This is a genomic window from Brevibacterium sp. R8603A2 (assembly GCF_023072605.1).
Taxonomy (GTDB): domain Bacteria; phylum Actinomycetota; class Actinomycetes; order Actinomycetales; family Brevibacteriaceae; genus Brevibacterium; species Brevibacterium pityocampae.
This window is the reverse complement of the sequence record NZ_JALLGN010000013.1, coordinates 1-92,390: the sequence shown is the minus strand read 5'-3', so window position 1 is coordinate 92,390 and position 92,390 is coordinate 1. Positions and strand designations below refer to the sequence as shown.

Genomic DNA, 92,390 nt, shown 5'->3' with positions numbered 1-92,390 from the left:
CCCGACCGGGCGCACCCCTCTCGGTTCAGACCGCGACACCTACCTGCAGCCAGTCCTGCGTGATCGCGGCAACAAGACCGCCACGGAGCGCTGCAAAAACCCCGCCACCAAGCGAACGAAGCCACACTTTGGGCTATGCCCGAGTATCGACCGGCGACCAAGATGCAAGCTTGCAGCATGACGCGTTGAAGGCGGCCGGCTGCTATCGCATCTTCGCCGACACTGCGTCGGGATCTTTGGAATCGCGTCCCGAGTTGGACAAGCTCCTCGACCAGTTGCGGCCGGGCGACACCCTGGTGGTGTGGCGATTGGACCGGCTCGGTCGCTCGATTCGGCATCTCATCGACCAGCTCGCTGAGCTGCGCGACCGCGGGGTCGAGTTCCGGTCCTTGCAGGAGAACATCGACACCGGCTCATCCGGCGGCAGGCTGGTGTTCCACATCTTCGCCTCGCTGGCCGAGTTCGAACGTGACCTCATCCGAGAGCGCACCAACGCCGGCCTGAAAGCCGCTCGCGCCCGTGGCCGGACCGGGGGCCGGCCGCCGCTGCTGACGAAAGACAAACTTCGCACAGCCCGCAAGCTCTACGAGCAGCAGGACATGACGGTCGCTCAGATCGGAGAGGTCCTCGGCGTCAGCCGCACCACGGTCTACCGCGCTCTGCGTCGTGAACCCGGAGGCACTTCGCCTCGCCGCCGGCAGGCGTCACCCAAGACGGTGTAGTCATGGCTGGAGGCACTCAACCCGCGAACCCCGAGAGTGCGTCCACACGTGAGAACACAGCGGCCGCCCGCTGGCAGGTGCTGCGTCGCCACGTCGAGGACGGCACAACTCTGACCACGCTGGCCGCGACCGAAGGAATCGGACTCCGGACCCTGCAACGCTGGCATGCGGCATACCGCCGCCACGGCATCGCAGGACTCTCCCCGACCGCCCCACCCAAGCGCGAGCGAAAAATTCATCCGGAACTCCTGACGCTGATCGAGGGTCTCGCCCTGGTCAAGCCACGGCTGTCGACCGCAGCCATCACCCGGAAAGCCCGCGCAATCGCGGAAATGCACGGGTGGGAGACGGTCTCCTACAGCACAGTCCGATCCATCGTCACCGCGATGGACCCCGGCATGCTCACGCTGGCCCACCGCAGCAGCGCCGCCTACCGCGACACCTATGAAATCGTATGGCGGCACCGAGCAGAACGCCCCAACGCCACCTGGCAGGTCGATCACACCGAACTCGACATCCTCATCCAGGACGCCAACGGCAAACCTGCCCGGCCGTGGTTGACCGTCATCCTCGACGACTACTCCCGGGCAGTATGCGGCTACATGGTGTTCCTGGGCGCCCCATCCGCCTTGAACACTGCCCTGGCACTCCGCCACGGCATCTGGACGAAGAACGACCCGCACTGGCCGATGTGCGGCATCCCCGACCGGCTCTACGTCGACCACGGCACCGACTTCACCAGCGACCATCTCTCCCAGACCGCCAAGGATCTGCACTTCGAAATCATCTACTCCGCAGTGGCCAGGCCGCAGGGGCGCGGCAAAATCGAGCGGATCTTCGGCACCATCAACACCGAACTCCTGGCCACCCTTCCGGGCCATCTCGCCGAGGGCCACCGCCATCCCGTCCCCGTGCTGACACTGCCGGACCTCGACGACGCCATCGGGGCGTTCATCGCCGATGACTATCACCAGCGCGAGCACCCGGAAATCACAGCATCTCCGCACCAAGCGTGGCTCGGCGACGGATGGCTGCCCCGCCTGCCCGAAACTGTCGATCACCTCAACCTGCTGCTGCTGACCGTAGCCAAACCTCGCATCGTCCACCGCGACGGCGTCCACTTCCAAGGCCTGCGCTATATGTCTCCACTGCTGGCCGCCTACGTCAAAGAGCCGGTCATCATCCGTTACGATCCCCGCGACATCTCAGAAATCCGCGTCTTCCACAAAGACCAATACATCTGCAAAGCCGTCGACCCCGACCACGTCGCCGCCACCGTCAGCCTCAAAGACGTCCAGGCAGCACGCGCCGCCCGACGCCGCGAGCTGCGCGGCCAGATCAACGAACGCCTCGCCGCCGTCACCCGACACCAACCGGTGCCTCCACCCACGCCGCAACCGACTCCCGTCGAACGTCCGAGCAACAAGAAGCCGAAACTGCGGACCTACCTTGAGGATGACTGATGCCCCAGCAACGATTCGTCGCCACCAAAGAACACCGCAGGTTCGCCGAATTCGCCGATGCCGTGCGCCGGCAACACACCATCGGCATCTGCTACGGGCAGGCAGGAATCGGCAAAACCCTGTCGGCCAGGCGATATGCCAACTGGCACAAGGCCGAGAAACTCCTGGAACAATGGGGGCCCCGCGATGACTCGGACCACCAGGTCTACGCCGCCTTAGCCCAAAGGCGAACCGTGTTCTACACCCCGCAGGTCCTCGCCAGCCCTCGCCAGTTCATGCAAGACCTCACCCACATCACCTCTCGCGTGGCGATCTGCATCGACCAACACCTGAACAAGAACGGCACGCGACAAGGACCGGTTATGCACTGGGACAAGCACGTCGAACTCATCATGATTGACGAGTCCGAACGACTTCGCCCTGCCGCTCTGGAGTACCTACGCGACAGCTATGACCGCACCAACACCGCGCTCATCCTGATCGGAATGCCAGGAATCGAGAAGCAATTCAGCCGCTACGCACAGCTCTACAGCCGCGTCGGCTTCGCCCACGAGTACCGGCCCCTCGCCGAAGACGAACTCCGCTTCGTCCTCGAACGCCGCTGGCGCAAACTCGGCCAAACCCTCGACCCCGACGACTTCACCGACGCCCAAGCCCTCGCGGCGATCGCTCGCATCACCCGCGGCAACTTCCGCCTCGTCGACCGACTCTTCACCCAGATGGAACGCATCATGAAGATCAACGATCTCAACACCATCACCGACGACGTCGTCGAAGCCGCCCGCTCCACGCTCGTCATCGGCATCACCTGAAGCCGCCACCTCCAGCTGCAGAAAGCCGCCAACTCGAGCTAACAGTCACAATCATGGGAAACTTCCCGCCGGTGCCGGAGATCCCACAGGTTGTGGTCCAGCGGGTGCCGCAGCCCAAGATGTAGTGACATGTGCCGGAACGCCGGGGAACGCCTGTTCGAATAGCGAGACGCGGGCCGGTCCATCTAGCACTCGCGGGGTTGACTTATGGGTAATGACACGCGTGTAATTTCGGTAGGGGAAAACCGGGAACGGAGCGGCGGCAGCGCCGTCCGGACCCGAACGCAGAGCAGGGGGAAATCGTGTCAGAAGCGCGACATCACGCAGAGGAATGGCGGGCGCCGCACTATCCGTCGGTGACCGAGCGCACCGCGGAGGACTGGTTCGTCGACCCGACCCGCCCGGCGCCCGGCTTCGTCCCGGACCCGCTCTCGCTCGACCCCACGGATCTCTCGCCGATCCCGACCCGGTCCGAGGCCGAGGCCGCCGTGTCCCCGCTCTCGCTGCTGTTCGGCGGACTCGAGGACGGCGTGCTGTCCTGGCAGGACCAGGCCCTGTGCGCGCAGACGGACCCGGAGGCGTTCTTCCCGGAGAAGGGCGGCTCCACGCGTGAGGCGAAGAAGGTGTGCGCCTCCTGCGAGGTGCGCACGCAGTGCCTGGAGTACGCGCTCGAGAACGACGAGCGCTTCGGGATCTGGGGCGGACTGTCGGAAAGGGAGCGCCGCCGGCTGAAGAAGCAGGTGGTGTGAGCTTTGCGGTGACCGTCGTCGTCGACCTCGACGACGGGCCGATCGCACCCGACAGGCTCGCCGCGCTGCGCCGGGACCACGCCGATGTCACCGGCTTCCTCGCGATGTCCTCCGGCCCGGCGCGCGCCGGCGTCCACACCCACGCCGAGGCCGCCTCCGCGCCCGTCCTCGAGCGCTCGCAGTACGTCTGGTTCCTCACCCCCGGCGCGGAGCCGGATCCCGACGCGCTCCCGCTCCTCATCGAGGCGCTCAACACCGCCGAGACCCTCGGTGCCGTCGGACCCGTCGTCACGACGGCCGGTCCGACAGCCCCGCTGCTCGTGTCCGCCGGGGTCACCACGACCCCCGACGGCCTGCGCGTCAACCCGGTGACCCCGGGCGAGACCGACGCCGGTCAGTACGATCGCCGGCAGGACGTGCTCGCCGTCGACGTCCCGGGGATGCTCGTCCCCGCCGCGCTCGTGCGCGCCATCGGCGTGCCGTCCCCCGCGCTCGACCCGGCGTACCGCGGCATCGAGTACTGCCGCCGGATCCGGGCCGCTGGGTACCGCATCGAGCTCGCGCCCGGTGCGGTCGTCGCCGTGCCCGAGGCCGGGCCGTACCGCTCCTCGGCCCGCCCCCTGCCGAGCCCGCGCGCCCTGCGCGAGGAGCACCGGTACCGGCTCGCGCTCACCCCGCGGTCCCGGACCACCTGGACGATGGTCCGGCTCGGAGCCGCCGCGCTCCTCGCCGCCCTCGGCTGCCTGCTGGCCAACGACCCGCGCCGCGCGGCCTGGAACCTCCGCGCCCTCCTCGCGCTCCCGGCCGACGCCCGTGCCACCGCCCGGGTCCGGCGCACCCGCTCCGGCCGCGATCCCGCATCCGTCCTCTTCGCGAGCCGGCACGCCCTCGAGATCGCCCGGCGCGAGCTGCGCGACGACGGGGAGCCGGCCGCGGAGAACGAGCGCGACGCCGGTCCGCTCGACACCGCCGGCGAGGTCGCGCGCTATTCGACGATCGAGGTCGCCGGCCGCCGCAGCCTCCTCCTCCACCCGCTCACCGCGGTCCTCGTCGCCACCGGGATCGCCTCCGGCCTCATGCTCCACTCGCTCGCCGGGCCCGGTGCGCTCACCGGCGGCGCGCTCCCGCGCCTCGACGTCCCCGCCGGCGCCGTCCTCGACCGGATCCTCACCCCGGTCGACCGCCAGGGGCTCGGCTCCGCGCTGCCCGCCGACCCGCTGCTCACCGTCCTGCTCATCGCCGCGCTGCCGTTCCTCGGCGACCTCGACCTGCTCGTGCGCGTGCTGTGGTTCGCCGCGCTGCCGGGTGCGGCCCTCATCATGTACCTGTGCGCCGCGCGTCTCGCACCGCCGGCCGGCATCCGCGGGCTGCTCGCACTCGTCTGGGCCTGCTCCCCGGCGCTCCTCCTCGCCCTGCTCGAGGGCCGCCTCGGCACCGTCGTGGCCTGGCTGCTCGCGCCGGTCGCCTGCTGGGCGCTCGAACGGGCCGTGCGCCTGCGCCGCGCCACCGCGGCCGCCGGGGCCGGACTCGCGCTCGCCGTCGTGCTCGCCGGCGCCCCGTTCCTCGTCCTGCCGGTGACCGCGGCGCTCCTCGTGCTCCTCGTCGTGCTGCGCCGCCCCGGCCTCGTCTGGACCCTGCTGCCGACCCTCGGCCTGTTCGCCCCCTGGCTCGTCTCCGCCGTGCGCCACCTCGATGTGTTCCTCACCAACCCCGGCGCACCCTTCGACTTCGCCACCCCGGCGAGCTACGAGCTCGGTCTCGGCTATGCCGCCCGGCCCGGGTCCGCGCTCCTCGACCAGTGGCTGCCCGACGGCCTCACCCCGTGGATCCTGCTCGCCCTCATGCTCCCGCTCCTGCTCGCCGGGGCGCTCGCGCTCACCCGGGTGAAGAACTCACTGGGCCTGCTGCTCGCCTCCACCGCGCTCTACTGCGCCGGGCTCGCCGGCGGGATCGTGCAGTCCGCGCTCGAGGCCGGGCTCACCGCCGACCGGCTCATCGCCTCCTACCCGGGCGACTCGCTGCTCCTCATGGGGCTCGGCGCGGTCGGGCTCATCGCCTGCGCCCTGTGGCCGGCGGACTTCGACCGCGCCTCCCGGCTGCGCTCGGTGAGCCTGCGCATCCTCGTCCCGGGCGCCGCCCTGCTCGTGCTCGGCGTATTCACCGCCCAGTCACTGCTCGGCGGGCTCGCGCTCACCCGCACCCCGGACTCCCCGCTGCCGGCGTTCGCCACCGAGCGCGCCACCGGCCCGCTCGGCCAGCGCACCCTCGTCCTCGACACCCGCGACGGCCAGCTCTACGGCGAGCTCGCCGGGCCGGGCACCGGGACCGTGCTCACCACTGCGACCCTCCACCAGGCGCAGCGGATCGGCGGGGGGCCGTTCGACCGCCGCCCCGAGCCCCTCGATGCCGCCGACACCGCGCTCGCCACCGCGATCGGCGGCCTCACCGCCGGCGACGGCTCCGATGTGCGCCCGGCGCTGCAGGAGCTCGCCGTGGGCTTCGTCGTCGTCCGCGACACCGCCGAGGACTCGCTGAGCCGGGACGTGTCGGTGTCGACCGGGCTGACCCGGCTCGGCGACTCGGCGCAGGGCCGCCTGTGGCAGGTCGAGACCGACGGCGCGCCGATCTCCGCCGTCTCCCTCGTCCACCCCGACGGGAGCGTCGAACCCGTCGAGGTCCACGACGGGGCGTTCACGATCCCCGCCGGCGAGGACGGACGCACCCTCATCGTGTCCGAGCGCGCAGGACTCACCTCGGTGCGCCTGGGCGGCGCGCCGCTGCCCGCGGCCGAGGCCGGGTGGCGCACCGCCCACGCCGTCCCCGTCGCCGGCGGCAGCGGCACCCTCGAGGACCGCCGGGCCGGTCACACCGTGCTCGCCGTCACCGGCCTCGTCGTGCTCGGACTCGCCGTCATCACCGCGCTGCCCTTCGGCCGGTCGGACGCACCGCTGCGCACCGGGGGCAGCCGTGCCGTCCCGGTCCGCCGCACCGCACCGCCGAGGAGGGCCGGGACATGATCAGCGAGCGCAACCTGCGGTCCCTCGTGACCTTCGCCGGGATCGCGGTGCCCGGCGTGCTCATCGCCGCCACCGGCTTCCTCACCCCGCTCGCGGGAGGCTCCGTGCAGCGCGGCCCGGAGCAGATCCGGCTGCCCGCCTCGGACACCGTGTCCGTGTGCCCCGGGCCCTGGCAGACGGCGGAGGAGGCCGCCGGCACCGACGCGGAGTTCTCCACCGATCCCGCCCCGCCGGCGACGGTGCAGTCGGCGACCGTCCTCACCTCCGCCCCCGACGGCACCGCGCAGGCCGCCGGTCTGCGCTCGGAGTCCCTCGACGGGGCGGAGAACTTCACCGTCGGCACCTCCCGCGGCTTCGTCACCGGCGACGACCTCGTCGACGCGCCCACCCGCATCACCGGGCTCGCCGCGGAGGAGCACCCCGCCCTCGTGTCCGCCGCACAGACCGTCGCCGCCGACTCCGGGGACTTCGCCGGGCTCGCCGCGCTCAGCTGCACCCGGCCGGCCACCCGCGCGGTGCTCACCGCCGGCGGCACCGCCGCCGGCGCCGATTCCCGGCTCCTCATCGGCAACCCCTCGGCCTCGCCGATCACCGTGGACATCGCGCTGCGCGGTGCGCACGGCCGCGTCCCCGCCGCCGGGGAGGACGCGCTGAGCCTGGCGCCGGGCGAGCAGCGTGCCGTCCAGCTCGGCGCGCTCGCCCCGGACGAGGAGGTGCTCGGGATCGAGCTGCGCGCCGCCGGCGGACTCATGACCGCCGCCCTCCAGCAGATCGAGCGCGACGGTCTGACCGCGCTCGGCATCGAGTACGGGGTTCCGACCGCTCCGGCCGGCACCACCGCCGAGGTCCCCCTCGCCGCGGCCGGCTCCGCCGCGGTGCGGATCGTCAACCCCGGCGACACCGCGGCGAGCGCGCGCATCGAGTACCTCGGCGCCGACGGCCCGGTGGAGATCGAGGCGGGCTCCGCGGCGATCCCGGCCCACGGCACCGTGGAGGTCGCGCTCGGCGAGGTCCCGGCCGGGATCGTGCGGATCAGCGCCGACGCCCCCGTCCACGCCGGGACCCGCCTCACCGCCGGCGGCGACTTCGCCGAGGTGCCCGCGACGGCTCCGCTGCGCGCCGGCCAGCTCCTCCTGCTGCCGCGCGGGCCGGCGGCGGAGGTCGTGCTCGGCAGCGCCGACGGCGAGGTGGTGCTCACCGGGGTGCGCGAGGACGGGACGAGCACGGAGCCGCACGCCGTCGACCTGTCCCCGGACCGGGCGAGCACGGTGACGCCGAGCGCGCTGTTCGGGGAGACCGTCACCGGGCTGCGCTTCGACACCCCCGACGGGGTGCGCGTCCATGCCGCGGCGATGGCAGTGAGCGAGGCCGGGATCAGCGGGCTCGCTGTGCCTGAGCCGCCCACCGGGATCGGCTACCGCGACATCCGCCTCGGGCACTGAGCGTGCGCCGGGGTGCGCCGGGCGCGGGACGGCAGGCGCGGCGGGCGGGGGTCAGCCGCGCGCCTCGGGCCACAGCTCGGCGGCATCGCGGCCGCACAGCAGCCCGGCCTGCTCGCCGATGATCCGGCCGAGCAGGTCGACGAGCTCCTCGCGGTCCGCGCAGCGCGAGTCGATCGGCAGCCGGTGGACGACGATCGTCGCCGGCCGGCCCGGAGTGGCCGGGAACACGCGTCCGAGCTCGACGGCACCGGTGGGCGGGGGCACCCGGTCGACGGCGAGCACGACTCCGTCGAGCTCGCCGTCCGCGCGGGAGCGGATCCGGTCCATGATGCGCGCGGCGAGGCGGTCGAAGCGCGCGGCGCGCGAGCGCGCGCTCGGCACCGGGGCGGAGAAGATCTCCCCGCGCAGGCCGCGGCCGTGCCGGTCGCGGGCGTGGGAGCGGGACATGGGGCCGATTGTATTAGACTCTCGTGGTGTGCCCGGAGTGAGACTGTGTTCCAAGACGAACTGCGCGAACAGCGCCGCGTGGACCCTGACGTACGTCCACGCCGACGCCTGCGTGGTCATCGGTCCGCTCGCGATGCGCGCCGAGCCCGGCGCCCACGACCTCTGCTCCCGCCACGCCGAGCGCCTCATCGCCCCGCAGGGCTGGCAGCTCATCCGGCTCGGGGCCGGCGAGGAGCAGCCCGAACGCAGCCGCGACGACCTGCTCGCGATCGCCGACGCCGTGCGCGAGGCCGCTCGGCCCAAGCCCGCGCCGGCCGCCGGGCCCGCCCCCGTCGCGCGGAGCCACGGCCACCTGCGCGTGGTCGGGGACCCCGAGGAATGACGGACCGCTCCTCCCGGCTGTCCCGCGCGCTCAAGGCCTACGACCTGCGCGGCCGGGTCGGCGACGACCTCGACGACGACCTGCTGTTCGCGCTCGGCTGGGGCACGGTGCGCACGATGCGCGCCCGCCACGGCACCGCCGGGGTCGTCATCGGCGCGGACATGCGCCCGGACTCCCTGGGATTCGCCCGCGCGCTCGCCCGCGGGGTCGCCGCCGCCGGGGGTGCACCCACCCTGCTCGGCCTGTGCTCGACCGACCAGCTGTACTTCGCCTCCGGGCGCTCCGGCCTGCCCGGCCTCATGGTCACCGCGAGCCACAACCCGAGCGGCTGGAACGGCATCAAGGTGTGCGGCCCGCACGCGGCGGGGATCTCCCGCGCCGGCGGCCTCGACGCGATCGCCGACTCCGCCCTCGACGCCCCGCCGGACCCCGCCGCCGGCGACCCGGCGGCGGCCGCGGAACCCCGGCCGGACCCGGACGCGGCCCGGGAGCTCGCCGTCGGGTATGCGGAGACGATCCGCGCGCAGACCGGCATCACTGGCCTTCGCCGGCCGCTCACCGTGATCGCCGACTGCGGCAACGGGATGGCCGGCAAGCTCCTGCCCGAGGTGTTCGGCACCGCCGCGCTCGCCGCTCCCGTCCTCCTCGACGTGCGGGGGATGTACACCGAGCTCGACGGCACCTTCCCGAACCATCCGGCGAACCCGCTCGACCCCGCCAACCTCGTCGACGTGCAGCGCGCCGTCGTCGACTCCGGTGCCGACCTCGGGCTCGCCTTCGACGGCGACGCCGACCGCTGCTTCGTCATCGACGAGACCGGGCGGGCGACCTCGGCCTCGGCGATCGGGGCGCTCGTCGCCCGCCGGGAGATCGCCCGCGCTCGCGCGGCCGGGGAGGACGCCCCGGTGGTGCTCCACAACCTCATCACCTCGCGCGCGGTGCCGGAGACCGTCGCGGCGGCCGGGGGCCGGCCGGTGCGCACCCCGGTGGGCCACTCCGGGATCAAGCAGCTCATGGCCGAGCACCGGGCGGTGTTCGCCTGCGAGCACTCCGCGCACTTCTACTTCCGCGATTTCTCCGGCGCCGACAGCGGCATGCTCGCCGCCTGCCACGTCATCGCCGCGCTGGCCGACACCGGCGGGACGCTCAGCGCGCTGCTCGCCGACCTCGACCCCTACGCCGGCTCCGGGGAGATCAACTCCACCGTGGCGGACCCGGCCGCCGCGCTCGCCCGGTTCCGCGCCGCTGCCGGTGCCGGGGCGTTCGGCGCGGGCACGCTCGACGAGCTCGACGGGGTGACGCTCACCGGCGCGGACTTCTGGGCCAACGTGCGTCCGTCGAACACCGAGCCGCTCGTCCGGTTCAACTGCGAGACCCCGGACGCCGCGCGCACCGCTGCCCTCACCGCCGAGGTGCTCGCACTCGTCCGCGCCGACGATCGACCCTAGACTGGACGCACACCCGACGGACAGTAAGGACTCACGTGCTCGAACACCGCATTGCCGACATCACCCTCGCCGAGGCCGGCCGCCACCAGATCCGCCTGGCCGAACGCGAGATGCCCGGTCTCATGAGCCTGCGCGAGGAGTACGGGGACGCCCGGCCCCTGCGCGGCGCCCGGATCGCCGGCTCCCTCCACATGACCGTGCAGACCGCCGTGCTCATCGAGACGCTCATGGCGCTCGGCGCCGACGTCCGCTGGGCCTCGTGCAACATCTTCTCCACCCAGGACGAGGCTGCCGCCGCGGTCGTCGTCGGCTCCGGCACCGTCGAGGAGCCCGCCGGGGTGCCGGTGTTCGCCTGGAAGGGCGAGACGCTCGAGGAGTACTGGTGGTGCACCGACCAGATCTTCCGCTTCCCCGAGGGCGCGAACCTCATCCTCGACGACGGCGGCGACGCCACCATGCTCGTCATGGAGGGTGCGGAGGCCGAGGCGGCCGGCGGCGTGCCGGAGCCCGGTGAGAACGCCTCCGCGGAGGCCCGCGTGTTCGCCGCCCGCCTGCGCGAGTCGCTGGCCGAGGACGCCGGGCGCCTGACCCGGATCCGCGACGGGCTGCTCGGCGTGAGCGAGGAGACGACCACCGGCGTCAACCGGCTCTACCGCCTCGCCGAGGCCGGCCGCCTGCCGTTCCCGGCGATCAACGTCAACGACTCGGTGACGAAGTCGAAGTTCGACAACCGCTACGGCATCCGCCACTCCCTGCCCGACGGCCTCAACCGCGCCACCGATGCGCTCATCGGGGGCAAGGTCGCGCTCGTCATCGGCTACGGCGACGTCGGCAAGGGCAGCGCCGAGGCGCTGCGCGGCCAGGGGGCGCGCGTGCAGATCGTCGAGATCGACCCGATCTGCGCCCTCCAGGCGGCGATGGACGGCTACGAGGTCGTCGACGCGCAGGCCGCGATCGGGCAGGCCGACTTCGTCATCACCACCACCGGCAACACCCGGGTCGTCGACACCGATCTCCTCACCCGCCTCAAGCCCGGCGCGATCGTCGGCAACGTCGGCCACTTCGACGACGAGATCGATCTCGCCGGCCTCGAGAAGCGCAGCGGCGTGGAGATCGTCGAGATCAAGCCGCAGGTCCACGAGTGGACGATCCCGGTGCCCGCCGAGCTCGGGCTCGACCGGGAGGAGACCTCGTTCATCGTGCTCTCGCAGGGCCGACTGCTCAACCTCGGCAATGCGACGGGCCACCCCTCGTTCGTCATGAGCGCCTCGTTCACCAACCAGGTCATGGCCCAGCTCGAGCTCTTCACGAACCACGACGACTACCGGCCGGGCGTGCACCGGCTGTCGAAGGTGCTCGACGAGAAGGTCGCCCGCCTCCATCTCCCGGCGCTCGGCGCGCACCTCACCGAGCTCACCAAGGAGCAGGCGGAGTACATCGGCGTCGACGTGGCGGGCCCCTACAAGCCCGAGCACTACCGCTACTGATCCCGCCACCCCGCGCAGCACTGCGGCACAGCCAAACGGCAAAATCCTGCGGTTCCTGAGAACGGAACCGCAGGATTTCGCTGTCTCGGCCGGTGCGTGCCGCACCGCGGCGGAGGAGCCCGGTCCGGCGGCGCGGTCCCGCCGCGCCGCCGGATCCGATGTCACTCGTAGAGGTTGGGCTTGATCTCCTCGGAGTCGATGGTGTCCTTGTCGTACCAGTAGAAGCCGGTGTCGATGGTCTCCGGCAGGTCCTCGCCGGCGAGCGCCTTGACCGCGGCCTCGACGGTCTCGCGACCGATCCCCACCGGGTTCTGGGTCACGGCGCCGAACTCCGTGCCCTCGCGGATCGCGTCGAGCTGGGCCTTGCTCGAGTCGAAGCCGACGATGGTGACGGAGTCGACGACGTCCTTCTCCTTAACCGCGTTGACGACGCCGACCGCCGAGCCCTCGTTGGTCCCGTAGAGCCCGGCGAGGTCGGGGTTGGCCTCGATCATCGCGTTGGCGATGTCGGTCGACTTGAGCTGGTCGCCGCCGCCGTACTGGGTGTCGACGATCTCGATGTCGGGCTCGTTGGCCTCCATGTACCCGACGAACCCGTCGCGGCGGTCGCGGCCGGAGGACGAGGTCTGGTCGTGGGCGACGATCGCGATCTTGCCCGAGCCGTCGATCGCCTCGGCCATGTGCTTCGCGGCCTCCGCCGCAGCCGCCGTGTTGTCCGTCGCCGCGGTCGTCACCGGGATGTCGGAATCGACGCCGGAGTCGAAGGCGATAACGGGGATGTCGGACGACTGGGCGCGCTCGAGCAGCGGGGCCGCGGCCTGCGAGTCGAGGGCGGCGAGCGCGATCGCGTCCGGGTTCTTGTCGAGGGCGGTGGTGAGTATCTGGATCTGCTGGTCGACGTCGGTCTCCGTCTCCGGGCCCTCGAACGTCACGCGGACGTCGTGCTCGGCGGCGGCCTCCTCCGCGCCCTGCTTGACGGCCTGCCAGAACTGGTGCTGGAACCCCTTGGACACGATGGCGATGTAGGGCTGGTCGCCCTCCCCGCCGCCTGACCCGCCGGACTCGGTGGATTCGCAGCCGGACAGGGCCAGGGTGAGGATCGCCGCGCCGGCGGCGACCGTGCTCCACAGTGAGCGCTTCATGTGAACTCCTTCGTTCGTGGACGGTGGTGCTGATGGGTGGTCTGCGGTGGTGCTGGTGCTGCTGGTGCGAGGGTGCGGGTCCGGTGCGGCGTGCGCACCGGGGGCGGGAGGCCCGCGGGTGAGGCGTCCCAGCTCATGTCGACTCCTGCCGCTTGCGGCGCACCATGTCGACGAACACGGCGATGAGGATGACGACGCCGACGACGACCTTCTGCCACTCCTGCGGGATCGACATGATCTGCAGGCCGTTGGTGAGCAGGGACATGATGAGCGCGCCGATCACCGTGCCGATGATCGAGCCCTTGCCGCCCTGGAGCGAGGTCCCGCCGATGATCACCGCGGCGATCGCCTCGAGCTCGTAGCCCATGCCCTGGCCCGGCTGGGCCGAGGACAGGCGGGAGGCCATGATCACGCCGGCGAGTCCGGTGAAGCAGCCGGCCACCGTGTACACGATGACCTGCCAGCGGCGGACGTTGATGCCCGACAGGGCCGTCGCCTCGGCGTTGGAGCCGATCGAGAAGGTGTAGCGGCCGAACACCGTGCGGGAGAGCAGCACCCACGCGATGATCGCGGCGATGAACATGATGATCACCGCGTTCGGGATGACGAGGCCGGGGATCGATCGGCCCATGGCGACGTTGAAGAAGCCCGGCGTCTCGGTGAAGTAGATCGGCTTGGTGCCGGAGATCACGAGGGCGAGGCCCTGGGCCACCATCATCATCGCGAGGGTGGCGATGAACGGCGGGATGCCGAGGAAGGAGATCACCGAGCCGTTGACGAGCCCGATGAGCGCGCCGAACGTGATGCCGCCGAGCACCCCGACCCACAGCGGCAGCCCCTAGTAGGTGAGGAACACCCCGACCATGACCGAGCACAGGGTCATCCCGGTGCCGATCGACAGGTCGATGCCGCCGGTGATGATGACGAAGGTCGTGCCCAGCGCGAGGATGCCGATGACCGCGGTGGCGAGCAGGATGCCGGAGATGTTCGACACCGAAGCGAAATCGGGGTTGGCGACGGTGAAGAAGATGAAGAGCACGATGAGGCTGACGAAGGCGAGCATCTGCTGCAGCGAGCTGCGGAGCCGGGAGAGCAGTCCGGTGCGCTGCGGCGGGCCGCTCGCGGTCGGGCCCGCGGCCCGGGTCTCAGTGGTCGTGGTGCTCATGGCGAGGACCTCCTCGGTCACGGGTGTCGGTGGGCTGGGGTGCGGAGTGGACGGTGACCTGGGAGTGGGCCGTCGCGAGCTCCATGATCGATTCCTGGCTCGCCTCGGCGGCGTCGAGCGTGCCGGCGAACCGGCCCTCGCTCATCACCGCGACGCGATGGCACAGGCGCAGGACCTCCGGCAGCTCGGAGGAGATCACGATGATCGCCTTCCCCTGCTCGGCGAGCGACTGGAGGAGGGCGTAGATCTCCTCCTTCGCCCCGACGTCGATCCCGCGGGTGGGCTCGTCGAAGATCAGCACCCCGGAGTCGTGGAGCAGCCATTTGCCGATGACGACCTTCTGCTGGTTGCCGCCGGACAGGTTCTTCACCTGCTGGCCGATCGACGGGGTCTTGATCCGCAGCGTGTCGACCGCGGAGAGCGCGGCTGCGCGGATCGCCCCGGTGCGGACGAACCCGGCGGTGCTGAGCTTCGGCAGGCTGCTGAGCGCGATGTTGTCCGCCACGCTGCGGTCGAGGAGCAGGCCCAGGTGCTTGCGGTCCTCGGACAGGTAGCCGATGCCGGCCGCGGCGGCCGCCGCGGGCGAGGCGAGCCGCACCGGGGTGCCGTCGAGCCGGATCGTGCCCGCGGTGTGCGGGTCGGCGCCGATGACGGCGCGCGCCACCTCGGTCCGGCCGGCTCCCATGAGCCCGGCGAAGCCGAGGATCTCACCGCGCCGCACGGAGAAGGAGACGTCGCGCAGCAGCCGCTTCGTCGACAGTCCCTCGACCTCGAGGGCCGGGGGAGCGGCCGCATCGATGTGCGCGGGTGCCAGTTCCTCGGCCGCGGTGATCTCCCGCCCGACCATCATCGCGATCACCGTGCGCAGCTCGGTGTCCGGGGTGTCGACGGTGTCGATGTACTGGCCGTCGCGGAGCACGGTGATGCGGTCGGTGATCCGCTTGAGCTCCTCCATCCGGTTGGAGATGTAGATGACGCCGGTGGTCGGCGACACGAAGCCGCGGATGATGTCGTGGAGGGCCGCGACCTCGGCGTCGTTGAGGGCTGCGGTCGGCTCGTCCATGATGAGGATGTCCGACTGCACGCTCAGCGCCTTGGCGATCTCGACCATCTGCTGCCCGGCGACGGTGAGGTCGCCCACCCGGGTGCGCGGGTCGAGGTCGACGCCGACCCGCTCGAGGAGCGCGGCGGCGCGCCCGTTGAGCGTCGCGTCGGACACGAACATCCCGAGGCTGCGGGGTTCGCGGCCGAGGAAGATGTTCTGCGCGACGCTGAGGTCGGCGGCGAGGTTGAACTCCTGGTGGATGATCGACACGCCGAGCGTCTCCGCGGCCTTGGGGGTGAGGATCTCCACCTGGCGGCCGTTGATCGCGATCCGGCCGGCGTCCGGCGGGTGGATCCCGGAGAGGATCTGCATGAGCGTCGACTTGCCGGCGCCGTTCTCCCCGATGAGTCCGAGCACCTCCCCGCCGTGCAGGGTGAGCTGCACGTCGTCGAGCGCGCGGACCCCGGGGAAGGACTTCGAGATCCCCGGGTGCGGTCATGGCAGCCTCCAGTCGAGCGGCAGGCCGGAGTCCTGTCCGGAGTAGTCGTCGGGCACCGCGAGGAGCTCGTCCATCTGCGCCTGCCAGGCGACGTTCACCGGGTGGTCGGCGAGGGCGGCGCGCATCGCGGCGTAGTCGTCGACCTCGACGAGGTGGAAGAGGTGTGTGCCGTCGCGCCAGATCCGCCAGCCGCGGACCCCGGCGTCGCGCAGTGTGGTGTCGAGCTCGGCGGGGATCTGCGCGTGGATCGTTTGTAGTCGAGCTCGCGGCCGGGCCGGAGCTCGGTGCGGAGGGCGATGGTCTCAGGCATGGACCGCCTCGCTCCTGCCGGCCTCCGCCGCGGGGACGGCGCCCGTCGCCGCACTCCACTCGGCGCCGCCGGGGTAGGCGTAGCGGGCGAGCGATCCGGCGTGCATCTCCATGCCCGCGCCGGGCAGGCGGGGCGCCCGGTAGTGGCCGGCGCGGACGTCGATCGGCTCGATGAAGTGCGCGTGGAGGTGGTCGACGAACTCGATCGAGCGGCGCTCCCGGGTGCCGGAGACCGCGACGAAGTCGAACATCGACAGGTGCTGGACGGCCTCGCACAGGCCGACACCGCCGGCGTGCGGGCACACCCGCACACCGAACTTCGCGGCGAGCAGCAGGATCGCGATGTTCTCGTTGACCCCGCCCACCCGTGTCGCGTCGAGCTGCAGCACCTCCATCGACCCGGCCTGGAGCATCTGCTTGAACATCACCCGGTTGTGGACGTGCTCGCCGGTGGCGACGGGGATCGGGGCGATCCCCCGGGGCGATCGCGGCATGGGCCAGGATGTCTTCGGGGCTCGTCGGCTCCTCGACCCAGGCGATCGAGTCGTCGTCCATCGCAGTGACCCAGTCGATCGCCTCGGCGACGTCCCAGCGCTGGTTCGCGTCGATCGCGATCTCGACGGAGTCCCCGACGGCCCGCCGCGCGAGCGCGAAGCGCCGGCGGTCGTCGTCGAGGTCCGCCCCGACCTTGAGCTTGATCTGGGTGAAGCTGTCCGCGACGGCCTGCTCCGCGAGGGCGACGAGCTTCTCGTCGCTGTAGCCGAGCCAGCCCGGCGTCGTCGTGTACGCCGGGTAGCCGGTGGCTTCGAGCTCGGCGATGCGAGCAGCGCGCCCGGGCTCCGCGGCGCGGAGGATGTCGAGGGCCTCGTCGCGAATGAGCGCGCCGGTGAGGTAGCGGAAGTCGACGATGTCGACGATCTCCTCGGGCGTCACCTCCGCCAGCAGGCGCCACAGCTGCAGGCCGGCGCGCTTGGCGCGCAGGTCCCACAGAGCGTTGAGGACGGCGCCGGCGGCCATGTGCATGACGCCCTCCTCCGGGCCGAGCCAGCGCAGCTGCGAGTCGTGGACGGGAGTCGCCAGGCGCGGCCGAGGTCGGAGAGGAGCTCTTCGGCGTCGAGGCCGACGACGTGGTCGGTCAGCGTTGCGATCGCGGCGGTCATGACCTCGTTGCCGCGACCGATCGTGAAGCTGAAGCCGTGGCCTTGGAGGCCGTCGGCGGCATCGGTGCGCAGCTCGACGTGCGCCGCGGAGTAGTCGGGGTCGGGATTCATCGCATCGGAGCCGTCGAGCATCCGGGACTTAGGGGACCGGTCGTCGTAGACCCGGATGAGTGACACCGGGAGGCCCTCCTTCTTCGTCGAATGGTATGGGCTGGATCACATGTTCACAGGAAACCTACACATCAGATAGGATCGTTGTAAATCATGTAGGGTTGGGATTCCCAGCCGCGATGAGGCGGCGAACTGGTATTCATGGAGGACCCGGATTCCACCGGGTGATCTGCGACGGAGGCGACATGACAGGCCGCATCGACGTGCTCGAGGAGATTCGGACGCTCATCGTGAGCAACGCGATCGCACCCGGGGAGCGGGTGAACATCGACCAGCTCTCGCGCCGCCTCGGCGTGTCGCAGACGCCGGTGCGCGAGGCGCTCCAGCACCTCGAGGGCGACCGGCTCGTCGTCCGCGACAAGAACCGCGGATACACGACGACCGCGCTGCTCGACGAGCGGGGGCTGGCCAACATGTTCGAGGTGCGGCTGCTCATCGAGCCCTGGACCGCCTCGACCGTGGCGGTCGACCGGGTGGGGAACCCGGGCCGGCGGATGGCCGACGAGCTCGAGTCCTACCTCGCCGCGCAGGAGTCGGCGCAGAACCCGCGCGCCGAGCTCGTCGCCCACGACGTCCGGTTCCACGAGATCATGCTCGCCGCGGTCGACAACCCCTTCCTCCTCGACGCCTACCGCAGCCTCCACGCCCACCTCCACGTGTTCCGGCTCTACCCGCAGGACTTCGACGGCACCGCGACCGTCGGCGAGCACGTCGCGATCGCCACCGCGATCGCCGAATGCCGCCCGCGCGACGCCGCGCAGGCGATGCGCGAGCACCTCGGCAGCGCGCTCGAGCGGTTCCGCTCCGGCATGTCCGGCGGGTCCGGCACCGGCGGCGGGGCGGGGCTCGGATTCACGACCTCGGTCCTCGGCACCGCCGTCCCGGCGGCCGGCGGCTGAGGTCCTTCGCCGGAACCTGAGACCCTCGGTCGGGCTCCGCACGCCGACCGCCCCACGGCAGACCACCACGACCACCCACCTCACCACCACCCACAGTCAGGAGTACCCATGAAGCTCATGCGAGTCGGCCCGCTCGGGTCGGAGACACCGCTGCTCGGCATCGCCCGCCCCGACGGCGGTGACGACTGGTTCGAAGCCTCGTCCGTCACCGCGACCTACGACCGGCGCTTCTTCGCCGAGGACGGCCTCGCCCGGGTCGCCGCCGCGCACGCCGAGGGCGCGCTGCCCGCGGCCGAGGTCACCCCGGGCATGCGGATCGGCGCGCCCGTCGTCGATCCCCAGGCGCTGCTGTGCATCGGGATGAACTACGCCGCGCACGCCGCGGAGTCCGGCGCCGAGCCGCCCGCCCAGCCGGTGCTGTTCTTCAAGACCCCGAACACCATCGCCGGCCCGGACGACACCGCCCGGATCCCGCGCCGGTCGACGACGACGGACTGGGAGGTCGAGCTCGGGATCGTCATCGGGCAGCGGTGCTCCTACCTCGGCGACCGGAAGGAGGCGGCCGCCGCGATCGCCGGCTACGTGCTCGCCGACGACCTGTCCGAGCGGAACTTCCAGATGCACGAGTCCGGCGGACAGTGGTCGAAGGGCAAGTGCGCCCCCGGCTTCTCCCCGCTCGGCCCGTGGTTCGTCAGCGCGGACGCGCTCGACCCGTCCGACCTCACGATCCGCAGCTGGGTCAACGGCGAGATCCGGCAGGACTCGAACACGCGGGACATGATCTTCGGCGTCGACGAGATCGTCCACCACCTCTCGCAGTACCTCGTGCTCGAGCCCGGCGACGTCATCCTCACCGGCACCCCGGAGGGCGTGGCCCTGTCGGGACGCTTCGACTATCTCCGTGCCGGGGACGTCGTCGAGGTCGAGATCGCCGGGCTCGGCCGCCAGCGCCACGAGTTCGTCGACGCCTGAGCGCCGCCCGCCGAACCCGGGTGCACGGCGACCGCCGCCCACCGGACCGAAGAACCAGGAGAACACCATGCACGCATCCATGACAGGGCTCTCGGCGATCGTCACCGGCGGCGCCTCGGGCATCGGTGCCGCCGCCGCCCACGCGCTCGCCGAGCGCGGAGCCGCGGTCGCCGTCCTCGACCTCCGGCCCGAGGCGGCGGACCCCGCCTTCACCGGCATCGCCTGCGACGTCGGCGACGATGCCTCCGTGCGCCGTGCCGTCGCCGAGGCCGCCGAGCGGCTCGGCGGGATCGACGTCGTCGTCAACAACGCCGGGATCGGCGCGCAGGGGACCATCGAGGACAACTCGGACGAGGAGTGGCGCCGCGTCCTCGACATCAACGTCCTCGGCATCGTGCGGGTGACGCGGGCCGCGCTGGGGCACCTGCGGGCCTCGGACCGCGCCGCGGTCGTCAACACCTGCTCGATCGCGGCCACCGCCGGGCTCCCGCAGCGGGCGCTCTACAGCGCGAGCAAGGGTGCGGTGGCCTCGCTCACGCTTGCGATGGCCGCCGACCACCTGCGCGAGGGGATCCGCGTCAACTGCGTCAACCCCGGCACCGCGGACACCCCCTGGGTGGGCCGGCTCCTCGACTCCGCGCCGGACCCGGCGGCGGAACGGTCCGCGCTCGCCGCCCGGCAGCCGCACGGGCGGCTCGTCACCCCGGCCGAGGTCGGGGAGGCCATCGCCTACCTCGCCTCCCCGCTCGCCGGTTCGACCACGGGCGTCGCGCTCGCCGTCGACGGCGGGATGCAGGGACTGCGGCTGCGCCCGGAGTGAGCGCGGCGCCCGGAGCGGGATCGGACCCGCCCGGGCGCCACGGTGCCGCTGACCGAACCGGTGTGCCGGTCCGGTCAGAGGCGCTGGCCGAAGGGAAGCGCGCCCACCCGCGCGCGGAAGGCCTCGGTCGAGCGCGCCGAGCGCTGCATCCGCAGCGTGTACTCGTGGCGGGTGCGGCCGATGATCGCGGCGAGGAACTCCTCGGGGTGCGTGCCCGGGGGAGGAGCCGGCGCGATGAACGGGTTGACCTCCTCGGCGAGCTCGATCGCCCGGTCGAGCCGGGAGGCGGGCGTGCGCTGCTCGGCGGTGACGAGGAACTGCACCATCCGGTAGTGGAGCCCCGCCGGGATCGGTGAGACGTCCGCGCGCGAGATCCACGGCACCAGGTGCTGCGGGACGGCGATCCGTGCGAAGCGCGGCATCCCGGCCCGCTCGTTCACCGCCAGCGTGCCCGCCAGATAGTCCCCGATCCGCTTGCTCTGCGGGGACAGCAGGCCGACGAGCGCGGCCAGGCCGCCGCCGGTGGCGAACACCTCGAACTGCCACAGCAGGGCGCGGATGAAGGCGTGCCGGAAGGTGATCGCCCCGCCGTCCTCGCGCACGATCCGCAGCCCGCAGATGAGCCTGCCGAGCGAGCGGCCGCGGGTGAGCGCCTCGACCGTGCACGGGATGAGGACGAGGGTGAGCACGGTGAGGAGCAGGGTGAGCGTCCGGCCGAGGAGCGAATCGACGATCGTGCTCCAGTCGATCACCCAGGCGGCGCTGAACATGATCGCGGAGTAGGCGATGCCGTAGACGACGAAGTCGATCGCGCACGACACGGCGCGCGCCCCGAGCGAGGCCGCGCGCACGTCGAGGGCGACCGCCTCACCGGTGACGAGTGTGCTCACGGGAACTATCGTGGCACAGACGGTGCCGACTATGCTGTCCACCATGGATCCGGCTCTGCTCGCCGAGCTCCACGGACCGGCCTGGGCCCGGCTGTCGACGCTCGCCTCCCGCAACACGCTCGACGCGCGCGAGGCCGAGGAGTTCCTCGCCCTCTACCGCTCCGCCTCGAAGGACCTGTCGCGGATCCAGACCGTGGCACCGGACTCCGAGGTGTCGATCCGGCTGTCGAGCATCGTCCACCGCTCGCGCATGCAGCTCACCGGGGTGCCGCTGGGCCTGCGCGGCTCGCTCGTCCAGTTCTGGGTCGTGTCCCTGCCCGCCGCGCTCTACTCCCTGCGCTGGATGTTCCTCGGCGTGTTCGCCTTCTTCGTCGGGATCAGCGTCCTCACCACCGTGTGGGCCTACAACGACCCGGCGGTGCTCGAGGGCTTCGGCGATGCGGAGATGCGCCGGCGGCTCGCGGAGGAGGATTTCGTCGACTACTACTTCGAGCACCCGAGTGGCTTCTTCACCGTCGGGGTGTGGGCGAACAACGCGTGGATCGCGGTGCAGTGGGTGGCGCTCGGGATCCTCGGCTTCCCGATCGTGTTCGGCCTCATCCTCAACGCCTTCAACGTCGGGCTGTCCGGGGCGATCATGTTCGAGTTCGGCCACGGGGCGGAGTTCTTCCGCTACATCCTGCCCCACGGGATCCCGGAGATCACGTGCATCCTCATCGCCGCGGCGGCCGGCCTGCAGATCTTCCTCGCCTGGGTCGTGCCCGGTCCGCGGACACGACGCGCCGCGCTCGCCCGCGCCGCCCGCTCCCTCATCACCGTCGCGCTCGGACTCGTCGTGCTCCTCTTCCTGTCCGGCATCATCGAGGGCTTCGTCACCCCCTCGAGCCTGCCCGACGTCATCCGGATCGGGATCGGCGCGCTCTACACCGTGGGCATCGTCGTCTATGCGATCGTGCTCGGCCGGCCGGCGCTGCGCGCCGGCGACTCCGGTGACCTCTCGGCCGACCGCGCCGGCTACGAGGTCGTCGCCGTCGACTGAGGACGGCCGCGCCGATTCCGCGCGCCGCGCCGCGATCAGACCGCGCTGCGGTCGAGAGTGCGCTGCGGTCGAGAGTGCAGAGAACGGCGGATCTGCTCTCAGGAACCTTCGGAGATCGAGTGCTCAGAGGCGGCTGGTGGCCTTGAGGGAGATGTAGAGATCGGCGAGCGCAGGGGCGAGCTCCTCCGGGGGCTCGTGGACGGAGTGGATGCCCGCCTCCCGCAGCGAGCCGATGACCGAGCGCACCTCGAGGAGCTCCCGCTCGGCCGCCGCCGCCCGGTAGGCCAGGGCCGGGGTGTGCACGCGGGCGGCCATCGACTCGAGCTCGGGGTCCGCGACCGAGGCGATCGCCACGGAGTGCCGGGCGCGCAGCACGGGCAGGGCCGGCAGGATGTCCTCGGCGACCGTCGTCGGGTCGAGCGCGGTGACGAGGACGACGAGCGAGTGCTGGGATGCCGCCCGCATGACGGCCGAGGTGATCGCATCCCAGTCCGCGTCGAGGAGCTCGGGGTCGACGTCGGTGAGCTCGTTCGACAGCCGGCCCATCGGATCGCGCCCGGTGATCGGTCCGATCCGGGCGCGGACCCGGGCATCGGCGACGAGGAGGTCGACCCGGTCGCCACCGCCGGCGGCGAGCGCGGCGAGCAGCTGGCCGGCCTCGAGCGCGGCATCGAACACCGTGCCGGTGCCGCAGCGGCGCGCCGCGAGGCGCGAGGAGTCGAGGACGATGACGACCCGCCGGTCGCGCTCGGGCCGCCAGGTGCGGACCATGAGCTCGCGGGCGCGCGCGGTGGCCCGCCAGTCGATCGAGCGCACGTCGTCGCCGCGGACGTACTCGCGCAGCGAGTCGAACTCGGTGCCGAGACCGCGGATCATCACTGCGGTGCGCCCGTCGAGCTCGCGCAGCCGGGCGAGCTTCGAGGGCAGGTGGCGGCGGGACAGGAACGGCGGCATGACGCGGATGCGCGCGGGCACGTCGATGCTCGTCTGCCGCCCGAGGACGCCCAGCCAGGACAGCGAGCGCAGGGTGAGGCGGTCGGCCGGGAGCACCCCGCGGCGGGTCGGGGTGAGCGTGAGCACGCGCTCGAAGGACTCACCGGCGCGCAGCCGGGTGCGGAAGCGGACGTCCGCGGCGCCGGCGCTCGGGGTCCACGCGTCGCGGACCCGGAGGCGGAGCGTGCGCCGGCCCTCGTTGTGCAGCGTGAGGGTGGCGTGCGTGTCCTCGCCGAGGCGCACCCGGCGGCCGGGCGTGCGCTGCGCGGAGACCCGGCGCGGGCGCGGGGTGAGGAGCCAGTCGAGGAGTGCGATGAACGCGGCCGCGGCGAGCGCGAGCCCGGCGGTGTCCCAGCCGGGCACGAGCAGCACCGGGATCGCCGCGAGCGCGACGAGGAGGACGAAGCGCCAGGTGGGGACCATCAGCGCGGGGCTCGGGTGGTGTCGATGATCGAGGTGAGCACCTGGTCGATGCCGATCCCGTCCATCTGCGCCTCGGGCCGGAGCAGGACGCGGTGGCGGAAGGTCATCGGGACGAGCAGCTTGACGTCGTCGGGGGTGACGTAGCCGCGCCCGGACAGCCAGGCGCGCGCCTGCGCGGCGGCGAGGAGCCGGGTGGCGCCGCGCGGGGACACCCCGAGCGCGAGCGAGGGCGCGATCCGGGTCGCCTGCACGATGTCGACGAGGTACTCGAGCACCTCGGGGGCGACGTGGATCCCGCCGGCCCGCTCGGCGGCCTCGAGCAGGGTCGGGATGTCGGCGACCGGGCCCACCCCGGCTTCGGTGAGGTCGTGGGAGTCGAATCCGTGCGCGTGCCGGCGCAGGATCTCGAGCTCGGTGTCGCGACCGGGCAGCTCGAGGACGAGCTTGAACAGGAAGCGGTCGAGCTGCGCCTCGGGCAGCGGATAGGTGCCCTCGTACTCGATGGGGTTCTGGGTCGCGGCGACGAGGAACGGGCTCGGCAGGGTGCGGGTGGTGCCGTCGACGGACACCTGCCGCTCCTCCATCGCCTCGAGCAGGGCGGACTGGGTCTTGGGCGGGGTGCGGTTGATCTCGTCGGCGATGAGGAGATGGGTGAACACCGGCCCCTCCCGGAACTCGAAGTCCCCGGAGCGCGTGTCGTAGATCATCGAGCCGGTGACGTCGCCGGGCATGAGGTCGGGGGTGAACTGCACGCGGGTGGAGGCCATGTCGAGCGCCTGCGCGATCGTGCGCACGAGCAGCGTCTTGGCCACCCCGGGCACTCCCTCGAGGAGCACGTGCCCCCGGCACAGGAGCGCGAGCAGGATCCCGTCGACCGCGGGCTCCTGGCCGACCACGGCCTTGCCGACCTCGCTGCGGACCGCCTCGAGCCGGGCGCGCAGCGCGTGGTCGCGGTCGTCGAGCCGGTGCTGCTCGGCGAGCCGGGCTTCCAGGGTCGGTGGGGCGTACGCGGCGTGGCCCTGCTCCGCCGCGGGAGGCGCCCCCGGCCCCGGGGCGGGGTGGTGCCCCGGCCCGGACGCGGCGTGCGGCCCCGGCCCGGCGTGCGGTGCGCCCCCCGGATGCGTGTCGGGGTGCGGGCGGAACCGGTCGTCGGGCTGGTTCGGCGGCTGCGGGGGGATGTGGCTCATAGGGGTGAGACCTCGCTCTCCAGGGTTGCGATGGCGGTGGCGATGGCGGTGAGCTCGGCGTCGCTGCTCGGGGCGGGTCCGGCGAGGAGCCGGTTCACCTCGGCGGGGTCGCGAGCGGTGCGGGCGGCGACGGCGGCGCAGATCTCCGGGGTGCGGGAGTGCGGCGGCAGCGACAGGCGGGAGGCCAGGCGGAGCAGCGCGGCGGTGCGCAGGGTGTGCAGTGCGGAGTCGCGCGCTCCGGCGCGCTGGAGGATGCCGGCGCGGCCGAGGACGGTCTCCACCGGCGGCACGACGACCGGCAGGCGCTCGACGGCGAGCGGTCCGAAGCGGCGGCCGCGCCACAGCATCGCCGCGATCCCGAGCGGGATCAGCCACAGCAGGGCGACCCAGAACCAGGCGGGCACGAGGTCGAACGACGGGCCGAGCAGCTCGTCGTCCGGGCCGGCGCCGAAAGCCTCGTCGTTCGGATCGGCGTAGTAGTAGACGAGGGAGTCCCGCTCGCCGAGCGCGCCGAGGGCGAGGGCGGCGTTGCCCGAGTCGGCGAGGTGCGAGTTGTTCAGCCAGGCCCGGGAGCCGAGCACGGTCACGGTGGTGCCGTCGAGCTCCTCCCGGGTCACCGCGCCGTAGCCGGCCTGGTCCCACGGGTGGTGGTAGCACACGGTGACCTCGGTGCCCGGGGTGCCGAGCGCGGAATAGCGCTCGAGCGCGTCGGTCACGGTGCCGGCGCGCTGCGCGGTCTCCCACGTGCAGTCGGGGGCGAGCGGAGCGCTGCCGCCGGGCCCGGCGGCGGTCTGGTACGCCTGCTGGACGCCGGGGGACCAGTCGGTGACCTCCGTCCCGGGCTCGACGACGACGAGCGGGGCCCCGGCACCCACCGCCGTGGAGCGCAGACGCTGCCGGTGCTCGGCGGCGAGGGCGGAGTCGGGGTCGAACACGAGCAGCGTGGCGTCGGAGTCCGCGGCGCGCTGCGCGGCCTCGTCGTAGGACTCGGTGGTGCTCACCTCGATGCCCCGGGCGCGGAGCACCTCGATCACGGCCCGCCCGCCCGCGGGCGCGGACGACTCCCAGTGGAGCGGCCGGGTCTCCTCCGTGCCGGTCTGCGACAGGAACCCGACGATCGCGGCGAGGAGGACGACGAGGGCGGCGATCACCCACACGGTCGAGGAGCGGGCCCCGCTGCGCACCCGCTGCCAGGTCCCGGGTCCGCCGGCGCGAGCAGTGCCGCGCACCGCGACGTCGAGGCCGGCGCTCATGCGCGCACCCCGGCGGTCAGTCGGCGGTCGAGCTCACGGACCCGCTCGTAGTCGGCCTCCGCAGCGGCCTCCGTGCCGAAGGTGATGTCGTCGAAGGTGCGGCCGACCCGGTGGAGCGCGCCCGCCTCGGCGGGACGGGCCGCGGCGGCGGCCGTCGTGAGCTCCGAGGCGGTGCTCGCCGTCGTCACCTCGATGACCTCGGCCCGCCCCAGGCCCACGAGGAGGGCGCGGGTGGCGTCCTGCACCGCCGGGGTCCAGTCCCCGGCGGCGGCCGCGGCCCGTGCGCGTGCCCGCAGCTCCTCGGGGTCGACATCGGGCACGAGCACGGCGAGCGGCCGGTAGGGGTCGCTCAGGCTGCCGCCGGAGCCGCGCCGCACCCGCCACACGACGAGCACTGCGAGGGCGGCGACGACGAGCACGACGAGCACGATGAGCCAGACGGAGCGGATGTCGGCGACCGGTGCCGTGAGCTCGGAGAAGAAGTCGGAGATCGCGGCTCCCAGCCGCTGCAGGAGGGTGAGGTCGGCCTCCTGGTACTCCTGCTTCGACAGCTCCTCCTCGGCCCAGCGCTGTGCGGAGTCGCGGTCCGGGTTGAGCGGCGCGGCCCAGGCGCTCACGCCTCGGCCTCCGCCTGGCGCAGGAGCACGAGGTCGTAGCCCTCGGCGCGCATGAGCCGGTCGAAGAAGACGACGGACACGAGCCCGGCGAGGTAGGCGAAGAGGACCGCGGTGGCCGCGATCGTCAGCGCGCCGACGACGACGGCGACGACGGCGAGCGCGGAGAGGAGCATCACGGTGCCGCCGGTGCCGCTCGAGATCCCGATGATGACGGCGAGGATCGTCAGGACGTAGGCGATGACGACGAGCGGGGTGATGATGATCGAGACGAGCTGGTTCGAGAGGTACCAGCCGAGCAGGAGCTGGCCGAGGGTGCGCCAGAACCCGCTCCCGGTGAGTCGCCACGAGCGGACGAACGCCTGCCGGATCGTGCGGCGCTCGTGCGCGACCGTGCAGCCGACGAACGCCGTGCGCAGCGCGAAGTAGAGGGTGAAGGCGCACCAGCCGAGCAGCCCCAGGCCGGTGAGCACGAGCGAGGCGGTGCTCTGCCCGAGCCCGGCGACGACGAGCGCCGGGAGGAGGAGCACGGCGAGCGCGAGGAGATGGGCGAGGCCGAGCAGCCCGGTGACGAGCACGAGGCGCAGGCGCACCCCGCGCAGCGCCAGCCAGCCCGCGCGCAGGGTCATGCGGCGGGAGTCGAAGGCGGCCCGCGCCGCGACGGCGCCGACCCCGGTGAGCAGGTGGACGAGGGAGAGCGAGGAGATCGAGAGCGCGAAGGCCCCGAACTGGGCGACGATCGAGAAGCCGGCGGCGGCATCGGGGTCGGAGAACACCTCGGAGAGGAACCCGGTGCCCGCCCACGCGAGGCCGGAGATCACGACGCCGATGAGCAGCGTCCACAGGGTGAAGACGATCGCGGAGAGCCCGACGGTGAGCGCCGGGGCGAAGCGGATGAGCCGGAAGCCGCCGTCGAGCCCCTCGAAGAAGCGCAGCGGACGCCGGGACAGCACTCCGGGCCGCGGCGGCGGCCGCCACTCGACCCGCGGCGCTCCCGGGGCGGCGGCCACGAGGGTCCCGCTGCGCCAGTCCATGCGCGCGGCCCAGGCGGCACTCGGCGGTTCGGCCACGGTGCTCACCTCCTCGGACGCGTCCGGCCGGTGCCCGTCGGCGTCGACGGTCCGGTTCCCCGCGCCATTATTCCCAAGCCGGGATGCGGATACCAACACCGGCCCGGCTCGGCCCCGGCCGCGGGGCGGGCTGCGAGGCCGTCGGCGCCGGGGTGCGGGAGGCCCGGTCCGCGACGCGCCCGGGCACGCGGATTCCGCAATCCGGGACGAGTGGGGAAGAATGGGCGCCATGAACGCTCGGATTCTGGTAGTGGACGACGACACCGCACTCGCGGAGATGATCGGCATCGTGCTCAAGAGCGAGGGGTTCGAACCGCACTTCTGCGCCACCGGCGACGGGGCGCTGGACGCCTTCCACGACGTCCATCCGGATCTCGTCCTCCTCGACCTCATGCTCCCCGGCAAGGACGGCCTCGAGGTGTGCCGGGAGATCCGTGAGGAGTCCGGCGTCCCGATCATCATGCTCACCGCGAAGTCGGACACCGTCGACGTCGTGCTCGGCCTCGAGTCCGGGGCCGACGACTACGTCCCCAAGCCGTTCAAGCCCAAGGAGCTCATCGCCCGGGTGCGCGCCCGGCTGCGGATGGCCGAGCCGTCCGCCCCGGAGATCCTCACCGTCGGCGACGTCAGCATCGACGTCGCCGGGCACACCGTGACGAAGGCCGGCGAGCCGGTGTCGCTCACCCCGCTCGAGTTCGACCTGCTCGTCGCGCTCGCCCGCAAGCCCTGGCAGGTGTTCTCCCGCGAGACCCTCCTCGAGGAGGTCTGGGGCTACCGGCACGCCGCCGACACCCGGCTCGTCAACGTCCATGTCCAGCGACTCCGCTCGAAGATCGAGAAGGACCCGGAGAAGCCCGACATCGTCGTGACCGTGCGCGGCGTCGGCTACAAGGCCGGCCAGGCGACGTGAGCCGCACCCCGGCGCTCGCCGGGTTCCTCGAGACCGCCGCGCGGATCCTCGGCGGCGCGGGACGCTGGGTCGCCCGGGCATTCACGCACTCGCTCCAGTTCCGGATCGTCGTCCTCACCATCGCGCTGACGATCATCGCGGTGCTCGGCGTCGGGGCGTACATGTCCCAGCAGATCTCGCGCGGCCTGTTCGAGTCGAAGCTGTCCTCGGTGTCGGTGCAGACCGCCGGGTACGCCGCCGAGCTCCAGTCGCTGTCCACAGGGGAGGACGACGAGGCGCTGTCGGAGACGCTCAACACCCAGCTGCGCTCGATGCTGTCGCGCTCGCCCACGCCCCTGCGCTCGGTGGCGCTCGAGCCGAAGGAGCGCTCCACCTCGGTCCCGCCGCTCGTCGCGCTCGTCGGCGGCGAGGAGTCGATCCCCGTCGCCGAGCTGCCCGACGCCTACCTCTCCGCGGTCGACCGCGCCGAGCTCGGCGAGCAGCTCTACCAGTCCGTCACGCTGCCCGGCGAGGAGTCCTCGCCCGGGCTCGTCGTCGCCCAGCAGGTGACGATCCCCGCCGCCGGCCAGTTCGAGCTGTTCGTCGTCGCCGATCTCCAGGAGGAGCAGAACACGCTCGACTTCGTGCTCCGCGCGCTCATCGTCGCCGCGATCGTGCTGTCCGTGCTCATCGGCGCGATCGCGTGGATCGTCACCCGGCTCGTCGTCGTGCCGGTGCGCACCGCCGCCGAGGTCGCCGGGCAGCTCGCCCACGGCGACCTCGACCAGCGGATGCCGGTGCACGGGAAGGACGAGATCGCCACGCTCGCCGAGAGCTTCAACTCGATGGCCGACACCCTGCAGGACCAGATCACCCGGATGGAGCTGCTCACCGTGCTCCAGCGGCAGTTCGTGTCCGACGTGTCCCACGAGCTGCGCACCCCGCTCACCACGATCCACATCGCCTCGGACATGATCTACGAGTCGCGGGAGGACTTCGACGATTCGACCGCGCGCTCCGCGGAGCTCCTCAACTCCCAGGTCGAGCGCTTCGAGCTGCTGCTCGGCGACCTGCTCGAGATCTCCCGCTACGACGCGGGCGCGGCGAACCTCGTGACGAAGCCCACCGACATCGGCGAGATCGTCACCGGCGTCCTCGACACCCTCTCCGTCGTCGCCACCCAGGCCGGCACCGAGCTCCTCCTCCACGCCCCGTCCTCCCCGGTCATGGCCGAGGTCGACCGGGTGCGGATCACCCGCGTCGTGCGCAACCTCGTCGTCAACGCGATCGAGCACGGGGAGGGCCGGCGGGTCGACATCTACCTCGCCGCCAACGCCGAGGCGGTCGCGGTGAGCGTGCGCGACCACGGCATCGGGATGAGCGAGGAGCACGTCGAGCACGTGTTCGACCGCTTCTGGCGCGCCGACCCGTCCCGCCGCCGCACCCTCGGCGGCTCGGGGCTGGGCCTGGCGATCTCGCTCGAGGACACCCACCTCCACGGCGGCTGGCTGCAGGCCTGGGGCCGGGAGGGCGAGGGCGCGTGCTTCCGGCTCACGCTGCCGCGGCGCCAGCGGCAGGAGATCTCCTCCTCGCCGCTGCCGCTGCCGCCGGCCGATGCCGCGCACACCGGTGCCGCCCTGGTCGCCGGTCCGAGCTCCTCGGACGGCTCGGTGCGGATCCAGACCGGGTCCATCCCCATCGTCGTCGACCCCGCGGAGGCTGAGTATGAGACGGACTGACCTGCTCGCCCTGCTCGCCTGCCTCGCCCTCGTGCTCAGCGGCTGCGTGTCGATCCCGCGCGACGGCGGGATCGGGCGCATCCCCGTCGACGACAGCGAGTCCGGGGTGCAGTCGCGCATCGACCCCGATGGTCCCGTGCCCGGGGCCGGGCCGGACGAGATCGTGCGCGGCTTCCTCGCCGCCGGTGCCGGCTACTCGAACAACTTCGAGGTCGCACGCGCCTTCCTCACCGAGTCCTTCTCCACCGAGTGGAACCCGCGCTCCGTCGTGCGGGTGATGCCCACCGGGACCGGTCTCGACGAGCTCACGAGCGAGATCACCGCGGATTCGCAGAGCGTGTCCTTCGACGTCCCGATCCAGGCGAGCCTCGACGAGCGCCGCCTCTACCGCGAGCCCGGCGACGACACGGTGATCGAGATGGAGTTCGCGCTGCGGCAGGTCAACGGGGAGTGGCGGATCTCGCAGGCCCCGCCCGGCCTCGTCGTGTCCGCGTCGAACTTCAACACCCTGTTCCAGGCCTACCCGGTGTACTTCTACACCCCGGACTACGAGCACCTCGTGCCCGACACCCGCTGGTTCATCCGTTCCCCGGCGACCGCGACGGAGGCCGTCGGCGAACTCCTGCGCGGACCCGCCGATCACCTCGACGGCGCCGTCGTGTCCGCGGTGCCGGAGGGCACCCAGCTCGACCCGCAGATGGTGACGGTGAGCGAGGGCGTCGCCGAGGTCGGCCTGTCCGACACCGCAGAGGGTCTCGAGGAGCTCGCCCAGGCGCGGATCATCAACCAGATCGGGGAGACCGTGCGTGCGATCGGCTCGATCACCGAGGCCGAGGTCGGCGTCCGCTCCGGGCTCCTCGACCCGGCGACGAGCGAGGCGGCCGGCCCCGGCGTGGCCGTCGACGGCCCGCCCGTCGCCGTGTCCGACGGCGCGCTCGCCCGGGTGGTGGGCACCGGGGTCGAACCGGTCGAGGGCAGCCCGGAGATGTCGGACGCCGACTCGGACCCGGCGGTGTCCCTCGACGGCTCGATGTACGCCTACCTCGGAGGGGATCGCAGCGAGCTCCATCGGGTCGTCGCCGATTCCATGGACGATGCGGTGATCCTCACCGGCGACGACCTCGCCGGTCCGAGCTTCGACCGGTTCGGCTGGGCGTGGACGGCCGAGGCGGACTCCGGGCGCGTCCACGCCGTCGACCGGTCCGGGGAGCTCTCGGTGTTCGAGGTCCCGTTCCTCCTCGAGCGGCGGATCGAGGCGCTCCACGTGTCGCGCAACGGCACCCAGCTCGCGGTGCTGTCCAGCGATGGGGAGTCCCGCACCCGGATCGAGGTCATCGGCGTCACCCGCGACGGCCAGAACCGCCCCACCGGCACGGTCGAGGCCGCCCCGCTGCTCGTCGGCGCCGGACTCCACTCGATCTCCGACTTCTCGTGGGCCGGCCCCCACACGCTCGTCATGCTCGCCGCGCCGGCCCCGGGGTCGCCGGAGACCCCCTACAGCACCCCGGTCGCCGGCCCGCAGAACTCGCTCGGCTCGATCGACGGGGGGATCCGGGTCACTGCGGGCGACGACTCGCGTTCCCTGCGCGTGAGCACCGCCGCCGGCGAGATGTACACCTACAGCGCCGGGAACTGGCAGAAGCTCGTCGACGTCCGCGCCTTCGACCCCGCCTACCCGGGCTGAGCCGGGCCGCGCACGGCCGGGGCCGTCGACAGGTCACAGCGGCCGCCTGCGCCTGGTGCGCACCCCGGGCGGCGGGGATCATGGCGGTGTGCACCGGATCCTCGGCGAGCTCCTCGACCTCTTCGTGCCGCGCGCCTGCGCCGGCTGCGGGGCGGAGACGGTGACCCTGTGCGGGCGCTGCCTGGCCGAGCTCGCGGTGCCGGTGCGGGCGACGATGCCGCGCTACGGCACCCGCGCGGTGCACGGGGCCGGCGAGTACACCGGTGTGCTGCGCGACTGCCTCGTGGCCTACAAGGAGAAGGACCGCCGCGACCTCACCGCCCTCCTCGGCCTGCTCCTCGCCCGGGCGGTGCTCGCGGTGCTCGAGCACTCCCCGCCGGCTCCGTTCCCGGCGGGCGCGCCCGCCGCGCTGCTCGTCCCGGTGCCGGCGACCGCCGCGGCGGTGCGCCGGCGCGGTGCGGACCACGTCGCCGCGCTCGGCGCGCACGCCGCCGCCGTGCTCCGGGCGGAGGGCCTCGACGTGCGCTGCGCGCCGCTGCTCGAGGTGCGGGCGCACCGCGACCAGGTGGGGTTCGGCTCCACCGCCCGGCGGCGCAACGTGCGCGGCACCCACCGGGCCTCCGCACGGGCGGCGGCGCAGCTCGCGGCAACCCGCACGGCCGCCGCGGCCGGGGCGCGGATCATCGTCCTCGACGACATCTGCACGACCGGCGCGACGGTCGCGGAGAGCACGCGTGCGCTCGCCGCATCCCGCATCCCGGTCGACGGCGTCGCGGTGGTCGGAATCGCCCCCGGCGGACCTCGCACTGCCCCTGGCGATGGTATTTAATGGAAGGAGCCGTCGAACCGTGACGGCAACGGAGCGATCCGTTCCCCGAGGTGCAAAGGACCGCACAATGGACATCGTCGTCAAGGGTCGTCATCTGACCATCTCCGACAGCTTCCGGGCCCATGTCGAGGACAAGGTCGCCAAGGTCGAGCAGCTCGCCCCGCGCGCGCTCGCCGTCGAGGTCCAGATCACGAGCGAGCCGAACGCACGCCAGCCGGAGACCTCCGAGACCGTCGAGATCACCGTCATCGCGAAGGGCCCCGTGCTCCGGGCCGAGGCGAGCGCCTCCGACAAGTACGCCGCGCTCGACCTCGCCTGGGCGAAGGTGCTCGAACGCTTGCGCCGCGCCCGCGACCGGCAGAAGATCTCCCACCGCGGCAAGCACCGGCCGGAGTCCACCGCCGAGGCGATGGCCCGGATAGAGTACGTGCCGCCGCAGGAGGACGCCCCGGAGGCCGAGGAGCCCCAGGCGGGCGACCGGACGAACGGCCGCATCAAGTCCGAGGGCGACTCCCCGGTGGTGCTGCGCGAGAAGAACTTCCCCGCGACCCCGATCGGCATCGAGGAGGCCCTCAACCGGATGGAGATGGTGGGCCACGACTTCTACCTCTACATCGACGAGGAGAACGCGAAGCCCTCGGTGGTCTACCGCCGCAAGGGCTGGAGCTACGGGGTGATCACCCTCGACCCGGAGATCACCGAGTGATCCCGTGCGCTCGCTGAGCAGGGAGGCGGCCAGACGCTGTGCGCTGGCCGCCTCCGGCTTCTCCGCGCCGCGCCCGCCGCGACCCGACCGCCGGCACCTGCGGCGGGTGTTCGACACGCTGGGCCTCGTGCAGATCGATTCGGTGGCGCGCGTCGCCCGCAGCCACTACCTGCCCTTCTACTCCCGCCTCGGGCCCTATCGCACCGCCGACCTCGACTCCCTCCTCCACGCCCCCGACCCGATGGGCGTCGAGTACTGGATGCACGAGGCGGCCTACGCCCCGCCGTCCACCGTGGCGCTCGCCGCCGGCCGCCGGGCGGACTGGTACCGCCGCGACTACGGCCAGCGCGACCCCGTGACCGGCTCCGCCTTCCGCGCCCTGCTCCTCGATCTCGAGGCGGCGCTCGCCCATGGCCCGGGCACGGCGCGCGAGCTCGCCGGCCGGGTGAGCCACGACATCCCCGAGCGCGAGCGCGACCACTGGGGGTGGAACCCGAGCCGCGTGAAGTCCGGGCTCGAGGCGCTGCTGCGCGCCGGCCGGGTCTCCGTCGCCGCCCGCAGCCGCTCCTTCGAGCGGATCTACGCGCTGCCCGGCGACGTCCACCCGGACCTGCCGGTGCCGGAGCTGCGCTTCGGCCCGCCCGCCGACCCGACCCTGGGCCTGCGCCCGGACGCCGGCCGGCTGCCCCGCGGGATCGGCGGGGAGCGCGACGACGCCGTCGCGCTCGTGCGGATCGCCGCCGCAGCCCGCGGGATCGGCACTCCGGCCTGCCTCGCCGACCACTTCCGGCAGCCCGTCGCCGAGGTGCGCGCTGCCGCGGCGGAGCTCGTGGCCGCAGGAGAGCTCGTCGAGGTCGACGTCGAGGGCGTCCGGGCGCTGCGCTGGCATGCCGCGCGGGTGCCGCGCCGGATCGAGGCGCGCGCCCTGCTCGCCCCCTTCGACCCGCTCGTCTTCACCCGCGAGCGGCTGCGCTGGCTCTTCGACTTCGACTACCGGATCGAGATCTACACCCCGGCGCACGCACGCGTCCACGGCTACTACGTCATGCCCTTCCTGCTCGGGGACCGGCTGGTCGGGCGCGTGGATCTCGCCGCGGACCGGAAGGCGGATGCGCTCATCGCCCACCGGGTGCACTGGGAGGACGCCCAGCACCCGGAGGCGCTCGCCGCGGAGCTCGAGGACATGCGCCGCTGGCTGGGACTCGGCACCCTCGTCGTGCGATGACGGGCGCCTGCTGATCGGCGCTAAGCTAGGTCACTGACGTGACGGAAACACCCGAGCCGGTCGACCGGACCGGACGCAAGGAGAATCGTGGCCAACTTCCTGGAAAAGCTGTTGAGGACCGGAGAGGGTCGCACGCTCAAGAAGCTGCGCGGCTACACGACGGCGATCAACAATCTCTCCGACGAGTTCGACGAGATGAGCGATGCGGAGATCCGGGAGGAGACCGACCGATTCAAGGAGCGCTGGGCCGACGGCGAATCCCTCGATTCGCTGCTGCCGGAGGCGTTCGCCGCGGTGCGCGAGGCCTCGACCCGCACCCTGGGGATGAGGCACTTCGACGTCCAGCTCATGGGTGGGGCGGCGCTCCACCTCGGAAACATCGCGGAGATGAAGACCGGTGAGGGCAAGACCCTCGTCGCCACCGCACCGGCCTATCTCAACGCGCTCACCGGCAAGGGCGTCCACGTCGTCACCGTGAACGACTACCTCGCGAGCTACCAGTCCGAGCTCATGGGACGCGTGTTCCGGTTCCTCGGGATGGAGACCGGCTGCATCCTCGCCCATCAGAGCTCCGACATCCGCCGCCAGCAGTACGCCGCGGACATCACCTACGGCACGAACAACGAGTTCGGCTTCGACTACCTGCGCGACAACATGGCCTGGTCCGCGGAGGAGATGGTGCAGCGCGGACACCACTTCTCCATCGTCGACGAGGTCGACTCGATCCTCATCGACGAGGCCCGCACGCCGCTCATCATCTCCGGCCCCGCCGAGGGCGACGTCAACCGCTGGTACTCCGAGTTCGCGACCGTCGTCAAGCGGCTCAAGGCCGAGTCCGACTACGAGGTCGACGAGAAGAAGCGGACGATCGGCATCCTCGAGTCCGGGATCGACAAGGTCGAGAACTACCTCGGCATCGAGAACCTCTACCACGCCGACAACACCCCGCTCATCAGCTTCCTCAACAACGCGATCCGGGCCAAGGAGCTGTTCAAGAAGGACAAGGACTACGTCGTCCTCAAGGGCGAGGTGCTCATCGTCGACGAGCACACCGGCCGCATCCTCAAGGGCCGTCGCTACAACGAGGGCCTGCACCAGGCGATCGAGGCGAAGGAGGCCGTCAAGGTCAAGCCCGAGAACCAGACCCTGGCGACGATCACCCTGCAGAACTACTTCCGCCTCTACGACAAGCTCTCCGGGATGACCGGTACCGCGGAGACCGAGGCCGCGGAGTTCATGTCGACCTATCAGCTCGGCGTCGTCCCGATCCCCACGAACAAGCCGATGCAGCGCATCGACCAGTCCGACTTCGTCTACAAGAACGAGAAGGCGAAGTTCGACGCGGTGGTCGAGGACATCGTCGAGCGCCACGAGGAGGGCCAGCCGATCCTCGTCGGCACGACGAGCGTGGAGAAGAGCGAGTACCTCTCCAAGCAGCTCTCCCGGAAGGGCGTCGCCCACGAGGTGCTCAACGCGAAGAACCACGCGCGCGAGGCCGCGATCGTCGCGCTCGCCGGACGGCGCGGCGCCGTCACGGTGGCGACGAACATGGCCGGGCGCGGCACCGACGTCATGCTCGGCGGCAACGCCGAGCACATCGCGGTGGCCGAGATGGCGGAGAAGGGCCTCGACCCGGTCGAGAACTCCGACGAGTACGAGGCGCTCTGGCCCGAGGTGCTCGAGGCCGCCGAGGCCCGGGTCGAGGAGGAGGCCGAGGAGATCCGCGAGCTCGGCGGGCTCTACGTGCTCGGCACCGAGCGCCACGAGTCGCGCCGCATCGACAATCAGCTGCGCGGCCGCTCCGGCCGCCAGGGCGATCCCGGCGAGTCGCGCTTCTACCTCTCGCTCACCGACGACCTCATGCGGCTGTTCGGCTCCGGCGCGGCCGAGCGGATCATGGCGACGGCGAACGTGCCCGACGACGTCCCGCTCGAATCGAAGATGGTGTCCCGGGCGATCCTGTCCGCGCAGACGCAGATCGAGCAGCGCAACGCCGAGCAGCGCAAGAACGTCCTCAAGTACGACGACGTGCTCAACCGCCAGCGCACCGTGATCTACGACGAGCGCCGCCGTGTGCTCGAGGGCGCGGACCTCGCCGAGCAGGTGCAGCTGTTCCGCGACGACGTGCTCGCCGCATACGTCGACGGGGCCACCCGCGGCCCGGCGGAGACCTGGGACCTCGACGAGCTGTTCACCGCCCTCGGCGAGCTGTACTCGCCGTCGATCACCGCCGCGGAGCTCATCGAGGACGTCGGCGGGCAGGCCCACCTCACCCGCGAGTCGCTGCTGCGCGAGATCCGGGCCGACGCCGATCTCGCCTACGACGGCCGCGAGCAGGAGCTCGGCGAGGAGGCGATGCGCGAGCTCGAGCGGCGCGTCGTGCTCTCCGTCATCGACAAGCGCTGGCGCGAGCACCTCTACGAGATGGACTACCTCAAGAACGGCATCGGTCTGCGCGCGATGGCCCAGCGCGACCCGCTCGTCGAGTACCAGCGTGAGGGCTACGAGATGTTCAGCACGATGCAGGAGGGCATCAAGGAGGACGTCGTCCGGTTGACGAACACTCTCGAGGTCAAGGTCAAGGTCAACCCCGGGAAGGATCTCGAGGACCCGAGCGACGACTTCGTCGAGGTCGAGGCAGACGAGCTCGAGCCGCGCAAACCCAAGCTCCAGCTGTCCGCGCCCTCGGACTCCGGGGGAGTGCAGGTGCGCGCCGACGGTGCGGCCGGCGAGTCCGCCGCGGAACCCGGAGCGGGCAACCGCGCCCAGCGCCGCTCGAAGAAGCGCTGAGCCCGGCGCGTTCGGCGGGCACCGCTCGCCGGCCGGGGGACCGCGGTCTCACACGCTGACGAACTCGGTGACGAGCCAGCGGCCGTGCATGTGCTCGAGCCGCATCGCGACTGCCCGGTGCCGCCGGGCGGCGCGGACGACGACGCATGCTTCGACCGCGCTGTCGCCGATCATGCACAGCCGCGGCCTGCCCGGGGTGAAGACGTGCCCGCGCGGGGCGACCGCCCGGGCGAGGTCCTGGCGCAGTGCCGCATGGGTGCGGATGCGCTCCTGGAGCTCCGGTGCGATCCAGCGGGCGATCGAGCTGCTCGCTCGCGCTCCGGTGAGCACTTCGACGACTGCGACGGCGAGCGACTGCACCGTGGTGCGGAGGAACTCCGCCTGCTCGGCCGGTGTCGCCGGGCGCCTGCGCTGCGGGGCGCGGTGGATCGGGCTCCGCACGGCCTGGGAGCGGCCGGCGGGACGGGTGATGGTCAGCGGGGTGCTCATGGGATCTCCAGACGTGAGCCGGGCAGGATGAGATTCGGGTCCGAGCCGATGACCGCCCGGTTCTCCCGGTGGATCGCCGCGACCGCGGAGGCGACGGCCGCCGGCTCCCGGGTCCCCTCGATCTCCGCCGCGATCGACCACAGGCTGTCCCCGGCGCTCACGGTGACCGTGCGCGGCCGCGGACCCTCCGGCTCCGCGCCCGGCTCGTCCGGCGGTCCGGGGCTACGTGTCCGATCCTCGTCGGGGCCGGGAGCCGCCGGGGGCTCGGACTCCGGATCATCCGGAGCACCGGTGCCCGGATCGACAGGCCAGCCGGGTGAGTGCTCCGGAGCGGGATCCGGCTCCTCGGTCACCGGCCACCCCGGCGAAGGCGCGGCAGCCGGCACTGATGCCGGCACTGCGGACTCCTGACCGGCTCTCGGCGCGGGGCCTGTCGCCGCAGCGACCGCGAGTGCGCCGGTGGTCAGCGACCCCGTCACCACGAGACCGGTGAGCGACCCGGCGAGGGCGAGGCGCAGCGCTCGCGGGCTGCATCGCAGCGCCGCCGCGGCGAGCGCCCGCCCGCTCCCGTGATGGAGCGCAGCCGCGGCCCGTGCGCCCACGGTGAGGAGCACGGCGAGGGTGGCCCGCAGGCCGAGCAGCGCGACCGCGCCGGCGACGAGGAGCACCAGCCCGGCACCGGCATCCCCGGTGGAGAACCGGTCCCACAGCCGGGTCGCGCTCGCGGCGAGCCAGCAGCAGAGCAGACCGTGGGCCGCAGCGGCGGCGAACGGGAGAACACGGATCATGACGACTCCTCTCATCGGTCATCACATTGTGTCAAACGTCACCATATGATGTCAATGGATGAAGTTTGATGATGATCGACGGAGTTCGTGGACGCAGTGGTCAGGATGCATTCCTTGCGGATCGGGCCCGTGCAGAACCGGCGCTTGCGGGCGGGGGAGGGTCCGCGGAGGATGGGTGCCATGGAGGACGAGCGCTTCGACCGGCTGTTCGCGGACATCGACGCCGCGCATGCCGGTGAGCAGATGCACGAGCGGGCCGGTGAGTTCGGCGATCTCGTCGCCGGGGAGATCGCCGAGGCGACGCTCGAATCCCGGGCGGCCGCCGCGATCGGCACGCCGGTGGAGCTGTGGGCCGGCGAGGAGCGGATCACCGGGGAGATGCACGAGGTGGGATCCGGCTGGTGCCTCGTGGCCGGCGCGGACGAGGTCGTGATCAACCTCGCCGCACTGCAGAGCCTGCGCCTGGGTGATCGGGTCCGCGCCGCGGCAGGTGCGGTGACGGTGCTGTCGATCGGTTCACCGCTGCGCCGCTGGTCGGCCGAGCGCCGCGAGTGCCGGGTGGCGGTGGGACGCCGGACGGTCGACGGGCGTCTCGACGCGGTGGCCCGTGATCATCTCCAGCTGCGCCGGGCCGGCGGGGGCTGGGAGCTCATCCCGCTGTCGGCGGTGTCGGCGGTGCGGGCGCTGCGCTGAGCGGGTCTCAGACCTCGGGCTGGCCGGATTCGACCGCGGCGCGCGTCTGCTGGTACATGCGCTGGATGTAGTCCTCGAGCTCGGTCTTCTCGACCCGCCACTGGCCGCGGCCGCCGACCTTGATCGCGCGCAGCTCGCCGGAGCGCACGAGCGCCCGGGCCTGGGCGGCGGACACGTTGAGGATCTCCGCGACATCGGTCAGCGGCAGGAAGCGGGCTTCGACGACCATGGGGCTGCCTCTCGGGGGACGGGTGCGCGTGGATGCGAACCGTGCGCGGGACGGGAATTCTGCCGCAGCTCTTGATCCGCAGGCGTTTGTCTACGAATAATAGCACTTGAGTGCGTTTGCGCACCCATCCCCGCCCACCGTTCAGCGAACCCGGAGCATCCCCTCATGCCTCACCCCTCCGCCCGCCCCGCGGACCGGCTGCGCGCCCCGCGCCTCCGGGACCCGCGCCTCGTCATCGGCGCCCTCCTCGTCCTCCTCTCCGTGCTCGGCACGTGGTTCGTCGTCACCCGGGTGGCCGACACGACCACGGTGTGGGCAGCCGCCAGGCCGCTCGTGCCTGGTGGCGTGCTCGTCCCCGACGACCTCGTCGCCACCGAGATCCGGATGAGCGGCGACCCCGGCGTCTACCTCAGCGCCGACGCGGCGATCCCCGAGGGTGCCACGGTGCTCGCCGCGGTCGCTCCGGGCGAGCTCGTCCCGGCCTCGCAGCTCGGCTCCCCGGACCAGCTCGCCGGACGGGTGGTCGCCCTGGCCGTGCCTGGCGCACTGCCGGCGGCCGTGCGGCCCGGCGGTGCGGTCGACGTCTGGGCCACCGACCCGGAGGCCGACCCCGTCGATCCGCGCGAGGTCCTCACCGCCGTCGACGTCATCGCCGTCGACCGCGAGACGGGGGACTTCGCCACCGGCGACCAGGTGATCGAGATCTTCGTCCCCAACAGTCGGCTCGGCGACGTCATGCGGGCGCTCGCCGAGGACCACCGGATCTCCGTGGTCGCGGTCCCGGAGGCGGCCCGGTGATCGAGGTCGTCGTCGCCGTCGACGTCGAGTTCGAGGCACGCGTCGTGTCCGCGCTCGGCACGATCCCCGACATCGAGGTCATCCGGCGTCCCGCCGACGAGGTCGAGCTGCTCGCCGCCGGTGCGGCCGGGGTGGGCGACGTCGTCGTCCTCGGGCAGCACTTCCTCGGCGCCGACGCCGAGGTGGTGCGCCGGCTCCACGCGCACGCCGTCCGGGTGCTCGGGCTCGCCGACGACCCCGCCGTGCTCACCGACTGGGGCGTGCCGACCACCGTGTCGCCCTGGGCGACACCCGAGGAGCTCGCGGCCGCGGTCCGCGCCGCGGCGGCCGCCGTGCCCACCCCGCCGCGCCCGGCCGAGCCGCCCCGAACCGCAGGTGGTGGCGCCCCGGGGCCGGTCATCGCCGTCTGGGGCACCGGGGGAGCGCCGGGTCGCAGCACCGTGGCCGCCGCCCTCGCCCACACGCTCGCGCGGACCGCCGGCCCGACCGTCCTCGTCGACGCCGACACCGTCGCCGCTTCCCAGGCCGCGCTCCTCGGCCTGCTCGACGACGCACCGCAGATCGCCGCACTATGCCGGGCCGCGGCGAGCGGCGGGACCACCGCTGCGCTCGCCCGCCACGTCTCCGTCATCGACGAGCACTTCGCCGTCGTCACCGGTCTGAGCCGGGCGGAGCGCTGGCCGGAGGTCCGACCCGGTGTGCTCGCCGAAGTCCTCACCGCCCTCGCCCGCGCATACACCTGCACCGTTGTCGACGTCTCCGACCGGGTCGACCCCGACGACCCGTACGCGGACCCGCACTACGACCGCCACGGAGCCACGCGAGCGGTGCTCGACCGGGCCGATCACGTCGTGGTCGTGGCCGCCGGGGACCCGATCGGACTGCAGCGGCTCGTGCGGCTGCTCGAGACCGAGCGCGGGCTCGCGGTGCGCGACGATTGCACCGTCGTCGTCAACCGGGTCCGGGCCGGGAGCGTGGGTCCGGGGCCGGAGGCGCGCATCCGCGCGACGCTCGAACGGTTCGCCGGACTCACCGGGGTGCACCTCGTGCCCGACGACCGGGCCGCCGCCGACGCCGCGCTGCTCGCCGGTCGCACGCTCACCGAGTCGGCCCCGCACAGTGCGGCGTCCCGCGCGGTCACGGCGCTCGCCGGCTTGCTCCCGGTGCCGGACACGCCGGACGCCTCGCCGCGGCGCAGCCGCCGGCGGGGGAGGAGGAGAATAGGGGCATGAGTCCTGCGAACACCGTGCGCGCCTACGTGCCCCTGACCGACCGATCGCTGAGGGCCGCCTGGCCGCACCTGACCGAGGCGCTCGGCTTCGCCCCGGACGTCCGCCCGGGGAGCCTGCGCGGCGAGGAGCTCGAGGAGGCGGAGTGGATCGCCTTGTCGACCGCCGCCGAGGTCGTCCTCGACACCGCGGTCGAGCAGCGCTGCGGCCGCGTGGTCCTCGCCTGCGACCTCCCGGCGGATCTGCGCTCCCGACCGGTCTCCGCCGGCGTCGTCGCCCTCGGGCCGGCGGCGCTCGACCCCGCCTGCGTCGTCAGCGCCCACATCGACGATCCCGCCCTCGTGGCGGCGCTGCCTGACGACCCGGCAGCCGCCGCGGACGCCCTCCGGGACGGCGGGCTGCTGTGGTACGACGTGTCAGAGATCGACGAGCTGGTCGAGGCGCTCGGACAGGAGTGACTCGACGTACGGCTCGAGGGCGGACTCCACCATCGAGCCGAACAGCGGCACCGAGGACACGATCCGGGTGATCGCATGGATGTCCGTGCCGCCGGAGATCTCGCGCAGCGCGATCGCGATGTCGACGTCGACCGGCGCGCCGGCGACCTCCGCCGCGATCGCCACATGCGCCTCGGGCGACTGCGCGTCGACGGGATCGGCCCGCACCTCCTGGACGAGCTCCGCGCCCTCGCCGAGGAACCGCGCGGCGGCCGCCGGCAGGTCCGCCGCGCGCAGCGGGGTGCGGGTGGTCAGATGCGCGCCCTCGGCCGCACCGCGGTGCACGGTCACGCTCGTGTCGGCACCCGCCCACGTGCTCGGCTCGATCGCCCGATTCAGGATCTGGGCAGGGGTCCCGGCGGCCCGGCGGCGCAGCTCGATGGTCTTCATGGCTTCCAGTCTGTCACGTCGCGGCCGCGTCCGAGGCCTCGGAAACCCCCTGCGGAGCGGAGTCGGAATCACCGGAGTTCCCGCATAGAGTGGACGGGGAGGCCACACCGTCGTGGTCCCAGCCGAAACCGAGACGAACACGAGGTGGCACCGTGACCGAGGTCCGATCGACCGAGATCGCACAGCAGTGGAGCGCACTCACCGGCAGCACCCCGCCGGAGAATCTCCTGGCCGCGTACTATCCCCGCCCCGAGGCCACGCCGGCGGAGCGCTACCGCCCCCGCGAGCTCGCGGCCTCCGCGATCGAGCACGCCCGGTGCGCCGAACGGCACCGGGCCGGGGAGCCGACGATCGAGATCCGCAATCCGGGTGAGGACTCGATCGAGCAGATCGGCAACCGGACGGCGATCAGCATCGTCACCGACGACATGCGCCACCTCGTGTCCTCGCTCGTCGCCGAGCTCACCGGGCTCGGGCTGGCGATCCGCGAGGTGCACCACCCGATCATCGTCGTCGAGCGCGGTCCGGACGGGATGCACGTCGTCGCCCCCGCCGATCTCAGCCGCACCGTCACCGACACCACCGCGCTGCCGGTCATCGCCCCCGGCGACTCCCCGGCCGAGCGCCGCAAGGAGTCCTGGATCCACATCGAGGTCGACCGGATCCCCGAGGACCGGTTCCCCGAGGTCGAGGCCGGGCTGCGCGAGACCATCGAGTTCGTCGCCGCCGTCGAGCGCGACCGGCACGCGATGGCCGACACCGCGCGGCACATCGCCGAATCGCTGCGCACCCGGCCCCCGCGCCCCGAGCTCGCCGAGGAGGCCGCGGAGTCCGCCGACCTCCTCGACTGGCTCGACGGCCGCTTCGCGTTCATGGGCTACCGCGAGTACGCGCTCGAGGAGTCCGGCGGGGAGAAGATCCTGGTCCCGATCGAGGACTCCGCACTCGGCATCTCCTCGCTCCGCGCGACGCTGAGCTCGCCGCTGTCGCGGGCGGTGGCCGCCAAGGCCGAGGAGCCGCGCGTCCTCGTGCTCACCAAGGCGAACTCCCGATCCCGGCTCATCCGGCGCGGGTACCTCGACTACGTCGGGGTGAAGACCTTCGACGACACCGGGCGGATCGTCGGTGAGAAGCGCTTCGTCGGCCTGTACACCTCGGGGCTGTACTCGGCCTCCGTGCTCGACATCCCCCTCATCGCGTCGAAGATGCGCTACGTGCTCAGCCATTCCGGCCTCGCCCGCGACACGCACTCCGGCGACGAGCTCGTCGCGATCCTCGAGAGCTACCCGCGCGACGACCTGCTCCACGCCGATGCGCAGGAGATCCTCGATGTCGTCACCCAGGTGCTCGACCTGCAGGAGAAGCGCGAGTCGAGCGTCTTCATCCGGCGCGACCCCTACGAGCGCTACGTCTCCGTGCTCGTCTACGTGCCGCGCGACCTCTACGACACCGCCGCCCGACTGCGGGTCGAGGGCGTGCTCCGCGACTACTACGGCGCGGAGTCCGTGGACTTCGACGTGCTGCTGAGCGACTCCGCGCTCGCCCGCCTCCACTTCGTCGCCCGGGTCCCGCGCGACGAGGTGCTGCCCGACATCGCCGGGGAGACGGTGGCCGAGCGGATCACCGCGGCGCTGCGCTCGTGGGAGGAGGACATCGCGGAGTTCATCGCCCCGGCCGGCGGCTCGGTGTCCGCGGCCGACATGGAGCTGCGCCGGCGCTGGATGCGTGCCTTCCCGCCGAGCTACCAGGAGTACCACACGCCGCGTCAGGCGGTCGACGACGTCGACCGCTTCGAGGAGCTCGACTCCGATGCGGAGCCCTCCGTCCGGATCTACCGCCCCGACGCGGAGGACGAGGCCGACGTGCGTCTCGCGTTCTACCGCATCGCCCCGGCGGGCCTGTCGGAGATCCTGCCGTTCCTCGCCAACCTCGGCGCCCAGGTGCACGACGAGCGGCCCTACGAGCTCGACCTGCCCGACGGCGAGCACCGCTACGTCTACGACTTCGGGCTGTCCTTCGACCGGCCGCTCGACGACGGCGACTTCGCCCGCATCGAGCGCGCCTTCACCACCGCCTGGACCGGTGAGCGGGAGTCCGGCCGGATGGACAGCCTCGTGGCCTCCGGCCTCGAATGGCAGGACGTCAGCATCATCCGCGCCTTCACCCATTACCTCCGGCAGGCCGGCTTCTCCCTCACCGAGCGCCACATGGGCGAGGTGTTCACCACCCACGTCGCCCTCACCACCGCGCTCGTCGAGCTGTTCCGGGTCCGTTTCGACCCCGACCTCGACGAGTCCCGGGGCACGCGCGAGGAGCTCATGCGCGCCCGGGAGGAGGAGATCGAGGCCGCGCTCGCCGAGGTCGCCAGCCTCGATGCCGACCGGGTGCTGCGCGCCGTCCTCGAGCTCATCCGGGCCACTGTGCGGACGAACGTGTTCCAGCCCGCGGACGGCCGGATGCCGGCCGCGGCGGTGTTCAAGATCCTCCCCACCCGGCTCGACTTCGTGCCCAAGCCCAAGCCGGCGCTCGAGATGTGGGTGTACTCCCCGGAGGTCGAGGGCGTCCACCTGCGCTTCGGGCCGGTGGCCCGCGGCGGCCTGCGCTGGTCGGACCGGGCCGACGACTTCCGCACCGAGGTGCTCGGACTCGTCAAGGCGCAGATGGTGAAGAACGCGCTCATCGTGCCGACCGGCGCCAAGGGCGGGTTCTTCCCCAAGCAGCTGCCCGACCCGGCGGTCGACCGCGACGCCTGGGCGGCCGCCGGGCAGCACGCCTACGAGCTGTTCATCGGCGCGCTCCTCGATGTCGCCGACAACCTCGTCACCGAGGGCGAGGGCACCCGCACGGTGCGCCCGGAGCGGACCGTCGTCCACGACGGCGAGGACAGCTACCTCGTCGTCGCGGCGGACAAGGGCACCGCCCGCTTCTCCGACGTCGCCAACCGGATCGCGCTCGAGCGCGGCTTCTGGCTCGGTGACGCGTTCGCCTCGGGCGGGTCCGTGGGCTACGACCACAAGGCCATGGGGATCACCTCCCGCGGCGCCTGGACCTCGGTCGAGCGCCACTTCCGGGAGCTCGGCCTCGACACCTCCCGGGACGAGTTCACCGCCGTCGGGATCGGCGACATGAGCGGCGACGTGTTCGGCAACGGCATGCTCCGCAGCGACCGCACCCGGCTCGTCGCCGCCTTCGACCACCGCGACGTGTTCCTCGACCCGGACCCGGACGCCGCGGCGTCCTACGCTGAGCGCAGGCGCCTGTTCGAGACCCCGCGCTCGAGCTGGCAGGACTACGACCCGGAGCTGATCTCCGCCGGCGGCGGGGTGTACCCGCGCTCGGCGAAGACCATCGAGGTGAGCGAGCGCGCCGCCGAGCGTCTCGGCATGCGCCCCGGCGCGCACCCGCCCACCGAGGTCATCCGCGCGATCCTGCGGGCCCCGGTCGACCTGCTCTACAACGGCGGGATCGGCACCTACGTCAAGGCGGAGACCGAATCCCACCTCGATGTCGGGGACAAGGCCAACGACGCGATCCGCGTCGACGGCGGCGAGCTGCGCGCCCGCGTCGTCGGCGAGGGCGGCAACCTCGGCTTCACTCAGCTCGGCCGGGTCGAGGCCGCGCTCGGCGGGGTCAGGCTCAACACCGATGCCGTCGACAACTCCGCCGGCGTGGACTGCTCCGACCACGAGGTCAACATCAAGCTGCTCCTCGACCTCCTCATCAGGCGCGGCGAGTTCGCTTCCGCCGAGCGGGAGTCGGTGCTCCTGTCGATGACGGACGAGGTCGCCGGGCTCGTGCTCGCGAACAACTACAGCCAGAACGTCGCGCTCGGGGAGGCGCGCGATCGGGCGCAGTCGATGACGAGCACGCAGCGGCGCCTCCTCAAGCGCCTCGAGAAGACCGCCGAGCTCGACCGCGCGGTGGAGTTCCTCCCCGACGACAAGGCGCTCAACCGGCGCGCCGAGGCGGGCCGCGGCTTCACCTCCCCGGAGCTCGCCGTGCTGCTGGCCTACGTCAAGATGGACACCGCCGGCGAGATCCTGTCCGGCGATCTGCCGGCGGAGGACTGGACGCGCGAGCACCTCGTCGACTACTTCCCCGACAGCCTCGCGCAGCGGCACGCGGACGCCTTCGTCCACCACCCGCTGCACCGGGAGATCGCGACGGCCCACCTCGTCAACCGGATCGTCGACCGCGGCGGGCTGACCTACATCTTCCGGATGCAGGAGGAGACCGGCGCCTCGGTCGCGCAGGTCGCCCGGGCGTTCACCGTGGTGAGCCGGGTGTTCGACCTCGACGCGCACTTCGAGGACATCTGCGCCCTCGACAACCGGGTGCCGGCGGAGGTCCAGGTCCAGCTCCTCCACGGCTACGTCCGGCTCCTCGACCGCGCCTCCCGGTGGCTCGTCCACCAGGCGCCCGACGGTCTCGACGTGCTCGCCGAGGTCGACCGCTACCGGCCCGTGATCCGTGAGCTGCGGCCCCTCGTCCCGGGCCTGCTGCGCGGGCAGGACCGGGCTGAGCTCGAGGACGCCGCCCACCGCTGGATCGGCGAGGGCGTGCCGGAGGAGCTCGCCTTCCGGGCGGCCGCGCTGCTCGACGAGTTCGCGCTCCTCGACGTCGCGCAGGCCGCCTCCCGCACCGACACCCCCGCGATCGATGCGGCCGAGGTGTACTATGCGGTGACCGACCTGCTCGCGGGCTCGCAGCTGCTCAACCTCATCGGTGATCTCGATCGCCGGAGCCGGTGGACGGCCCTGGCCCGCGGTGCGATGCGGGACGACTTCTACCAGGCGGTGCTCTCGATCGTCGTCGCGATCCTCACGGTGACCGACAGCGAGCGGGCGACCCCGGCCGAGCGCGCCGACGACCGGATCGCGCAGTGGCGCGTCCGCACCGACGCCTCGCTGCGCCAGGTGCTCTCGACGATCGACGAGGTCATCGCGCTCGAGCAGGTCGACCAGGCGCCGCTGTCCGTGCTCCTGCGGATGATGCGCTCCGTCGTCCGCTCGACCGAGTGGGGCATGCAGGACACCTGAGACGAGGAGGACCCATGGGTCTGCTGAGCGATCTGCTGGCCGCCGAGGGGATCGTCGACGCCGACGACGTCGAGTGGCTCCACCTCGTCGTCGGCGACTGGCAGCTCATCGCCGACCTCTCCTTCGCCGACCTCGTGCTGTGGGCCCCGGCCCGCATCGCCGAGGCGGCCGGGGGCGAGGGCATCGGGGCCGATCCCGAGGGCGGCACGGACACGCCTGAGGCGGGTGCGGACGGTGAGGCTCCGGAATACCGGGTGATCGCGCACTGCCGGCCGACCACCGGCTCGACGGTCTACCCGCACGACGAGGTCGGCACGCTCGCCACCGCGGAGGAGCGCGCGCTGCTCCACGAGGCCCACTCCCAGCAGCGGATCGTCATCTCGCAGGCCGCCGAGCCCCCGCTCGTCGGCGCCGAGGCGGTCCCCGTGGTGCGCGCCGGCCGGGTCATCGCCGTGCTGACCCGGCACACCGAGGAGGGGCGCCGGCAGGGCTCCTCCCGGCTCGAGCGCTACTACCGCTCGAGCGCGACGATGCTCCTGTCGATGATCGCCGAGGGGGCGTTCCCCGATCTCAGCGCGCCCTCCGGCGCCCATCGCGGGGAGCCCCGCGTGGGCGACGGGCTCATCGTCCTCAACCGGGAGGGCCGGGTCCGCTACGCCTCCCCGAACGGCGTGTCCGTGCTCCACCGGCTCGGGCACGAGGGGGAGATCGAGGGCCGCTACCTCGCCGAGGTCGTGTCCGGCCTCATCGCCCAGCTCCGTCCGGTCGACGAGACCCTGCCGCTCGTGCTCACCGGCCGCGCGCCGTGGCGCACCGAGGTCGAGTCCGGCCGGGTCTCGGTGTCCCTGCGCGCGATCCCCATCACCCGGGCCGGCACGCGCACCGGCGCGATCATCCTCGCCCGGGACGTGTCCGAGATCCGGCGCCGCGAGCGCGAGCTGCTGAGCCGCGACGCGATGATCCGGGAGATGCACCACCGGGTGAAGAACAACCTGCAGACGGTGTCGGCGCTGCTGCGGCTGCAGGCCCGGCGGATGGAGTCCCTGGAGTCGCGGGCCGCGCTCGAGGAGGCGATGCGCCGGGTGGCGATCATCGCCGTCGTCCACGACGTGCTGAGCCAGGGGGTGGAGAGCGAGGTCGACTTCGACGAGATCGTCGACAAGGGCCTGCGGCTCACCCCCGAGCTCACCTCGCCCGAGCTCGAGGTCACCCTGCGGCGCACCGCGAGCTTCGGCGCGATCTCCTCGGCCGACGCGACCTCGCTCGCGCTCGCGCTCACCGAGCTCGTGACGAATGCGATCGAGCACGGCTTCCCGCTGTCGGCGAAGCCGGAGGGCCAGGACACCCTGCGCGGCACCGTGTGGGTGACCCCGGAGCGGGTGGGGGACCGGCTCACCGTCATCATCGCCGACGACGGCGTCGGCCTGCCGCCCGGCGGCGGCCCCGGCTCGGGGCTCGGCACGCAGATCGTGCGGACCCTCATCACGAGCGACCTCGCCGGCAGCATCGAGTGGCGGCCGCGCGCCGGCGGCGGCACCGAGGCGCTCATCGACGTGCCGCTGCGCTCCGACACGGTGTGAGCGCCCCGGGCGGGACCTGCCCCGGTGGCCACGCACAGCACGACAGCGGCCGCAGGCTCATCGAGCCTGCGGCCGCTGGGAGAAAGCGTGCGGGTGCGCTCAGCCGGCGCGGCGGGCGCGGGCGGCGCGCCGCTTGAGAGCGCGGCGCTCGTCCTCGCTCAGACCGCCCCAGACTCCGGCGTCCTGACCGGATTCGAGTGCCCACTGCAGGCAGGTCTCGACGACTTCGCACCGCCGGCAGACGCTTTTGGCCTCTTCGATCTGGAGCAGAGCGGGCCCGGTGTTGCCGATGGGGAAGAAGAGTTCCGGGTCCTCGTTGAGGCACGCCGCGCGATGGCGCCAGTCCATGGTGTCCTTTCCTGGGAGCGGAGATCGCCGCTGCCGCGGACCGGGGGCTTCCCGAACGGGAGCGCAGACACGGGTGACGGCGTGGAAGATCGGCGATCGTATGGAACGATCACCACAAGACTCACACACGCCGGAGGGGCGCACAAGGGTTGAGCAGTGTGAAATCACTGACAGATCTCCATTCTCAGCACAACGGCGGGCCGGGTGCAAATCGCCGCGCACCGGGGTGAGACACCGGCCCGGCGCTCTTGTGCCGGTGCGCCGGCGTCTGCTTGGCTGGGGTGCATGACCGATTCGCACACCTCCTCCGGCCGCCCCCTCGGGGACCTCGCCGACGTCCGCCTCATCGCGATCGACGGCGTCGCCCCGACGATCGACCCGGGCGCCTTCATCGCCCCCGGCGTCACGCTCATCGGCGACGTCCGGGTGGGGCCGGGCAGCAGCATCTACTACGGCTGCGTGCTGCGCGCGGACCGCAATTCGATCACCATCGGGTCCGGCACGAACATCCAGGACAGCACCGTGATGCACGCCGACCCGGGCAAGCCCGTGGTGATCGGCGACCGGGTGTCCGTCGGCCACCGCGCGCTCGTCCACGGCTGCATCGTCGGCGACGACGTGCTCGTCGGGATGAGTGCGACGCTCCTCAACGAGTGCCGGATCGGCAGCGGCTCGCTCGTCGCCGCCGGCGCCGTCGTGCTCGAGGGGACCGAGGTGCCCGCCGGCTCGCTCGTCGCCGGGGTGCCCGGCAAGGTGCGTCGCCCGCTCACCGAGGACGACCTCGCCCGCGTCCACGGCAATGCGCAGGCCTACGAGGAGATCACCGCGCTCCACCGGGAGCGCGGCCGCCTCCTCTGAGCCGCCTCCTCCGATCCATCTCCTCCGGCCCCGGGCCGGCGCGGGGTGGGGTTGCCCTGTCCTTCCTGGCAGGACCGGGCGCGGTGGCCGACACTGGTGGTATGAGGATCGTCGGCTTCTTCCGCAGCTATCCGCTGGTCGCGCTCGCCCTCGCCGCGCTCGTGCTCACCCTCGGCCTGCTCGGCCTGGGAGCCCCGGGTGCGGCGCAGATCCTCGCCACCGCCGTCATCGCCCTCGTCGTCGTCCTCACTGCGATCGACATGGTCCGCGACCTCCTCGCCGGCTCCTGGGGCCTCGACGTGCTCGCCGTCGTCGCGATGGTGTCCACAGTGCTCGTCGGGGAATACGTCGCTGGCCTCATCATCGTGCTCATGCTCACCGGCGGCGAGGCGATCGAGGACTACGCCGCCGGGCGCGCCGGCCGCGAGCTCGACGCCCTCATCAGCCGCGCCCCGGCCTTCGCCAACCGGCTGACCGCTGCGGGGGAGATCAAGCGCATCCCCGTGCGCGCGGTGGCACCCGGCGACCGCCTCCTCGTGCGCCCGGCCGAGGTGCTGCCCGTCGACGGGGTGCTCGAGGACGCGCACGCCTCGATCGACGAGTCCTCCCTCACCGGGGAGCCGCTGCCCGTCACCCGCACCGCGGGCGAGGAGGTGCACTCCGGCACCGTCAACGGCACCGAGGCCTTCACCATGCGGGCGACGGCGACGGAGCAGGACTCGCAGTACCACGCGATCGTCGAGCTCGTCGGGGAGGCGGTCGCCTCGAAGGCGCCGATGGTGCGCCTCGCGGATCGCTACGCCGTGCCCTTCACCGTGCTCTCCCTCCTCATCGCAGGGATCAGCTGGGCGGTGAGCGGCGAGGCGGTCCGCTTCGCCGAGGTGCTCGTCGTCGCCACCCCGTGCCCCCTCCTCATCGCCGCGCCGGTGGCTTTCATGGGCGGGATGAGCCGCACCGCTCGGATCGGCGTCATCGTCAAGAACGGCGGGGCGATCGAGACGCTGTCCCGCGTCCGCTCGGTCGCCTTCGACAAGACCGGCACCCTGACCCGGGGGCGCCCGGAGATCCGCGCCGTCCATCCCGGATCCCTCCCCGCCGACGAGGTCCTCGCGCTCGCCGCCGGGGCCGAGCAGTACTCCGTGCACGTGTTCGCCGCCCCGATCGTCGCCGCCGCCCACCGCCGGGAGCTGCGGCCGGCCGAGGTCGCCGAGGCCGCCGAGGTCGCCACGAACGGGGTGCAGGCGACGCTGGCGGACGGCACCGAGGTGCGGGTGGGCAAGCCCGCCTTCGTCGCCGAGCGGGTGCCGGGACTGCGGCGCACACCGCTCACGGCCGGCGAGACCGCGGTCTACGTGTCCCGCGGGGACGAGCTCGCCGGGACCATCGTGCTCGCCGACCCGGTGCGTCCCGAGGCGCCGGGCACCGTGGCGGCGCTCCGCGGCCTCGGCGTCGAGCGCTGCGCGATCCTCACCGGCGACGTCGCCCCGACCGCGGAGTCGATCGCCGCGGAGGTCGGCATCGACACCGTCCACGCCGAGTGCACCCCGTCCACCAAGGTCGACATCGTCGCCGCCGCTCGCCCCCGCCCGGTGCTCATGGTCGGCGACGGCATCAACGACGCCCCCGTGCTCGCGGCCGCCGACGTCGGGATCGCGATGGGCGCACGCGGAGCGACGGCGGCGAGCGAGGCGGCCGCCGCGGTCGTCACCGCCGACGACATCTCCACCGTCGCGCAGGCCGTGGCGATCGCCCGGCGCACCGTGCGGATCGCGCTGCAGAGCATCTGGCTCGGCATCGCGATCTCGCTGGGGCTCATGCTCGTCGCCGCCTTCGGCTTCCTCCCCGCGGTGCTCGGTGCGATCCTCCAGGAGGGCGTCGACCTCGTCGCGATCCTCGGCGCCATGCGCGCGCTCGGCGGCGGCCCGATCGCGGTGCCGCCGGCGTCGGGGGAGGACCATCCCGGCGATTTCGTCAGCCCCGAGCGGGTTTGACATGATGAGCGGGTGAAGAACGTACTGGATCCCGCGCAGAACCGAGTCGTCGTCATCGGCGGCGGCCCCGGCGGCTACGAGGCGGCCCTCGTCGCCGCACAGCTCGGCGCCGACGTCACCCTCGTCGAACGCAACCGCTGCGGCGGTGCGGCAGTCCTCACCGATGTCGTGCCCTCGAAGACGCTCATCGCGACCGCCGAGCTCATGGGCGACATCGCGGAATCCGGGTCGCTGGGCATCCGCCTCGACGACACCGACACGGGGGAGGCCTCGGACTCCACCGGCGGCCGGATCCGCGCCGACCTCGGTGCGATCAACACCCGGATCCTCGAGCTCGCCAACGCCCAGGCCACCGACATCCACCACGGCCTCGTGCGCGCCGGGGTCACCGCCGTCAAGGGGCAGGCGCGCCTGACCGGCCGCAGGCAGGTCGAGATCTCCCCGGCCGACGGGGAGGCGTACTCCGTCGAGGCCGATACCGTGCTGCTCGCGGTCGGCGCCCACCCGCGCGAGCTGCCGAGCGCTCAGCCCGACGGCGAGCGGATCCTCACCTGGACCCAGCTCTACGGCCTCGCGGAGCTCCCGGAGCACCTCGTCGTCGTCGGCTCCGGCGTCACCGGCGCGGAGTTCGCCTCGGCCTACAACGCGCTCGGCTGCCAGGTCACCCTCGTGTCCTCGCGCGACCGGGTGCTCCCCGGCGAGGACAGCGACGCCGCGGAGGTGCTCGAGAACGTGTTCCGCTCCCGCGGCATGAACGTGCTGTCGCGCTCGCGCGCGACATCGGTCGAGCGCACGGAGACCGGGGTCGAGGTCACCCTCGAGGACGGCCGCACGGTGGCGGCGACCCACTGCCTCATGGCGGTCGGCTCGATCCCGAACACCGAGGACCTCGGACTCGAGGCGGCCGGGGTGCAGACGGAGGAATCCGGCCACATCACCGTCGACGGGGTGTCGCGCACCTCGGCACCCGGCGTCTACGCCGCCGGGGACTGCACCGCGGTGCTCCCGCTCGCCTCGGTCGCGGCGATGCAGGGACGGATCGCGATGTGGCACGCGCTCGGCGACGCAGTCTCCCCGCTCAAGCTGCGCAACGTCGCCTCGAACGTCTTCACCGCCCCGGAGATCGCCACGGTGGGCTTCAGCCAGGCCGACTACCTCGAGAACTCCGACGAGGTGGAGACGGTGACGCAGACGCTGTCGACGAATCCGCGGGCGAAGATGCAGGAGATCACCGACGGCTTCGTCAAGATCTTCGCCAGGCGCGGCTCGGGGTCGATCCTCGGCGGCGTCGTCGTCGGCCCCAAGGCGAGCGAGCTCATCCTGCCGATCACGCTCGCCGTCGAGAACCGCCTCACCGTCGATCAGCTGTCCTCGAGCTTCACCGTCTACCCCTCGCTCAGCGGCTCGGTGACGGAGGCGGCGCGCAAGCTCCACCACCACGCCCGCTGAGGCCGGTGCGCCCACGCCGTGCGCTGAGACAGGTGCCGAACCCGGCGGGCGGGCTCAGGCCTCGAACTCGACGAGCGGCTCGCCGGCGCGCACCGTGGCGCCCGGCTCGACGAGCACGCGCGCGACGGTCGCGGCGTGCGTCGCGGTGAGCGGCTGCTCCATCTTCATCGCCTCGATCACCGCGAGCCGCTGACCGGCCTCGACGGTGTCGCCGGCGGCGACCTCGACGGACACGATGGTGCCCTGCATGGGAGCGGTGAGGCGCGGCGAATCGTCCTCGCGGCGCGAGCCCTGGCGGCGCAGGCCGCCGCGCCGGGTGGCCGACCCGGGAGCCGCCGGGCGGGCGAGCTCGGCGGGGACCTTGACGGTCATCCGATGGCCCTCGACCTCGACGACGATGTCGATGACGTCCTCGGCGGGCTGGGTGTGCACGGACATGGGTTCCTCCGGAGTGTCGAACTGGGGCATGTAGGTCGACTGCAGCCAGTGCGTCGACACGGTGAAGTCCTCGGCGAAGGCCGGTTCGTCGACGAGCCGGCGGTGGAGCGGGATGAGGGTGCGCACGCCCTCGATGGTGAACTCGTCGAGCGCGCGGCGGGCGCGGGCGAGCGCCTGCGCGCGGTCCTCACCGGTGACGATGAGCTTGGCGAGCATCGGGTCGAAGTCGGTGCCGACCTCGGTGCCGGTGCCCACGCCGGAGTCGAGCCGGATGCCCGGCCCGGCCGGCGGGATGTAGCGGGTGATCCGACCGGTCGCGGGGAAGAAGCCGCGGCGGGCGTCCTCGGCGTTGATCCGGAACTCGATCGAATGGCCGCGCGGGGCGGGGAGCTCCGGCGGCAGGGATTCGCCGGCGGCGATCCGCAGCTGCCAGGCGACGAGGTCGACCCCGGCGACCTCCTCGGTCACCGTGTGCTCGACCTGGATCCGGGCGTTGACCTCCATGAATGTCGGGCGCCCGTCGCGGCCGAGCAGGAACTCGCACGTCGCTGCGCCGACGTAGCCGACCTCGGCGAGGATGCGCCGCGAGGCCTCGGTCACCGTCTCCTGCTGCTCGGGTGTGAGGAACGGGGCGGGCGCCTCCTCGACGATCTTCTGGTTGCGCCGCTGCAGGGTGCAGTCGCGGGTGGACACCACGTGGACGGTGCCGGCGGCATCGACGAGGCACTGCGTCTCGACGTGCCGGGGGTCGACGATCTGCTGCTCGAGGAGGCACTCGCCGCGGCCGAAGGCGCTGCGCGCCTCCCGGGTGGCGGACTCGAGGGCCGGCTGCAGCTCGGAGGCGTCCGCCGCGGTGCGGAAGCCGCGCCCGCCGCCGCCGTAGACGGCCTTGACGGCCACGGGGTAGCCGATCTCCTCGGCGATCCGCCGGGCCTCCTCCAGGCCCTCCACCGCGCCGCCGGAGCCGCGCGTGATCGGGGCATCGACGGCCTCGGCGACGGCGCGGGCTCCGGCCTTGTCGCCGAGCCGGGCGATCGCCGCCGGCGGCGGGCCCACCCACACGAGGCCGGCGTCGAGCACGGCCTGAGCGAAGTCGGGGCTCTCCGCGAGGTACCCGTAGCCGGGGTGCACGGCGTCGGCGCCGGACCTCCGGGCGAGATCGAGGAGTCGGGTGATGCTGAGGTAGGTGTCGGCGGGTCCGAGCCCGTCGAGCAGCCAGGCGTCGTCGGCGAGCCGGACGAAGTCGGCGTCTGCGTCCGGCCGGGTGTAGGCGGCGATCGCGCGGATCCGGAGGTCGTGGCAGGCGCGGATGATGCGCAGGGCGATCTCTCCGCGGTTGGCGATGAACACCGCGCGGACCGGCCGGTGCGTCACGCTCGCGGAGTACTCCGCGGCCAGCTGACTCATGTGGGGGACTCCTGAGGGCAGAACGATGTGGAACAGGTCAAACCTAGAGAGTCCCGCCAAACGCTTGTGGCCGATCGACAAAAGACCTGTGCGAACTTCTCTCAGCGCTCCGGGAGTGTCGCGCTCAGTCGCGGGCGTCCCACAGGGACGGCCAGAACACGCCGAGCCCGGTGACGAGCCGGCGGAGCACCGGCAGGCTCAGGCCGATGACATTGTGGTGGTCGCCCTCGATCCCGGTGACGAAGGCGCCGCCGAAGCCGTCGATCGTCAGTGCGCCGGCGACCTCGAGGGGCTCCCCGGTGGCGATGTAGGCGTCGAGCTCGGCCGGGCTCGGCCGGGCGGTGCGGATGACGGTGCTCGCCGTCTCGACCGTGATGCCGGTGAGGCCCCATCCCGCCTGCGCGTGCCCGGACGCGGTCGGTGCTGCGTCCGGGGCGGGGCTCCCGGCGGGGGCGTTGCGGTCGAGCCGCGCGACGCAGTGACCGGTGTGCAGGAGGGCCGTGGTCCCGCCCATCTCCTCCCACACCCGGCGGGTCGCCTCGGCGGTGTGGGGCTTGCCCACCGGCCTGCCGCCGAGCTCGAGGATCGAGTCCGAGGCGATGAGCACCGCGGTGCCGGAGTCCCCGGGGATCTCTGCGGTGCCGGTGAGGATGCGGTCGAGCACGGTCCGGCCCTTCGCCTCCGCGAGCACCCCGGCCAGCGTGCGGACATCGGCATCCGGATGGGCGGCCTCGACGGCAGCCTCGTCGACGCCGGAGACGATGACGTGCGGCGTGATGCCGGACCCGGCGAGGATCCTCCGGCGCGACGGCGAGGCGGAGGCGAGGACGACGGCGGTCATGCGGAGAGCTCCTCGGGATCGGCGGCCGGTCCTGCGGAGGCCGAGGGTGGGGGTGCGTCGTGCTCCGCGGCGGGGTGCGCGGTGGGCTCGGTGCCGGAGGCGATCGACACGGGCGCGGCGAGGTCTTCGGCGATCCGGTGGACGATCGCCGCGGCGAGCTGCGCGCAGCCGAGCACGCTCGGATAGCGGCCGCCGGCGCTGACCAGCCCGATCCGGGTGGTGCCGGTGAGCGTCTGGTTGAGCGACACGGGCAGCGCACCGGTGCTCACCGCGGTCAGCCACTGGGAGCCCGACAGCACACGCGAGCTGCGGCGGAGCACGTCGCGCAGCGGTCGGCCGATCGAGGGGAGGAGACCGAGGTTGGGCACGGTGAGCACGATGACCCGGTACCCGCCCTCGCGCTGCAGTCGGTTGATCACCGTCGACAGGACCGGCAGCCCGATCGTGCCGCTGATCGGATGGACGAGGTCGGCGGTGCCCATCGACACGACGGCGTAGCGCGGTTCGCCGCCGCCGGTGCGCGAGCGGCGCATCCGGCGGTCGGTGAGCACGGCCGACACCTGCCCGAGGAGGTCGTCGGCCCCGGCGGACGGCGCGGCGACGACGCGCAGCCGCACGTCCTCGCCGACGAGGCGGGCCACGCCGCGGGCGATGAGCATCCCCTGGGTGCGGCGTCGGGAGCCGACGTCGAGGCCGGCGACCCACGAGTCCCCGAGCACGGCGACGGCCGGCAGGTCCTCGTCGGCGCGGCTCTCGACCAGCGGGATGCCGCGGCCGGTGGAGCGGTCGACGCGGAGCGCGGGCTGCGGCACCGGGCGGCGACCGTCCTGCTCGACGGCGGTCCGCAGACGGGCGGATTGGAGGCGCAGCTGCACGCTGCCGAGCGCGAGCCCGAGCGCCGGCATGCCGACCCCGAGCGCGAGCCCCCACTTCGTCGTTCGCCGCATCTCCGTCCTTTCGGTTCCGTGGCGAGTCTAGGCGATACAGTGGGGCCCATGGCCAACGAGACCCGGACCGGGATGACCCGGCGACTGCGCAGTGTGTGGGACGAATTCAGGCTCCGTCGCGACCAAGCGGTCCAGCGCCCCGGCGGCAGCTTCGGCACCCTCGCCCCGGGGCCGGCGGTCTACGCCGAGCCGACCGAGGACGAGCTCGGGCGCGGGGCCTACGAGCCCTACGTCGCCCCGCCCATGCGGCTCGCCGCGGCGTGGAGCTGGCGCACCATCGTCGTGCTCGCCGGGATCGGGGTCGCGCTGTGGCTGCTGTCCAAGGTCAGCATGATCGTCCTGCCGGCGCTCATCGCGCTCCTCATCTCCGCGCTCCTGTCCCCGCTCGTCGGCCTGCTGCGCCGGATCGGGCTGCCCCAGGTGCTCGCCTCGTTGATCTCATTCGTCGGCTTCATCGTGTTCGTCGTCGGCCTGCTCTACCTCGTCGGCCAGCAGATCGTCGTCGGCTTCACCGACCTCGCCGACCAGGTCGTCGCCGGCTTCCGCTCGATCAGCGACTGGCTCCAGGGCAATCCGTTCGGCCTCGAGTCCGCGCGCATCTCCCAGGCGATCGACGACGGCGTCAACCAGGCCACCGTCTACCTGCAGGGCCACTCCTCGCAGATCCTCGGCGGGGCGGTCGGCGCGGCGAGCTCGGTGGGCAGCTTCCTCACCGGTCTCCTCCTCACCCTGTTCACCGCCTTCTTCTTCCTCTACGACGGCCGCAGCATCTTCAGCTGGTTCGTCGGGCTCCTGCCCAAGCCCGCCCGTGCCCAGGCGGAGGGCGCGGCGCTGCGCGGCTGGCAGACCCTCGTCCAGTACGTGCGGGTGCAGATCATCGTCGCCGGCGTCGACTCGGTCGGCATCGGCATCGGCGCGTTCTTCCTCGGGCTGCCGCTCGTCATCCCGCTCACCGTGCTCGTCTTCCTCGGCTCCTTCATCCCGATCGTCGGTGCGGTGGCCACCGGCGCCATCGCGGTCATCGTCGCGCTCGTCTCGCAGGGCTTCGTCTCCGCGCTCATCATGCTCGGCGTCGTGCTCCTCGTGCAGCAGATCGAGGGCAACGTCCTGCAGCCGTTCATCATGGGCAAGGCCGTCTCCGTCCACCCGCTCGCGGTGGTCCTCGCGGTGGCCGCCGGCGGGTTCCTCTACGGCATCCCCGGCGCGCTCTTCGCCGTCCCGCTCATCGCGGTGATCAACACTGTCGTCCTCTACCTCTCCGGCAAGGACGTCTTCGCCCCGGACGAGGAGGCGAAGACGACGGTCGAGGACGGCGAGGAGAGACCCGTGCTCGACGACGACCCGGACGACTCCCCGCTGCGCACCTCGCTGCAGGAGGAGCAGGACCCGGCGCCGCAGGCGCACGGATCATCCGCGCGCGGGTCGCAGGCGAAGGACGCCGCGCAGGCACGCGGCACAGATGCACCGGCCTCGGGGCGCGGACCCGGCTCGGGGGATCCCGACACCCGGCTCTGAGTCGGGGTCCGGCCGCCGGGCGCACCGACGCGAACGGCCCGGGGCGTGAGCCCCGGGCCGTTCTGCTGCGTCGATCGCTGCGTGCCGGATGGTCTCCGGCGGCGCATCAGCCGGTGTAGGCCTCGATGCGCTTGACGGTGACGGCGATGGTCTTGCCGCTGGGCGCCTCGTACTCGGCGGTGTCGTCGACCTTCTTGCCGTTGACGGCCGCGCCGAGGGGAGCCTGCTCGGACACGACGTTGATCGTCTCGTTCTCGTCGACGATCTCGCGGGAGCCGAGCAGGAAGGTGAGCTCGCGGCCGCCGGCGTCGACGGTGATGACCTTGCCGGGGGAGACCACCGTGGTGTCGGTGTCGGTCTCGCCCACCTGGGCGCGCGCGAGCAGGTGCTCGAGCTGACGGATCCGGGCCTCCTGCTTACCCTGCTCCTCGCGTGCGGCGTGGTAGCCGCCGTTCTCCTTGAGGTCGCCCTCGTCGCGGGCGGCCTCGATGCGCTCGGCGATCTCGACACGACCGGGCCCCTTGAGGTGCTCGAGCTCCTTGGTCAGGCGATCGAAGGCCTCCTGGCTGAGCCAGGTCTCCTCACCCGTGATGTCCTCGGTCATGTCACTCCTAATCCCGGCCGCAGGCTGCGGCCGAACTGCAATGAGAACTCCCGGGAGCCGGTCGGCTTCCGGGAGTGAACAGTGTTCGAAGGCTCCAGTTTAGTCGAGGAACCAGCAGGAATCCACATGCCCGCTCGCCGCGAGCTGGGTGGTCGCGATGTCGAGGCGGAGCTGCGCGGGGCGGGATTCGTCGGCCGCCGGGTCCGGATCGACGGTGACCTCGCGGAAGCCGACGATCGCCTCCTGCTCGTTCGTCGCCTGCACGATGCACTCGATCGTGCGCTCGGCGTCCGGGACGACCGACACGTGGGCGATGGTGCGGGTGGAGTCGACGACCTCGTAGCCGATCGTCGTGGGATCGGTCGGGGTGGTGCGCGGGGCGAAGGAGTACCACGCGGCGAGCGCGATCATCACGGTGATGCCCGCGGCGGCGGCGATCGCGAGGCCGCGGCGGCGCGGCGGTCGGCGGGCCGGTGGACGGGCGCTCCCGTACCGTTCGGCGATGGCGGCCTGTGCCGTGGTCATATGCTGTCGATCCCGATTCGTCTCGTGTCCGTGCGGCGCACTAATCTAGAGTAGTCGAATTGTCGTCCCTCCGGAGAGCCCGCCCCCGCGGTGCGGACCCGGTGGGCCCGTGTCGAGAGGTTCCGCCACCCATGAGTCACCCGTCCTCGGAGTCACTGCCCTACCACGGACTGCGTCTGCTGGCGGTGCACGCTCACCCCGACGACGAATCCTCCAAGGGGGCGGCGACGACCGCCCTCTACGCCGAGCGCGGGGCGCGGGTGATGATCGCGACGATGACCGGCGGGGAGGCCGGGGACATCCTCAACCCGGCGCTGCTCCAGAGTCCGCAGGCCGCCCGCGACATCGCCGGGCTGCGCCGCGACGAGATGGCCCGCGCGGCCGCCGAGCTCGGCGCCGAGCACCGCTGGATCGGCTTCGTCGACTCCGGGCTGCCCGAGGGCGACCCGGCCGTCGAGACCCCGCACGGCTGCTTCTACCGGACCCCCACCGCGGTCGCCGCACGTCCGCTCGTGCACCTCATCCGCAGCTTCCGGCCGCACGTCGTCACCACCTACGACGAGCTCGGGGGCTACCCGCACCCGGACCACATCAAGACCCACGAGGTGACGATGGCGGCAGTCGAATCCGCCGCCCACCCGGAGGACAACCCGGAGCTCGGCGAGCCCTGGCAGGTGCAGAAGGTCTACTACAACCAGGACCTCTCCCCGACGAAATGGCTCATCATCCACGAGCGGATGCTCGCCGACGGGCTCGAATCGCCGTTCGGCGAGATGCTCGAGCGCTACCGGGAGCGGGCGGACACGCGTCGCACCTGGCTGTCGACCCGGATCGAGTGCCGCGAGCACTTCGAGCAGCGCGACCGTGCGCTGCTCGCCCACGCCACCCAGATCGATCCGGAGGGCGGGTTCTTCACCGGGGCCCGTGAGGCCTCGAAGAAGTACTGGACCTCGGAGGAGTTCGAGCTCGCCCTCGACTTCACCGGACGGGACCCGCTCGACGGCGCACAGGAGTTCGTCGAATCGGATCTGTTCGCCGGCGTGATCGACGACTCAGGGCGGCGAGTGCCCGACACCGGACCCCTGGGCCAGGGTGCCCGAGAGGACGAGGGATGAACGCCGCACTCATCGCGCTGGCCCAGTCGCCGGCGCCCACCGAGGACATCGAGTACCCGGACCCGGTGCTCGTCACCCCGGGCACCATCGGCTTCCTCGTGACGTTCTTCATCGTGGTCGCGGCCATCTTCCTCATCCGCGACGCGCTCAAGCGCGTGCGCCGCGTGCGCGCCAAGGACCACGCGGTCGACCGCTACCCGATCCCGATGCGGCGTCCGGGCGAGGAGAACCAGCCCCTCAACCACGGCCACGACGGGCAGGGCGATGCCGTCGGACCCGACTCGGATGTCGCGGACACGGATGCCGGGGACACCCCGCCTCGCACCTGAGCCGGACCGCCCGGCTCAGAGCTCGGGGTTCGTCGTCACCGCGCCGACGAGCAGGGCGGCGAGATGGCAGCCGAAGCCGAGCACCGTGAGGGTGTGGAAGATCTCGTGGTACCCGAACACCCGCGGGGCGGGGTCGGGCCGCTTGATGCCGTAGATCCCCGCGCCGGCGATGTAGAGCGCGCCGCCGACGATGACGAGGATCGCGACCGCAGGGTTCTCCTGCCAGATCTGGGGCAGGTAGCCGACCCCGGTGACCCCGATGCCGACGTAGACGGGGACGAACAGCCAGCGCGGGGCGGTCGTCCACACGATCCGGAAGATCACCCCGAGGATCGCACCGATCCACATGATGCTCAGCAGCACGGTGGCCGCGCCGCGATCGAGCATGAGGACGGCGAGCGGCGTGTAGGTGCCGGCGATGATGAGGAAGATGTTCGCGTGGTCGAGGCGGCGCAGGAGCAGCCGCACCCGCATCCGCCAGCGCCCGCGGTGGTAGACGGCCGAGGTGCCGAACAGCATCATGCCGGTGACGGTGAACACCGCCGCGGCCATGCGCGAGGCGATGGTGGGGGAGAGGATGATGAGTGCGAGCCCGCCGATCACGGCGAGCGGGAACGCCCCGGCGTGGATCCAGCCGCGCCACGAGGGCCTGATCTGCCCGGCCAGCCGGCTGAGCTCGAGGCGGATCGCGCGGCCGCGCCGGCTGCCGTAGAAGCTGCCGCCGCCGGCGGGTGCCTCGGAGGGGGGCTCGGGCGGCCGGGTGACGGGGGAATCCATGACACCGATTCTATCGGGCGCCGCATGCCGCGCCCGCGCGGGCCGGGTACGCTGAGGACCATGCGCGTGAAAGGAACTCTGCAGTCGGCGCTCTACCGACTCTACGACCGCCGCATCGTGCGCAGGATCGCCCCCGGCGAGCAGGTGCCGCGCCATGTCGGGATCATCACCGACGGCAACCGGCGCTGGGCCAAGGAGTTCGGCACGACCACCGAGCACGGCCACCGGATGGGCGCCGGGCGGATCCTCGAGTTCCTCGGCTGGTGCGAGGAGATCGGCGTCGAGGTCGTCACGCTCTATGTGCTGTCGAAGGAGAACCTCGCCCGGCCCGCCGAGGAGGTCGCGGCGCTCACCGACATCATCGCCCGGATGGCCTCGGACATCGCCGACCGGGAGACCGCCTCGGTGCAGCTCGTCGGTGACCTGGGGATGATCCCCGAGCCGCTGCGCTCCCAGCTCATCGGCGCCCAGCAGCGCTCCGCCTCCGGCGAGCCCACCGCCAAGCTCCTCACCGTCAACGTCGCGGTGGGCTACGGCGGCCGCCAGGAGGTCGTCGACGCGGTGCGCAGCTGGCTCACCGAGGAGCGGGCCGCCGGGGCGACGATCGACGAGGCGCTCGAGAGCCTGAGCGAGGCCTGCATCTCCGAGCACCTCTACACCAAGGGACAGCCGGACCCGGACCTCATCATCCGCACCTCCGGCGAGCAGCGCCTGTCCGGGTTCCTCATGTGGCAGTCCGCGTACTCGGAGTTCTACTTCTGCGAGGCCTACTGGCCCGACTTCCGGCGCACCGACTTCCTCCGCGCCGTGCGCTCCTACGGGCAGCGCAACCGCCGCTACGGGCGCTAGCCGCACCCGAGGGAAGATGCCGGCGCTGCGATTCAGCCGCTGTTCATCCTGCTGTCACACGCCGGTCCGGCGCGCCGCCGGTCGCGACCGGGAGCCACGGGTAGGTTGAGAAGCAGTTGGCCGACACCAACCCGGGGTGCACATCTCGTCGGGGAAGGACAGGGAACGGGCGCCTCGGCAGACGATGCACAGGGGAGCCCAACATGACCGCATCATCCCGCACCACCTACGTCCTCGACACTTCGGTGCTGCTGTCGGATCCGAACGCGGTGTACCGCTTCGCCGAGCACGAGGTGGTGATCCCGCTCATCGTCGTCAGCGAGCTCGAGGGCAAGCGCCACCACCCGGAGCTCGGCTTCGCCGCCCGCAAGGCGCTCAACATGCTCGACGAGTTCCGGCAGGAGTTCGGCCGTCTCGACGAGTCGCTGCCGCTCGGCGAGGAGGGCGGATCGCTGCGGGTCGAGATCAACCACGTGGACTCCTCGGGCATGCCGGTGGCGTTCGACCGCGGGGAGAACGACACCCGCATCCTCGCCGTCGCCCGCAACCTCCAGGCCGAGGGCGACGCCGTCATCGTCGTGACGAAGGACATCCCGATGCGCGTCAAGGCCTCCGCGCTCGGCCTGCGCGCCGAGGAGTACCTCGCCGAGCTCGCGATCGACTCCGGTTTCACCGGCCTGTCCGAGGCGGCGCTCGACGAGGCGGAGATGAAGACGCTGTTCGACACCGGGCACCTCGAGACCGAGGCCGTCGCCGGGGAGATCGTCAACACCGGGCTCGTGCTGAGCTCGCCGCGCGGTTCCGGGCTGGGCCGGGTCGTGGGGCCGAACCGGATCAAGCTCGTGCGCGGGGACCGGGATGTGTTCGGCGTGCACGGGCGCTCCGCCGAGCAGCGGATCGCGATCGACCTCCTCACCGATCAGGACATCGGCATCGTGTCCCTCGGCGGGCGGGCGGGCACCGGGAAGTCCGCACTCGCGCTCATGGCCGGCCTGCAGGCCGTGCTCGAGGACCGCACGCAGGAGAAGATCATGGTGTTCCGGCCGCTCTATGCCGTCGGCGGGCAGAACCTCGGCTACCTGCCCGGTTCCGAGGGCGAGAAGATGAACCCGTGGGCGGAGGCGGTGTTCGACACCCTCGGAGCCCTCGTGTCGAAGAACGTCATCGACGAGGTCGTCCACCGCGGGCTGCTCGAGGTGCTGCCGCTCACCCACATCCGCGGCCGCTCCCTCCACGACGCCTACGTCATCGTCGACGAGGCGCAGTCGCTCGAGCGCAATGTGCTGCTCACGGTGCTCTCGCGCCTCGGGCAGAACTCGCGCGTGGTCCTCACCCACGACGTCGCCCAGCGCGACAACCTGCGGGTGAGCCGCCACGACGGCGTCGCCGCGGTGATCGAGAAGCTCAAGGGGCACCAGCTGTTCGCCCACATCACCCTCACCCGCTCCGAGCGCTCGGCGATCGCGGCCCTCGTCACGAGCGTCCTCGAGGAGTACGACATGCACTGACCCGGTGCGGGTGCGCAGCGGAGGCTCAGGGCTCTGCCGGGGCCCGCTCGAGCCGCGCGGCGAGGTGGTGGGTGAGCGGCAGGCCCACCGCGGCCATCGCGAAGTCCACGGCGAGCACGTCGCCGGAGAGCCGGTAGACCCGCTCGGTCGTCTTCACGGGCTTCGCGCTCGCGGAGTTGACCACCCGGGAGCGCAGGCGGATCTCGAAGCCGTCGTCGTGTGCGGCGAGCGTCCCCTCGGCGAGCTCGGTCTGCCCGGTGGGCTGGGCGAGGACGATCTCGATGCGCCCCTCACCGGGGGAGCGGAGGAACCCGGTCTCGGTGTGGAGCGGCCGGCCGTCGGGCGCCCAGGTGCGCTGCCGGTAGGCGAGGAACGGCTTCCCTACGTCGGTGAAGGTCAGCTCCTCGGTGTAGTCGAAGGAGTCGATCGTCGGGTACTCGCCGTGGCCGGGCCCGCGCCACACCCCGAGCAGGGCGGAGAGCGGGACGAGGTGCGGATGCAGGGTCATGCCCCATGGTAGGCAGGCGGCCGGTGGGCCGTCACCCGGAAGCACTTCTGCGTCACCTGGATCGGGGCGGCGTCGAACCGGGCGAGGGTCTCGAGGTGGTCGTCGACGGCGAAGCCCGGGACGTCCCAGGGGACGAGCCCGAGGTACTCGACGAGCGCCTCGGCGTCGCAGAACTCCATCGTGCCCGCCCAGTCCTCGGCGCGGTCCACCGTGAGGCCTGCGGCGGCGAGCTCCGCGACCATGATCGGCAGGCGCACCTCCGGGTGGAGCGGCGCGCCGCCGAACCACTCGCGCAGCTCCCCGGCCTCCGAGTCGTAGGGGAGCACCGCGATCCCGGCCGGGGCGAGGGCGGCCCCGGCGACGGGCAGATTCGGCTCCCACCCCTCGGTCGCGGTCACGGTGCGCCGCTGCTGCCCGGGTTCTGCCGGTGCGGTCCCCGGCGGCAGGCCGGCGAGGAGGGCGAGGAGCCGCTCGCCGCCGCCGGTCCCGAGGTCCGCTGCGGTTCGGGACGCGCCCAGCGCGGTGCGGCAGTCGGCCTCGAAGTCCCACGGCGGGTCGTCGGCGCGCAGCCGGCCGTCGAGGCGGGAGAAGTCCCAGCCGGTCATCGTCGCCTCCGCATGCGCGGCGCGCAGGCGGTCAGCGAGCTCGCTCATCGCTCGTCTCCTGTCGAACAGCATCGAGCGGTCGCTTCCCTGGCGTTCCGGGGCAGGAGGCCGGAGGGGAGCGACCGCTCGATGACGGTGACGTCGTGGGCGTCGGTGCTTCTACCTGTAGTCGCCGATCATCGTGGTGACGTCGAGGGCCTTGTCGAGGTCAACCTCGGTGATCGAGCCGTCCTCCACGAAGCCGAGGTCGATCGTCGCCTCCTTGACGGTCATCTTGTTGTTCACCGCGTGCTTGGCGATCTTCGCCGCCGCCTCGTAGCCGATGACCTTGTTGAGCGGGGTGACGATCGAGGGCGAGGCCTCGGCGAGGAAGCGGCAGCGCTCCTCGTTCGCGGTGAGCCCGTCGATCATCTTGTCGGCCATGACGGTGGAGACGTTCGCGATGAGGCGGATCGACTCGAGGAGGTTCTTCGCCATCACCGGGATGCCGACGTTGAGCTCGAAGGCGCCGTTCGTCGAGGACAGGGCGACCGTGGTGTCGTTGCCGATGACCTGGGCGGCGGCCTGGATCGCGGCCTCGCAGATCACCGGGTTGACCTTGCCGGGCATGATCGACGAGCCGGGCTGGAGGTCGGGGATGTGGAGCTCGCCCAGGCCGGTGTTCGGGCCCGATCCCATCCAGCGCAGGTCGTTGTTGATCTTCATGTAGCTGTAGGCGATCGTGCGGAGCTGGCCGGACACCTCGACGAGGCCGTCGCGGTTGGCCTGCGCCTCGAAGTGGTTGCGCGCCTCGGTGATCGGCAGGCCGGTCTGCTCGGCGAGGAGCTCGACGACGCGGGAGGAGAAGCCGGCCGGGGTGTTGATGCCGGTGCCTACTGCGGTGCCGCCCTGGGGGACCTCGGCGACGCGGGGGAGCGAGGCCTGGATCCGCTCGATGCCGTAGCGGATCTGCGCGGCGTAGCCGCCGAACTCCTGGCCGAGCGTCACCGGGGTGGCGTCCATGAGGTGGGTGCGGCCGGACTTGACGACGTTCTCGAACTCCTTCGCCTTCTTCTCCAGCGACGTGGCGAGGTGCTCCATCGCGGGCGTGAGGTCGTGGACGAGCGCCGAGGTCACGGCCACGTGGACCGAGGTCGGGAACACGTCGTTCGAGGACTGCGAGGCGTTGACGTGGTCGTTGGGGTGGACCTCGATGCCCTCGCCCTCGAGCGCACGGGTGGCCAGGGTGGCGAGCACCTCGTTGGTGTTCATGTTCGAGGAGGTGCCGGAACCGGTCTGGAACACGTCGATCGGGAACTCCCCGTCGTGCTCGCCGGCGATGACGGAGTCCGCGGCGGCCTGGATCGCCTTCGAGCGGGCGGCATCGAGGACCTCGAGCTCCTCGTTCGCGCGCGCCGCGGCCTTCTTGACCTGGGCCAGCGCGGCGATGTGGGCGCTCTCGAGCGTCGAGCCGGAGATCGGGAAGTTCTCGACGGCGCGCTGCGTCTGCGCCCGGTAGAGGGCCTGGGCGGGGACCTTGACCTCGCCCATGGTGTCGTGCTCGATGCGGAATTCTTCGCTCATGCTTCTTCTCAGCTCCTTGCTGGTGTCGTGATGCGGGCTGCGGGCCCGCGCCTCAGGGGTCGGGGGTGTGGGCGGCGGTCGGATCAGGCGGCGGGTTCGGGGGCGGAGTCGGCCTGCGGCGTCTCGGTGACGCCGCTCGCATCGAGCTTCGCGACGAGGTTGACCCGGCCGTCGGCGAGCCGGTAGGTCAGCCCGGCGATGACGAGGCGGCCGTCCTCGACGGCCTGCCGCAGGATCGCCGAGCGCTGGGGGAGACGGCGCACGGTGTCGATGGTGTTCTGCACGACGGTGCCCTGGACGTCGCCGCGCCCCGCGCCGGTCGCGCGGACCACCGAGGGGAGCAGCTTGGACACGACGTCGGAGATGAAGCCCTCGGGCATGTCACCGGTGGCGAAGGAATTCAGCGCGGCCGTGATCGCCCCGCAGCTGTCGTGTCCGAGCACGATGAGCAGCGGGGTGCCGAGCACCTCGACGCCGTACTCGAGGCTGCCGATCGTCACCGAGTCCGCGACCTGGCCGGCGGTGCGGACGACGAACATCTCGCCCAGCCCGACGTCGAAGATCATCTCCGCGGCGACGCGGGAGTCCGCGCACCCGAACAGGGTGGCGAAGGGGGCCTGTGCAGCGGTCAGCGCCTCGCGGCGGGAGGCGTCCTGGTTGGGGTGCGCCGGGGTGCCGTCGACGAACCGCTGGTTGCCGTCCATGAGGCGCCGGTAGACCTCCGAGGGGGTCTGCGCCTGCTGCGGTGCGCTCGCGGATCCGGGCGCTGCCCGTTCCGGGGAGCCGGATCGCGGATCAGACGAGGCCACGGCGCGCGGCCTCCTCCGCGGCTTCGACGTAGGAGTGGGTCTTCTCGAGCTGGTGCTCGGCGTAGACGTTGCGCACGGTGCCGGACTTCGAGCGCATGACGAGCGAGTGGGTGAGCACCCGCCGTCCTTCGTAGCGCACACCCTCGATGAGGTCGCCCTCGGTGATGCCGGTGGCGACGAAGTACGTGTTGTCGCCGGTCACGAGGTCATCGGTGTTGAGCACGGCGCCGAGCTCGAGGCCGGCGGCCTCCGCGTTCTCCCGCTCCTCGTCCGACTGCGGCCACAGGCGGCCCTGGATCACGCCGCCGAGCGCCTTGATCGCGCACGCGGTGATGATGCCCTCGGGGGTGCCGCCGATGCCCATGAGCATATCGATGCCCGAACCGGGGCGGCACGCGGCGATCGCCCCGGCGACGTCGCCGTCGCTGATGAGGCGGATGCGGGCGCCGGCCTGCCGCACCTCGTCGATGAGCTGCGCGTGGCGCGGGCGGTCGAGGATGACGACGGTGACCGAGGACATGTCGGTGCGCTGGCCCTTGGCCTTGGCCACCCGGCGGATGTTCTCCGCCACCGGCAGGCGCAGGTCGATGGCGTCGGCGGCCTCGGGGCCGGTGACGAGCTTCTCCATGTAGAACACGGCGGACGGGTCGTACATCGCGCCGCCCTCGCTCACCGCCATGACGGAGATCGCGTTGGGCATGCCCTTGGCGGTGAGCGTGGTGCCGTCGATCGGGTCGACGGCGACGTCGCACTTGGGCCCCTGGCGATCGCCCACGGACTCGCCGTTGAAGAGCATCGGCGCCTCGTCCTTCTCACCCTCGCCGATGACGACGGTGCCGTCCATCCGGACGGTGGAGATGACGTTGCGCATCGCGGCGACGGCGGCGCCGTCGGCGGCGAGCTTGTCGCCGCGTCCCACCCACGGGGCGGCGGCGATCGCCGCGGCCTCGGTGACGCGGACGAGCTCGAGGGCGAGGTTGCGGTCGGGCCCGCCCTCGGCGTCCCGGAGCTTCTGGGTCCAGGAGTCGGTGACCGCGACGGGCGGGGTCTCGGCACGGCCTCCGCCGTGGTGCGCCTTCTCGGTCTGGGCTGGGGTCTCTGACGGCGTCGTCTCACTCATAGGCTCATTGTGCCACCCGCGCGGGCCGGGCAACCACCGCCCCGGCATCGGTTCGGTGCTTCCCCGGTTTGGACCGGTGCCCGCGACACGGGACAATGGCCGGGTGAGTGACACAGGAAGAGTCCCGGTGCAGCCCGGTTCGCGCGAGGAGATGCGGCGCATCCGGATGTCGTCCAACTGGGTGAACATGGTGATCGCGCTCGGCGTCTGCCTGGCCGCGGTCCTCGTCGCGTTCGCTTTCGTGCCGCGTCCGGAGATGGAGCTCACCCGAGAGGTCGACTACGTCGGGATGGCGCAGTCCGCCCAGACCTCGGCCGACTTCACCCTCGCCGTGCCCGCGCTCCCCGAGGGGTGGACGAGCAACGAGGCGAACCTCGAGCCCATGGGCACCCCGGCCGTGGAGACCTGGTACGTGTCCTGGGTGGGCCCGGAGCGCGAATGGATGTCGCTGCGGCAGTCGCAGGGCAACGACAACTGGGTGCGCTCGATGGTGACCGACGAGCTGTCCGAGTCCGGCACGCGCGAGATCGCCGGGCAGACCTTCACCGCCTATGAGAACTCCCGCGGCGACCAGGCGCTCGTCGGCGAGGTCGACGGCACGACCGTCGTCCTCAAGGGCACCGCCGCCTGGGAGACCTACGACCGCTTCGCCACGGAGATCGTCGAGGGCGCCTGAGCGGCGGCGTGCGCGGACCGCTCTCAGTCCTCGGAGTCCTCAGCCCTCGGTGTCGGCGCGCTTCGCCTTCGCGGTCTCGAGCTTCTCACGGGCGCCGTCGAGCCAGGCCTGGCAGCGGTCGGCGAGCGCCTCGCCGCGCTCCCACAGCCGCAGCGACTCCTCGAGCGGCAGGTTGCCGGCTTCGAGACGGGTGACGGCAGCGACGAGCTCGGCCCGCGCCTCCTCGTAGCTCAGGTCCGCGATGTCGGGCTCCGCGGAGCCCGCGCCCGCGGCGTCCGGGGTATTCGTCGTGGTCTCGCTCATGCGGGTTCTCCTCCTGTGCCGGAACGGGCTGCGGTGTGGTGATCGGGTTCGGGGTGGACCTCGGTGATCTGGGCCGCGAAGCCGCCCTCGGCCACCCGGACGCGCACGGCCTGCCCGGCGGCGAGCTCCGCCGAGGACCGTACGGCCGCACCGTCGGCGGTCTGCACGACGGCGTAGCCGCGGGCGAGCGTGTTGCGCGGGGACAGGGAGCGCACCTGTGTCCGCAGGTGCTCGATCTGGGCCGAGGCGTGGCGGACCGCCGCACTCCCGGACTGCCAGGCGCGGGCGCGCAGCGCCTCGACGTCCTGGGCCCGGGTGCCGATCATCGACTCTGGGTGGGCGAGCACCGGCCGGGAGCGGACCGCGGCGAGCGCCTCGGACTCGCGGCGCAGCAGCCGGTCGATCGCGCCGTCGAGCGCTGCCCGGGCCTGGAGGAGGTTCATCCGCTCCTCGTGGATGTCCGGCACGATCCGTTTCGCGGCGTCCGTCGGGGTGGAGGCGCGGAGGTCGGCGACCTCGTCGAGGATCGGCCGGTCGGCCTCGTGACCGATCGCCGACACCACCGGCGTGCGAGCCTCCGCGACCGCCCGGATGAGCGACTCGTTGGAGAAGGGGAGGAGATCCTCGAGGCTGCCGCCGCCGCGCGCGATGACGATGACGTCGACCTCCGGCAGGGCATCGAGCTCCGCGAGCGCCGCCCGCACCTGCGGGACGGCGTCCGGCCCCTGCACGGCGACGGTGCGGACCTCGAACGCGACGGCCGGCCAGCGCAGCGCGGCATTGCGCATGACGTCCTTCTCCGCATCCGAGTTGCGCCCGGTGATGAGCCCGATCCGGTTCGGCAGGAACGGCAGGCGCTGCTTGCGCTCGGGAGCGAACAGGCCCTCCGCGCCGAGCTGGCGGCGGAGCTTCTCGAGGCGTGCGAGCAGCTCCCCGAGGCCGACCGGCCTGATGTCGTTGGCGCGCATGGTGAGCCGGCCGGCCTTGAGCCAGAAGTCGGCCTTGACGTTGACGACCACCCGTGCGCCCTCCGACAGCGGGGCGTCGATCCGCTCGAGCACGGAGTTCCACACCTGCACCGGCAGGGACATCTCCTCGTCGACGTCGCGCAGTGTGAGATAGCTCGCCTTGCCGCGGCGGTTGAGCTCGATGACCTGTCCCTCGATCCAGACGGCGGACATCCGGTCGATGTAGGTCTTGATGTTGCGGCTGAGCAGGCTGAGCGGCCAGGGGTTGTCCGGGCTCGTCTCCGCGGCGGTCCGCGCCCGCTCGCGGGGCACGTCCGCGCCCAGCGTCCCCGGGGTGCCCGAGATCCTCTGCACCATCTCCCTGCCCTCTCGTTCGGTGTCTGCGCCGAGTCTAGTGCCCGGCACGGACACGGGCGCCCGCTCGCCCCGTCGCGCGCAGGACCCGCCCCGGCGTCGGCTCGGTGGAGGTGCTCAGGTTCCTTCCCTAGACTGGTCGGGTGACTTCTACCGTGACTGTTCCCGTGCCCGCCATGCCGCGCAAGCGGCTGGAGCCCTCCGAGATCCGGTCCCCCGAGGGAGTGGAGAAGAAGGTGCTGCTCGCCGCCCCGCGCGGCTACTGCGCCGGGGTGGACCGCGCCGTCATCGCCGTCGAGCGCGCGCTCGACCACTACGGCGCCCCGGTCTACGTCCGCAAGGAGATCGTCCACAACCGCCATGTCGTCGACACGCTGTCGGCCCGCGGGGCGATCTTCGTCGACGAGACCGACCAGGTGCCCGCCGGCGAGCGCGTCGTGTTCTCCGCCCACGGCGTGTCCCCGCAGGTCCACCGGGAGGCCGAGGCGCTCGGCCTGTCGACGATCGACGCGACCTGCCCGCTCGTCACCAAGGTCCACCGCGAGGCGGTCCGGTTCGCCCGCGACGGCTATTCGATCCTGCTCGTCGGCCATGCCGGCCACGAGGAGGTCGAGGGCACGATGGGCGAGGCGCCGGAGCACATCACCCTCGTGCAGAACCCCGCCGAGGCGCGCACCGTGACGGTGGAGAACCCGGAGAAGCTCGTGTGGATCTCGCAGACCACCCTGAGCGTCGACGAGACCATGGAGACGGTGAACATCCTGCGCGAGCGGTTCCCTTCCCTGCAGGACCCGCCGAGCGACGACATCTGCTACGCGACCCAGAACCGCCAGGTCGCGGTGAAGAAGGTCGCCCCCGACGCCGACCTCGTGCTCGTCGTGGGCTCGGCGAACTCCTCGAACTCGGTGCGCCTCGTCGAGGTCGCGCTCGAGCACGGGGCGAAGGCCGCCTACCGCGTCGACTTCGCCCGCGAGGTCGACGAGTCCTGGTTCCACGACGTCGCGACTGTCGGTGTGACGAGCGGGGCGAGCGTCCCGGAGACCCTGGTGCAGGACCTCCTGCGCCTGCTCTCCGACTACGGCTTCGACGCCGTCGAGGAGATCCGCACCGCGGAGGAGGACCTGATGTTCTCGCTCCCGCGCGAGCTCCGCAAGGATCTCAAGGCCGCCGGACAGGAGACCTCGAACAAGAGGAACGGCGCCGACCGGGACCACGAGCTGCGCTGAGTCCCGGCTCCTCCGACCGCGGATGAGAACGTTCTCATCCGCTTATCATCTGCGATTCATCGCCGGTTCATAGCGTGATCACGTCAAGGTCAGCCGCCGGAGCCCGTCTTTGCGCCGGATCCGGCCCCGGTGCGCAGGACGGAGCGGCCGGCTTCGCGATCTCCCCGAGCATCATGGCGGTGATCGGAGCCGTGGCCGTCGTGCTCGCTGGCCTCGCGGCCGGTGCGTTCGTTCTCATGCGGTGCCGGCGCCGGCGCACGCCCACGGGCCCAGATACCGGCACCGGCCCTGTCTGAGCGAACACCTCGGGGCCACCGCCCACTGAACGCTCGGGCACGCACCCGGAGCTCCGCCTGCGATCACGCGCTTCGCCGGGCATCACCTCCACCCCGGCTGGGACCGCCCTCGCGCAGCTCCGGGGGAGAGGCGAGTTCGGCGGCGCTGATCCCGCGGGTCTGCCCGTCGAGCTGATCGAATGCAGCGAGCTCGTCCTGCACGACCCCGGTGGCCGGGAACTTCCGGGCGGTGACGAGGAAGCGGGACTCGAAGGAGCCGATGAACCCGTTGTACTCCGCGACGGCCTTGTCGAGGCTCCCGCCCAGGCGGGCGAGCCGCTCGCCGAGCAGACCGGTGCGCTCGTAGAGCTCACGACCCAGCCGCATGACCTCCTTCGCCGAGGTGCTGATCTCGTGCTGGCGCCAGTTGAGCGCGACGGTCTTGAGGAGGACGAGCAGCGTCGACGGGGAGGCGAGCACGACGTTCTTCGCCAGCGCCCGGTCGATGAGCTGCGGGTAGGCCGCGGCTGCCTCGGAGAGCAGACCGTCGGTGGGGACGAAGCACACGACGAACTCCGGGGCGGTGTCGAACAGCGCCCAGTACTCCTTCGAGGCGAGCTGATCGACGTGGCGGAGCAGGGCCCGGGCATGATCGTCGCCCGCCCCCTGGGTCGGCGCCTCCTCCCCGGACCTCAGCCGGGCGGAGAGCGGCGTCTTCGCGTCGACGACGATCGTGCCGCCGCCGGGGATGTGCACGACGAGGTCCGGACAAGAGCCGCGCGTACCATCGCCGGCGAGGCTCACGCTCACCTGCGTATCGAAGTCGACGTGGGGGAGCATGCCGGAGTACTCGACGATGCGGCGCAGCTGCACCTCGCCCCAGGAGCCGCGGGCCGCCGTCGAATGGAGTGCGGTCGACAGCCGCCCGGTGGATTCCTGGAGCCGCTGGTTCTGCTCGGTGAGAGCGGCGATCTGCGTGCTCAGGCGGGTGATCTGCTCGATCCGCTCGCGGTCGTGCCGACCGACCTCCGTGTGGAGGCTCTTGACGCCGGCGGCGAGCGGACCGACGGCGGAGGTGAGCTCGGTGGCGAGCCGAGCGTCGGCCTCGAGCACGGCGGTGCGGTCGGTGAGGAGGCGCTGGGCGGTGCGCGCCTCGGCGAGCTGCCCGACGTAGCCGCTGCGGGTGCGTGCGGCACCGATGAGCCAGCCGAGCGCGGCACCGACGAGGAGGAAGAGAACTGCGGTGATGAGGAGCGCGGTGATGTCCATGTCGCAAGCGTTCCACGAGGCACGGACACAGGGCCGGATGGCAGGATGGAACCCGGGAGCACGATCGAGAGGGGACAGCACGATGAGCGGACTCGACCTCGCGGAGGTGACCGCGGCGCGCGCCCGGATCGGCGCCCACGTGCGGCCGCTCGCGGTGACGCGAGCGGACGACCACCGAGCTGCCGACGGCGCACCGTTCGAGCTCCACCTCGCCCTCGAGCACCTCCAGCACACCGGGTCGTTCAAGGCCCGCGGCGCGCAGAACTTCATCCAGGCGCACCTCGAATCCGGGACCCTGCCCGCGGCAGGAGTGACGATCGCCTCCGGCGGGAACGCCGGACTGGCCTGCGCCTGGGCGGCCCGGGAACAGGGAGTCCAGGCGACGGTGTTCCTCCCCGCCACCGCTCCTGCGGTGAAGGTCGAGCGCCTGCGCGGTTACGGTGCGGACGTCCGGCAGATCGGAGACGAATATGCCGAGGCGCAGGCCGCCTGCCAGGAGTTCGCCGCGCAGTCCGGCGCCCTGCAGTCCCACGCCTACGATCACCCGCTCATCGCGGCCGGCGCCGGCACGCTCATGGCGGAGCTGCACGAGCAGGTCCCCGATCTCGACACCGTCGTCGTCGCGGTCGGCGGAGGCGGGCTGTTCGCCGGGGTGGCGACCGCGGCGCGGCACCTCGGCGTCCGCACGGTGGCGGTCGAACCGGAGCACTGCCGCGCGCTGTCCGCTGCCCTCGCCGCAGGCCGGCCCGTCGATGTCGCCGTGGAGTCGGTAGCGGCGGATTCCCTGGGTGCGCGCCGCATCTCCGACACGGCGCTGCAGGCGGCGCGCTCCGGTGGCGCGGTGTCGGTGCTCGTGACCGACGAGGCGATCGTCGACGCCCGGCAGCACCTGTGGGACGAGTACCGCCTCGCCGTCGAACATGCGGCGGGCACAGCGCTCGCCGGCATCCTCAGGCCCGGCGGGTACCGGCCGGCAGCGGGGGAGAAGGTCGCCGTCGTGCTGTGCGGGGCGAACACCGATCCGAGCGATCTCATGAATCGGAATAGTTGAACTCGCAACCATGTTGGGACGGGCATGAAGGCTTTCGGATTCCTCAGCTTCGGCCACTACGGACACGGCCGCGGACCCGGTGACCCGATGCCGCGCAGATGCCCCGCGACGCCGTGGAGATCGCGGTCGAGGCGGACGGGATCGGTGTCAACGGAGCGTACTTCCGGGTCCACCACTTCGCCCGCCAGTCGGCGTCACCCATGCCACTGCTCGCGGCGATCGCGACCCGCACCTCGGGGATCGAGGTGGGCACCGGGGTCATCGACATGCGCTAGCACATGTCAGGGTTACAACACCCGTTCACGTAAGCTTGGTTGCATGGTTGAACTGGTATCGCTGAGGAAGACGAACGAGGTCGCCGCGTACGTCCGCGCTTCGATGGATCGCAAGGGCGACCGGTGGACGGTCGAGACCCAGTTGCGGAAGATCAGGGCGCTGGCCGAGGCGAAGGACTGGGAGGTCGTCGAGGTCTACGACGACAACGCGGTCTCGGCGACGAAGAAGCGCCGCGCTGGCACCCGGTGGGCCGAGATGCTGGATGACGCCCGGGCGGGTCGGTTCTCGATGGTCGTCGCGGTGGACATGGACCGGTTGCTGCGCAGCACGAAGGACTTGAACACGCTGATCGACCTCGGTCTGCGGGTCGTCACCGTGGACGGCGAGATCGACCTCTCGACGGCGGACGGAGAGTTCCGGGCGACGATGCTTGCCGCTCTCGCGCGGTTCGAGGCGCGTCGCAAGGCCGAGCGTCAGATCAGGTCGAACGAGCGCCGCCGCGCCGAGGGCATACCGGCGTCCACCTGGAAGGCGTTCGGCTGGACAAGGGAGGGCGAGCTGATCGAGGAGGAGGCCGACGCGATTCGGCGGGCCTTCGACGCGTTCCTCGGCGAGCCGTCGCTGTCGATCCGGCGCATCCGCGAGGACCTGAACAACGCCGGTCATCTGACCGCGCGCGGGGCGGAGTTCTCCGTCGATGCCGTGCGGTACCTGCTGGCGAACCCGCTCTACGCTGGCTACATCAAGCACTACGCCTCGGGCGAGCTGTACCCGGTGCAGGGCGCGGGGTTCCCGCCCATCGTCAGCGAACAGACATGGCGGGCTGCGGTGGCGAAGCTGGAGGACAACGTGCGGAGGTCGGCGAGGCAGGGCAACCAACCGAAGTACCTCCTGTCCACGATCGGGCTGTGCGGGAAGTGCGGCGCGACGCTCGTCTCGGGGACGAACAGCCGCAAGCAGCCGACGTATCGCTGCGGCGAGCAGTTCCACCTCACCCGCCAACGCGAGCCCGTCGATGCGATGGTCACCGAGGCAGTGCTCACCCGCCTGTCGTCGGTGGACGTGCACGACCTCGTGATGCCGCAGGAGGACGACGGGCCGGACCGCGAGGAGCTGCTGACCGAGCGGAACGCCCTGGTCGAGCGCGTAAAGGAGCTGAGCCCGCTGCTGCGCGACATCCATCAGCCGGTCCTGGAGATCACCGCGGCGATCAACGACGTGAAGGTCCGCATCGACGAGATCGACGCGGAGCTGCTCGACCGCTCGGTATCCGTGGCGGCGAAGCTGCTGGCAGACGTGGAGGAGGCGGTCGGCACCGCGGAGCGTCGCGAGGTTGTCGAGTCGAAGTGGAAGGCGTTGGACATAGACCGCCGCCGGATGCTCGTGGACGAGCTGGTGACTGTGACCATCGAGCCCATCGCGCCCGGTCACGTGAAGTTCGACCCCGACCTCATTCGCATAGAGCCGCGTCGCGACTGACTCATGAGTCAACTCGTCATTGCAATGGTGAGTCGACTCGTGGGAGAGTGGTTGCAGACAAGAAGATCCCACCGGGGCCGCGACTTAGAAGCGCGGGGTTCTGCTCCCGGATGAGTAGCCGGTCAAACAGCCCAACTACCGTGGCGGGGAACCGGAAGATACTCATATCTGAGGACTTCCGATGTCTGTCGTTATCGACGTTCCCCGCGCATCCGCGCTTGACTGCCCTGCTCTCGATCAGGACTCGTCTCCCGTTCCGCATGCTGATGGGCTCGATCCCGTCATCGCCGCCGCCCGCGCCGCCGGTCGCCGAGCCGGTGAGCGCCTGGCACTCACTCCGCTGACGCCGCGACAGCGCGCCGCCGTCGCCGCCGTGATGGGCGGTGGTCGCTGATGAGCGCGAACTCCGCCGCCTTCGATCACCTGACCAGCTTCCGCTGGCGACAGGGCGACCCGTCCCTCGCCGATGGCGAGGCCCAGCTCTACGACCTCGGCGTGCTCCGCTCCGTGCTGGAGGAGGCCGTCGAGATCGCCGTCGCCGACGCCCGCGCCGACGGGGTGACCTGGGCCAGGATCGGCGACGCCCTCGGCGTCACGCATCAGGCTGTCATCAAGCGCTACGGCCGGGGCGGTGGTCGCTGATGCACGCCGACGCACGCAACCTCAGCACCGCACCCGCCGACCTGACCCCGCCCGGAGGGCCTGGCCTGGCACCCGCCGAAGGCGGGCTGCCCATCGCCGTGATGACGGTCCGCAGCCGTGCTTCGCACTCCAAGAGTTTCGGAGAGTCCATTCGTTCCTACGGGCGCGGCAAGGGCTTGTCGATTGCCGCGCCTTGCAACAACATGCCTGGTCAGCGGCCTGTTCCGCCCTCGCTCCGTCGCGTGGTCCCGCGGGATCATATGGGGTCTCATTTGGGGGTCAATAGGGGGTCATTTAGGCGCCGCACTCCCTCTGAGGCCCTCCGCGCCGCCCGCGGCGGGGGTGGTCGCCGTGGCTAAGCAGGAGAACAACCCGACGAGCATCGGGCTCACGCAGTACCTCGATCCGTCGTACTGGGCCTGGGCTGCCGAGGACCCGAACGGGGCCGCGCTGCTCCAGCAGGGTGCCGAGGCGATCCTCGCCTACGTGGTGCAGCGGCTCGAGGCCACCGGCTGCCAGGTCGTCGAGGCCTACGGCATCGTGCACGACAAGGACGAGCGCGAGGTCTGGAGTGACACGGAGAAGGCCCTGGTGGTCGAACCGAAGCCCGAGCACCTGCACGCCGTGATCAAGTTCGCCAGCCGTGCGAAGAGTGCGCCGCTGGATCGGCTCGCGTTCGGCATCGGCGTCGAGCCCCAGTACGTCGAGAAGCCTGGCCGCGGGCGGTACGCCTTCGACAACATGCTGTCGTATCTGACGCACGTGAAGTACGCGGACAAGCACCAGTACGCGCCTTCGGAGGTCGCCACGGTGCGTGGGCCTGACTACCTCGGGATCGACGCCCAGCGCCGGGAGACGTGGCTGAAGGGCCGCGCCCACGTGAAGAAGAAGATCGTCGCCGAGAACTTCGAGGACATGCGGGAGCGCGTTCTCCAAGGTGAGATCACGCGGGATCAGATCATGCTCACGGACGAGCTGTTCGATATCTACTCGCGGCATCAGCGGGAGATCGACGACGCGCTGTCGGCCTACGGCCAGCGTCGCGCATACCGGGCGGCGGCGAAGCTGCGCGCCGGTGAGTTCTCGACGCACGTGGTGTTCGTCCATGGGGATGCCGGGATCGGCAAGACCCGGTTCGCCTCGGAGTTCGTCGCGACCGCGATCAATGCCGCGAACGTCCACGGCGAGCGGTGGCAGGTCTACCGCGCCGCGACCGGGAATCCGCTCGACGATTGGAGCGGCGAAGAGGTCATCCTGCTCGATGATCTGCGTGCCTCGGCGATGGATGCGAACGACTGGCTGCTGCTGCTCGATCCGTACAACGCCTCGCCTGCGAAGGCCCGCTACAAGAACAAGGGCGAGGTGGCCCCCCGCCTCATCGTCATCACGGCCACCATTGAGCCGGTCGAGTTCTTCTACTATGCCCGCCAGAAGGGCAACGTAGACGAGGCTCTGGACCAGTTCATCCGCCGCCTGGCCTCGGTCGTGAAGGTCTTCCGCGCCGATGACATCAACCGTTACCGCGTGCAGCACATCGGGAAGATCGAGCCCTACGAATGGAGGCAGCCGTACCGGGGCGTCTCATCGATGTACGTCGGCGCCAGGCGTGAACTGACCTATGGCCCCGATTGCGCAGTCGAGCACGACGCGGAGGGGGCTGTCGATGAGCTTTTGAGCGGGCTCGCGGTGCGCAGCTCCGATGTGCCGCTGGCATTGGTTGAGGGAGGTGCGGCATGAGCACCGAACTGGATGGGCATCACCAGGGGGTCGAGGGGGCCGGAGGCCCCTCGCAAGCTAGCCAAGGAGGACACAAGCGAAGCGCCGTGTCCGACGCGGCTACTGCTTGCCATCCGGCTGTACAGGTGGAGCAGCAGACCGACTCCCAGGTGAACACCGGTCGGGATGCTGCGGAGGCTGTGCGGCCGGATCACGGCGGCGCGAAGCGTCGTCGTGGCGGCGGCGGGCGGCTCGATACCCGCTTCGGCGAGGAGACGCTCGAGGCGATTCGCACTCGTGCGAATCGCCTCGGGCTGGCTCCGAGCACGTGGGTGCGGACCGTGGTGCGCGACGCTCTCCATGCGTCTCGGACCGAAGAGCTGGATGCCGCCGTGGCCGCACATCTGCTCGACGTGGAGAGCCGCGTGCAGGCATCGGCAGATGCTCGGGAGCTTGCCTCCCAGGTGCGCCCGCTGGCCATCAACATCAACGACCTGGACCGCCGCGCACGGGCCGGTGAGTCGGTGGCGCTGTCGGCGGACGTGCCCGAGCTGATCGAGCTGCTGCGCGAGATCCGCGCCCTGCTCGGAGATCGGACGGCCTCATGAGCACCACCCACTACAGCCCGAGTGCCAGCGCTGCGGACACCGAGAGCTACATCCGGGGCAAGGAGGACGAGCGCGGGGTCGCGATCACGTGCGATGTGCCAGGCGGTCCTGGCGCGTTCTCGGCGCGTGCCCAGGCGCTGACGCAGAACACGAAGCGCGAAGTCGAGGCGCTGCACTACAGGCAGTCGTTCAGCGACGACGAGTTCGACCCAAAGAATCCTGAGGACGTGCAGCGGGTGAACGATCTGGGTTACCAGCTCGCGAAGAAGATGCACCCCAACGCGGACTGCCTCGTGGTGAGCCATGTGGACGGACGCGGGAAGAAGCCGCACAACCACATCTTGGTCATCAACCACAGCAATCGGACGGGGAAGGCGCTCTCGGACTATCGCACGTTCCACGACCGCAAGGCCGGGAACCAGCGGGGCGTTCAGTCAGCGAACGACGAGCTCATGCGCGAGCACGGTCTCTCGGTCGTGAAGCGTCTGGAGCACGCGCCGAAGGACTGGGAGCTGCGCCGCGAGGACTTCGCCGAGGGCGGGCTCGACCGCGAGATGGGCGACCGGATGAGCGCCGCCCTGGCTGATCCCCGTGCGGTGGACAAGGCCGGTCTCGAAGCGGTGATCGAGGAGCAGAACCAGCAGCTCGGCGATGACGGGGAGCGGGTGCCGCGGATGCGGTTGCACAGCCCCGTCAGCAAGAAGGGCAAGCGCGCCGGGCAGGAGACCTGGACGCTCTACATCGAGGACCGCCGCGGCGAGTCCGGACGCGCCGAGCGCCGCAAGCGCGCGAGCGCACTCTCGGCGGACTTCACCCCGGAGGGCGCGCAGGCGTTCTTCGACTATCACCAGCAGCAGGAGGAGCAGGAACATGAGCGCAGCGCTCGACAGGCTGAAGCAGCAGAACGGGCCCGTGCAGTCGCCGCAGCCGCTCGGCAGTCCGGAGACGATGGAGCTGTTGACCTCGATCCTCGCCGCCGTCGAGGCGCAGAATACGAGGATTGCCACGCTGACCGAGCAGCAGAAGAAGCTCGCGGGGTTCGTGAAGGTCATGGACGAGGAGACGACGAGGCGGCTGGAGCGGATCACGACCCCGGCGTCGACCTCCTCGCCCTCCAGCGACGTGTCCGCGAGGATCGCGAGTATCGAGAGCAGGCAGAACGAGATCGCGAGCACGCTCGGCGAGTTCGCGCAGAGTCTCAACGGCGAGAGCTTGAACGCCGCGTCGCGAACCTTGGTCGCGGAGGCGCAGAAGAATCGCGCGGCTACGGCCTCGGCGATTGAGGGTCTGAAGGTGCAGGCCACAACGAACCAGAAGCTTGTGAGCCAGGTCGGCGGCGCGGTGCAGCGGATCGAGAAGCGTACTGAGGAGCGGGTCGAGAAGGCCGTCGAGCAGGTCGCCGGGGAGGCCTCGGCCACGATGACCGCGAACCTCGACGCCTCGAACGAGCGCGCCGAGCGGATGATGGCGGCGACGGCGAAGCTCGAAGCGCGTCAGCTCTGGTCGGCCGCCGCTGCGATGTGCCTCGCCCTGCTGCCGGTGGTCGTGGTCGTCGCCGGGCTCTGGATGGGCATCGCCGGTCTCATCACGGGCGCTCAGTGGGCGCTCGACGTGGACGGGCGCATCTGGCTCGGCATCGGGCGCTGGCTCGTGGTCTCCGTGGGTCTCGCCGGGGCCGGCTACGGGCTCTTCGCGTCCGTCCGCTCGGCCGCCGGTCTCGTGGAGACGTGGAAGGGTCGCGGGGTGCCGAAGTGGCCGAGGTGGCGATGATGGCTGGATCCGCTCGAGCTACCGGTTCCGATCAGCGGTCGAAGGATTTTCGCAGCAGCCGGTCCTGCGGCCTCGGTGCCGCCGCCCTAACCTGACGAGCATCCCCGCCGTGACGGCCATCACGACGGCGATCCCGGCACCGATGATCCAGGGGTTACCGAGGAGCCCACCGACGCCCGCGAGTGCTCCGCCCGCCGCGATGAGCGGCAGGCCGCAACAGAGCAGCAACGGAAGCGCGCAGCATGCCAGCAAGAGCAGTCCGGTCCCTGCAGCGACGACGGGACCGGCGCGCCGTTCGTCGCGGTCCTGATCGGCGCTCGTCGTCTGCACCTCTTCAGGATGAGATCTCCCCGATTGCCTGCGCTGCCGGTCATGCGCAGCACGACAGCAGCGACGGGTCGGTGGTGAAGGCCTTCGCGGCGATCCGGATGCCCTCGGCCATCGTCAGGTAGGGAGCCCAGGCGTCGGCGATCTCGGCGACGGTCTTGCCGAGCACGTGGACACCGGCGGCGGCGAGCTCTCCGGCGTCCTTGGCGACGGCGGTCAGGCCGAGGATCTCGTTCGTGTCGGCGTTCACGACGATCTTGATGAACCCGCGGGTGTCGCGGTTGACCAGCGCGCGGGGCACGTGGTGCAGCGGCAGGACGCGGCAATCGCAGCGGATCCCCGCAGCAAGCACTTCCTTCTCGGTCATCCCGACCGCTCCGATCGCGGGCCCGGTGAACGTCACCCGCGGCAGGCGGGAATAGTCGACGGCACGATCGGCGTCGGCGAACGCGTTCTCGGCGACGAGGGTGCCGTGGTGGGCGGCGACGTAGACGAACTCGGGGTGCCCGGTCACGTCGCCCGCGGCCCAGATCCGCGGGTTCGAGGACCGCAGCCGGTCGGAGACGACCACCTCGCCGGAGTCCCCGGTCTTCACCCCGACCGCATCGAGGTTCAGGCCATCGGTGACGGGACGGCGTCCGAGGGCGACGAGCACCTGCTCGGCGCGGAACTCCTGCGAGTCGCCGGACACGTCGGCGGTCACGACGGCCTCGCCTCCCGTGCCGCGGGAGACCCGGGTGGGCACCACGCGGCGGACGACGCGGATGCCTTCGTCGGCGAACGCCTCCTGAAGCGCCTTGGACACCTCCGGCTCCTCCTTCGAGGCGAGCCGGGACCGCACCAGCAGCGTGACCTGCGAGCCGAGGCGAGCGAACAGCTGCGCCTGCTCCAGGGCGACGTAGCCGCCGCCGAGCACCAGCAACGACTCAGGAACCTCAGCGAGTTCCATTGCCGTGGTCGAGGTCAGGTAACCGGTCTCCTCCAGGCCGTCGATCGGCGGAGCCCACGGGCGAGAACCAGTCGCGACCAGGAAGTGGTCGGCCTCGATGGTCTCGACCGTCCCGTCGCCGGCGATGATCTCCAGTACCGGGGCGTCTGGGCCGCCGGCGAACGATGCATCGCCGCGGCGGACCTGCCAGCCGTAGGAGTCGGCGACGTCGGCGTACTTCTCGCCGCGCAGCGACTCGACCAGCGCCTGCTTCCCGGCGATCAGCGCAGGCATGTCCACTGTCTCAGCCGTCGCCGCGATCCCCGGGAACCGGCCTGAAGCGTCGGCGGCGACGTGACGGGTGTCGGCAGCGGCGATGAGGGCCTTCGACGGCACGCAGCCGGTGTTCACGCAGGTGCCGCCGAGCGTCCCGCGCTCGATCATCACCACCGACTTGCCGAGCGTGGTCGCACGGATGGCGGCGGCGAATGCTCCGCCTCCGGATCCGATGATGGCGAGGTCGTACTTGGTAGGCATCGCTGCTCCTGTCAGTCCTTGGCTTTCTGCTCTGTCTCAGCCATACTGGACCTTCCAGTGCAGGGGAAGGTCAAGCCTGCTCCTGCCGAACGATCGGAGGCCGCGATGCGCATCGGAGAACTCGCCGAACGCGCGGGCACCACGGCGAAGACGCTCCGCTTCTACGAGGGGCAGGGGCTGCTTCCGCCGGCCGAGCGCACGCAGTCCGGCTATCGCGACTACGCACCCGAGACGGTCGCCCGGATCGACTTCGTCCACCGCGGCCAGGCCGCGGGCCTCACCCTCGCCCAGATCCGCCAGATCCTCGACATCCGCGACGGCGGCCATGCGCCCTGCGAGCACGTGCGCGACCTGCTTGACGTGCGCCTCGCTGAGATCGAGCAGCAGATCGCGCAGCTCTCCGTGCTGCGCGACACTATCGCGGACCTCAGACAGGACGCCGCGCACCCGGACCCTGAAACGTGCAGCACCGATCAAGTGTGTAGGTACTTGTAGACGACGGTAGCCAATGACTCCAACGCTACAACCCCGATATGCGCTACGAGAACCCGCTGTACCTCGCCGAGGAGGCGGCCGCCCTCGACCTGCTGTCCGGCGGCCGGGTGGCCCTCGGCGTGAGCCGCGGATCACCGGAGCCCGCGCTGCGCGGCTGGGAGGCGTTCGGCTACACCGGGTCGACCGACCCGCGCGCGGCGGACCTCGCGCGGGAGAAGTTCGATCTGTTCATGCGTGCGGTGCGCGGCGAGGGGATCGCGAAGGCGGACCCCGAGCAGTTCGGCCGCACCGGGAGGCTCCGCGTCGAACCCCATTCCCCGGGTTTGGCGAGCCGGATCTGGTGGGGTGCGGGATCGCGGGAGACCGCCGCATGGGCCGGCGCCCAGGGCGTCAACCTCATGAGCTCGACCCTGCTCACCGAGGCGACCGGGGATGCGTTCGCCGATCTCCAGGCCGAGCAGATCGCACTGTTCCGCGAGGCGTGGCGGGACGCCGGCCACACCGGGGCGCCGCGGGTGTCGGTGAGCCGGAGCATCTTCCCCGTCGTCAACGAGAACGACCGGCTGCACTTCGGCCTGCGCGGCCAGGGGGCGGCGGACCAGATCGGCGTCATCGACGGCTTCCGCTCGACCTTCGGCAAGACCTACGCCGCCGAGCCGGACGTCCTCATCGAGCAGCTGCGGGCCGATGCCGCGGTGCAGGCGGCCGACACGGTGATGCTCACGATCCCCAGCCAGCTCGGGGTCGACTTCAACCTCCACATCCTCGAGGCGTTCGCCGAGCACGTGGCCCCGGCGCTCGGCTGGGAGCCGAACACGCAGGGCCCGGTGCAGGGTGACCCGGTCTGAGCATTCGGGTCACTCCCACCGGGACGCGTGCGACAGCTCGGCCATGACCAGCTCTGCCATGATGGGCGTCGCAGTTCCCATGCCCGTGGCTCACGTCATGGTCCAGACATGGATGAGAACGACACGATCATCGACACCGCTGTGGATTCGGGAACGGGCCGACGGGGTGGACGAGGACGGTTCCGAGATCGAGGCCGAACCGCCTGCACAGATGCCACCGCGCCGAGGGGTTGTTCCCGGATCCGTGGCGGTCTGCGGCAATCGGCCCGTCGGCAGGTGACCGGCACCGCGGACGGACCGGAGGTGAGACGTCACCGCGACGACGGCTAGACTGGGTGACCGTGGCTCTTACTATCGGAATCGTCGGATTGCCCAACGTCGGCAAGTCCACCATGTTCAATGCCCTGACTAAGAACCAGGTGCTCGCGGCGAACTACCCGTTCGCGACCATCGAGCCGAACATCGGCGTGGTCGAACTGCCGGATCCCCGGTTGAACCGGCTCGCCGAGATCTTCGGCTCGGCGAAGATCCTGCCGGCGACGGTGAGCTTCGTCGACATCGCCGGGATCGTGCGCGGCGCCTCGGAGGGGGAGGGGCTGGGCAACCAGTTCCTCGCCAACATCCGCGAGGCCGACGCGATCTGCCAGGTGATCCGCGGGTTCTCCGACTCCGACGTGGTGCACGTCGACGGCAAGGTCAGCCCGGCCGACGACATCGACACGATCAACACCGAGCTCATCCTCGCCGACCTCCAGACGATCGAGAAGGCCACGCCGCGCATCGAGAAGGAGGTCAAGCAGAAGAAGACCGCGCCCGAGGTGCTCGCCGCGATGCAGGCCGCGCAGGCGATCCTCGAGGAGGGGCGGACGCTGTACCAGGCGATGCACACGGAGAAGTTCGACGTCGCTCCGCTGCGCGAGCTCCAGCTCATGACGACCAAGCCGTTCCTCTACGTGTTCAACGTCGACGACGACGTGCTCGCCGACGAGGCCAAGAAGGACGAGTTGCGCGCACTCGTGGCGCCGGTCGAGGCGATCTTCCTCGATGCGAAGTTCGAGTCCGAGCTCGCCGAGCTCGACGACGACGAGGCGGCGGAGATGCTCGAGATGAGCGAGCAGGACGAGGCGGGCCTCGACCAGCTGGCGCGCGTGGGCTTCTCCACTCTCGGGCTGCAGACGTACCTCACCGCCGGGCCCAAGGAATCCCGCGCGTGGACGATCCCGCAGGGGGCGACCGCGCCCGAGGCGGCCGGCGTCATCCACACCGACTTCCAGAAGGGCTTCATCAAGGCCGAGATCGTGTCCTTCGCCGACCTCGATCAGCACGGCTCGATGGCCGATGCCCGCGCCGCCGGCCGCGTGCGCATGGAGGGCAAGGACTACGTCATGGTCGATGGGGACGTGGTCGAATTTAGGACGGGGCTTACGTCAGGAGGCAAGAAGTGACAGAACACCCAGTAGACGAGTTCGACTCCGACCAGGAATACAACGCGTCCTCAGAAGCGGTAGACCACGAGCCGTTTCGGATCGACGCAGTGCGGATCCAAAACTTTAAGAAGCTCGAGGATGCAAGGATCGAACTCGGCCCAATTACCTACCTGGTGGGCGGTAACAATTCAGGTAAGAGCAGCGTGCTTCAGGCTATCCACACTGCAGTGAGTTGCGCACAAGCCTCTGTGGACTTGGGGCAGCGAGTCGTGGCAGAAACGAGCCTTCGATATTCACCCGTGGCCGACTTCACTCTCCTCGGCCATGGCGGGCCATACGAGAATCGAGCAAACGGTCAGCGTGGCATCGTCGATTTCGAGGGTGTCGCCGCTGGCAGTGGCGATCAAGCCGATTATCGAATTGAGATGTACAAGGCTCGTAACCACGGAAACGTTGGCGTCGACCGCTCGGGGGTCGCTCCGGGGTTCGGCCAACTGATTAGTGATCCACAGAAGCTATTCAGCGTATACGTCCCCGGGCTCGCAGGCGTTCCACACCGCGAGGAAATGAGCGGCTACGCGGCAGTGTTCCGTAAAGCAGCCAGTGGAGATGCGAATCTCGTGTTCCGCAACATTATCCGCCTAATTGATGAACGCGATCGTCTGAGCAAACTGGAAGAGCTGGTTGGTGAGGTCCTGAACTCGACGGTGAGTTTTGATGTCCAATTCGATGCCGAACGTGACCTGTACGTGAACGTTCGCATGGCAACCGGTGAGGACCCGTCCGGGTGGGACTATCTCCCCGTCGACCTTTGGGGAACTGGAATCCTGCAAGTCACTCAGATATTCGCATACGTGCTTTTATTCTCACCGAAGTTGCTGCTCGTGGATGAGCCGGACAGCCATCTCCACCCATCGCGGCAGCAGAGCCTGGGCGCTGCCCTAGAGAAGGTATCCGAAGAATTTGACTGTAAGGTTGTTGTCTCGACCCACAGCCGACACCTCCTGACGGGTGCATCTCCGACCGTTCGTGTGATCTGGATGAAAGATGGCGTGGTCGAATCTTCGGATCAACGAGAGCTGACCGCGCTCCTTCTTGACCTTGGGGCTCTTGATCAGCTGGACAACTCCACGAGTTGCGTCATCTATACTGAGGATTCTAATCCCGGATTGCTCCAGTTGGCACTCGATTCGCTGGAAATCGACCACAATGCGGTAAGAATTGCGACATTCAATGGCATTAACAACTCGTTCGCGGCGCAGGCGTTTCACGATATGGCGCAGATGCTGAACTCGGCCCCGCGCGTCATCATCCATCGTGACCGCGATTTTTTGACGAGCGAAGAACTGGTCGAATGGGCTCGGCCGTTCGAGGAGAAGGGTATCGCGGTCTTCTGCCCGGAGTTATGTGACGTGGAGGCGTACTACGCTTCCGCTTCACACATCGCCAAGGTGGCGCAACTGCCTCTCGCTGAAGCAGTCGATATTCGCAGTGCTGTAATTGAGTCTCACGACGCAGACCTGCGAAAAAAGCATCGTGAGAAACGCCGCTTCGCCAACCGAACATATCTCGATGGCGGTGCGCCCCGCACGGAGGATCTCTGGCCGGAAGGCAGACCCCCAAGCGACGATGCCATCTACGGCAAGGGCCTCCTTAGTTGGGTCACGCATGAACTCCGCAAACGCCACCTGCTTGACCAATCTTCATCGCTCACCTCCTCATCAAGCGATGCGCTAGCTGCTGAATTGAGCGTAATCATCGCGTACGAGGGAGACGAGGTCGAGTTCCGGACAGGTCTTACGTCTGGCGGTAAGAAGTGATGGCACCTGAGTCGCAGAGAGTCAACTTCACGTCAGCTGTCCGTACTCACGTCGCTAAGAGTGCCCACTACATCTGTTCGAACCCCGAGTGCCTGCGCCTCACCGGTTTTAGCACCGGCGACGGTCGCCCACGCTCGATCGCAGAGGCGGCGCACATCTTGCCTGCCTCGCCCAGCGGTCCGCGACGGGACGATGTTGTCAAGTTGCCGGATGGCTCGAAGCTCAAGAGAGGCGATGCGGGCAATGCCGTGTGGCTCTGCAAGCACTGTCACACGCGTGTGGACACTGATCCGGAGATGCACCCGCCTGCCACCCTGCTTGACTGGAAGCGCACCCACGAGGAGCGCATCCGGGGATTGGTCGGCCTAGACCTCGAACAGAGCTTGTTGCGCTTGGGAGAAGAGCGCCGAGGCCGCGACTTGGCCCGGCAACTCCTGGCCTGGCTCGACGGGCATCGCTTTATGTACTTTGAGGACTCCCGTGAGTTCCCAGGCGACGTCTTCCTGGCTGTGCAAGCACTTAGGTCCAAGCTGTGGGAGCTTAACGCCCAGGTTACGGACGAGGGGTCTGACCTAGGTCAAGCTCTGTCGGAGGTGGGGGCGGCAGTCGATCGGTTCCTCGATGCGTTGAACAGCATTCGAATCGATCAGATCCGGGTGAAAAGTGGGGACCCCGAGTTCGAGATATTCTCCCGTTCGCTGGGAACCTTGCGAGAGCAGATCTTGCTGGCTGTGGCGCCGCTCGCCGATAGTGAGCAGTTCTCCTTCAAGCACATACGCCCTTGCCTCCGCGGGAATCCCGCAGCGATGAGCGGACCTGGCGGTACGAAGTGACTCGCGGTCTGCTCGACCGGGCTGAGGACCGCCGTCGCGCGTCCTTGGCCAGCCTTGCGCCGCAAGAGCAAGCCGCTCGGGGGCAGTACTTCACTCCCCATCTCGCAGCCCGCATTATCGCTGGACTTCCTCGTATCCCCGAGGCCGACGCCATCTGCGTCCTCGACCCCGGGGCTGGCGTCGGTACCCTGTCGGCTGCCCTGGTCGACAGGCTACGCACCGAGCGCCCGGGTGTTCCCGTTCACGTCGTGGCTGTAGAGGACGATCCGGTCCTGCACGGCGCGCTCAGGGAGGCACTGGCCGACCTGGAGAGGATCGAGGGGGTCACTACGGAGCTGATCGCAGACGACTTCGTTCTGTGGGCGCTGTCGACTGATCGGCGGTTCGACCTGGTCATCCAGAACCCGCCCTATGCCAAGCTGCGCTCCGGCAGCGAAACCCAGAATGCCCTCCGCGGCGCTGGGGTCCTGGTACCGAACATCTACGCGGCTTTCCTTGCGCTCGGGCTCCGGCTGCTCGTCAAGGGCGGTCAGCAGGTCGCGATCACCCCCCGCTCATGGATGAACGGCACGTACTACGAGATCTTCCGGCACGAGTTCGTGCGCGCCGCTGGGATCGATGCAATCCACACCTTCGAGAGTCGATCCAAGGTCTTCGCTGACACTGATGTCCTCCAGGAGTCGATCATCGTGTCGGCTACGCGAGGTGCCGTCCCCGAGCAGGTCACCGTCTTCACCTCGCAAGATCACATCACCGAGCCGACTTCGCGCACCGTGCCATACGCCGATGTCGTCACGGCCGACTTCATCCATGTCCCCGCCACCGACGCGGACGCCGCCGCCGTCGCTTGGATGATGACCCACGCCAAACACACCCTGGCAGACCTGGGTCTCACGGTCTCCACTGGTCGTGTAGTCGACTTCCGGTCGCGCGACTTGTTGTCCCGCGACCGGGTCGACGGGGGTGTCCCGATGGTGAGCGCTACCCACGTGCGCGGTGGCACCACCCGACATCCCGTGCAGGCCAAGAAGCCGGAGTGGTTCTGTGCGTCGCCCGAGGCTGCCGCCAAGCTATTGGTTCCCGGTGGCGACTACGTCCTTATCAAGCGATTCTCGGCCAAGGAGGAACGTCGCCGCGTTGTGGCCGGTGTCTGGTCATCGGCTACCCCCGTCGCCTTCGACAACAAGCTGAACTACGTCCACGAGGCAGGGCACGGTCTCGACCCTGAGGTCGCGGCCGGTCTTGCCATATTCCTCAACTCCGGCCAGCTTGACCGGTACTTCCGCGTCTTCTCTGGGCACACGCAGGTGAATGCCACCGATCTTCGGCAGATGCGGTTCCCCTCGCTCGATCAACTACGCCAGCTCGCCAACACGTCTGGCCAAGAGCAAGAACGGATCGATACCGCCGTCGAACGAGTGCTCGCTACGACCGAACCCATGAAGGATGCCTCATGACGATGCTCGAAGATGCCAAGAGGATCCTGGCGGCGTTCGGGTTCGGTAAGGCCCGCTCAAACGATCGCAGTGCACGAACCCTTCTTGCTCTAACACAGCTCAAGGAGGGTGATACCTGGGCGCAGGCCACCAACGAGATGCTCGGGGTGCGAGCGATCCTTGACTGGATTCGCCTCCAGCTCGCCCACCCCATCGCAGAGAACACCCGGGAGACCTACCGTCGCCAGACCCTGCACCAGTTTCGCGACGCTGGCTTCGTCGTCTACAACGATGACGACCCGGGTCGGCCGCCGAACTCCCGTCTCAACAACTATCGGCTGAACCCCGAAGCCCTCGCGGTGATCCAGCAGTACGGAACGCCTGCCTTCGAGGACGCCGTCGAGCAGTACCTCGTCCAGGCACCCGGTCTGCTGTCCATCTACCAGGCCGCTCGGAATTTGACTCGTATCCCCGTGACTCTACCGGGCGGTCAGGAGCTCACACTCGGTGGTGGTGGCCAGAACGTCCTCATCAAGGCCATGATCGACGACTTCTGCGGCTATTTCGTCCCTGGCGGCGAAGTGCTCTACATCGGCGACGCCGAAGAGAAGCTCATACACTTCGACGCCGATCGCCTGGCTGACCTTGGTGTCATCGTCGACACCCACGGCAAGCTGCCCGATCTTGTCGTCTACCAGCCGGACAGGAACTGGTTGTTCCTCATGGAGGCGGCGTCCACTCACGGCCCAGTCGACGCCAAGCGCCACGGCGAACTCCAGACCCTCTTTGCGGGCTCGTCCGCTGGTCTGGTCTACGTCTCGTGCTTTCCCGACCGGCCCACCATGCGCGGGTTTCTGGCTGACCTCGCCTGGGAGACCGAAGCGTGGTGCGCGTCAGATCCCACGCACATGATCCACCTCAATGGTGAGAAGTTCCTTGGTCCCTACTCCTGACCGGCGTGCATAAGCGCTAATGCGCGTCCGGTCTCGTGTGAGGCCGCCGTGAAAAGGGTTCAGGACAGAAGTAACGTCTGCGCGTAGTCTGAGGGCATGCCCACGACCGGCCATGCCCCGACGCCACCACGCAAGTGCGCCGTCTACCTGCGGATCTCCCAGGATCGCGAGATGGACGGGCTAGCGATCGAGCGGCAGCGCGAGCAGTGCGAGGCGCTCGCGAACTACCGCCAGTGGGAGGTCGTCGAGACGTACGTCGACCAGTCGAAGAGCGCAACCGATCGGACCAAGTCGAGGCCCGACTACGACCGCATGGTTGCCGACTACCGCGCGGGCAGGTTCACCGCGATCATCTGCTACGACCTCGACCGGCTCACCCGCCAGCCCCGTCAGCTTGAGGACTGGATCGACGCTGCGGAGCTCTGTCAAATCCCGGGTTTAGTTGAGGCTGAACGGTTGTTCTGTATTCAGGCTGCGTTGCCGATGGTCTGGTTCTCGGCGAAATGTGTGGCCTCGATCTCGGCAGGGGTCTGGTAGTCGAGCATGGAATGGAGCCGTTCGGTGTTGAACCAGTGGACCCAGTCCGCGGTCGCGGCCTCGACGTCCTCCCGGCCGGCCCAGGGCCCGTCGAGGTGGATCAACTCTGAACCGCCCCGGGTTCTCTGCCGCTACTTTGCGGGTTCGGGCTCTCGGTTGAGGGCCTCGTAGTGGAGCGTCTCGAACTCGATCGGGGTGAGCATCCCGAGGGAGCCGTGGAGGCGCCGATTGTTGTACCAGTCGACCCAGCCGGCCGTCGCGTACTCGACGTCCGAGAGCGTCCTGAAGGGCCCAGGATGGAAGACGGTGGTGCGGA

The 92,390-nt window shown here is 71.1% G+C and carries 83 protein-coding genes and 5 pseudogenes; 53 read left to right on the top strand and 35 right to left on the bottom strand.

Annotated features, from left to right (window positions below; translation table 11 throughout):
• Positions 1-128 precede the first annotated feature (128 nt).
• The 6 genes from MTQ12_RS12830 to MTQ12_RS12805 all read left to right on the top strand — a co-directional run bounded on the left by MTQ12_RS12830 (position 129) and on the right by MTQ12_RS12805 (position 8,205).
• Entirely contained in the window at positions 129-722 is a 594-nt protein-coding gene (locus MTQ12_RS12830) for a recombinase family protein (protein WP_247618914.1), read from the top strand.
• A gap of 2 nt (positions 723-724) precedes the next feature.
• Complete coding sequence (locus tag MTQ12_RS12825) at positions 725-2,185, top strand: Mu transposase C-terminal domain-containing protein (protein WP_247618910.1); 1,461 nt, start codon at positions 725-727, stop codon at positions 2,183-2,185.
• Positions 2,185-2,997, top strand: coding sequence for an AAA family ATPase (locus tag MTQ12_RS12820; protein WP_210047992.1), 813 nt, complete (start codon positions 2,185-2,187; stop codon positions 2,995-2,997). The genes MTQ12_RS12825 and MTQ12_RS12820 overlap by 1 nt, the downstream gene beginning before the upstream one ends.
• Before the next feature lie 356 nt (positions 2,998-3,353).
• A complete protein-coding gene (locus MTQ12_RS15280; RefSeq protein WP_295689568.1) occupies positions 3,354-3,746 on the top strand; it encodes a WhiB family transcriptional regulator in 393 nt (130 codons plus the stop codon).
• The gene (locus MTQ12_RS12810; protein ID WP_247618909.1) at positions 3,743-6,763 is read left to right on the top strand and encodes a hypothetical protein; all 3,021 of its coding nucleotides are present in this window, start codon (positions 3,743-3,745) and stop codon (positions 6,761-6,763) included. The genes MTQ12_RS15280 and MTQ12_RS12810 overlap by 4 nt, the downstream gene beginning before the upstream one ends.
• Positions 6,760-8,205, top strand: coding sequence for a DUF5719 family protein (locus MTQ12_RS12805; protein ID WP_247618908.1), 1,446 nt, complete (start codon positions 6,760-6,762; stop codon positions 8,203-8,205). The genes MTQ12_RS12810 and MTQ12_RS12805 overlap by 4 nt, the downstream gene beginning before the upstream one ends.
• Positions 8,206-8,256: 51 nt before the next feature.
• On the opposite strand, the gene MTQ12_RS12800 is transcribed toward MTQ12_RS12805, so the two are convergent.
• Positions 8,257-8,652 carry a metallopeptidase family protein gene (locus tag MTQ12_RS12800; protein WP_247618907.1) on the bottom strand — a complete coding sequence of 132 codons (396 nt, stop codon included), beginning with the start codon at positions 8,650-8,652 and terminating at the stop codon, positions 8,257-8,259.
• A 37-nt stretch (positions 8,653-8,689) separates the two neighbouring features.
• Between MTQ12_RS12800 and MTQ12_RS12795 the strand changes: the two genes are divergently transcribed.
• From MTQ12_RS12795 to ahcY, 3 genes are read left to right on the top strand one after another with little or no spacing between them, the layout of a single operon-like run.
• On the top strand, positions 8,690-9,034 hold the full coding sequence (locus MTQ12_RS12795; protein WP_345032556.1) for a DUF3499 family protein: 345 nt from the start codon (positions 8,690-8,692) through the stop codon (positions 9,032-9,034).
• On the top strand, positions 9,031-10,482 hold the full coding sequence (gene manB, locus MTQ12_RS12790) for a phosphomannomutase/phosphoglucomutase (RefSeq protein WP_247618905.1): 1,452 nt from the start codon (positions 9,031-9,033) through the stop codon (positions 10,480-10,482). The genes MTQ12_RS12795 and manB overlap by 4 nt, the downstream gene beginning before the upstream one ends.
• A gap of 35 nt (positions 10,483-10,517) precedes the next feature.
• Positions 10,518-11,969, top strand: coding sequence for an adenosylhomocysteinase (gene ahcY, locus MTQ12_RS12785; protein WP_247618904.1), 1,452 nt, complete (start codon positions 10,518-10,520; stop codon positions 11,967-11,969).
• A 161-nt stretch (positions 11,970-12,130) separates the two neighbouring features.
• Here ahcY and MTQ12_RS12780 read toward each other — a convergent pair whose 3' ends face one another.
• The 6 genes and pseudogenes from MTQ12_RS12780 to MTQ12_RS12755 all read right to left on the bottom strand — a co-directional run bounded on the left by MTQ12_RS12780 (position 12,131) and on the right by MTQ12_RS12755 (position 17,421).
• Complete coding sequence (locus MTQ12_RS12780; protein ID WP_247618903.1) at positions 12,131-13,111, bottom strand: ABC transporter substrate-binding protein; 981 nt, start codon at positions 13,109-13,111, stop codon at positions 12,131-12,133.
• Positions 13,112-13,244: 133 nt separating this feature from the next.
• Entirely contained in the window at positions 13,245-13,928 is a 684-nt protein-coding gene (locus tag MTQ12_RS12775) for an ABC transporter permease (protein ID WP_247618902.1), read from the bottom strand.
• 21 nt (positions 13,929-13,949) lie between these two features.
• A complete protein-coding gene (locus tag MTQ12_RS12770; RefSeq protein WP_247618901.1) occupies positions 13,950-14,276 on the bottom strand; it encodes a hypothetical protein in 327 nt (108 codons plus the stop codon).
• Positions 14,257-15,765 (bottom strand): sugar ABC transporter ATP-binding protein, encoded by a 1,509-nt coding sequence (locus tag MTQ12_RS15275; protein ID WP_247618900.1) that lies wholly within the window; start codon positions 15,763-15,765, stop codon positions 14,257-14,259. Before MTQ12_RS15275 ends, MTQ12_RS12770 begins: the two co-directional genes overlap by 20 nt.
• Positions 15,766-15,816: 51 nt before the next feature.
• A complete protein-coding gene (locus MTQ12_RS12760) occupies positions 15,817-16,032 on the bottom strand; it encodes an L-rhamnose mutarotase (protein ID WP_247618913.1) in 216 nt (71 codons plus the stop codon).
• Between the two features lie 90 nt (positions 16,033-16,122).
• Positions 16,123-17,421 (bottom strand): annotated as a pseudogene (locus MTQ12_RS12755) (enolase C-terminal domain-like protein).
• 224 nt (positions 17,422-17,645) lie between these two features.
• Between MTQ12_RS12755 and MTQ12_RS12750 the strand changes: the two are divergent.
• The 3 genes from MTQ12_RS12750 (at position 17,646) to MTQ12_RS12740 (ending at position 20,151) form a co-directional block, all read left to right on the top strand.
• Complete coding sequence (locus MTQ12_RS12750) at positions 17,646-18,359, top strand: GntR family transcriptional regulator (protein ID WP_247618899.1); 714 nt, start codon at positions 17,646-17,648, stop codon at positions 18,357-18,359.
• 108 nt (positions 18,360-18,467) lie between these two features.
• Entirely contained in the window at positions 18,468-19,331 is an 864-nt protein-coding gene (locus MTQ12_RS12745; protein WP_247618898.1) for a fumarylacetoacetate hydrolase family protein, read from the top strand.
• Between the two features lie 67 nt (positions 19,332-19,398).
• Positions 19,399-20,151 (top strand): SDR family oxidoreductase, encoded by a 753-nt coding sequence (locus MTQ12_RS12740; protein WP_247618897.1) that lies wholly within the window; start codon positions 19,399-19,401, stop codon positions 20,149-20,151.
• Positions 20,152-20,225: 74 nt separating this feature from the next.
• Here the strand turns inward: MTQ12_RS12740 and MTQ12_RS12735 are convergent, their stop codons facing one another.
• Positions 20,226-21,041, bottom strand: a complete 816-nt coding sequence (locus tag MTQ12_RS12735) for an RDD family protein (RefSeq protein ID WP_247618896.1) — start codon at positions 21,039-21,041, stop codon at positions 20,226-20,228.
• Between the two features lie 43 nt (positions 21,042-21,084).
• Here MTQ12_RS12735 and MTQ12_RS12730 point away from each other — a divergent pair, with 43 nt between their 5' ends.
• Entirely contained in the window at positions 21,085-22,080 is a 996-nt protein-coding gene (locus MTQ12_RS12730; RefSeq protein ID WP_247618895.1) for a stage II sporulation protein M, read from the top strand.
• A 123-nt stretch (positions 22,081-22,203) separates the two neighbouring features.
• On the opposite strand, the gene MTQ12_RS12725 is transcribed toward MTQ12_RS12730, so the two are convergent.
• The 5 genes from MTQ12_RS12725 to MTQ12_RS12705 are packed head-to-tail and all read right to left on the bottom strand — an operon-like array spanning position 22,204 to position 27,629.
• The gene (locus tag MTQ12_RS12725; RefSeq protein ID WP_247618894.1) at positions 22,204-23,496 is read right to left on the bottom strand and encodes a DUF58 domain-containing protein; all 1,293 of its coding nucleotides are present in this window, start codon (positions 23,494-23,496) and stop codon (positions 22,204-22,206) included.
• A complete protein-coding gene (locus tag MTQ12_RS12720) occupies positions 23,496-24,683 on the bottom strand; it encodes a MoxR family ATPase (protein ID WP_247618893.1) in 1,188 nt (395 codons plus the stop codon). The genes MTQ12_RS12725 and MTQ12_RS12720 overlap by 1 nt, the downstream gene beginning before the upstream one ends.
• Positions 24,680-25,936 carry a DUF4350 domain-containing protein gene (locus MTQ12_RS12715; protein WP_247618892.1) on the bottom strand — a complete coding sequence of 419 codons (1,257 nt, stop codon included), beginning with the start codon at positions 25,934-25,936 and terminating at the stop codon, positions 24,680-24,682. The genes MTQ12_RS12720 and MTQ12_RS12715 overlap by 4 nt, the downstream gene beginning before the upstream one ends.
• Entirely contained in the window at positions 25,933-26,553 is a 621-nt protein-coding gene (locus tag MTQ12_RS12710) for a DUF4129 domain-containing protein (RefSeq protein ID WP_247618891.1), read from the bottom strand. Before MTQ12_RS12710 ends, MTQ12_RS12715 begins: the two co-directional genes overlap by 4 nt.
• Positions 26,550-27,629: a hypothetical protein gene (locus tag MTQ12_RS12705; RefSeq protein WP_247618890.1), complete on the bottom strand. Its 1,080-nt coding sequence runs from the start codon at positions 27,627-27,629 to the stop codon at positions 26,550-26,552. Before MTQ12_RS12705 ends, MTQ12_RS12710 begins: the two co-directional genes overlap by 4 nt.
• A 220-nt stretch (positions 27,630-27,849) precedes the next feature.
• Between MTQ12_RS12705 and mtrA the strand changes: the two genes are divergently transcribed.
• The 7 genes from mtrA (at position 27,850) to secA (ending at position 37,482) form a co-directional block, all read left to right on the top strand.
• Positions 27,850-28,530, top strand: a complete 681-nt coding sequence (gene mtrA / locus MTQ12_RS12700) for an MtrAB system response regulator MtrA (RefSeq protein ID WP_247618889.1) — start codon at positions 27,850-27,852, stop codon at positions 28,528-28,530.
• Positions 28,527-30,248, top strand: a complete 1,722-nt coding sequence (gene mtrB / locus MTQ12_RS12695; protein WP_247618888.1) for an MtrAB system histidine kinase MtrB — start codon at positions 28,527-28,529, stop codon at positions 30,246-30,248. The genes mtrA and mtrB overlap by 4 nt, the downstream gene beginning before the upstream one ends.
• A complete protein-coding gene (locus tag MTQ12_RS12690) occupies positions 30,235-31,932 on the top strand; it encodes an LpqB family beta-propeller domain-containing protein (protein ID WP_175406917.1) in 1,698 nt (565 codons plus the stop codon). Before mtrB ends, MTQ12_RS12690 begins: the two co-directional genes overlap by 14 nt.
• An 88-nt stretch (positions 31,933-32,020) precedes the next feature.
• Positions 32,021-32,761: a hypothetical protein gene (locus tag MTQ12_RS12685; RefSeq protein WP_247618887.1), complete on the top strand. Its 741-nt coding sequence runs from the start codon at positions 32,021-32,023 to the stop codon at positions 32,759-32,761.
• Positions 32,762-32,828: 67 nt separating this feature from the next.
• Entirely contained in the window at positions 32,829-33,467 is a 639-nt protein-coding gene (raiA, locus tag MTQ12_RS12680) for a ribosome-associated translation inhibitor RaiA (RefSeq protein WP_137319224.1), read from the top strand.
• A 4-nt stretch (positions 33,468-33,471) separates the two neighbouring features.
• Positions 33,472-34,692, top strand: a complete 1,221-nt coding sequence (locus MTQ12_RS12675; protein ID WP_348983882.1) for a crosslink repair DNA glycosylase YcaQ family protein — start codon at positions 33,472-33,474, stop codon at positions 34,690-34,692.
• An 87-nt stretch (positions 34,693-34,779) separates the two neighbouring features.
• Complete coding sequence (gene secA, locus MTQ12_RS12670) at positions 34,780-37,482, top strand: preprotein translocase subunit SecA (RefSeq protein WP_247618886.1); 2,703 nt, start codon at positions 34,780-34,782, stop codon at positions 37,480-37,482.
• A 48-nt stretch (positions 37,483-37,530) separates the two neighbouring features.
• On the opposite strand, the gene MTQ12_RS12665 is transcribed toward secA, so the two are convergent.
• Both MTQ12_RS12665 and MTQ12_RS12660 read right to left on the bottom strand, forming a co-directional pair.
• Positions 37,531-37,971, bottom strand: coding sequence for an Rv3235 family protein (locus MTQ12_RS12665; RefSeq protein ID WP_247618885.1), 441 nt, complete (start codon positions 37,969-37,971; stop codon positions 37,531-37,533).
• Positions 37,968-38,759, bottom strand: coding sequence for a hypothetical protein (locus MTQ12_RS12660; protein ID WP_247618884.1), 792 nt, complete (start codon positions 38,757-38,759; stop codon positions 37,968-37,970). Before MTQ12_RS12660 ends, MTQ12_RS12665 begins: the two co-directional genes overlap by 4 nt.
• A 180-nt stretch (positions 38,760-38,939) precedes the next feature.
• Here MTQ12_RS12660 and MTQ12_RS12655 point away from each other — a divergent pair, with 180 nt between their 5' ends.
• A complete protein-coding gene (locus tag MTQ12_RS12655; protein ID WP_247618883.1) occupies positions 38,940-39,452 on the top strand; it encodes a hypothetical protein in 513 nt (170 codons plus the stop codon).
• Between the two features lie 7 nt (positions 39,453-39,459).
• On the opposite strand, the gene MTQ12_RS12650 is transcribed toward MTQ12_RS12655, so the two are convergent.
• Positions 39,460-39,681 (bottom strand): helix-turn-helix domain-containing protein, encoded by a 222-nt coding sequence (locus tag MTQ12_RS12650; protein WP_137319229.1) that lies wholly within the window; start codon positions 39,679-39,681, stop codon positions 39,460-39,462.
• A 165-nt stretch (positions 39,682-39,846) separates the two neighbouring features.
• Between MTQ12_RS12650 and MTQ12_RS12645 the strand changes: the two genes are divergently transcribed.
• From MTQ12_RS12645 to MTQ12_RS12635, 3 genes are read left to right on the top strand one after another with little or no spacing between them, the layout of a single operon-like run.
• Entirely contained in the window at positions 39,847-40,479 is a 633-nt protein-coding gene (locus MTQ12_RS12645) for an SAF domain-containing protein (protein WP_175406918.1), read from the top strand.
• Positions 40,476-41,711 (top strand): DNA-binding response regulator, encoded by a 1,236-nt coding sequence (locus MTQ12_RS12640; protein ID WP_175406919.1) that lies wholly within the window; start codon positions 40,476-40,478, stop codon positions 41,709-41,711. The genes MTQ12_RS12645 and MTQ12_RS12640 overlap by 4 nt, the downstream gene beginning before the upstream one ends.
• Positions 41,708-42,166 carry a hypothetical protein gene (locus tag MTQ12_RS12635; RefSeq protein ID WP_137319231.1) on the top strand — a complete coding sequence of 153 codons (459 nt, stop codon included), beginning with the start codon at positions 41,708-41,710 and terminating at the stop codon, positions 42,164-42,166. Before MTQ12_RS12640 ends, MTQ12_RS12635 begins: the two co-directional genes overlap by 4 nt.
• Here the strand turns inward: MTQ12_RS12635 and MTQ12_RS12630 are convergent.
• Positions 42,125-42,595 carry a DUF2505 family protein gene (locus tag MTQ12_RS12630; RefSeq protein ID WP_137319232.1) on the bottom strand — a complete coding sequence of 157 codons (471 nt, stop codon included), beginning with the start codon at positions 42,593-42,595 and terminating at the stop codon, positions 42,125-42,127. The two genes, MTQ12_RS12635 and MTQ12_RS12630, sit on opposite strands and share 42 nt — an antisense overlap.
• 152 nt (positions 42,596-42,747) lie before the next feature.
• Between MTQ12_RS12630 and MTQ12_RS12625 the strand changes: the two genes are divergently transcribed.
• Positions 42,748-47,634 (top strand): NAD-glutamate dehydrogenase, encoded by a 4,887-nt coding sequence (locus MTQ12_RS12625; RefSeq protein WP_247618882.1) that lies wholly within the window; start codon positions 42,748-42,750, stop codon positions 47,632-47,634.
• A gap of 14 nt (positions 47,635-47,648) precedes the next feature.
• The gene (locus MTQ12_RS12620) at positions 47,649-49,214 is read left to right on the top strand and encodes a PAS domain-containing sensor histidine kinase (RefSeq protein WP_247618881.1); all 1,566 of its coding nucleotides are present in this window, start codon (positions 47,649-47,651) and stop codon (positions 49,212-49,214) included.
• Positions 49,215-49,313: 99 nt separating this feature from the next.
• Here the strand turns inward: MTQ12_RS12620 and MTQ12_RS12615 are convergent, their stop codons facing one another.
• On the bottom strand, positions 49,314-49,562 hold the full coding sequence (locus tag MTQ12_RS12615; RefSeq protein ID WP_137319234.1) for a WhiB family transcriptional regulator: 249 nt from the start codon (positions 49,560-49,562) through the stop codon (positions 49,314-49,316).
• 285 nt (positions 49,563-49,847) lie between these two features.
• Here MTQ12_RS12615 and MTQ12_RS12610 point away from each other — a divergent pair, with 285 nt between their 5' ends.
• The 3 genes from MTQ12_RS12610 to MTQ12_RS12600 all read left to right on the top strand — a co-directional run bounded on the left by MTQ12_RS12610 (position 49,848) and on the right by MTQ12_RS12600 (position 53,860).
• Positions 49,848-50,420 (top strand): gamma carbonic anhydrase family protein, encoded by a 573-nt coding sequence (locus tag MTQ12_RS12610; protein ID WP_247618880.1) that lies wholly within the window; start codon positions 49,848-49,850, stop codon positions 50,418-50,420.
• 101 nt (positions 50,421-50,521) lie between these two features.
• Entirely contained in the window at positions 50,522-52,411 is a 1,890-nt protein-coding gene (locus MTQ12_RS12605; protein WP_247618879.1) for a heavy metal translocating P-type ATPase, read from the top strand.
• A 12-nt stretch (positions 52,412-52,423) separates the two neighbouring features.
• Entirely contained in the window at positions 52,424-53,860 is a 1,437-nt protein-coding gene (locus tag MTQ12_RS12600) for an NAD(P)H-quinone dehydrogenase (RefSeq protein ID WP_137319236.1), read from the top strand.
• A 54-nt stretch (positions 53,861-53,914) separates the two neighbouring features.
• Here the strand turns inward: MTQ12_RS12600 and MTQ12_RS12595 are convergent, their stop codons facing one another.
• The 3 genes from MTQ12_RS12595 to MTQ12_RS12585 form a co-directional block, all read right to left on the bottom strand.
• A complete protein-coding gene (locus MTQ12_RS12595; RefSeq protein ID WP_247618878.1) occupies positions 53,915-55,705 on the bottom strand; it encodes a biotin carboxylase N-terminal domain-containing protein in 1,791 nt (596 codons plus the stop codon).
• A gap of 124 nt (positions 55,706-55,829) precedes the next feature.
• Positions 55,830-56,546, bottom strand: coding sequence for a nucleoside triphosphate pyrophosphatase (locus tag MTQ12_RS12590; RefSeq protein WP_137319238.1), 717 nt, complete (start codon positions 56,544-56,546; stop codon positions 55,830-55,832).
• Positions 56,543-57,493 carry an SGNH/GDSL hydrolase family protein gene (locus tag MTQ12_RS12585; RefSeq protein ID WP_247618877.1) on the bottom strand — a complete coding sequence of 317 codons (951 nt, stop codon included), beginning with the start codon at positions 57,491-57,493 and terminating at the stop codon, positions 56,543-56,545. Before MTQ12_RS12585 ends, MTQ12_RS12590 begins: the two co-directional genes overlap by 4 nt.
• Positions 57,494-57,541: 48 nt before the next feature.
• Between MTQ12_RS12585 and MTQ12_RS12580 the strand changes: the two genes are divergently transcribed.
• Positions 57,542-59,008, top strand: a complete 1,467-nt coding sequence (locus MTQ12_RS12580) for an AI-2E family transporter (protein ID WP_137319240.1) — start codon at positions 57,542-57,544, stop codon at positions 59,006-59,008.
• A gap of 106 nt (positions 59,009-59,114) precedes the next feature.
• Here the strand turns inward: MTQ12_RS12580 and greA are convergent, their stop codons facing one another.
• Together greA and MTQ12_RS12570 are read right to left on the bottom strand one after the other, a co-directional pair.
• The gene (greA, locus tag MTQ12_RS12575; RefSeq protein WP_137319241.1) at positions 59,115-59,612 is read right to left on the bottom strand and encodes a transcription elongation factor GreA; all 498 of its coding nucleotides are present in this window, start codon (positions 59,610-59,612) and stop codon (positions 59,115-59,117) included.
• Positions 59,613-59,711: 99 nt separating this feature from the next.
• Positions 59,712-60,137 (bottom strand): DUF4307 domain-containing protein, encoded by a 426-nt coding sequence (locus MTQ12_RS12570; protein WP_137319242.1) that lies wholly within the window; start codon positions 60,135-60,137, stop codon positions 59,712-59,714.
• Positions 60,138-60,268: 131 nt separating this feature from the next.
• Between MTQ12_RS12570 and mca the strand changes: the two genes are divergently transcribed.
• Positions 60,269-61,252, top strand: coding sequence for a mycothiol conjugate amidase Mca (gene mca / locus MTQ12_RS12565; protein ID WP_247618876.1), 984 nt, complete (start codon positions 60,269-60,271; stop codon positions 61,250-61,252).
• Positions 61,249-61,581: a hypothetical protein gene (locus MTQ12_RS12560; protein WP_247618875.1), complete on the top strand. Its 333-nt coding sequence runs from the start codon at positions 61,249-61,251 to the stop codon at positions 61,579-61,581. Before mca ends, MTQ12_RS12560 begins: the two co-directional genes overlap by 4 nt.
• Before the next feature lie 15 nt (positions 61,582-61,596).
• Here the strand turns inward: MTQ12_RS12560 and MTQ12_RS12555 are convergent, their stop codons facing one another.
• The gene (locus MTQ12_RS12555) at positions 61,597-62,358 is read right to left on the bottom strand and encodes a hemolysin III family protein (RefSeq protein WP_247618874.1); all 762 of its coding nucleotides are present in this window, start codon (positions 62,356-62,358) and stop codon (positions 61,597-61,599) included.
• Between the two features lie 60 nt (positions 62,359-62,418).
• Here MTQ12_RS12555 and uppS point away from each other — a divergent pair, with 60 nt between their 5' ends.
• Positions 62,419-63,207 carry a polyprenyl diphosphate synthase gene (uppS, locus tag MTQ12_RS12550; protein WP_247618873.1) on the top strand — a complete coding sequence of 263 codons (789 nt, stop codon included), beginning with the start codon at positions 62,419-62,421 and terminating at the stop codon, positions 63,205-63,207.
• A gap of 203 nt (positions 63,208-63,410) precedes the next feature.
• Complete coding sequence (locus MTQ12_RS12545; protein WP_247618872.1) at positions 63,411-64,715, top strand: PhoH family protein; 1,305 nt, start codon at positions 63,411-63,413, stop codon at positions 64,713-64,715.
• Positions 64,716-64,740: 25 nt separating this feature from the next.
• Here MTQ12_RS12545 and MTQ12_RS12540 read toward each other — a convergent pair whose 3' ends face one another.
• The 5 genes from MTQ12_RS12540 to glpX form a co-directional block, all read right to left on the bottom strand.
• Entirely contained in the window at positions 64,741-65,223 is a 483-nt protein-coding gene (locus MTQ12_RS12540) for an FABP family protein (protein ID WP_247618871.1), read from the bottom strand.
• The gene (locus MTQ12_RS12535) at positions 65,220-65,876 is read right to left on the bottom strand and encodes an SAM-dependent methyltransferase (RefSeq protein ID WP_247618870.1); all 657 of its coding nucleotides are present in this window, start codon (positions 65,874-65,876) and stop codon (positions 65,220-65,222) included. The genes MTQ12_RS12540 and MTQ12_RS12535 overlap by 4 nt, the downstream gene beginning before the upstream one ends.
• A 111-nt stretch (positions 65,877-65,987) precedes the next feature.
• The gene (locus tag MTQ12_RS12530; RefSeq protein WP_247618869.1) at positions 65,988-67,391 is read right to left on the bottom strand and encodes a class II fumarate hydratase; all 1,404 of its coding nucleotides are present in this window, start codon (positions 67,389-67,391) and stop codon (positions 65,988-65,990) included.
• An 83-nt stretch (positions 67,392-67,474) separates the two neighbouring features.
• Entirely contained in the window at positions 67,475-68,095 is a 621-nt protein-coding gene (locus tag MTQ12_RS12525) for a carbonic anhydrase (RefSeq protein ID WP_137320441.1), read from the bottom strand.
• A gap of 91 nt (positions 68,096-68,186) precedes the next feature.
• A complete protein-coding gene (gene glpX, locus MTQ12_RS12520; RefSeq protein ID WP_137319250.1) occupies positions 68,187-69,320 on the bottom strand; it encodes a class II fructose-bisphosphatase in 1,134 nt (377 codons plus the stop codon).
• Between the two features lie 103 nt (positions 69,321-69,423).
• Between glpX and MTQ12_RS12515 the strand changes: the two genes are divergently transcribed.
• Positions 69,424-69,996 (top strand): DUF4245 domain-containing protein, encoded by a 573-nt coding sequence (locus tag MTQ12_RS12515; protein ID WP_247618868.1) that lies wholly within the window; start codon positions 69,424-69,426, stop codon positions 69,994-69,996.
• A gap of 39 nt (positions 69,997-70,035) precedes the next feature.
• Here the strand turns inward: MTQ12_RS12515 and MTQ12_RS12510 are convergent, their stop codons facing one another.
• A complete protein-coding gene (locus MTQ12_RS12510; protein ID WP_247618867.1) occupies positions 70,036-70,299 on the bottom strand; it encodes an exodeoxyribonuclease VII small subunit in 264 nt (87 codons plus the stop codon).
• Entirely contained in the window at positions 70,296-71,624 is a 1,329-nt protein-coding gene (xseA, locus tag MTQ12_RS12505; RefSeq protein WP_247618866.1) for an exodeoxyribonuclease VII large subunit, read from the bottom strand. Before xseA ends, MTQ12_RS12510 begins: the two co-directional genes overlap by 4 nt.
• Positions 71,625-71,788: 164 nt before the next feature.
• Here xseA and MTQ12_RS12500 point away from each other — a divergent pair, with 164 nt between their 5' ends.
• A complete protein-coding gene (locus MTQ12_RS12500; RefSeq protein ID WP_247618911.1) occupies positions 71,789-72,847 on the top strand; it encodes a 4-hydroxy-3-methylbut-2-enyl diphosphate reductase in 1,059 nt (352 codons plus the stop codon).
• Positions 72,848-73,206: 359 nt separating this feature from the next.
• On the opposite strand, the gene MTQ12_RS12495 is transcribed toward MTQ12_RS12500, so the two are convergent.
• Positions 73,207-74,391: a DNA recombination protein RmuC gene (locus tag MTQ12_RS12495; RefSeq protein WP_247618865.1), complete on the bottom strand. Its 1,185-nt coding sequence runs from the start codon at positions 74,389-74,391 to the stop codon at positions 73,207-73,209.
• Between the two features lie 82 nt (positions 74,392-74,473).
• Here MTQ12_RS12495 and MTQ12_RS12490 point away from each other — a divergent pair, with 82 nt between their 5' ends.
• The 9 genes and pseudogenes from MTQ12_RS12490 (at position 74,474) to MTQ12_RS15260 (ending at position 81,933) form a co-directional block, all read left to right on the top strand.
• On the top strand, positions 74,474-75,442 hold the full coding sequence (locus MTQ12_RS12490; protein ID WP_247618864.1) for a threonine/serine dehydratase: 969 nt from the start codon (positions 74,474-74,476) through the stop codon (positions 75,440-75,442).
• Positions 75,443-75,466: 24 nt separating this feature from the next.
• Positions 75,467-75,714, top strand: a pseudogene (locus MTQ12_RS12485) (LLM class flavin-dependent oxidoreductase); the annotation flags it as partial.
• Between the two features lie 46 nt (positions 75,715-75,760).
• Positions 75,761-77,197, top strand: a complete 1,437-nt coding sequence (locus MTQ12_RS12480) for a recombinase family protein (RefSeq protein ID WP_247618863.1) — start codon at positions 75,761-75,763, stop codon at positions 77,195-77,197.
• A 181-nt stretch (positions 77,198-77,378) separates the two neighbouring features.
• Complete coding sequence (locus MTQ12_RS15270; RefSeq protein ID WP_006215449.1) at positions 77,379-77,591, top strand: hypothetical protein; 213 nt, start codon at positions 77,379-77,381, stop codon at positions 77,589-77,591.
• Positions 77,591-77,839 (top strand): hypothetical protein, encoded by a 249-nt coding sequence (locus MTQ12_RS12475; protein WP_006215448.1) that lies wholly within the window; start codon positions 77,591-77,593, stop codon positions 77,837-77,839. The genes MTQ12_RS15270 and MTQ12_RS12475 overlap by 1 nt, the downstream gene beginning before the upstream one ends.
• 342 nt (positions 77,840-78,181) lie before the next feature.
• Complete coding sequence (locus tag MTQ12_RS12470) at positions 78,182-79,576, top strand: Rep family protein (RefSeq protein WP_348983881.1); 1,395 nt, start codon at positions 78,182-78,184, stop codon at positions 79,574-79,576.
• Entirely contained in the window at positions 79,573-80,163 is a 591-nt protein-coding gene (locus MTQ12_RS12465; protein ID WP_101589928.1) for a hypothetical protein, read from the top strand. Before MTQ12_RS12470 ends, MTQ12_RS12465 begins: the two co-directional genes overlap by 4 nt.
• Positions 80,160-80,681, top strand: a pseudogene (locus MTQ12_RS15265) (relaxase/mobilization nuclease domain-containing protein); the annotation flags it as partial. The gene MTQ12_RS12465 and the pseudogene MTQ12_RS15265, both read left to right, overlap by 4 nt.
• 352 nt (positions 80,682-81,033) lie before the next feature.
• Positions 81,034-81,933, top strand: coding sequence for a hypothetical protein (locus MTQ12_RS15260; RefSeq protein ID WP_040004151.1), 900 nt, complete (start codon positions 81,034-81,036; stop codon positions 81,931-81,933).
• 370 nt (positions 81,934-82,303) lie between these two features.
• Here the strand turns inward: MTQ12_RS15260 and merA are convergent, their stop codons facing one another.
• Entirely contained in the window at positions 82,304-83,725 is a 1,422-nt protein-coding gene (gene merA / locus MTQ12_RS12450; protein WP_006215442.1) for a mercury(II) reductase, read from the bottom strand.
• A gap of 105 nt (positions 83,726-83,830) precedes the next feature.
• Between merA and MTQ12_RS12445 the strand changes: the two genes are divergently transcribed.
• The 8 genes from MTQ12_RS12445 (at position 83,831) to MTQ12_RS12410 (ending at position 92,074) form a co-directional block, all read left to right on the top strand.
• A complete protein-coding gene (locus MTQ12_RS12445; protein ID WP_006215441.1) occupies positions 83,831-84,220 on the top strand; it encodes a heavy metal-responsive transcriptional regulator in 390 nt (129 codons plus the stop codon).
• Positions 84,221-84,258: 38 nt separating this feature from the next.
• Positions 84,259-85,068, top strand: a complete 810-nt coding sequence (locus MTQ12_RS12440) for an LLM class flavin-dependent oxidoreductase (RefSeq protein WP_247618859.1) — start codon at positions 84,259-84,261, stop codon at positions 85,066-85,068.
• Between the two features lie 341 nt (positions 85,069-85,409).
• Entirely contained in the window at positions 85,410-86,513 is a 1,104-nt protein-coding gene (ychF, locus tag MTQ12_RS12435) for a redox-regulated ATPase YchF (RefSeq protein ID WP_247618858.1), read from the top strand.
• Positions 86,510-88,315 (top strand): ATP-binding protein, encoded by a 1,806-nt coding sequence (locus tag MTQ12_RS12430; protein ID WP_247618857.1) that lies wholly within the window; start codon positions 86,510-86,512, stop codon positions 88,313-88,315. The genes ychF and MTQ12_RS12430 overlap by 4 nt, the downstream gene beginning before the upstream one ends.
• A complete protein-coding gene (locus MTQ12_RS12425; protein ID WP_247618856.1) occupies positions 88,315-89,148 on the top strand; it encodes an HNH endonuclease signature motif containing protein in 834 nt (277 codons plus the stop codon). The genes MTQ12_RS12430 and MTQ12_RS12425 overlap by 1 nt, the downstream gene beginning before the upstream one ends.
• Complete coding sequence (locus MTQ12_RS12420) at positions 89,145-90,605, top strand: Eco57I restriction-modification methylase domain-containing protein (RefSeq protein ID WP_247618855.1); 1,461 nt, start codon at positions 89,145-89,147, stop codon at positions 90,603-90,605. The genes MTQ12_RS12425 and MTQ12_RS12420 overlap by 4 nt, the downstream gene beginning before the upstream one ends.
• Positions 90,602-91,537 (top strand): BsuBI/PstI family type II restriction endonuclease, encoded by a 936-nt coding sequence (locus tag MTQ12_RS12415; RefSeq protein ID WP_247618854.1) that lies wholly within the window; start codon positions 90,602-90,604, stop codon positions 91,535-91,537. Before MTQ12_RS12420 ends, MTQ12_RS12415 begins: the two co-directional genes overlap by 4 nt.
• A 96-nt stretch (positions 91,538-91,633) precedes the next feature.
• Entirely contained in the window at positions 91,634-92,074 is a 441-nt protein-coding gene (locus MTQ12_RS12410) for a recombinase family protein (protein WP_247618853.1), read from the top strand.
• Here MTQ12_RS12410 and MTQ12_RS12405 read toward each other — a convergent pair.
• Positions 92,005-92,157 (bottom strand): annotated as a pseudogene (locus tag MTQ12_RS12405) (integrase core domain-containing protein); the annotation flags it as partial. The gene MTQ12_RS12410 and the pseudogene MTQ12_RS12405 sit on opposite strands and share 70 nt — an antisense overlap.
• 67 nt (positions 92,158-92,224) lie before the next feature.
• Positions 92,225-92,328: pseudogene (locus MTQ12_RS12400) on the bottom strand (integrase core domain-containing protein); the annotation flags it as partial.
• Between the last annotated feature and the right edge of the window lie 62 nt (positions 92,329-92,390).

Excerpts from the sequence above, each read along its gene's own strand:
- MTQ12_RS12825 (WP_247618910.1), top strand. The coding sequence starts at position 725 with ATGGCTGGAGGCACTCAACCCGCGAACCCCGAGAGTGCGTCCACACGT.
- MTQ12_RS12820 (WP_210047992.1), top strand. The coding sequence starts at position 2,185 with ATGCCCCAGCAACGATTCGTCGCCACCAAAGAACACCGCAGGTTCGCC.
- MTQ12_RS12805 (WP_247618908.1), top strand. The coding sequence starts at position 6,760 with ATGATCAGCGAGCGCAACCTGCGGTCCCTCGTGACCTTCGCCGGGATC.
- MTQ12_RS12800 (WP_247618907.1), bottom strand. The coding sequence starts at position 8,652 with ATGTCCCGCTCCCACGCCCGCGACCGGCACGGCCGCGGCCTGCGCGGG.
- manB (WP_247618905.1), top strand. The coding sequence starts at position 9,031 with ATGACGGACCGCTCCTCCCGGCTGTCCCGCGCGCTCAAGGCCTACGAC.
- MTQ12_RS12780 (WP_247618903.1), bottom strand. The coding sequence starts at position 13,111 with ATGAAGCGCTCACTGTGGAGCACGGTCGCCGCCGGCGCGGCGATCCTC.
- MTQ12_RS12770 (WP_247618901.1), bottom strand. The coding sequence starts at position 14,276 with ATGAGCACCACGACCACTGAGACCCGGGCCGCGGGCCCGACCGCGAGC.
- MTQ12_RS12750 (WP_247618899.1), top strand. The coding sequence starts at position 17,646 with ATGACAGGCCGCATCGACGTGCTCGAGGAGATTCGGACGCTCATCGTG.
- MTQ12_RS12745 (WP_247618898.1), top strand. The coding sequence starts at position 18,468 with ATGAAGCTCATGCGAGTCGGCCCGCTCGGGTCGGAGACACCGCTGCTC.
- MTQ12_RS12740 (WP_247618897.1), top strand. The coding sequence starts at position 19,399 with ATGCACGCATCCATGACAGGGCTCTCGGCGATCGTCACCGGCGGCGCC.
- MTQ12_RS12730 (WP_247618895.1), top strand. The coding sequence starts at position 21,085 with ATGGATCCGGCTCTGCTCGCCGAGCTCCACGGACCGGCCTGGGCCCGG.
- MTQ12_RS12725 (WP_247618894.1), bottom strand. The coding sequence starts at position 23,496 with ATGGTCCCCACCTGGCGCTTCGTCCTCCTCGTCGCGCTCGCGGCGATC.
- MTQ12_RS12720 (WP_247618893.1), bottom strand. The coding sequence starts at position 24,683 with ATGAGCCACATCCCCCCGCAGCCGCCGAACCAGCCCGACGACCGGTTC.
- MTQ12_RS12715 (WP_247618892.1), bottom strand. The coding sequence starts at position 25,936 with ATGAGCGCCGGCCTCGACGTCGCGGTGCGCGGCACTGCTCGCGCCGGC.
- mtrA (WP_247618889.1), top strand. The coding sequence starts at position 27,850 with ATGAACGCTCGGATTCTGGTAGTGGACGACGACACCGCACTCGCGGAG.
- MTQ12_RS12690 (WP_175406917.1), top strand. The coding sequence starts at position 30,235 with ATGAGACGGACTGACCTGCTCGCCCTGCTCGCCTGCCTCGCCCTCGTG.
- raiA (WP_137319224.1), top strand. The coding sequence starts at position 32,829 with ATGGACATCGTCGTCAAGGGTCGTCATCTGACCATCTCCGACAGCTTC.
- MTQ12_RS12665 (WP_247618885.1), bottom strand. The coding sequence starts at position 37,971 with ATGAGCACCCCGCTGACCATCACCCGTCCCGCCGGCCGCTCCCAGGCC.
- MTQ12_RS12660 (WP_247618884.1), bottom strand. The coding sequence starts at position 38,759 with ATGATCCGTGTTCTCCCGTTCGCCGCCGCTGCGGCCCACGGTCTGCTC.
- MTQ12_RS12655 (WP_247618883.1), top strand. The coding sequence starts at position 38,940 with ATGGAGGACGAGCGCTTCGACCGGCTGTTCGCGGACATCGACGCCGCG.
- MTQ12_RS12650 (WP_137319229.1), bottom strand. The coding sequence starts at position 39,681 with ATGGTCGTCGAAGCCCGCTTCCTGCCGCTGACCGATGTCGCGGAGATC.
- MTQ12_RS12645 (WP_175406918.1), top strand. The coding sequence starts at position 39,847 with ATGCCTCACCCCTCCGCCCGCCCCGCGGACCGGCTGCGCGCCCCGCGC.
- MTQ12_RS12635 (WP_137319231.1), top strand. The coding sequence starts at position 41,708 with ATGAGTCCTGCGAACACCGTGCGCGCCTACGTGCCCCTGACCGACCGA.
- MTQ12_RS12630 (WP_137319232.1), bottom strand. The coding sequence starts at position 42,595 with ATGAAGACCATCGAGCTGCGCCGCCGGGCCGCCGGGACCCCTGCCCAG.
- MTQ12_RS12620 (WP_247618881.1), top strand. The coding sequence starts at position 47,649 with ATGGGTCTGCTGAGCGATCTGCTGGCCGCCGAGGGGATCGTCGACGCC.
- MTQ12_RS12615 (WP_137319234.1), bottom strand. The coding sequence starts at position 49,562 with ATGGACTGGCGCCATCGCGCGGCGTGCCTCAACGAGGACCCGGAACTC.
- MTQ12_RS12610 (WP_247618880.1), top strand. The coding sequence starts at position 49,848 with ATGACCGATTCGCACACCTCCTCCGGCCGCCCCCTCGGGGACCTCGCC.
- MTQ12_RS12605 (WP_247618879.1), top strand. The coding sequence starts at position 50,522 with ATGAGGATCGTCGGCTTCTTCCGCAGCTATCCGCTGGTCGCGCTCGCC.
- MTQ12_RS12595 (WP_247618878.1), bottom strand. The coding sequence starts at position 55,705 with ATGAGTCAGCTGGCCGCGGAGTACTCCGCGAGCGTGACGCACCGGCCG.
- MTQ12_RS12590 (WP_137319238.1), bottom strand. The coding sequence starts at position 56,546 with ATGACCGCCGTCGTCCTCGCCTCCGCCTCGCCGTCGCGCCGGAGGATC.
- MTQ12_RS12585 (WP_247618877.1), bottom strand. The coding sequence starts at position 57,493 with ATGCGGCGAACGACGAAGTGGGGGCTCGCGCTCGGGGTCGGCATGCCG.
- MTQ12_RS12580 (WP_137319240.1), top strand. The coding sequence starts at position 57,542 with ATGGCCAACGAGACCCGGACCGGGATGACCCGGCGACTGCGCAGTGTG.
- greA (WP_137319241.1), bottom strand. The coding sequence starts at position 59,612 with ATGACCGAGGACATCACGGGTGAGGAGACCTGGCTCAGCCAGGAGGCC.
- MTQ12_RS12570 (WP_137319242.1), bottom strand. The coding sequence starts at position 60,137 with ATGACCACGGCACAGGCCGCCATCGCCGAACGGTACGGGAGCGCCCGT.
- mca (WP_247618876.1), top strand. The coding sequence starts at position 60,269 with ATGAGTCACCCGTCCTCGGAGTCACTGCCCTACCACGGACTGCGTCTG.
- MTQ12_RS12560 (WP_247618875.1), top strand. The coding sequence starts at position 61,249 with ATGAACGCCGCACTCATCGCGCTGGCCCAGTCGCCGGCGCCCACCGAG.
- MTQ12_RS12555 (WP_247618874.1), bottom strand. The coding sequence starts at position 62,358 with ATGGATTCCCCCGTCACCCGGCCGCCCGAGCCCCCCTCCGAGGCACCC.
- uppS (WP_247618873.1), top strand. The coding sequence starts at position 62,419 with ATGCGCGTGAAAGGAACTCTGCAGTCGGCGCTCTACCGACTCTACGAC.
- MTQ12_RS12545 (WP_247618872.1), top strand. The coding sequence starts at position 63,411 with ATGACCGCATCATCCCGCACCACCTACGTCCTCGACACTTCGGTGCTG.
- MTQ12_RS12540 (WP_247618871.1), bottom strand. The coding sequence starts at position 65,223 with ATGACCCTGCATCCGCACCTCGTCCCGCTCTCCGCCCTGCTCGGGGTG.
- MTQ12_RS12535 (WP_247618870.1), bottom strand. The coding sequence starts at position 65,876 with ATGAGCGAGCTCGCTGACCGCCTGCGCGCCGCGCATGCGGAGGCGACG.
- MTQ12_RS12530 (WP_247618869.1), bottom strand. The coding sequence starts at position 67,391 with ATGAGCGAAGAATTCCGCATCGAGCACGACACCATGGGCGAGGTCAAG.
- MTQ12_RS12525 (WP_137320441.1), bottom strand. The coding sequence starts at position 68,095 with ATGGACGGCAACCAGCGGTTCGTCGACGGCACCCCGGCGCACCCCAAC.
- glpX (WP_137319250.1), bottom strand. The coding sequence starts at position 69,320 with ATGAGTGAGACGACGCCGTCAGAGACCCCAGCCCAGACCGAGAAGGCG.
- MTQ12_RS12510 (WP_247618867.1), bottom strand. The coding sequence starts at position 70,299 with ATGAGCGAGACCACGACGAATACCCCGGACGCCGCGGGCGCGGGCTCC.
- xseA (WP_247618866.1), bottom strand. The coding sequence starts at position 71,624 with ATGGTGCAGAGGATCTCGGGCACCCCGGGGACGCTGGGCGCGGACGTG.
- MTQ12_RS12495 (WP_247618865.1), bottom strand. The coding sequence starts at position 74,391 with ATGGACATCACCGCGCTCCTCATCACCGCAGTTCTCTTCCTCCTCGTC.
- MTQ12_RS12490 (WP_247618864.1), top strand. The coding sequence starts at position 74,474 with ATGAGCGGACTCGACCTCGCGGAGGTGACCGCGGCGCGCGCCCGGATC.
- MTQ12_RS12480 (WP_247618863.1), top strand. The coding sequence starts at position 75,761 with ATGGTTGAACTGGTATCGCTGAGGAAGACGAACGAGGTCGCCGCGTAC.
- MTQ12_RS15270 (WP_006215449.1), top strand. The coding sequence starts at position 77,379 with ATGTCTGTCGTTATCGACGTTCCCCGCGCATCCGCGCTTGACTGCCCT.
- MTQ12_RS12475 (WP_006215448.1), top strand. The coding sequence starts at position 77,591 with ATGAGCGCGAACTCCGCCGCCTTCGATCACCTGACCAGCTTCCGCTGG.
- MTQ12_RS12465 (WP_101589928.1), top strand. The coding sequence starts at position 79,573 with ATGAGCACCGAACTGGATGGGCATCACCAGGGGGTCGAGGGGGCCGGA.
- MTQ12_RS15260 (WP_040004151.1), top strand. The coding sequence starts at position 81,034 with ATGAGCGCAGCGCTCGACAGGCTGAAGCAGCAGAACGGGCCCGTGCAG.
- merA (WP_006215442.1), bottom strand. The coding sequence starts at position 83,725 with ATGCCTACCAAGTACGACCTCGCCATCATCGGATCCGGAGGCGGAGCA.
- MTQ12_RS12445 (WP_006215441.1), top strand. The coding sequence starts at position 83,831 with ATGCGCATCGGAGAACTCGCCGAACGCGCGGGCACCACGGCGAAGACG.
- MTQ12_RS12440 (WP_247618859.1), top strand. The coding sequence starts at position 84,259 with ATGCGCTACGAGAACCCGCTGTACCTCGCCGAGGAGGCGGCCGCCCTC.
- MTQ12_RS12425 (WP_247618856.1), top strand. The coding sequence starts at position 88,315 with ATGGCACCTGAGTCGCAGAGAGTCAACTTCACGTCAGCTGTCCGTACT.
- MTQ12_RS12415 (WP_247618854.1), top strand. The coding sequence starts at position 90,602 with ATGACGATGCTCGAAGATGCCAAGAGGATCCTGGCGGCGTTCGGGTTC.
- MTQ12_RS12410 (WP_247618853.1), top strand. The coding sequence starts at position 91,634 with ATGCCCACGACCGGCCATGCCCCGACGCCACCACGCAAGTGCGCCGTC.